Annotated in this window: 90 protein-coding genes and 4 pseudogenes (1 of these 94 only partly in view); 45 read left to right on the top strand and 49 right to left on the bottom strand. The window is 58.8% G+C overall.

Annotation, left to right across the window (positions count from 1 at the left end):
* From AB7M29_RS18100 to AB7M29_RS18090, 3 genes are all read right to left on the bottom strand, one after another.
* On the bottom strand, positions 1-1,024 hold the 5' portion of the coding sequence (locus AB7M29_RS18100) for an NAD(P)/FAD-dependent oxidoreductase (RefSeq protein ID WP_454247452.1). It extends 251 nt beyond the left edge of the window; 1,024 of the gene's 1,275 nt are visible here — the first part of the coding sequence; its start codon is at positions 1,022-1,024; its stop codon lies off the left edge, out of view.
* A 45-nt stretch (positions 1,025-1,069) separates the two neighbouring features.
* Complete coding sequence (locus AB7M29_RS18095) at positions 1,070-1,738, bottom strand: haloacid dehalogenase type II (RefSeq protein ID WP_123359468.1); 669 nt, start codon at positions 1,736-1,738, stop codon at positions 1,070-1,072.
* A gap of 435 nt (positions 1,739-2,173) precedes the next feature.
* Positions 2,174-3,646, bottom strand: coding sequence for an aldehyde dehydrogenase family protein (locus AB7M29_RS18090; RefSeq protein ID WP_454247451.1), 1,473 nt, complete (start codon positions 3,644-3,646; stop codon positions 2,174-2,176).
* A gap of 240 nt (positions 3,647-3,886) precedes the next feature.
* Here AB7M29_RS18090 and AB7M29_RS18085 point away from each other — a divergent pair, with 240 nt between their 5' ends.
* Together AB7M29_RS18085 and AB7M29_RS18080 are read left to right on the top strand one after the other, a co-directional pair.
* Positions 3,887-4,741, top strand: a complete 855-nt coding sequence (locus tag AB7M29_RS18085) for a GNAT family N-acetyltransferase (RefSeq protein WP_454247450.1) — start codon at positions 3,887-3,889, stop codon at positions 4,739-4,741.
* A 69-nt stretch (positions 4,742-4,810) separates the two neighbouring features.
* Complete coding sequence (locus tag AB7M29_RS18080) at positions 4,811-5,524, top strand: cupin domain-containing protein (protein ID WP_454247449.1); 714 nt, start codon at positions 4,811-4,813, stop codon at positions 5,522-5,524.
* Between the two features lie 174 nt (positions 5,525-5,698).
* Here AB7M29_RS18080 and AB7M29_RS18075 read toward each other — a convergent pair whose 3' ends face one another.
* The 6 genes from AB7M29_RS18075 to gabT all read right to left on the bottom strand — a co-directional run bounded on the left by AB7M29_RS18075 (position 5,699) and on the right by gabT (position 12,187).
* Entirely contained in the window at positions 5,699-7,042 is a 1,344-nt protein-coding gene (locus tag AB7M29_RS18075; RefSeq protein ID WP_454247448.1) for an OprD family porin, read from the bottom strand.
* 114 nt (positions 7,043-7,156) lie between these two features.
* Entirely contained in the window at positions 7,157-8,362 is a 1,206-nt protein-coding gene (locus AB7M29_RS18070) for a DUF1624 domain-containing protein (RefSeq protein ID WP_454247447.1), read from the bottom strand.
* A 39-nt stretch (positions 8,363-8,401) separates the two neighbouring features.
* Positions 8,402-9,175 carry a DUF4198 domain-containing protein gene (locus AB7M29_RS18065; protein ID WP_454247446.1) on the bottom strand — a complete coding sequence of 258 codons (774 nt, stop codon included), beginning with the start codon at positions 9,173-9,175 and terminating at the stop codon, positions 8,402-8,404.
* 433 nt (positions 9,176-9,608) lie between these two features.
* On the bottom strand, positions 9,609-10,097 hold the full coding sequence (locus AB7M29_RS18060) for an Lrp/AsnC family transcriptional regulator (protein ID WP_008055821.1): 489 nt from the start codon (positions 10,095-10,097) through the stop codon (positions 9,609-9,611).
* Positions 10,098-10,142: 45 nt separating this feature from the next.
* Entirely contained in the window at positions 10,143-10,799 is a 657-nt protein-coding gene (locus tag AB7M29_RS18055; RefSeq protein ID WP_123359475.1) for an HAD family hydrolase, read from the bottom strand.
* A gap of 95 nt (positions 10,800-10,894) precedes the next feature.
* A complete protein-coding gene (gabT, locus tag AB7M29_RS18050) occupies positions 10,895-12,187 on the bottom strand; it encodes a 4-aminobutyrate--2-oxoglutarate transaminase (protein ID WP_454247445.1) in 1,293 nt (430 codons plus the stop codon).
* Between the two features lie 272 nt (positions 12,188-12,459).
* On the opposite strand from gabT, the gene AB7M29_RS18045 reads away from it, so the two are divergent.
* Complete coding sequence (locus tag AB7M29_RS18045) at positions 12,460-13,386, top strand: 2-hydroxyacid dehydrogenase (protein WP_454248725.1); 927 nt, start codon at positions 12,460-12,462, stop codon at positions 13,384-13,386.
* 190 nt (positions 13,387-13,576) lie between these two features.
* On the opposite strand, the gene AB7M29_RS18040 is transcribed toward AB7M29_RS18045, so the two are convergent.
* The 11 genes from AB7M29_RS18040 to AB7M29_RS17990 all read right to left on the bottom strand — a co-directional run bounded on the left by AB7M29_RS18040 (position 13,577) and on the right by AB7M29_RS17990 (position 32,912).
* Positions 13,577-13,951 (bottom strand): hypothetical protein, encoded by a 375-nt coding sequence (locus tag AB7M29_RS18040; RefSeq protein WP_448724054.1) that lies wholly within the window; start codon positions 13,949-13,951, stop codon positions 13,577-13,579.
* Between the two features lie 285 nt (positions 13,952-14,236).
* On the bottom strand, positions 14,237-16,090 hold the full coding sequence (locus AB7M29_RS18035) for a polyurethane esterase (protein WP_454247444.1): 1,854 nt from the start codon (positions 16,088-16,090) through the stop codon (positions 14,237-14,239).
* A gap of 97 nt (positions 16,091-16,187) precedes the next feature.
* The gene (locus AB7M29_RS18030) at positions 16,188-17,888 is read right to left on the bottom strand and encodes a polyurethane esterase (protein ID WP_454247443.1); all 1,701 of its coding nucleotides are present in this window, start codon (positions 17,886-17,888) and stop codon (positions 16,188-16,190) included.
* Positions 17,889-17,911: 23 nt separating this feature from the next.
* On the bottom strand, positions 17,912-20,959 hold the full coding sequence (locus tag AB7M29_RS18025; protein ID WP_454248724.1) for an autotransporter domain-containing protein: 3,048 nt from the start codon (positions 20,957-20,959) through the stop codon (positions 17,912-17,914).
* Between the two features lie 219 nt (positions 20,960-21,178).
* Entirely contained in the window at positions 21,179-24,136 is a 2,958-nt protein-coding gene (eprS, locus tag AB7M29_RS18020) for an autotransporter serine peptidase EprS (RefSeq protein ID WP_454247442.1), read from the bottom strand.
* Between the two features lie 193 nt (positions 24,137-24,329).
* On the bottom strand, positions 24,330-25,700 hold the full coding sequence (locus AB7M29_RS18015; RefSeq protein ID WP_454247441.1) for a TolC family outer membrane protein: 1,371 nt from the start codon (positions 25,698-25,700) through the stop codon (positions 24,330-24,332).
* A gap of 2 nt (positions 25,701-25,702) precedes the next feature.
* Positions 25,703-27,052, bottom strand: a complete 1,350-nt coding sequence (locus AB7M29_RS18010) for an HlyD family type I secretion periplasmic adaptor subunit (RefSeq protein WP_217854862.1) — start codon at positions 27,050-27,052, stop codon at positions 25,703-25,705.
* Entirely contained in the window at positions 27,049-28,836 is a 1,788-nt protein-coding gene (locus AB7M29_RS18005; protein WP_454247440.1) for a type I secretion system permease/ATPase, read from the bottom strand. The genes AB7M29_RS18010 and AB7M29_RS18005 overlap by 4 nt, the downstream gene beginning before the upstream one ends.
* Positions 28,837-29,021: 185 nt before the next feature.
* Positions 29,022-29,444, bottom strand: a complete 423-nt coding sequence (locus AB7M29_RS18000; protein WP_217854860.1) for an AprI/Inh family metalloprotease inhibitor — start codon at positions 29,442-29,444, stop codon at positions 29,022-29,024.
* Positions 29,445-29,540: 96 nt separating this feature from the next.
* On the bottom strand, positions 29,541-30,998 hold the full coding sequence (locus tag AB7M29_RS17995) for a serralysin family metalloprotease (RefSeq protein WP_454247439.1): 1,458 nt from the start codon (positions 30,996-30,998) through the stop codon (positions 29,541-29,543).
* A 507-nt stretch (positions 30,999-31,505) separates the two neighbouring features.
* Positions 31,506-32,912, bottom strand: coding sequence for an NAD(P)/FAD-dependent oxidoreductase (locus AB7M29_RS17990; RefSeq protein ID WP_454247438.1), 1,407 nt, complete (start codon positions 32,910-32,912; stop codon positions 31,506-31,508).
* 313 nt (positions 32,913-33,225) lie between these two features.
* Here AB7M29_RS17990 and AB7M29_RS17985 point away from each other — a divergent pair, with 313 nt between their 5' ends.
* On the top strand, positions 33,226-33,501 hold the full coding sequence (locus AB7M29_RS17985) for a DUF1652 domain-containing protein (protein ID WP_007896200.1): 276 nt from the start codon (positions 33,226-33,228) through the stop codon (positions 33,499-33,501).
* A gap of 118 nt (positions 33,502-33,619) precedes the next feature.
* Here the strand turns inward: AB7M29_RS17985 and AB7M29_RS17980 are convergent, their stop codons facing one another.
* The 3 genes from AB7M29_RS17980 to AB7M29_RS17970 all read right to left on the bottom strand — a co-directional run bounded on the left by AB7M29_RS17980 (position 33,620) and on the right by AB7M29_RS17970 (position 38,862).
* Positions 33,620-34,801 (bottom strand): cystathionine gamma-synthase, encoded by a 1,182-nt coding sequence (locus AB7M29_RS17980; protein ID WP_454247437.1) that lies wholly within the window; start codon positions 34,799-34,801, stop codon positions 33,620-33,622.
* Positions 34,798-36,174: a pyridoxal-phosphate dependent enzyme gene (locus AB7M29_RS17975; RefSeq protein ID WP_454247436.1), complete on the bottom strand. Its 1,377-nt coding sequence runs from the start codon at positions 36,172-36,174 to the stop codon at positions 34,798-34,800. Before AB7M29_RS17975 ends, AB7M29_RS17980 begins: the two co-directional genes overlap by 4 nt.
* Before the next feature lie 213 nt (positions 36,175-36,387).
* Positions 36,388-38,862 carry a UvrD-helicase domain-containing protein gene (locus AB7M29_RS17970; RefSeq protein ID WP_454247435.1) on the bottom strand — a complete coding sequence of 825 codons (2,475 nt, stop codon included), beginning with the start codon at positions 38,860-38,862 and terminating at the stop codon, positions 36,388-36,390.
* A 279-nt stretch (positions 38,863-39,141) separates the two neighbouring features.
* Here AB7M29_RS17970 and AB7M29_RS17965 point away from each other — a divergent pair.
* Positions 39,142-39,836 (top strand): annotated as a pseudogene (locus AB7M29_RS17965) (pirin family protein).
* Positions 39,837-39,923: 87 nt separating this feature from the next.
* On the opposite strand, the gene pgm reads toward AB7M29_RS17965, so the two are convergent.
* From pgm to AB7M29_RS17945, 4 genes are all read right to left on the bottom strand, one after another.
* Positions 39,924-41,570 (bottom strand): phosphoglucomutase (alpha-D-glucose-1,6-bisphosphate-dependent), encoded by a 1,647-nt coding sequence (gene pgm / locus AB7M29_RS17960; protein ID WP_217854855.1) that lies wholly within the window; start codon positions 41,568-41,570, stop codon positions 39,924-39,926.
* A gap of 110 nt (positions 41,571-41,680) precedes the next feature.
* Positions 41,681-43,081 carry an aminotransferase-like domain-containing protein gene (locus tag AB7M29_RS17955; protein WP_217854854.1) on the bottom strand — a complete coding sequence of 467 codons (1,401 nt, stop codon included), beginning with the start codon at positions 43,079-43,081 and terminating at the stop codon, positions 41,681-41,683.
* A gap of 67 nt (positions 43,082-43,148) precedes the next feature.
* The gene (locus tag AB7M29_RS17950; protein ID WP_454247434.1) at positions 43,149-44,639 is read right to left on the bottom strand and encodes a hypothetical protein; all 1,491 of its coding nucleotides are present in this window, start codon (positions 44,637-44,639) and stop codon (positions 43,149-43,151) included.
* 563 nt (positions 44,640-45,202) lie between these two features.
* Positions 45,203-46,225, bottom strand: a complete 1,023-nt coding sequence (locus tag AB7M29_RS17945; protein WP_008006061.1) for a zinc-dependent alcohol dehydrogenase family protein — start codon at positions 46,223-46,225, stop codon at positions 45,203-45,205.
* Positions 46,226-46,493: 268 nt separating this feature from the next.
* On the opposite strand from AB7M29_RS17945, the gene AB7M29_RS17940 reads away from it, so the two are divergent.
* Positions 46,494-47,408, top strand: coding sequence for a LysR family transcriptional regulator (locus AB7M29_RS17940; RefSeq protein ID WP_225922910.1), 915 nt, complete (start codon positions 46,494-46,496; stop codon positions 47,406-47,408).
* Positions 47,409-47,415: 7 nt separating this feature from the next.
* Positions 47,416-47,982 (top strand): annotated as a pseudogene (locus tag AB7M29_RS17935) (tyrosine-type recombinase/integrase); the annotation flags it as partial.
* A gap of 179 nt (positions 47,983-48,161) precedes the next feature.
* Here AB7M29_RS17935 and AB7M29_RS17930 read toward each other — a convergent pair.
* Positions 48,162-48,932, bottom strand: coding sequence for a YkgJ family cysteine cluster protein (locus AB7M29_RS17930; protein ID WP_454247433.1), 771 nt, complete (start codon positions 48,930-48,932; stop codon positions 48,162-48,164).
* Between the two features lie 485 nt (positions 48,933-49,417).
* The gene (locus AB7M29_RS17925) at positions 49,418-50,536 is read right to left on the bottom strand and encodes an NADH:flavin oxidoreductase (RefSeq protein ID WP_448724039.1); all 1,119 of its coding nucleotides are present in this window, start codon (positions 50,534-50,536) and stop codon (positions 49,418-49,420) included.
* A gap of 102 nt (positions 50,537-50,638) precedes the next feature.
* On the opposite strand from AB7M29_RS17925, the gene AB7M29_RS17920 reads away from it, so the two are divergent.
* The 4 genes from AB7M29_RS17920 (at position 50,639) to AB7M29_RS17905 (ending at position 57,508) form a co-directional block, all read left to right on the top strand.
* Positions 50,639-51,013 (top strand): winged helix-turn-helix transcriptional regulator, encoded by a 375-nt coding sequence (locus AB7M29_RS17920; RefSeq protein ID WP_217854851.1) that lies wholly within the window; start codon positions 50,639-50,641, stop codon positions 51,011-51,013.
* 616 nt (positions 51,014-51,629) lie between these two features.
* The gene (gene mexE, locus AB7M29_RS17915) at positions 51,630-52,883 is read left to right on the top strand and encodes a multidrug efflux RND transporter periplasmic adaptor subunit MexE (RefSeq protein WP_454247432.1); all 1,254 of its coding nucleotides are present in this window, start codon (positions 51,630-51,632) and stop codon (positions 52,881-52,883) included.
* 15 nt (positions 52,884-52,898) lie between these two features.
* A complete protein-coding gene (locus AB7M29_RS17910) occupies positions 52,899-56,090 on the top strand; it encodes an efflux RND transporter permease subunit (protein WP_217854849.1) in 3,192 nt (1,063 codons plus the stop codon).
* A complete protein-coding gene (locus tag AB7M29_RS17905) occupies positions 56,087-57,508 on the top strand; it encodes an efflux transporter outer membrane subunit (RefSeq protein WP_217854848.1) in 1,422 nt (473 codons plus the stop codon). Before AB7M29_RS17910 ends, AB7M29_RS17905 begins: the two co-directional genes overlap by 4 nt.
* A gap of 208 nt (positions 57,509-57,716) precedes the next feature.
* Here AB7M29_RS17905 and AB7M29_RS17900 read toward each other — a convergent pair whose 3' ends face one another.
* The 3 genes from AB7M29_RS17900 to AB7M29_RS17890 are packed head-to-tail and all read right to left on the bottom strand — an operon-like array spanning position 57,717 to position 61,024.
* On the bottom strand, positions 57,717-58,682 hold the full coding sequence (locus AB7M29_RS17900) for an HlyD family efflux transporter periplasmic adaptor subunit (protein WP_217854847.1): 966 nt from the start codon (positions 58,680-58,682) through the stop codon (positions 57,717-57,719).
* A 4-nt stretch (positions 58,683-58,686) separates the two neighbouring features.
* The gene (locus AB7M29_RS17895; RefSeq protein WP_038983381.1) at positions 58,687-58,887 is read right to left on the bottom strand and encodes a DUF1656 domain-containing protein; all 201 of its coding nucleotides are present in this window, start codon (positions 58,885-58,887) and stop codon (positions 58,687-58,689) included.
* On the bottom strand, positions 58,877-61,024 hold the full coding sequence (locus AB7M29_RS17890; RefSeq protein ID WP_454247431.1) for an FUSC family protein: 2,148 nt from the start codon (positions 61,022-61,024) through the stop codon (positions 58,877-58,879). Before AB7M29_RS17890 ends, AB7M29_RS17895 begins: the two co-directional genes overlap by 11 nt.
* A 179-nt stretch (positions 61,025-61,203) precedes the next feature.
* Between AB7M29_RS17890 and AB7M29_RS17885 the strand changes: the two genes are divergently transcribed.
* The 5 genes from AB7M29_RS17885 to AB7M29_RS17865 all read left to right on the top strand — a co-directional run bounded on the left by AB7M29_RS17885 (position 61,204) and on the right by AB7M29_RS17865 (position 67,721).
* Entirely contained in the window at positions 61,204-62,259 is a 1,056-nt protein-coding gene (locus AB7M29_RS17885) for a tetratricopeptide repeat protein (RefSeq protein WP_217854845.1), read from the top strand.
* A 147-nt stretch (positions 62,260-62,406) separates the two neighbouring features.
* A complete protein-coding gene (locus tag AB7M29_RS17880) occupies positions 62,407-63,909 on the top strand; it encodes an ATPase domain-containing protein (protein ID WP_448724032.1) in 1,503 nt (500 codons plus the stop codon).
* On the top strand, positions 63,906-65,576 hold the full coding sequence (locus tag AB7M29_RS17875) for an ATP-binding protein (RefSeq protein WP_217854843.1): 1,671 nt from the start codon (positions 63,906-63,908) through the stop codon (positions 65,574-65,576). The genes AB7M29_RS17880 and AB7M29_RS17875 overlap by 4 nt, the downstream gene beginning before the upstream one ends.
* A gap of 208 nt (positions 65,577-65,784) precedes the next feature.
* The gene (locus AB7M29_RS17870) at positions 65,785-66,753 is read left to right on the top strand and encodes a halovibrin HvnA (protein ID WP_454247430.1); all 969 of its coding nucleotides are present in this window, start codon (positions 65,785-65,787) and stop codon (positions 66,751-66,753) included.
* A 53-nt stretch (positions 66,754-66,806) separates the two neighbouring features.
* Positions 66,807-67,721 carry a halovibrin HvnA gene (locus AB7M29_RS17865; protein WP_217854841.1) on the top strand — a complete coding sequence of 305 codons (915 nt, stop codon included), beginning with the start codon at positions 66,807-66,809 and terminating at the stop codon, positions 67,719-67,721.
* A 13-nt stretch (positions 67,722-67,734) separates the two neighbouring features.
* On the opposite strand, the gene AB7M29_RS17860 is transcribed toward AB7M29_RS17865, so the two are convergent.
* The 4 genes from AB7M29_RS17860 to AB7M29_RS17845 all read right to left on the bottom strand — a co-directional run bounded on the left by AB7M29_RS17860 (position 67,735) and on the right by AB7M29_RS17845 (position 73,754).
* Positions 67,735-68,112, bottom strand: coding sequence for a response regulator (locus AB7M29_RS17860; RefSeq protein WP_038983388.1), 378 nt, complete (start codon positions 68,110-68,112; stop codon positions 67,735-67,737).
* 44 nt (positions 68,113-68,156) lie between these two features.
* Positions 68,157-69,371: a hybrid sensor histidine kinase/response regulator gene (locus tag AB7M29_RS17855; RefSeq protein ID WP_217854840.1), complete on the bottom strand. Its 1,215-nt coding sequence runs from the start codon at positions 69,369-69,371 to the stop codon at positions 68,157-68,159.
* A gap of 76 nt (positions 69,372-69,447) precedes the next feature.
* Positions 69,448-70,263 carry a CheR family methyltransferase gene (locus tag AB7M29_RS17850; RefSeq protein WP_217854839.1) on the bottom strand — a complete coding sequence of 272 codons (816 nt, stop codon included), beginning with the start codon at positions 70,261-70,263 and terminating at the stop codon, positions 69,448-69,450.
* Positions 70,263-73,754: a response regulator gene (locus AB7M29_RS17845; RefSeq protein WP_454247429.1), complete on the bottom strand. Its 3,492-nt coding sequence runs from the start codon at positions 73,752-73,754 to the stop codon at positions 70,263-70,265. Before AB7M29_RS17845 ends, AB7M29_RS17850 begins: the two co-directional genes overlap by 1 nt.
* A 259-nt stretch (positions 73,755-74,013) precedes the next feature.
* Here AB7M29_RS17845 and AB7M29_RS17840 point away from each other — a divergent pair, with 259 nt between their 5' ends.
* From AB7M29_RS17840 to AB7M29_RS17780, 13 genes are all read left to right on the top strand, one after another.
* Positions 74,014-74,379 carry a response regulator gene (locus tag AB7M29_RS17840; RefSeq protein ID WP_217854837.1) on the top strand — a complete coding sequence of 122 codons (366 nt, stop codon included), beginning with the start codon at positions 74,014-74,016 and terminating at the stop codon, positions 74,377-74,379.
* A gap of 56 nt (positions 74,380-74,435) precedes the next feature.
* On the top strand, positions 74,436-75,728 hold the full coding sequence (locus AB7M29_RS17835) for a glycosyltransferase (RefSeq protein WP_454247428.1): 1,293 nt from the start codon (positions 74,436-74,438) through the stop codon (positions 75,726-75,728).
* A gap of 170 nt (positions 75,729-75,898) precedes the next feature.
* Positions 75,899-76,765, top strand: coding sequence for a PI-PLC domain-containing protein (locus AB7M29_RS17830; protein WP_217854835.1), 867 nt, complete (start codon positions 75,899-75,901; stop codon positions 76,763-76,765).
* Positions 76,766-76,965: 200 nt separating this feature from the next.
* Positions 76,966-77,847: a PI-PLC domain-containing protein gene (locus AB7M29_RS17825; RefSeq protein ID WP_217854834.1), complete on the top strand. Its 882-nt coding sequence runs from the start codon at positions 76,966-76,968 to the stop codon at positions 77,845-77,847.
* 79 nt (positions 77,848-77,926) lie between these two features.
* On the top strand, positions 77,927-78,832 hold the full coding sequence (locus AB7M29_RS17820; protein WP_052963349.1) for an AraC family transcriptional regulator: 906 nt from the start codon (positions 77,927-77,929) through the stop codon (positions 78,830-78,832).
* Between the two features lie 321 nt (positions 78,833-79,153).
* Entirely contained in the window at positions 79,154-80,464 is a 1,311-nt protein-coding gene (locus tag AB7M29_RS17815) for an ABC transporter substrate-binding protein (RefSeq protein WP_217854833.1), read from the top strand.
* Between the two features lie 253 nt (positions 80,465-80,717).
* Entirely contained in the window at positions 80,718-81,617 is a 900-nt protein-coding gene (locus AB7M29_RS17810) for a carbohydrate ABC transporter permease (protein WP_225922933.1), read from the top strand.
* Positions 81,618-81,627: 10 nt separating this feature from the next.
* On the top strand, positions 81,628-82,458 hold the full coding sequence (locus tag AB7M29_RS17805) for a carbohydrate ABC transporter permease (RefSeq protein WP_007905617.1): 831 nt from the start codon (positions 81,628-81,630) through the stop codon (positions 82,456-82,458).
* A 32-nt stretch (positions 82,459-82,490) separates the two neighbouring features.
* Complete coding sequence (locus AB7M29_RS17800) at positions 82,491-83,594, top strand: ABC transporter ATP-binding protein (RefSeq protein ID WP_454247427.1); 1,104 nt, start codon at positions 82,491-82,493, stop codon at positions 83,592-83,594.
* Between the two features lie 14 nt (positions 83,595-83,608).
* Complete coding sequence (locus AB7M29_RS17795; protein ID WP_454247426.1) at positions 83,609-85,081, top strand: mannitol dehydrogenase family protein; 1,473 nt, start codon at positions 83,609-83,611, stop codon at positions 85,079-85,081.
* A gap of 158 nt (positions 85,082-85,239) precedes the next feature.
* Entirely contained in the window at positions 85,240-86,736 is a 1,497-nt protein-coding gene (xylB, locus tag AB7M29_RS17790) for a xylulokinase (RefSeq protein WP_454247425.1), read from the top strand.
* Between the two features lie 13 nt (positions 86,737-86,749).
* Positions 86,750-87,694: a carbohydrate kinase family protein gene (locus AB7M29_RS17785; RefSeq protein WP_217854829.1), complete on the top strand. Its 945-nt coding sequence runs from the start codon at positions 86,750-86,752 to the stop codon at positions 87,692-87,694.
* A 257-nt stretch (positions 87,695-87,951) separates the two neighbouring features.
* Positions 87,952-89,916 carry a type VI secretion system Vgr family protein gene (locus AB7M29_RS17780; RefSeq protein WP_454247424.1) on the top strand — a complete coding sequence of 655 codons (1,965 nt, stop codon included), beginning with the start codon at positions 87,952-87,954 and terminating at the stop codon, positions 89,914-89,916.
* A gap of 106 nt (positions 89,917-90,022) precedes the next feature.
* Here AB7M29_RS17780 and AB7M29_RS17775 read toward each other — a convergent pair whose 3' ends face one another.
* Positions 90,023-90,319 (bottom strand): hypothetical protein, encoded by a 297-nt coding sequence (locus AB7M29_RS17775; RefSeq protein WP_217854827.1) that lies wholly within the window; start codon positions 90,317-90,319, stop codon positions 90,023-90,025.
* Positions 90,320-90,824: 505 nt separating this feature from the next.
* On the opposite strand from AB7M29_RS17775, the gene AB7M29_RS17770 reads away from it, so the two are divergent.
* Together AB7M29_RS17770 and AB7M29_RS17765 are read left to right on the top strand one after the other, a co-directional pair.
* Positions 90,825-91,091, top strand: coding sequence for a DUF2790 domain-containing protein (locus tag AB7M29_RS17770; protein WP_217854826.1), 267 nt, complete (start codon positions 90,825-90,827; stop codon positions 91,089-91,091).
* Between the two features lie 90 nt (positions 91,092-91,181).
* On the top strand, positions 91,182-91,580 hold the full coding sequence (locus AB7M29_RS17765) for a hypothetical protein (RefSeq protein ID WP_217854825.1): 399 nt from the start codon (positions 91,182-91,184) through the stop codon (positions 91,578-91,580).
* Here the strand turns inward: AB7M29_RS17765 and AB7M29_RS17760 are convergent.
* Positions 91,577-91,846: a DUF1652 domain-containing protein gene (locus tag AB7M29_RS17760; protein WP_052963360.1), complete on the bottom strand. Its 270-nt coding sequence runs from the start codon at positions 91,844-91,846 to the stop codon at positions 91,577-91,579. The two genes, AB7M29_RS17765 and AB7M29_RS17760, sit on opposite strands and share 4 nt — an antisense overlap.
* A 391-nt stretch (positions 91,847-92,237) precedes the next feature.
* Here AB7M29_RS17760 and eco point away from each other — a divergent pair, with 391 nt between their 5' ends.
* Together eco and AB7M29_RS17750 are read left to right on the top strand one after the other, a co-directional pair.
* Positions 92,238-92,720, top strand: a complete 483-nt coding sequence (gene eco / locus AB7M29_RS17755) for a serine protease inhibitor ecotin (protein ID WP_217854824.1) — start codon at positions 92,238-92,240, stop codon at positions 92,718-92,720.
* A gap of 30 nt (positions 92,721-92,750) precedes the next feature.
* Positions 92,751-93,056, top strand: coding sequence for an NIPSNAP family protein (locus tag AB7M29_RS17750; RefSeq protein ID WP_454247423.1), 306 nt, complete (start codon positions 92,751-92,753; stop codon positions 93,054-93,056).
* Positions 93,057-93,092: 36 nt separating this feature from the next.
* Here the strand turns inward: AB7M29_RS17750 and ilvA are convergent.
* Positions 93,093-94,088, bottom strand: a pseudogene (ilvA, locus tag AB7M29_RS17745) (threonine ammonia-lyase, biosynthetic); the annotation flags it as partial.
* Positions 94,089-94,336: 248 nt separating this feature from the next.
* Here ilvA and AB7M29_RS17740 point away from each other — a divergent pair.
* A complete protein-coding gene (locus AB7M29_RS17740) occupies positions 94,337-94,672 on the top strand; it encodes a DUF2834 domain-containing protein (protein ID WP_454247422.1) in 336 nt (111 codons plus the stop codon).
* Between the two features lie 145 nt (positions 94,673-94,817).
* On the opposite strand, the gene AB7M29_RS17735 is transcribed toward AB7M29_RS17740, so the two are convergent.
* Both AB7M29_RS17735 and AB7M29_RS17730 read right to left on the bottom strand, forming a co-directional pair.
* Entirely contained in the window at positions 94,818-95,741 is a 924-nt protein-coding gene (locus AB7M29_RS17735) for a magnesium transporter CorA family protein (protein WP_454247421.1), read from the bottom strand.
* Between the two features lie 7 nt (positions 95,742-95,748).
* On the bottom strand, positions 95,749-97,227 hold the full coding sequence (locus AB7M29_RS17730; RefSeq protein WP_454248723.1) for a RimK family protein: 1,479 nt from the start codon (positions 97,225-97,227) through the stop codon (positions 95,749-95,751).
* 201 nt (positions 97,228-97,428) lie between these two features.
* Between AB7M29_RS17730 and rimI the strand changes: the two genes are divergently transcribed.
* Positions 97,429-98,526, top strand: coding sequence for a ribosomal protein S18-alanine N-acetyltransferase (gene rimI / locus AB7M29_RS17725; RefSeq protein ID WP_454247420.1), 1,098 nt, complete (start codon positions 97,429-97,431; stop codon positions 98,524-98,526).
* Positions 98,527-98,632: 106 nt separating this feature from the next.
* On the opposite strand, the gene AB7M29_RS17720 is transcribed toward rimI, so the two are convergent.
* Both AB7M29_RS17720 and AB7M29_RS17715 read right to left on the bottom strand, forming a co-directional pair.
* On the bottom strand, positions 98,633-99,784 hold the full coding sequence (locus AB7M29_RS17720; RefSeq protein ID WP_454247419.1) for a PQQ-dependent sugar dehydrogenase: 1,152 nt from the start codon (positions 99,782-99,784) through the stop codon (positions 98,633-98,635).
* Positions 99,785-99,835: 51 nt separating this feature from the next.
* Positions 99,836-100,195, bottom strand: a complete 360-nt coding sequence (locus AB7M29_RS17715; protein ID WP_217854818.1) for a hypothetical protein — start codon at positions 100,193-100,195, stop codon at positions 99,836-99,838.
* Between the two features lie 210 nt (positions 100,196-100,405).
* On the opposite strand from AB7M29_RS17715, the gene ku reads away from it, so the two are divergent.
* Positions 100,406-101,278: a non-homologous end joining protein Ku gene (gene ku / locus AB7M29_RS17710; RefSeq protein WP_217854817.1), complete on the top strand. Its 873-nt coding sequence runs from the start codon at positions 100,406-100,408 to the stop codon at positions 101,276-101,278.
* Positions 101,279-101,423: 145 nt separating this feature from the next.
* On the opposite strand, the gene lpxO is transcribed toward ku, so the two are convergent.
* A complete protein-coding gene (gene lpxO / locus AB7M29_RS17705) occupies positions 101,424-102,323 on the bottom strand; it encodes a lipid A hydroxylase LpxO (protein ID WP_217854816.1) in 900 nt (299 codons plus the stop codon).
* 382 nt (positions 102,324-102,705) lie between these two features.
* On the opposite strand from lpxO, the gene AB7M29_RS17700 reads away from it, so the two are divergent.
* The gene (locus AB7M29_RS17700; protein ID WP_367616715.1) at positions 102,706-102,912 is read left to right on the top strand and encodes a hypothetical protein; all 207 of its coding nucleotides are present in this window, start codon (positions 102,706-102,708) and stop codon (positions 102,910-102,912) included.
* Positions 102,913-103,299: 387 nt separating this feature from the next.
* Here the strand turns inward: AB7M29_RS17700 and AB7M29_RS17695 are convergent, their stop codons facing one another.
* On the bottom strand, positions 103,300-103,608 hold the full coding sequence (locus AB7M29_RS17695; RefSeq protein ID WP_454247418.1) for an excalibur calcium-binding domain-containing protein: 309 nt from the start codon (positions 103,606-103,608) through the stop codon (positions 103,300-103,302).
* Between the two features lie 431 nt (positions 103,609-104,039).
* Here AB7M29_RS17695 and AB7M29_RS17690 point away from each other — a divergent pair.
* From AB7M29_RS17690 to AB7M29_RS17680, 3 genes and pseudogenes are all read left to right on the top strand, one after another.
* Positions 104,040-104,299: pseudogene (locus tag AB7M29_RS17690) on the top strand (site-specific integrase); the annotation flags it as partial.
* 71 nt (positions 104,300-104,370) lie between these two features.
* On the top strand, positions 104,371-105,960 hold the full coding sequence (locus tag AB7M29_RS17685) for an ABC-F family ATPase (RefSeq protein WP_123359576.1): 1,590 nt from the start codon (positions 104,371-104,373) through the stop codon (positions 105,958-105,960).
* A 312-nt stretch (positions 105,961-106,272) separates the two neighbouring features.
* Entirely contained in the window at positions 106,273-107,460 is a 1,188-nt protein-coding gene (locus AB7M29_RS17680; RefSeq protein WP_217854814.1) for an MFS transporter, read from the top strand.
* A 121-nt stretch (positions 107,461-107,581) separates the two neighbouring features.
* Here the strand turns inward: AB7M29_RS17680 and AB7M29_RS17675 are convergent, their stop codons facing one another.
* Both AB7M29_RS17675 and AB7M29_RS17670 read right to left on the bottom strand, forming a co-directional pair.
* Positions 107,582-108,619 (bottom strand): alpha/beta hydrolase family protein, encoded by a 1,038-nt coding sequence (locus AB7M29_RS17675; protein WP_217854813.1) that lies wholly within the window; start codon positions 108,617-108,619, stop codon positions 107,582-107,584.
* A 169-nt stretch (positions 108,620-108,788) separates the two neighbouring features.
* Positions 108,789-109,400, bottom strand: coding sequence for an FMN-dependent NADH-azoreductase (locus AB7M29_RS17670; RefSeq protein WP_123722872.1), 612 nt, complete (start codon positions 109,398-109,400; stop codon positions 108,789-108,791).
* Positions 109,401-109,531: 131 nt separating this feature from the next.
* On the opposite strand from AB7M29_RS17670, the gene AB7M29_RS17665 reads away from it, so the two are divergent.
* Positions 109,532-110,440, top strand: coding sequence for a LysR substrate-binding domain-containing protein (locus tag AB7M29_RS17665; RefSeq protein ID WP_217854811.1), 909 nt, complete (start codon positions 109,532-109,534; stop codon positions 110,438-110,440).
* Complete coding sequence (locus AB7M29_RS17660) at positions 110,437-110,796, top strand: MmcQ/YjbR family DNA-binding protein (RefSeq protein WP_095630514.1); 360 nt, start codon at positions 110,437-110,439, stop codon at positions 110,794-110,796. The genes AB7M29_RS17665 and AB7M29_RS17660 overlap by 4 nt, the downstream gene beginning before the upstream one ends.
* A gap of 6 nt (positions 110,797-110,802) precedes the next feature.
* On the opposite strand, the gene AB7M29_RS17655 is transcribed toward AB7M29_RS17660, so the two are convergent.
* Together AB7M29_RS17655 and AB7M29_RS17650 are read right to left on the bottom strand one after the other, a co-directional pair.
* Positions 110,803-111,231 carry a DUF1294 domain-containing protein gene (locus AB7M29_RS17655; RefSeq protein ID WP_217854810.1) on the bottom strand — a complete coding sequence of 143 codons (429 nt, stop codon included), beginning with the start codon at positions 111,229-111,231 and terminating at the stop codon, positions 110,803-110,805.
* Positions 111,228-112,058: an undecaprenyl-diphosphate phosphatase gene (locus AB7M29_RS17650; protein ID WP_030130296.1), complete on the bottom strand. Its 831-nt coding sequence runs from the start codon at positions 112,056-112,058 to the stop codon at positions 111,228-111,230. Before AB7M29_RS17650 ends, AB7M29_RS17655 begins: the two co-directional genes overlap by 4 nt.
* A gap of 293 nt (positions 112,059-112,351) precedes the next feature.
* Between AB7M29_RS17650 and AB7M29_RS17645 the strand changes: the two genes are divergently transcribed.
* From AB7M29_RS17645 to AB7M29_RS17635, 3 genes are all read left to right on the top strand, one after another.
* A complete protein-coding gene (locus AB7M29_RS17645) occupies positions 112,352-113,986 on the top strand; it encodes a methyl-accepting chemotaxis protein (RefSeq protein WP_201060364.1) in 1,635 nt (544 codons plus the stop codon).
* A 231-nt stretch (positions 113,987-114,217) separates the two neighbouring features.
* The gene (gene pnuC / locus AB7M29_RS17640; protein WP_454247417.1) at positions 114,218-114,781 is read left to right on the top strand and encodes a nicotinamide riboside transporter PnuC; all 564 of its coding nucleotides are present in this window, start codon (positions 114,218-114,220) and stop codon (positions 114,779-114,781) included.
* Positions 114,778-115,302 carry an AAA family ATPase gene (locus AB7M29_RS17635; RefSeq protein WP_454248722.1) on the top strand — a complete coding sequence of 175 codons (525 nt, stop codon included), beginning with the start codon at positions 114,778-114,780 and terminating at the stop codon, positions 115,300-115,302. The genes pnuC and AB7M29_RS17635 overlap by 4 nt, the downstream gene beginning before the upstream one ends.
* Positions 115,303-115,343 lie beyond the last annotated feature (41 nt).

Here is a 115,343-nt window from a genome sequence, read left to right as displayed (position 1 = left end):
CCAGTCCGCCCCAGCAGTAATCGATCTTGACGTTGGCCAACTGCGGGAACATCTGCACCATCGCCGCTTGCAGCACCTTGCCGCTCTTGGCGTCGGACACGCTGTCGGACATCGCAAACCGCGCACGCCCGCCGAACAGCAAGCGGTTGTCCGGGGTCAGGCGAAAGTAGTTACCAATCATGCGGCTGGTGACATAGGCACGCCGACCGGGCAGCAGCTGATCGATGAGAAACTGTGGCAGCACCTCAGTGGCGATCACGAAACTGCCGACCGGCACGATCCGCCGCCGATACCAACCTAAACCGCCGTGCTGGCAGGCGCCGGTCGCCAGCAATACTTGCCCGGCGTGCAGCGAACCCTTGCTGGTATTGACCCGATAGCCGCCGGCCTGGGCTTTCCAGTCCGTCACTGACGTCCCTTGATGGATCAACGCACCGTGACGTGCCGCGGCCTCGGCCAGACCGACGCCGAAACGCCCAACGTGCATCTGCACGCCGTTGCGTTGCAGCAAGCCGCCGTGGAACTGAGCGGAATTCACTTCGGCGCGGGTCTGTTCGGCGGTCAGCAACTCGACCTCGGCATCGACTTCCTGGCGAATCAATTCGCAGGTGCGCGCCAGGCCTTCGTAGTGCATCGGTTTGGCCGCCAGCTTGAGCTTGCCGTTGCGCTTGAGGTCGCAGGCGATCTGCTCCTGCTCCACCAGCGACACCACGCTCTGCACCGCGCTTTCATAGGCCTGGTAATAAGCGCGGGCCTTGTCGGCACCGAGGCTGGCGCTCAGCCCGGCGTAGTCCTGGGCAACGCCGGTATTGCACTGGCCGCCGTTGCGCCCGGAGGCTTCGCCGATCACCCTTCCGGCTTCCAGCACCACCACACTGGCGCCCTTCAGCGCCAATGCCCGCGCCGCCGCCAGGCCGGTGAAACCACCACCGACGATGGCCACGTCGACCTGCCCGGGCAATGCACCGAGCTGAGCACCGGTAAACGCCGGTGCGGTGTCGAGCCAGTAGGATTCACTGCCCATGTCTAACCCGCCTATGCCAAATGAAGAATGCCGTTACCGTTCGACTCAGAGACCGACCAGCGCCGCCAGCCCACCGATGTCGGTGATCTGCTGGTAGCCGTAGAACGCATTGCCCGGAACCTCGTGACCGCGGGCGACAAAGGCCTTGTTCTTGATCTTCATGTCGTGGGCCGGCATCAGGTCGTAACGGAAACTCGAAGACACATGCAAGATGTCTTCCGGGCCGCAGTTGAGGTTATCGAGCATGAACTCGAATGCGGCCAGACGCGGCTTGTAGGCCTGGGCCTGTTCGGCGGTGAAAACCTTGTGAAACGGCGCGCCGAGTTTGTCGACGTTGGACATGATCTGGCTGTCGCTGGCGTTGGAGAAAATCACCAGAGGAATCTTGTCAGCAATTTTCGACAGGCCGGCCGGCACGTCCGGGTGTGGGCCCCAGGTCGGCACGGCGTCGTAATACAGCTGACCTTCGTCACGGTATTCGATGCCCCAACGCTTACAGACTCGCGCCAGTGAGGTCTTGAGGATTTCGTCATATGGCATCCAGTCACCCATCACTTGATCCAGACGATAGGCGGAGAAGTCCTTGACGAACTGATCCATCTGCTCGGGTACCACGCGATCGGCGAACAGTTCGCGAGTCATCGTGCCCATGTGGAAATTGGTCAGCGTACCGTAGCAGTCGAACGTAATGAATTTGGGGCGAAGAAAGCTCATTGAGTGCGGTCCTGAAGTTCGTTGAGGTCATGGCGCGACAGGTATTCGCTGCGTTTCGGGAGCGGCGATGCAACGCTGCAGCACACCGTCATTACAACACCGTGAAACCAGCAGATGGCGTTAAAAGCGACCTCTGCTTGATACAAACCACCGTTTTAGCCACCCCCCTCAGCAGACTTTGCGGCTCGCTCCAGCCTTGGGCAAACCCCGTATTTGTGCGCTTTTATGGACCTTGATGGCCGCGCGAGGCTCAATAACGCCCGCATTCACGGCAGAACCTGCGCCGCGCGGAACGAAAACGGGCGCTTCGGTGAGGAAGCGCCCGTTTGGGTGCGATTTGAAACCTGTCGACGATCAACGGTCAGCGGATCCCTGTGGCGAGGGAGCTTGCTCTCTCGCCACAGGCCGCCTCACCACAGGGTTATGTGTCAGGCGTTATTGCACGATATCGATCAGCACGCTCTTGAAGCGCAAGTTGGCTTCGAACGCTTCGCGCCCCAGGTCCTTGCCGATGCCGGAGCGTTTGTAGCCGCCGGTTGGCAGGATGTAGTCGTTGCTGCGTCCGTAACGGTTGACCCACACCGTGCCCGCTTCCAGACGCCGGACCAGCCGCAACGCACGATTGATGTCAGCGGTGTGCACCCCCGCCGCCAGGCCGTAGGTGGCGTGTGCGGCCAGGCTCAATGCCTGCTCTTCATCATCGAACGCCTGCACCGTCAGCACCGGGCCGAAGATTTCTTCGCAGACCGCCGGGTTGTGGTTGTCCAGACCCGCCAACAAGGTCGGTTGGTAATAAGCACCACCCAGCCCTTCGAACAAGCCACCGCCGGTCAACACTTCGGCCCCGGCCTGAAGGGAGCGCTGGACGATGCCGTCAATGCGGCTGGCCTGCAGCCGGGAAATGATCGGCGACAGCGTGCTCTCGGACGACCAGGTCGGCCCCGGGCGCAGTTCTTCGAAATACGCCTGCAAGTGCGCAATGAACGGTTCCATGATCGAACGCTCAATCAACAGCCGCGAACCGGACACGCACACCTGCCCGGCGTTGCCGGTGATGGCCAGCGCCACGGTGCGCGCGGTTGTCGCGATGTCCGGCACGTCGGCGAACACCAGTTGCGGACTCTTGCCGCCCAGCTCCAGCGTCACCGGTTTCGGCCCCACCAGCGCGCAGGTAGACATGATGCTCGACCCGGTCGCCGTGGACCCGGTGAAGGTGACCTTGCCCACCCGTGGATGACGGCACAAGGCATCGCCGGTGACGCGGCCATCGCCCTGCACCACGTTGAAAATCCCTGCTGGAATACCCGCCTGCAGCGCCAGCTCGGCGAAGCGCAGGCTGGAGAACGGCGTCAGCTCCGACGGCTTGAGCACCACGGCATTACCGGCGGCCAGTGCCGGAGCGACTTTCCAGGAGGCCATGCTTAACGGGAAATTCCACGGCGCAATGGCCGCGATCACACCGTACGGTTCGGCGATCTGCATGCCCAATCGATCAGTCTGCGTGGCCGCGACATGGCCGCCGTGCTTGTCCGCCAGTTCGGCAAAGAAACGAATGCCCTCGGCAACATAAGGAATGTCCCAGGCGATCACATCTTTATGTGGGCGGGTCGAACCCACCGCTTCCAGCGGCGCCAGAATGGCGGCATCGGCTTCGATCAGATCGGCCCAGCGGCGCATGACACGCGCCCGTTCCCGGGGTGGACGACTGGCCCAGTCGCTGCGATTAAAAGCCTGCCAGGCATCATTGACCGCCTCATCCACCAGGTCGGCATCAGCGATTGGCAACTGGGCATAGGCCTGGCCGTCCGAAGGGCGAACCACCTCCAGTCCCGGTCGGGCATCGCGGTATTGACCGGCAATAAAGTGAGCGCTGCGCACAGCGATATGGCGAGGATCGAAGCTATCCATGGAGCACTCCAAAAAGGGACGGCGAGGCGTGAACTCAGGCTTCCATCGTAGAAAAAAAGCCCAAGCATTTGCTGCCGACCTTATGGGGCAATTTAGTAGTAAGTGTGGTCTGCAGGCCTGCGACGTGAGGAATCTGCCGAATCTTCCAGGCCCCCTTGTCAGGCCTTCACGCAGATGGGATACAGGCACCCTAGCGCCGGAAAACCGGTTGATCGCGCACACTGAAAACGGAGACTCGCCATGTCCGCCTCGCAACCTTCTTATGTCTATCGGCCGATGACTGCCGCCGATATTCCTTCGGCCCATGCCTTGTCCGTGCAGTTGAAGTGGCCCCATCGCCTGGAAGACTGGGCGATGTTGCAGCGGGTCAGCGAAGGCTTTGTGGTGCTCGATGGTGAGCGACTGATCGGCAGCGCATTCACCTGCCCGCAAGGCAAGTTCGCGACCATCGGCCTGGTGATCGTCAGTGACGACTATCAAGGCAAGGGGATTGGTCGTCGATTGATGGAATACGCGCTGGAGGCTTGCCACTCATGCACGCCGATGCTCAATGCCACCCTCGCCGGCGCACCGCTTTACGTCAGCCAGGGTTTTGTCGAATTCGGCCGGGTTCAGCAGCATCAAGGCCAGGCGCAAGCACCCGCGCTGGAAGCACTGGCGGACGGTGAAGAATGTCGCCCGCTGCGCGCGGCTGATCAGGCGCGTCAACTGGAGCTGGCCAACGCCGGCAGCGGGCTGGACCGCCAAGCGGTGCTCACGGATCTGTTCGGGGTGGTCGAGCAATCGGTGGGCATCGAGCGCGACGGTCAATTGCGTGCCTTTGCCCTGCTGCGCCCTTTCGGTCGTGGTCGTTGCCTCGGCCCGGTCATCGCTGAAACCCCCGAGCAGGCCAAACACCTGATCGCCATGTTGTTGGCCCAGGTGCCGGAGGCTTTCGTGCGGATCGACATTCCGGCGGACAGTGGCTTGGGCGAATGGCTGGAGCAGGCCGGTCTCAAGCAGGTCGACACTGTGGCACAAATGGCACTCGGCACACCGCCGCAAGCGGTCAACGGCGTCCGCCAATTTGCCCTCGTCACCCAAGCCATTGGTTGACCCCGGCGCGCGATGAAGCAAGCGCCATCCAACACCTTCTATCCCCCATTTGCAGGGAGCGTCACCCGTATGTCTCAACCTACCGTTCTGCTGTTGGCTCGCGCCGACGGCAGCCGTATTTCTACGCCTTTCAAAGCAGCCCCCTTGAGCTCCATCGATCCGTTCATGGACGGTCGTCAGGTCGCCTACACCGGGCCCGACGGCGTATCAGCGGGCATTGTTCACACCAGCAAAACCCTCGATATCGATGACTTTCCGCACACCGAAGTGATCGTGGTCCATGCCGGGCATGTCGTGCTGCAATCCCGGGAACAGACGCTGGAACTGGGGATCGGTGCCAGCGCCGTGATCGGTCGTGGTACGACCCTGCGAGTTCAGCCGCAACCGGGCACTTGCTGGGCCTTCTGCGCCGTCAGCATCCCCACTGCCGAACCGACGCCGGGGCTGACAGCCCTCGACCCGTTGGCGATGCTGTCCCCATCGGCGGCCCCGGAACCGCAAATACTGATCGGACCTACACCGCAGTGCCGATCCCGCAATGCCTTCGAAGATGACGCCACTGATCTGCGCGTCGGTGTCTGGGATTCGACGCCGTACACCCGCCATGGCCGAGCGCACAGACTCAACGAGCTGATGCACCTGCTCGAAGGCAGCGTGACCTTGCAGGCACCGGATGGAACCAGCGTAACCGTCAACCCCGGCGACACCGTGTTCGTACCGCAAGGCGCACCGTGCGCCTGGAGCAGTGCGCGGTATGTGCGCAAGGTTTACGCCGTTAAATAAATGCCATGAAGAACTATGTGGGAGCGGGCTTGCTCGCGAAGAGGCCATAACATTCAGTATCCGGGTTGAATGTAAGTCCGCCTTCGCGAGCAAGCCCGCTCCCACATTGGATCTGTGGCGTTCGCAAAAAAACGGGTTCACCACAAATCCCTTGTGGGAGCGAGCCTGCTTGTCTTAGAACTTCCCACCCAACGGGTATTCAATCGCCAGACGAATCTGATTGGCATCCAGCTCGGCCTGCGCCGAATTCCCCCGGTGGACCGCATGCCGCAGGGTAAACCCGAGGTTTTTCGCCGGTCCCGACTGCACTACGTACTTGGCTTGCAGATCACGTTCCCAATGTTTGCCACCCTGCCCGTAGCCCAACCATTTGTAACCGCCGTTCGGGTCCATGTGAGTGCCATCGATGCCGCTGCCGCGTACATACAGTGCGCCGAAGGTCAGGCCGGGAACGCCGTAGCCGGCCATGTTCAGATCGTAGCGGGCTTGCCAGGATGCTTCCTCGGGCGCGTTGAAGTCGGACAGCGCCACCGCGTTGCTCAGGTAGATCGCACCGCGGGTCACGTAGTCGAAGGGCGTGTCGCCGTCGACCTTTTGATAACCCAGGCCGAAGCTGTGGGAGCCGACCTTGTAGGTGGAGAGAAAACTCCAGGTGGTGTTGTCGATTCCGCCCGACAAGGCTTTGCCGGTGTCCTGGGTGCGATACAGATTGAGGTCGAAGATCAGGTCCTGGCCTTCGGCCAACGGCTGCGTGTAGACCGCGCCCAAATAGTGCTGACGCCAGGTATCGTCGTACACCGCGCTGAACAGGCTGGCGTTGAGCCCTTTGATCGAGGTGTTGCGCGCACCAATCAAGTCGAAGCTGTTGCCTTGTTTACCGTTGGAGTAATTGACCACGAAGCCTTGGTCATGGCTGCTGGCGTTACGGTCGGTACTCTCATTGAAGTGCCCGCCATACAACGTGGTGCCGGGCAGTTCGCGGCTGGTTAGCAGCCAGCCGGTGGCGGTCTCGGGTAACAAGCGACTGTCGGAAGAGCCGAACACAGGGGTTTTCACTCGCTGCTCGCCGTAACGTAATTCGGTGGAGGAAAAACGCAGCTTGGCCACCGCGCCGCCTCGGCTGAACTCGTCTTTGGGGTGACCTTCGTTGTCGACGCCCAGCAGTCGGGCCTTGCCGGCACGCCCGCCTCCGCTGTCCAGTTGCCAGCCGGAATACAGGTGCGCGTCCAGCCCAAAGCCTACGGTGCCGGTGGTGAAACCCGAGGCCACATCGGCCATCAGACTGTAAGCCCATTCCTCCGCCAGATCACTGCGCTGGGCCCTGGGTTTATAGGCGTTGCGTGCGCCATTACTAAGCGAGCCGTGTTCATAATCGCGACGGTCATAGACGCTGCGATTGAGCAGGTTCCACTGGCCGTCCTCTAAAAAACCTTTGGCATTGTCTTGTTCCGATGCCTGAGCGAGCAGGCTTTGCCCTCCCAAAGCCAAAAGCAGGGCGTGCGTGGTCAATGTCTTCACAGTTTGACTCCTGGAAAATCAGTCGTACGTAGCGGGTCTGCAAGGTGTCCCGCCGAATGGGGGACACCGAAGGGCAACTCTGGGAATCAGCGTCTGTAAATCAACGCCTGTAAATCAGAGGTATTTGAGAATCGCGATGTCGCGACGGCGCTGTTTGAGGTTGGCGAACCAGCGCGTCGGGAAGAACAGCAACACCCCGAGGATCACGCTCCACAGCCAGACCATGGGCAGGTTATCGAAACCATAATAAGTGCCCTGATTGGCGCCCCAGATCGCAACGGACACCAGGTACATGGCCTTGAGCACGTACAGGTGCAGCAAATAGAAGAACATCGGCGCACCGCCGTAGATCGCCAAAGTCGCGGTGGACCAGCGATCCTTGGCTTTCTCGAACAACGCCAGAAGAATCAACCCCAGACCAAGCGTCGGCATCAGGAACATCAGCGATGGCGGGTACTTCTTCGCGCTCAGGAAACTCATGAAAGTGCGCAGCGACTCACCGGTTTGCACCCAAGGCTTCTCGCCATAAACATTCAAGTAGCGGATAAACACGAAGGCCACCAGCAGGCCGACACCGACTTTCAGCAAACGGGAAATCCGCTCGGCCGGTTCCATGTCTTTGCCGAACCATGGCCCGATGGCCCAACCCAGCAGAATCACCCCGATCCACGGCAACACCGGATACGTGGTGCGAGCCCGGGTGAACTCGGTGATGTCGATGAACACCCGCTGATGCAGGATTGACCACGGCACAAAGAACGGCGACTCCGGCCCCACAGTCACACCATCGAGCAGGTTGTGCCCGGCGACAATCGCTACCCCGAGCACGATCAACCAACCGCGCTTGAAGTGCAGCAACCCGGCGAGCACGATCATGCAGATGCCGATGCACCAGATCACTTGCAGCCACAACGTCTTGGGCGGGAACTCGGCGTTCCAGGCGAAGCACACGAACGTAAGCTCCAGGAACACCAGGAACAGCCCGCGCTTGAGCAGGAACACCGAGGTCTCATTGGCCGTGTGTTTCTGGCTGTAGAGCCAGGCTGACAAACCGGTGAGGAAGATGAACACCGGGGCGCAGATGGTGCTCAGCAATCGGGTGAAGAACAGGTCCGGGGTCACGCTCAAGGCGTCGATCGGGTCGGTCACCTGGCGGTGCAGCAAAAAGGTTTCCCGCACATGGTCGACGAGCATGCAGAGCATGACGAAGCCGCGCAGGGCATCGATGGCGAGCATCCGGGTGTTGGTTTTTGCAGCGCTGGAGGCAAGCGCAGGGGAAACACTTCCCGCCTGCCCTGCCACGCTTGTGGATAGGGTCATATCAGTCACTCATGTCGTGGTCAGTGGACTACCGCTGGCTCAGCCCTGTTTCTTCAGCCTGGCAACTTCCGATGCCGGCAGCTGCGACGGTGCCCGCGGCAAGGGTACCTGACCTTCCTTTCGATAGAACGACAACGTCGAACTGAAGCTCTTCACGTCAAAGGGTTCGGCCTGGCCCTGGGGATTGATGCGCTCGCCGGCGGTGTGGTCCTTGTATTCGACGGCCACCACATAGATGCCCTGCCAGGGCAGCTCGAAACTGACCTTGCCGGTCGCATCGGTGCGCCGGGTAAACACTTCGCCGGAACCGGTTTCCAGCACCACGTCTTGATCGGCCAAGGGCTTGTGCGCATAGAACACCTGGAACTGTGCCTTGCCGGTATCGGCGACACCGGTAGGCACGATATCCAGCGTCAGTTCCGGTGTGCGGGCGCGCAAATCACCGACCCAACGGGTAGCGGGCGTCCAGTAAGCCTTTTTCGTTTTATCGCCGTCGTGAAGGTCGAAGATCGGGTAATGCGCGTCCTCGGCCAGCAGCGAGTCATCCGCCTTGGTTTGATGCGCCACGGCAAACGCCTGGCGCTGCAAGGTCAGGCTCAACGGCTGAGACTTGTTGCTGATCGACCAGCCCTTGAGTTGCCGGAACCGGTCCATCCCGCCCGGTGTGACTTCCAGCATGTTCTTGTCATATTCCCCGTAGTACAACGCCAGGGGTTGCCCCGGTGGCTGCTCGTACCAGATTTGATGCGCTTCGCTGCTGCTTGCCAGCATGAAGACGCCGTAACCCAACAGTGCTTTTTTTGCGTGGCTCATTCGCATTTTTTTGCGCTCCGATTGGTGTTGTTCAACGGATCGTCGCAGCCCTGCAACGATCTGCCCCTCTCTCTGAACGCATTACAACGCAGGCTATTTTGTGCTTCGCGCCGAATTCATCGCTCATAACGCAAACGAAGACTGTTTTCGTGGCGTAAACAGCTATTTATGCGGCCTGCGCCAGCATGAAGCGTGTTGAGAGGTTTGGCGGGGCCGATGTCCAATCGGGGTGCATGCACAATGTCAGTCAGGTGAGGAACCTGTGGGAGCGGGCTTGCTCGCGAAGGCGCCGGCACAGTCAACATTTATTTCGCCTGACACACCGCTTTCGCGAGCAAGCCCGCTCCCACATGGATTGCGGTATTAGCCCGTCGCGCGCCTTTTTTACAGGCGCGGCAGGTTGCAAGGGAATGGTGTATATGCGGAGGGAATTTCAGTGACGCAGTAATTTGCGCAGCGGCACGCCGTCCTTGAGTACGGGTGATTTGATGACGATGTAGCTGAAGTACTTGGAGATGCCGATGTTCTTGTCCAGCAGGCTTTCGATCACTTCCTGATAATGCTGGATGCTACGGGTCATGAAGCGCACCAGGTAATCGTAGCCGCCACTGATCAGGTGGCATTCGAGCACTTCATCGACCAGACGGATATTGGATTCGAACTTGGCGAAGTCTTCGCGCTTGTGGTCGCTCAAGGTGATTTCGGTGAACACCGTGACCGAGTCGGTGATCTTGGCCAGGTTCAGGTGAGCCTTGTAGCTGGAGATATACCCGGCCGACTCAAGCCGTTTGACCCGTTGCAGGCAGGGGCTGGCCGACAGGCCCACGGCATCGGCCAGGCTGACGTTGGTCATGCGCCCATCCTTTTGCAGCTCAACCAAGATGCTGATGTCGATCCGGTCCAGTTTTACTAAACCTTCCATTGCGTACCTCTTGACTGCCGTTTGTAAGACAATCTTCTAGCAAAATCAGCGCCGTAAAGACAGCTGATGCTGAGCCACCAGATCCGCCATGCTGTTGATGCAGTAATCCGCCGCGCACGGCGTCGGGTGTTTGCCCCGGCCGCGACAGATCAGGCAGACAGCGCCCGCGCCCTGCTGCCGGGCGGAAGGCCGGGTCACCTGGAGGATGGTTTTGGCGTCAAGTTCATTGGCCGCCAGCCAATCGTGATCCCGCAGGGGATCACTGGCCAATGAAATAAAATCGTCGGGCATGATCCCCAGACGCTCGCACAGCAGGCCGCGATCCTCGGCATCGCGATCGCCGTGCACCAGCAGCCGATAGAACTTGCGCAGGTACAGCATGGCGCCGGGCGCGTCTTCGAACAACGACCAACCCGCCACCGACCGGGCAAAGCTCATGCCCTCCTCCCAACTGGCTTTCAGCCCCCAGCGCTCGGCCAACTGACGGTGGGCGAAACACAGCAAGCCGCTGAAACCCAGTTCGCCGAAGCGCGGGTACAGCGCATGCACCACCTCGCTGAATTCGGCCAGCACCTGTGTTTTGTCCGGGTGGCCGCCACGGCTGTCGAGCAGCGGCTGCAACGCCGTCCAGACCCCGGAATCGCGATCCACCAGGACCTCATCGCAATCGATCAACAACGCTCGATAATCAGTCAGCCCCATGGTGTGTAAAGCCTCCGATGATGCATTCCATCAATCCATGCTCCATAAATGCTCACGGGCGATGCCATGTGGCACCGCCCCGAGCAGGCGTGAGCTCAGTTCAAGACTCGTGCCAGCGCCGCGTCGAGAATCTGCAGCGCTTCGTCGACCTGCGCTTCGGTGGTCACCAGCGGCGCGAGGAAGCGCAGCACGTTGCGGTACACGCCGCACTTGATCACCAGCAGGCCACCGGCCCGGGCTTCGTCGATCAGCCGTTGGTTGAGGTCGGCATCGGGGGTGCGCGCGTCGTCATCCTTGATCAGCTCGATCGCCAGCATGAAGCCGCTACCGCGCACGTCGCCGATGCGCGGGTAACGAGCCTGCAAGCTCAACAAACCCTGACGCAGACGTTCGCCCAAAGCATCACCACGGGCCAGCAACTGCTCTTGCTCGTAGGCCTCGATCACCGCCAGCGCCGCCGCGCACGCCAGCGCGTTACCGCCGTAAGTGCCGCCGAGGCCGCCGGGTAACGGCGCGTCCATGAGCTCGGCCTTGCCGACCACGCCGGACAGCGGCAAACCACCGGCCAGGCTTTTGGCGACAGTGACCAGGTCCGGCTGAATGCCGGCGTGCTGGAAGCCGAACCATTTGCCGGTGCGACCGAAACCGGTCTGGATTTCATCAAGGATCAGCACGATGCCGTGTTTTTCAGTCAAGGCACGCAGGGCCTGGAGAAACTCTGTCGGTGCCGAGAGGAAACCGCCATCGCCCTGCACCGGTTCGATAATGATCGCCGCGACCCGCTCGGGCGCCACTTGAGTGGCCAACAATTCGTCCAGCGCCTTGAGCGCCATGTCGCTGGTCACGCCGCGATAGGCATTCGGATACGGGGTGTGGAAGACCTCCGGCGCGAACGGCCCGAAGTTCTGTTTATAGGGCTGGCTCATGCCGGTCAGCGTGGTGCCGAGCAAGGTCCGGCCGTGGAACCCGCCGCGAAAGGCGATCACCGCCGAGCGGTTGGTGTGGGCGCGGGCGATCTTCACCGCGTTTTCCACGGCTTCGGCGCCGGAGGTGAAGAACGCCGCTTTATAGGATTCCTGGCCGCCGATCATTTCGCACAGGCGCTGAGCCAGGTCGAGATAAGGCTTGTAGGCCACCACCTGGAAACAGGCGTGGGAGACTTTTTGCAGCTGCGCCTGCACCGCCGCGACCACCTTCGGGTGGTTGTGACCGATGTTCAGCACACCGATACCGCCGACAAAGTCCAGGTAGCGCTTGCCGTCCACGTCCCACAATTCTGAACCTTGGGCCCGATCGATCACCAACGGATGCGCGGTAACCAGGCCACGTGGCACGAATTGATCGCGCTGACGGAGCAAATGAGGGGTTTCGTCGACTTTGCTGTTCATGGCATTTCCCATCGTGAGTCCGGCAACCGGGAAGTGGTTGCGATGGTGTTCAGGTTAAGGCTTGCGCGAAACGAACTACGCCGAACTTGCCCCCTGAGAAATTCGGATCGACTGTTTTCACCCCGCCAAACGGCAGATTCCTTTAGCCGGCCGAATCTGCCGGTGCGTGGCCGATACAACGTTACTCAACGCGTTAAACCCGCTGCTTTCGACAGATCCTGCGCTGGCGTTGCGCGATGATGGGCAGCACCTTCACCTATCAGGAAATGCCCATGGCCCTGCTGTATAAAGCTGACCCTGTGCGCGGCGAACAGTGGCAAGCGCTGTTCGCCGAACACGCCCCGGATATCGAATGGCGCGCGTGGCCGGACATCGGTGACCCGAAGGACATTCAGTACCTGGCCGCGTGGCAGGCACCCGACGATCTCGAGGTTGTGCTGCCCAATCTGCAAGTGCTGTTTGCCTTGTCCGCCGGCGTCGATCAACTCGATCTCAATCGCCTGCCGACGAGCTTGCCGGTGGTGCGCCTGCTGGACCCCGGCATCACCCGTGGCATGTGCGAATACGCCAGTTTTGCCGTGCTCAGCCTGCACCGGGACATGTTGCGCTATCGCCAGCAACAAATGGCCCGCTGCTGGCAAGCGCACTTGCTGCAACCGGCCGCCAGGCGTCGGGTCGGGGTCATGGGGCTTGGCGCTCAGGCGCAGCAGATTCTGGCGACCTTGCAACCGCTGGGCTTTGCCTTGTCAGGCTGGGCGCGCAGTGCCCATCAAATTCCGGGGGGCGATTGTTATGCCGGCAACCAGCAACTGCCAGCGTTCCTCAGTCAGTGCGACATTCTCTTGTGTGTATTGCCGCTGACCAAACAGACCCAGGGCATTCTTGATCGCAGGCTGTTTGAGCAACTGCCCCGCGGCGCGGCGCTGATCAACATGGGCCGTGGCGGGCATTTGGTTGAGGATGATTTGCTTGAGGCATTGGACAGCGGGCATTTGAGCGGCGCGGTCCTTGATGTGCTGCAGCAGGAACCGGCACCGGTGGATCACCCGTTCTGGCACCACCCGCAGATTCTGCTGACACCGCACATCGCGGCGATGACCCAGCCAGAAAGCGCCTTTGGGGTGTTGCTGGAGAACATTCGCCGGCATCAACGGGGGGAGCCGATGCTCGGTGAGATCGATCGTGCGCAGGGTTATTGATCGCCCATGCAGTATGTGGCGAGCGAGCTTGCTCGCGTTGGGTTGCGTAGCAGCCCCAAAAATCTGATAACCATTGCCGATTTTTGTGAGTGCTGCGCACTCAAGCGGGAGCAAGCCCCCTCGCCACAGGTTTCTCTGACTCAAGACGCTCTTAAGTGAACAGCATTGTTCTCAAAGGCCCCCGTTATGCTCAGTGAGTTCCCAGAATATTGTTATCGCAGGAGAAGGACTGTCCTCCTTTGAGCATCAGTCGTTCCTGCATCCGCTGGCAACGCTCCCGTTCCTGCTGCATCGAACGATCGATGCTGATATTGCCGGTCTTCTCCGGTTGTTTGCCGTCGCCCAGGCGCACTGTCACCCACGGCTGTTCCGGCTGGACCTGAAAGCGGCTTTTCTCTTCGACGGGCTTGGCGGGTTTGGTGGTTTCGATCTCGGCCGGTTTGGGCAGTTGATCGGAGGTGACCCCGTAACGGGTCAGAATCGAGCTTTGAGGCAGTTCTGCGGCGGCGGTTGCCGATAACAAGGCCAGCGCCAAACCGAAGGTGAACCTCTTGCTGTTACTCACGTTGCAAAATCTCCTGTACTCAATGGCGGCATGCAGCACCGGCGTCATAGGGATAACGCGTGGATGGGCTGATGGTTTAGTGCCAGTTCCTGTTGGTGCAGGTATTGGAGTCCGGGAGTGAACGGTGAGTCACGTAGGCAGGCAGGTTTACCGCGTTATCGTTCTTCGCGAGCAAGCCCGCTCCCACATTAGATCTTCAGTGAACACCCAATATGGGTACACCTGCGATCAAAATGTGGGAGCGGGCTTGCTCGCGAAGAGGCCCTTACCGGCACCGCATCACCCTCAGGCGATCACAATCCCGCTACCAGACAAACTGTCCAGCCCCACGCCCACCAAAGTCACCGAATCGCTGCCAAACGTCAGCAGCGTATCCTGCCCCACCGCCGTGGCATGGGCGCGGAAGTCGTCGTTCGGCGCAACGCCCTGAACCCCGAAAAACACCAGCTTGTCGTTGGCTTGATAACCCACCACCCGGTCCTGACCAAACGCACCGCTGAAAAGGAACGTATCGACCCCGCCGCCCGACTCCATCAGGTCATTACCCGCCCCGCCGACAAACACGTCATTGCCGGTGCTGCCAATCAAATGATCGTTGCCATCGAAGCCAAACATCCAGTCGCCGGTTGCGTGCGCGTTGAGGGTGTCGGCTCCGGTCGTGCCCTTCACGCTTGAAGCGTACTGAGTCAGATTGCTACCGACCGCAAGGCCATTGGCGGTGACGCTGTGGGTCACGTCATCCTTGAACACACCCCAGAGAAAACCCGGCTCCTTGGTCACGATGCTGCCGATGTCGCGGGTGATGCTGATGCCGCCATTGGCATCGCGCACATACAGGTTGCCGGCACCGTCATTGGCGAAGACAAACTCTTTCACCGACTGTTGCAGGTCCAGCACGTTGCTGCCCTTGCCGCCCAACAGGATGTTGTAGCCACCGCCATCGCGGAAGGTGTCGTTCCCGTCGCGGCCTTCCAGGTAGTCGTTGCCCTTACCGCCCTGGATCAGGTCATTGCCGTCGCTGCCGATGATAAAGGTGCTGCCTTTGTGGGTTTCGGCGTTGCGGTTCAAGTCCTGGACCCACGTGTTGCTGCGCGCCGGGTCCGAGAGGTTGGCGACGATGATGGTCGAATCTTTGCTGGTCAGGTCGTAGAACTGCGACTCAAGCACCCGGGTCATGCCGTCGCCGTAACCGGTGGGCAAGTGTGAAATCCAGGTGGGGATGTTGAGGATGGAATACGGCAGCACGTTCCACGCCGTCGAAGCGTAGTGGTCGTTGAAGCTGACGATGTTATCGGTCGTCGAATCCTTGGCGGCATCGTGCACGCCTACCGAGGACAGGTTGAACGAGGAGCCATCGAGGGCGCGGAACACCGGGTCGTTTTCATAACCGATGTTCAGCACTTTGTCGCTGCTGCTCTGGGTCGGCGAGGCGTAGGCGATGTAGTTGGAATCCTGGTAGAACCCGGACCATTTTTCGCTGCTCAAGTCCGCCAGGCTGTTGACCGCCAAGCCACCGAGGCTGTGGCCGCTGACCAGCACGTCCTTGCCCGACAACCCATTGGCCTGGGCAAATGCTGCAACGTCACTGAGCAAATTACCGAAGGCTTCACCCGCGTAGTTTTTCGCATAATCCTTGGGACCCAAGGCCGCCAGCAAATCGTTGATCACGTCACCGATGGAGTCGCCGATCTGGATTTCTCGCGGGCCGCTGGTGCCGCGAAAGGCGATGCCGATTTCAGTGAGATGACCTTGGGCGTCGTACTTGCCGAGAATCTCTACTTGAGCGCTGGTGTAACCGTCCTTCTCGCCGAAGAAGGTTCCGCGAGCGTCGGTCTTGCCGTCATAGCCCAGTTGCGCGGCGGTGATCGGCGTCCATCCTGCTTTTTGCACAGCTTCGAGAGCAGCTTTTTCCGAATCGGGGTTCCAGGGAATGCCGGGAATGACACCTTGGGAATCGGTGCCGCCAATCAGCGCGGTGACCAGGGTTGCCGGCAAGCCCAAGCCGAAGCCGTTTTGCTGGTAACCGGTGGCGAAACCGTTGTCGAGGTTGTGATAGGAATACAGCGTGATCGCCATGGCGTCGCTGAACAACGCCTTGGAGTCTGCTGTGCCGAAGTTTTTGTAGTCATACACACCCATTGGTATTGCCTCTCTCTTTGTTGGAATTGTCAGAGATAGCTCACAGCCAGGACGTCTCAATCACGAGGCGCCCCGGAGCCTCTAGTGCATGCAGCTTTTACGCAAACGTAATTCCCGAAGCCGAGAGATTATCCAGACCCACGCCCACCAGCGTTACGGCGTAATCGCCAATCTTGAGCACAGTGTCGTTGCCGGTCTGGGTCGCATGCTGCGCGTAGTCATAGCCCTGCCCCGCGCCCTGGACGCCCATGAACACCAGTTTGTCGCTGCCCTGGTAGCCATTGATCGCGTCGAAGCCGAAGGCGCCGCTGAACAGGAAAGTGTTGTTGCCGCTCCCCGAGGCATGCATCACGTCATTGCCCGCGCCACCGACGAAGGTCACCTGACTTTTGTCGCTGCGCAGCAGGTCGTCGCCGGCATTGCCGAACAGCCAGTCACCGTCGACACTGGCCACCAGCGTGTTGCCGTAAACATTGCCATTGAGCGAATGGTTGTAGTGGGTCAGTTCACTGCCATTGAGTAAGCCATTGGCGGTGACGTTGTAGGTGACGTCCTTGCTGCCCCACCACGCGCCCGATTCCTTGCTCACCAGCGCGCCGATGTCGCGGGTCAGGCTGATGCCGCCGTAGGCGTCGCGCACATACAGCGTGCCGTCGCCGTCATTGGCAACGCTGAAGTTCTGCAACGGTTTCTGCAGCTCGAAGGTGTTGCTGCCCTTGCCACCCAGCAGCAGGTTGTAGCCGCCGTCATCGCGGAACCGGTCGTTACCGTCACGGCCTTCGATGAAGTCATTGCCCGTGCCGCCCTTGAGCAAGTCATTGCTGTCGGTGCCAATGATGAACGTGCTGCCGGTGTGGGGCTCACCGCTGCGGCCCAGGTCCTCGACCCAAGTGGTGCCTCGGGACGCTTCCGACAGGTTGGACACGATCAGCGTCGAGTCTTTGTCGGTGAGGTCGTAGAAGCGTGAGTCGATCACCCGGTTCAAGCCGTCGGCATAACCCAACGAACCATGGGCCGACCAGTTCAGCGGATTGAGGATGCTGAACGGCACCAGGTTTTGCGCAGTGGAAGCGTACTGGTCATTGAAGTTGACGATGTTGTTGGTCGCCGAATCCTGATGACCGTCGTGCTTGCCCAGCGAGCCACTGCTGAAGGTGGTGCCGTCGAGCACTCGAAACACCGGGTCGTTCTCGTAGCCGATGTTCAGCACGTTGTTGCCGGTGGCGCTTTGGGTCGGCGAGGCGAAGGCAATGTAGTTGGCGTCCTTGAAGAAACCGCCCCAGTTATTGCCGCTCAACTCCGCCAGGCTGTTGACCCCTAACCCGCCGAGGCTATGCCCGCTGACCAGTACGTCTTTGGCACTCAGGCCGTGGGTGATGGCGAACGCGGCGACGTCCTTGAGCAAAGTGTCGAAGGCGTTTTTCGCGTAGTTCGTCGCGTAATCCACCGGGCCGACCGCGGCCAGCAGATTGTTTTTCATGTCGCCGAAAGTGTCGCTGTAGCCCAGGCCACCAGTGCCACGGAAGGCGATACCGATGCCGATCAGCTTCCCTGCCCCGTCGTATTTACCGAGGATTTCGGCTTCGGCGCTGGTGAAGCCGTCCTTCTCACCATAGAAGGTGCCTTGAGCGCCGACGTTGCCCTGGTAGCCCAACGCTGCCGCGCCAATCGGCGCCCAAGCGGTCGCCGGCAGTGGCTGGCCGGTCGGCGTGTACGCGTAGAGCGTCAGCGCGATCGCGTCGGAGTACAGCGCCTTGCCGGCCTCACTGCCGGCTTTTTTGTAATCAAACAGTCCCATGTTCTTGCTTCCTTAGCGTCAAATCAGAACTGCCAGTCCAGGGTCAGGCCCACACCGTGGTCTTTTTCCCGGGAGCCGAGCAGCCCGTTGTAATCCAGGTTCAAACGAGTATCGCGGCCCAGCGCCAATCCCGCACGGGCACCGACCACCGCGGCATCGCGGTCCATGGACACGCTTTGCACGCTGAACGCGGTGTTGCCGTTGACGAAGGCCAGGTGGTCTTCGGAACGGGTGTTGCTCAGGTTGTGCTGCCAGCCGAGCGTGCCGGACAGTTCCAGCTGTTGCTGGTCGGACAGGGCAATGGCTTTGCTCGCTCGCAAGCCAAGGGTCGAAAGCACCACGTCGCGGTTGTTTTCACCGCCCTTGAGTGCGGCGGCATCACCTTTTTCGCTGAAGCTTTCAGTGTTCAAGTGCACGTAGGCCAAGTTAATGAATGGCTCCAGAGCGATCGGTTGCAGGTCCAGGCGATACGCCGCTTCGGTGAACAGTTGCGCGGAGGTCGCATCGCGTTTGGATTTCTGCTTGCCGCTGACGCCGTTAAATTGCAGGTCACGTTTGACGTCGATGCGATGCCAGCTGTAAGCGCCACCGACGCTCAGGCGCAGCGCGTCGATTTCATGGCCCAGGTAGGCACCCAAGTGGTAGCTGTCGACCGATGCCGACGAGTGCGTGCCATCGCCCATGCTCAACGAGCTGTCGCTATAACCGGTGACGAAACCCAGTCGCGTATCTTCAGTGATCAAGCCATCGACACCGGCCAGCAGCCCGCCGATGGAGCTGTTGGAACTGGCGTTGTCATCCCCGCCATCGCTCTTGCCCCAGGCGCCGAGCACTTTGAGCCAGGCGTTGCTGCGGTCATCGGTGGGTGCCCCGGCGTCGAACAGATCGTGCTCACGCAGACGCTCGCCGACTGCATCGCGCAGGTAACGGCTGTCGTTGATCAGCAGCGTGCCGATTGCCGGATGAATCTCACCGGAGAGTTGCTGGAACGCTTGTTGCGCGACAGCAGCGGTCGGCGACAGCAGCAGGGTTTCGTAGAGCGGATTGCCTGCGCCCAATTGCTCGGCGGCAGCGGCCACGGCGCGTTGGTTCGGGGTTTGGCCCACGCTGGTGAAGGACGTCGCGTTGCGCACCACTGCCAGTTGAATGCCATTAGCCGAGTAGTCGAGGGTGCCGCCGAGGAACAGGTAATCCGGCACCACCGCACCAAAGCGCCCTTCGATTCCGCCGGCCGCTTGCAGGATGTTGTACTGATTGCCGAGCAGGGATTTCGCTTCACTGGTGGTCAGCAATGTCGGGCTGTTTTCCAGAGACAGGCTGACGGTTGCGCCCTCGATGATCGCCTTGCCGTCGGCGATGATCTGGTCGCTGCTGGTGGGCGACAGCTCTACGGCATAGGTCGAGCCAGGTTCGAAAACCACGTCGCCCGCCACCTGCAGGGTGCCGATGGAATTGCCGGGCGCCACGGTACCGCCGCTTTTCGCGGTCAGCGCCGCGATGCTGCCGTTACCGCCGAGGATCCCGCTGTTATTGACGGTGACAGCCGACAGCAGCGAACCATTGATCGCCAATCGGCCCTGATTGACCAGGGTCGGGCCAGCGTAGGTGTTGGCGCCGGTCAGCACCAGCGTGCCGATGCCCTGCTTGGTCAAGCCGCCATGGCCGGAAATGTCGTTGCGCCAGACGTCGAGCCCGCAGTGCACGTCATTGCACACACGCTCGGTGGGTTTGCCGGCATCGATGATCGCGCCGATACCCGGCAAGTCCGCGACAAACTGGCTGGAGCCGTAGGCGCCTTCGATGCGAAATTCCTCGGGAATGTCCTGCTCGGTCACGAACATGGCCGGGCCATCGATGCCTTTGCGCAGGTTGATCATGCCCCAGCCGTACAGCGAGTCGACGCCGGGTGCGCCGAGGTCGGTGGCGGTGGTTCGCAGCACACTGGCGACTTGCGCGCCGGTCATGTACGGGAAGCGTTCCATCAACACCGCCATCGAGCCTGCAACGTGCGGCGCCGCCATGGAGGTGCCGTTGTAATTGGCGTAGCCGGTGGTCAGGTCATCGGCATTGGTGCCGCTGATGATCGAGCTGTAGATCCGGCTGCCCGGTGCCGACACGCAGAAGCTCGCGGTGTAGCCGCAACGCGACGAGAAGGTGCTGATGTTGTAAGGATCGGGGCTGCTGGTGTCCGGGTTATTCTGCAACGCGGCGACGGTCATCCAGTTCGGCGCGATCTCCGGGATGAAGTAACCGAGGCCGGCGATGGCGTCCGGATTGTTGAGGTTGTAGTCGTTGCCGGCGGCGAAGATCGTCACGATGCCGCTGCGGGCCGCCGCGATGGCGCCGTCGTAGGCACCGCCGGGTTTGGTCCCCAGCAAGGTCTGGATCTCATTGAACTGCAGTTGCGCGTCCTGCACGGTGAAGTGCGGATACGCCGGGTCCCGACCACCCAAGTCGAAGCGGTCGGTGATGCCGATGCCCCAGCTGTTGTTGATGATCCGCGCGCCGCTGGCGATCAGCGCGTCCCGCCCGGCCTTGTATACCGCGCCGTCGTTACCGCGAATGATCCCGTCTTCCGGGCCCGGGTCGCCGTTGTCGGCGCTGATGATTTGCGCACCAAAGGCGACGCCGTGCATCGGCCCGCCATCGCGACTGCCCGCGGCGATCCCGCCAACGTGGGTGCCGTGGGCACCGAGTTTGCCGTTGGAGCCCACCGAGGGCGAACCGTCATAGAGAAAGGCGTCCCCGGCTTTGACCGGAATGTACGGGTCGGTGTATTCGCGGATGCCACTGGTGACCAGCGTGATCACCTTATTGGCCCCGGAAAATTCCGGGTGCAAGGCGTAAACCGGTTGGTCGAAGATCCCCAGTTTCACCCCTTTGCCGGTGTAACCGGCGGCATAGGCCTCCTGAGCATTGATCGCCCCCAGGCCCCAATCGGCGTTGAACTCCGTGCTGCGCCAGCTATCGGGATCGCCTGTTCTGCCGTTTTCCACGTAGGGCGCCGCGTGTGCGGTGCCCAGGGTGGCCAATGCGCAGAGCAAGGCAAGGTTGTTGTACTTGTTATTCATCATCGAGCTACCGTCCTTAGTTGTGTTGCCAAAATCCTTGTGGCCAGGGGGGGGGGCCAATTCCTCTGAGTGAAGGCGCGGAACCTGTGGGAGCGGGCTTGCTCGCGAAAGCGATGTGTCAGGCGATATCAATGTTGACTGTTCCGCCGCCTTCGCGAGCAAGCCCGCTCCCACATGGATCGCGCCAAGCCCCCTCACCCACAATCGGTGTTTACCGCATTAAAACTGCCAATTGAGACTCAGCCCGACGCCGTGGCTTTTCTCGCTGCGGGCCAGTTGGCCGGTGTAATCGAGGTTCAACCGAATATCCCGGCTCAAGGCCAGGCTGGCATGGGCGCCCACCAGCGCCGCATCGCGAACCAGCGGCGAGCTTTCCACCACGAACGGAGTGCCACCGCTGGCAAACGCCAGGTGTTCCTCGGAATCGGTGTTGCTCAGGTTGTGCTGCCAGCCGAGGCTGCCGCTCAGGTCCAGTTGTTGCTGGCCGGACAGCTTCAGGGTTTTCAGAGCTCGCATGCCTAAGGTGCTGAGTACCGCGTCGCGCCGGTCGCCGCGGCTTTTGAGTGCGGCGGCGTCACCTTTTTCGGTGAAGCCCTCGGTGTCGAGGTGCACGTAAGCCAGGTTGGCGAATGGCTCCAAGGCCATTGCTTGCAGGTTCAAGCGATAGGCCGCTTCGCCGAACACCTGGGTGGTCCCGGCATCGACTTTGGCTTTCTGTTTGGCGCTGACGTCACCGTATTGCAGGTCACGTTTGATGTCGGCCCGATGCCAGCTGTAGGCACCACCGGCACTCAGACGCCAGGCGCCCATTTCGTGGCCGGCATAGGCGCCCAGGTGATAACTGTCGACCTGCGCTGATGAGTGAGTTCCGGAGCCCATGCTGACCGAGCTGTCGCTATAACCGGCGACCAGACCTACACGGGTTTGGTCATCCACCGCACCATCGACACCGGCCAGCAAACCGCCAATTGAGGTGGTGTAGCCGGCGGTATCGTGGCTGTCATCGGTCTTGCCCCAAGCGCCCAATGCCTTGATCCAGCCGTTGCTTCGTGAGCTATTGGCTTCGTTGAGACGTTCACCGACCGCATCGCGCAGATAACGGCTGTCGTTGATCAGCACCGAGCCCAGCGCCGGGTAAATTTCCCCCGACAACTGCTGGAAGGCCTGTTGCGCTGAACTGGCGGTCGGCGACAGCAGCAGGCTTTCGTAGACTGCGTTACCCGCTCCAAGCCCTTCCGCTGCGGCCGCGACGGCACGCTGATTCGGCGTTTGCCCGACGCTGGCGAAGGTTGTGGCGTTACGCTCCACGCTGAGCTGAATGCCGGTCGCGGCGTAATCGAGGCTGCCGCCGATGAACACGTAGTTGGGCAGCACCGCGCCGAACTGGCCTTGAATCCCGCCCGCCGCTTGCAAGATGTTGTACTGATTGCCCAGCAGGCTTTGCACTTGTTGGGTGCTGAGCAAGGTCGGGCTGTTTTCCAGGGACAGGCTCACGGTGGCGCCGCTGATCGTGGCCGTACCGCCCGCAATAATCTGGTCACTGCTGGTGGGTGACAGTTCGACGGCATAAGTCGAACCCGGCGCGAACGTCACATCGCCGCTGACTTGCAACGTACCGATGGAGTTACCGGGCGCCACGGTGCCGCCGGGGTTGGCGGTCACCGCAGCGATTCGTCCGTTACCGCCGAGGGTGCCACTGTCATTGACGGTGACCGCCGACGTCAGCGAGCCGTTCACCGCCAGCAACCCGCCATTGACCGTAGTCGGGCCGCGATAAGTGTTGTCGCCAGTGAGCATCAACCGCCCGGCACCGGACTTGATCAGGCTGCCTTCGTAGACTCGATTGGCGGCGACGGAATCGCGAGCTGTGCCCACCGCATAATCGGTCTGGTCCTGCTGACTGGCGCCAACCGGAACGCCGCTCTCCCAGCCCTTGTCCTTCAACGTCTGTTGCCAGGCACTGCGTTCGGCGGCGTCTTCGGCCTGACGCTGAATCAGCGCCTTGTCCGAAATGTCATTGCTCCAGACATCGCTTTGCCCTGCCCCCAGATTGGCGTCAAACGACCCGAGCAATTGCCCTGGCCCGCGCATCGCCCGCTCAAGGTTGGCCACGCCCCAACCGATGCGCGTACTCGGTGCGTCGGTGACCGAACCGTCGAGCTGCGTTGCGGTGGTCAGCAGCACCTCAAGCGCCTGCTGATTGTTCATATACGGATAGCGTTCCATCACCAGCGCCAGCGCCCCGGTGGCATGCGGCGCGGCCATGGAAGTGCCGGACTTGATCGCGTAACCGCCGCCGGGAATGGTGCTGTCGATCTTCGCGCCCGGTGTGGTGATGCACCAATACTTGGCGATCCCGCACTGGTTGTATTTCTGCTGATTGCTTTGATCCAGCCCCGACACTGCCAGCCAGTGGCCTTCGAGGTCCGGCTGAAAGTACGGCAAGGCCGAACGCACGCTGGCATTCGGGTAACCGCTGTTGCCGGCGCTGAACACATTGATCACGCCGCGGCGCGAAACGTCGGCGGCGGCATCGAGCCAGGTGCCTTTGTTCCAGTGCTGGGCGTAGGCGGCGTGCAGGTCGTCGAGGGTTCGGTAGCTGACGTCCGGCGGCTGGCTGCCCCAGCTGTTGTTGATCGCACGGACACCGGCATCCGCCAAGGCGTTATAGACCGCTGTGAAGTAGCGCGGGTCGGGGCTGGGGCCGAACAGGAAACTGTCGTTCTTGTTGGTGTTGCCGACATAGATTTGCGCGTTGTACGCCACGCCGTGCATGCCAGTGCCATCCCGGGAAGCGCCCATGGTGCCAGTGACGTGGGTGCCGTGAGAGTCGTTGTTGGTGTTGAGCGTGCCGTCGACGTTGAATGCTGAGCCGTCGACATAGCTGCCACTGGCGGTCACTGCGTGATAACGCTCGGCGGCAAATTCGGGATGGCTGGAATCGAAACCGGAATCCAGTGCGCCGATTTTCACGCCCTTGCCAGTGATGCCGGCGGCATAGGCTTGATCGGCCTGCATGCGCGCCAGGCCCCAATCGCGCTGGAACTCCGTCGAGCGCCAACTGGCGGGATCGCCTAGAGTGCCGGTTTCCAGGTAAAGCGCCTGGGCTGGGCCTGGCACTGCTGCAATCAGGAGCAATAGCGTGCCGACCGACATCGGCTTGATTTGTACATCCATGTTCATGACTCTCGCTTTTTGGCGTTTTTAGAGTTGTAGTCCCCCGGTTCGGGGACGGTGTGGCGAGGGGGCTTGCCCCCGTTGGGCCGCGAAGCGGCGCCAAACAATGCAATGCACAACTTCAGATACATCGCGCCGCGTGCTTCACGACGGCTTCGCCGTCCAACGGGGGCAAGCCCCCTCGCCACAGGGGTTACTGGGTCTTCGTTGGCCGGCCTTGACCGAAGGCCTCATCCACCTTGGCCAGGTCCTGCTCGCTCAAGGTCCCGGCGTAGTAGTGCAACTTGGTCCAGGCCATCAAATAGTCGTACCGCGCCTGAGCCAGATCCCGGCGGGTGGTAAACAGTTGTTGTTCGGCATTCAGCGCATCGAGGTTGACCCGTTCGCCGCCCAAAATGCTTTGCTTGGTTGAAACCACCAGCGCTTCGGCCGACACCAATGCCTTCTGATAAGCCCGCAATTTATTGACCCCCGACAAGCAGGCGCTGAACTGACGGCGCAACTGAATCAAGGTTTCCCGGGTCTTGCCGTCCAGGTCGTACTCGGCCTGTTCCATGGTTCGGCTGGCTTGCCGGGTCGAGGCCGAGACCCCGCCGCCGGCATACAGCGGCACATTGACTTCAATGCCGATGGTGTTGGTGTCGTAGCGCTGGTTGTAGGTGTTGCCGCTTTCCGATTCGTTCTGGCGCACCGAGGCGTAGGCACTGACTTTTGGCAAGTGGCCGGCGCGGTTGCGTTCGACTTCGTAACGCGCCACTTCCACCGCCTGGCGTTGGGAGGCGAGTTTCGGGTTATTGGCCACCGCCATCTCGTGCCAGGTGTCGTAATTGGCCGGTTGCAGGGTGAAGGTCTGGAAGTTCTGATCCAGCGGCGTCAGGTCGCCTATGTCAATGGCCGGCACGCCAATCAGTGCGCCCAGCTCCCGCAAGGACGCATCCTGTTCATCGCGCGCCTCGATCTCCTCGGCGGTCGCCAGTTCGTAACGTGACTCGGCTTCGAGGATATCGGTGCGCGTGCCCTCCCCTTGGCGGAACATCTGCTCGTTCTGCTGAAACTGCTGTTCGAAGGCTTTTTTCTTGGCCCGCGCGATGTCGATCTGGTCCTGAGCGAACAGCGCCTTGGTGTAATTCTCCAGCACACGAACCAGCAGTTCCTGGCTCTTGCCACGATAGTTTTCGTCAGCGAACAGCGATTGCGCCACGCCTTTGCGGTACGCCGCATAAGCCTCGTAATCGAGCAGCGGCTGTTGCAGGGTCAAGGTCGAACCGTAACTGCTGTAGTTGCGGTCCTCGGTGAAGTCTGGTCTTCCCTCATTAATTTGAGTGACCTTGGAGGTGTTACGCCCCTTGTTGTAGTTGTAACCGATCCTGGGCAGCAGCCCGGCGCGGCCGATGGCGCGGTTTTCAAGGCCTGCATCGCGCTCCTTGATGGCGCCGAGGAACACCGGATCATTGCGTAAGGCTTGCTCATAGATGTCGAACGGCCCCATGGCCATCGCGCTGTTGCACGTCAGCAACGCCACGGTCGCTGCGAGCAGGGAAAGCTTATTCATACAGCCGAACATCCTTATTCCTCGGTCAACGCGGAGCCTGCCCGGTCGAGCAGCGGTTTGAACAAATAGTTGAGGAGTGAACGTTCACCGGTACGCACGAACATTTCTGCCGGCATGCCCGGTTTGATCACCAGACCGTTGAGTTTTTCCATGGCCTGGTCACTGACGCTGCTGCGCAGCACGTAGTACGGCACACCGGTTTTTTCATCGACCATCTGGTCGGCGGAGATCAGGCTGACTTCGCCGGGGACTCGCGGGGTACGGCTCTGGTTGAATGCGGTAAACAGAATGTCCACCGGCAAGTGTGTGCCGACCTTGTCGATCAGGTTGATCGGCAAGTGCCCTTCCACTTCAAGGCGGGTACCTTGCGGGACGATCTCCAGCAGCGTGTCGCCCTGACGAACTACGGCGCCTTCGGTGTGAACCCCAAGGTTGACGGCGATGCCGTCGGCGGTGGCGATGATTTCGCTGTGTTGCAGGTCGAAACCGGCGGAGGTCAATTGCTCTTCCAGGGTCACGCTTTTGAGCTGCGCATCGGCCAGTTGGCTGCGGACTTCCTTCTGGTATTCCTCGCTGTGCTGTTGCAGTTTCAGGCGGGATTCAAGGATGCCCTGCTCCACGCGGCCGCTTTCGCCGGTGTTCTCGGCCAGCTGTTGTTGCACTTGCGACAACTGACGCTGGTAATCCATCAAGCGGTTGCGCGGAATGTAGCCGTTGTCCGCCAAGGGCTGAAGATTGCTCAACTGTTGTTGCAGGGAACTGGCCTGGGCCGTCAGGTCAGTGCGCGCGCGGCGCATGCCGGCCAGTTGCGCGCTGGCGCCTTCGATGTTGGCGCGCAGGGCGGCTTGCTCGCGAAAAAACGCTTCGCGACGGCTGCTGAACAATTGCCGTTGGCCTTCGAGTACCAAGGCCAGACGCGGGTCAGGATCGTTGCTCAGCTCGGCGGGGAAATTCACCTGCTTGAGGTTGTCCCGTTCACTCTGCCAGCGCGCCAGGCTGGCCCACGCCATGCGGTATTGCGCTTGCAGCGATTGCACGTCGGCCGCGACCTGGGTCTGGTCCAGGCGAAACAACGGCTGGCCCTGCTTCACCACTTGGCCTTCGAGCACCAGAATCTGGCTGACCACACCGCTGCTCATCGATTGCACGGCTTTGCGCTTGCCCGAGACCACCACGGTGCCCTGCACCGGAATGCCTTGATCGAGCGGCGCGAGGCTCGCCCAGGTGAAGAAACTGCCGGCACCGACAATCGCCAGAATCCAGCCCATGCGGGCGAAGAAACGCGCGTCGCGCTCAGGACGTTCGGCGATGTAGTCGTGTTCCATCGTCGCTTCGCTGTCGTCGTTCATGCGTGTGCTGCTCATACACCCGAATTCCTTGTCGTGGGCTGATACTGCCGGCTCATGCTGAGCCCGCCCGGTGCTTGCGCGGCTTTTTCACGTGGCTGTTCATGAGCGCCTGACTGATTACCGGCAAGCGCCTTCAGCACCTCCTGGCTTGGGCCGAAGGCCTGCAAGCGACCTTCGTTGAGCACCAGCAACTTGTCGGCCTGTGCCAGCGCCGAAGAACGATGGGTAACCAGAATCACGCTGGTGCCCCGGGCCTTCATGTGCGCGATGGCGCCGGCCAGTGCCGCTTCGCCGACGGTGTCGAGGTTGGAGTTCGGTTCATCCAGCACCACCAGACTCGGGTTGCCATACAGCGCGCGAGCCAGCGCCACACGTTGCTTCTGGCCACCGGACAAGCCGCTGCCGTCCTCGCCAAGCACGGTGTCGTAGCCCTGCGGCATGCGCAGGATCAGTTCATGAACGCCGGCCTGTTGCGCGGCTTCGACCACTTTTTGCGGATCCGCTTCACGGAATCGGGCGATGTTTTCGGCGATGCTGCCGCTGAACAGCTCGATGTCCTGGGGCAGATAACCGATATAGGGGCCAAGGTCGTCGCGGTTCCAGCGATGAATGTCCGCGCCATCGAGGCGCACCGTGCCGCCCAACGTCGGCCAGGCGCCGACCAGCACCCGGGCCAGGGTCGATTTACCGGAGCCGGAAGCCCCGAGCACGCCCAGCACTTCCCCGGCGCCCAGGTTGAAATTGACCATGTGCAAAGTCGCTGCCCTTTGCCCTGGCGGTCCGGCGCTGACTTGTTCGAACGTGATCTGACCTTTCGGCGCCGGCAGCGCCATCGCCTCCTCAGTCGGTGGATAGGCTTGCAGCAAGGCGTCAAGACGGCGATAAGCAAGCTTGGCGCCGCTCCACTGTTTCCACACGGCGATCAACTGATCGATGGGGCTCAGCACCCGACCCATCAGGATCGAACCGGCGATCATCATCCCGGCGGACATATCACCCTTGATCACCAGCAAGGCGCCCAGCCCCAGCACCAGGGATTGCAGGCACAGGCGCAGGGTTTTGCTCAGGGAACTGATGACCGCGCCAGTGTCGCTGGCCTGATTCTGCAAGCCGAGAAAACGCGAGTGCACCTGAAACCAGCGCTTGCGCAAGACACCGAGCATGCCCATGGCCTGGATGGTTTCGGCGTTATGCAGGTGACTGGTGGCCAGTTGGCTGGATTTCTGGGAAAACCCTGCGGCTTCGCCCAAGGGCTTTTTGGTCATCGCCTCGTTGAGGCAGGCCAGCCCGATCAGCAGTACCGCACCTGCGGTGGCCAATACACCGAGCCAGACGTTGAACAGAAAGATCACAAACAGATAGACCGGAAACCACGGCGCATCAAAGAAGGCAAACAGCGCCGGGCCGGTGACGAATTGGCGAATATGGGTCAGGTCGCCCAAGGATTGCCCGGCGTTGCCCTCGCCCTTGAACAGGTTGCGCTCGAAAGCGGCCTGATACACCCGCAGGTTGAAACGGCGCTCCAGTTGGCTGCCGATACGAATGACAATGAAGCTGCGCACGATCTCCAGCAGACCGATAAAAGCGAAAAACCCGACCACCATCAACGACAACATCGCCAGTGTGGTTTCGTTTTGCGAAGACAGTACCCGGTCATAGACCTGAAGCATATAAATCGACGGGACCAACATCAGCACATTAATCAGTGCGGTGAAACATCCAACGCTGATCAGGATATTTTTATAGTCGCCCAGTGCCTTGAATAACGGTGCGGTGGCCGGGCTCTTCGCCTTCTTCATTGGTTTTTCCTGAGGTGTTATTCCTCGCCTTACTTGGCGAGGTTCCAATTAACTGTCCGCACATGGGCCGAGACATTCTTTTGCCGGCTATCGCTTGCACATCAATAACAACCCTTTGAGTTCTTCAGAGAGTTCCGGCTATTGATGTGCTGCTTATAATTTTTATTCAGGCAGGCATTACTTACTTAATGCGCAGTGCGCTTGAGCGTAATGATCAGACCTGACTTCAAGGTGCTTTTATAAAGCCCCTCATGCTGTCGGCTGAAAAACACAATTTTCGAGCCTTCTTTACCGGTCACAGCAATGCCATCCGGTTCCGGGAACCAGCCAATCGCCGACTCGTTCAGCCAGGCACCGAGGCACTCGGCCCCCTCACCCAGGGTCTGGTTCAATTTGAGCTCGATCGAGCAAACATTCGACGGTTTGTCCTGCAGCGCCTGGGACTCGGGCGAGTCTTGCGCGGCGTTCAAGGTGGCCTGCCATTTCCCCGCGAGTTCCGACGGGTCGGCTAATTTAAGACTGCGAGCCATGGCTACATCTCCAAGAAACATCATCAGCGTCGCCAACAGCCACGCGGTTGCTTTGTAGGTAAAAGCGTTCTGAATCATAGGGCGTTTTACTCATGGTTATAGCCTTACTCATAGCACCTACCGTTCAAGGGACAGAGAGCGGCGCCTCAAGCGCCGCCCTCCTTTTGCCTTGAATCAGGCCACGATGTCCGAGAACGCCGCCTGGCCAACGGTGCTGATCAGGAAGTCAGCCACGCCGTGCCCGGAGAAGTCCACTGACAACAGGCTATTGCCGCCCGAAGTGGTCAATACCGCATCACCTGCCGCACCGGTGAACGAATTCACGAAGTGCAGTCCTGCGCCGTTGGTGATGCCGGTCAGGTCGATCTTGTCCAGGCCACTGACAAAATCGAGGATCTGGTCGACGGCACCTGGCTTGGAGTCGCTGCTGGCCGCGAACACAAAGGTGTCCGAACCCGAACCGCCCCACAGTTTGTCCGCACCGCCCGCGCCGAAGAGGATGTCGTTGCCGGCACCGCCCTTCAACTCGTTGGACACGCTGTTACCGATCAGCAGGTCGCTACCCGAACCGCCAATCGCGTTCTCGACGGTGACACCCTTGGCGATGGACACGTTGCCCACCATGCCGCCAACATCGGAGAACGAGGCTTCATTGAGGTTGATCTTCTGGTTTTGGGTAAAACCGGAGAAGTCCAGGGTGTCCTTGCCGCCCGCATCCCAGACCGAGAACACGACTTTGTCCGACGACGAAGACGCACTCAGGAAGTCGCGACCGGCGTTGGAGTTGAAGCCGTAGGTGGTATCACCGGTACGGGTGGTGGTGTTGGCACCGTAGAGTTTCTGAATGGCAGCGATATCGTCCATCAACGGGCCGGACGCATAGGCTTCCACACCGCCCTTGCTGAAGTTCTGGTCGGTATTGCTTTCACTCCAGTAGCTCATGAGGCTATAGCCGCGGGTGTCTTCCCCGTAAGTCGCGTCGTTGTAGGTCGGCGCACCTTCACCGGCGTTGTAGTCGCCAGGGTGTGCCAGGCCCAGGGAATGACCGATTTCATGGGTCAGGGTTTGACGACCGTAGTTGTTCAGGTCCGGTGTCTTGTTGACGTTATAGCCACTGCCCGTCAGATACCACGAAGTACCGTCATAACCTGGACCGGTGCCTGGCAGGTAGGCGAATGCCGCCGCGCCATCCTGACCGCCACTGTAGTTACCGAAGGTCATGTGACCGTCGCCGCCAAAAGACTTCTCGGTGAAGGTGACATTGGCCACGTCGGCCCAGGATTGCATAGCGAGTGCGGCCTGGGCTTTCTGTTGCGCGCTGAACTGACTGAACCCGGTGATGCCGTGCTTGTTCATGGTGCTCGACGAGGCCGAGGTCAGGAACGTGTAGGTGAGTTCAATTTTGCCGCTGCCGTCCTTGTCCTGGTAGGCAGCGCCGTCACGTAGCAGCTGGGTAGCAGCCTCGTCGACGGAGAAGGAGGGTTTGCCATTGACCGTGAGATTGCCACCCCGATCATACTGATGGCTGAAACTATCGATCTGGTTGTAGGCGGAACTGGGTGCAGCCAGCGCTTGCAATGGCGCAAAGGCCTGTTCGGCAAGATCAATAGCGTTGTCTTTTACTTTCGACATAAACACACTTCCTTGTTTAGCAATGGAACAGTTTTTGTCCGATACGACAATCTCTGGCGAGATCGTCCTATCACTCGCCCAATGAAGGCGTTTAAAAACTGACACAATTCGAAATCAAACGTCTACATTTTTTTTGACGTCAAATTGAGCTATTCCAGCGAACTCCAGTAAACAGTGCGCGCGCTGTCGAAATATAGTTTGTAGTTGAAGGGTTTTAGCCGGATTGTCCGACAATCTGATATTTAAATATTAAATATGGGTAAGTTGTTTTCTGTAGACTAGTTCTCGTTTTCCGGATTTATCAATATAAGTGCCAGTGTATTGCTATCAAATAAATTAAATAATCAGTTAGTTGCGATACTGGTGGGCAAGTCTATCTCTGCGCTTCAGGCTCGGGACGGTTGAGCGAAGCGCCCCCCGTCGATGGGGGGCGCAACGCGCAATCAGAGGATCAAAAAATCAAAACGCAGGTCTTGCGCACGGGCTGGCAACTCAGAGCGTCGCCGTTTAGTGCATGAAACCCTCCATGAACCCCGCGACCCGACTGGCCAGTTTGCGACGCCAGGGCGCGGTAGCCGGGTTGGCCAGGGTCTGGTCTTCGTGGACGAAGCTGCGGATGATCGCGTTGTAGCCCAACCAGCGGCAGGGCTCGGGTTCCCAGGCCTTGAGCGCGTCGAGACCGCCCTGAGGAATGACCCACGGTTGGCGGACCAAGTCGGTGTCACGCTGAAGAATCAGGTCGGCCAAGGTTCGCCCGCCGAGGTTGCTGGCACCGACCCCCTCCCCGCCATAACCGCCAGACAAGGCGATGCCGCTGGCCTGATCGCAGAGCATGTGCGGCTTGAAGCGCCGGGACATGCCCAGGTTGCCGCCCCAGGCATGGGTGATTCGTACGTTCTTGAGCTGCGGGAAGAGTTCGCCGAACAGGTAGCGCCGCAACTCTATTTCGTTGGTGGTCAAGTCGAAGTCATGGCGCAACTTGCCAGCAAATTGATAGCCGCCACGGGCACCGAACACCAAGCGGTTATCCGCCGTGCGCTGGCCATAAGTGACCTGTCGGCTGCTTTCACTAAAGGCCTGACCGTGGCTGAGGCCGATTTCGTCCCAGGTCGCGGCGGTCAGCGGTTCGGTCGCCACCAGCAAACTCTGGACCGGCAACTGATAACGGTCCAGCGGTGGCAATGTGGCCGCATACCCTTCTACCGCCGGCACGATCCAGCGGCTACGAACCTGAGCCTTGGCTGTACGCAAACTGCCCGACTGCCATTGAGTAACCGGGCTGTTCTCATAGATGTTGACCCCCATGCGCTCCACCGCCCGTGCCAGACCTCGGACCAACTTTGCCGGGTGAATGGTCGCAACGTGCGGTGCATAGATACCGCCATAAGGTTTGGCAATTCTGATCTGTTGCGCCAATTGCTCGGGACTGAGCCAGCGGTAGTCGCTGTCGGTCAGCCCTTGGCGGTAGAGCGTGTCCAGGTACTGGCGCAGGCTGGCTTCCTGCTCTGGATAACGCGCAGCACAATAAAGCACTCCGCCTTTGCGATAATCGCAGTCGATGCCTTCTCGTTCGATGACGATCTCTACTTCGTCAGGGATACCGTGCAGCAGGTCGAAAGAAGCGCGGCGCTGTTCTGCCGGTAAATCGGCAAGCAAGCGATCTTCGCCCAGTAGATTACCCATCAACCAGCCGCCATTACGGCCCGACGCACCAAAACCCGCGATGTTTGCTTCGACGATGGCAATATTCAGCCCTGGCGCCAGGCGCTTGAGGTAGTACGCGGTCCAGAGCCCGGTGTACCCGGCGCCAATGATGGCCACGTCGACGTCCAGATCCTGCTCCAGCGCCGGGCGCGCCAGCAATGGCTCGTCGAGTTGGTCCATCCACAAACTGATCGTGCGCCACGCTGACATGCAAGACTCCGCCATTCAAACTTCGATAGCGTCGATCCTAATGCGTGGGTTCAGAGATTGTCTTGCGCGCGTGCACGCAAGAAGCTTTGGCCCCCGAGGAATACCCCCGGCCATATAGGCCTCGGGTCGAAAAAACCGTGTCTCGTGATCTGCATCAAAAAAAAATCAACCAATCGCCAAACGGACTGAAAAAATCCACATGATTTTCACATCTGGATGCTACTTTTAAAGACAGTCACCGGTTGAGCCATTGAAGGTTCTTCCCTCCTAACATGAGCTAAAGGAAGCGCTCGATGAATAAGGTGGGCAACACATGAATAAAGGGTCCTTCAGCAAAGTCACTTTTCCAAATGCCTGCCAGCTGATGCGCTGGCATTTTCATCCCATGGGTTTCGAAGCCACCATGGATGCACCGGGCAGTATGGTTGCGCGGCTGTTCGATCGCGCCAGTGGCGAAACCATGATCGCCATTGCCGGCATTCCTTGCGCAACGGTCATGAATGCGGCGGATGTAGAACGAATCATTGAAGCTGTGGAAGATGAGCTGGAGGCGTTCATTCCGCCGGAGGCTCTCAGGAGTTATGCCTGATGGGCGCTTCACAAAACCTGTGGGAGCGGGCTTGCTCGCGAATGCGGTGTGTCAGGCAACATTAATGTTTACTGACACTCCCTCTTCGCGAGCAAGCCCGCTCCCACATTGATTGGGTTTAACTGATCTGCATCAGGGCCTGTGCCAGATCGGCGCGCAGGTCTTCGACATCCTCGACCCCCACTGACAAACGTACCAGCGCATCGCCAATGCCCAGCTGCGCGCGAGTTTCGGCGGGAATGCTGGCATGGGTCATGATCGCCGGGTGCTCAATCAGGCTTTCCACCCCGCCCAGGCTCTCGGCCAGGGCGAAGATCCGCACACTCTCGAGGAAACGCTTGGCGCCAGCCAGGTCGCTGTTCAGGTCGAGGGAAATCATCCCGCCGAATCCGCGCATCTGCCGCCGCGCCAGTTCGTGCTGTGGATGTGACGGCAGGCCCGGATAGTAAACGCGCGCCACCTGTGGCTGACGCTCCAGCCATTGCGCCAGCTCCAGCGCGTTGCTGCAGTGACGTTCCATGCGAAGCGCCAGGGTCTTCACCCCGCGCAATGTGAGAAAAGCGTCGAACGGTCCGGCAATAGCCCCCACTGCGTTCTGCAGGAAACCCAGGCGTTCGGCCAATTCAGTGTTCTGCCCGACCACCGCGATGCCGCCGATCACGTCGGAGTGACCGTTCAGGTACTTGGTCGTCGAGTGCAGCACGATATCGAAACCAAGCTCCAGCGGACGCTGTATCCACGGGCTGGCGAAAGTGTTGTCGGCCACACAAATGATGCCTCGCTCGCGACAGGTGCGCGCGACGGCGGCGAGGTCAGTGAGACTCAGCAAAGGATTGCTCGGCGTCTCGACCCAGACCATCCGCGTGTCATCCTGAAGCGCCGCTTCGAATGCCGTCAGGTCTGTCAGATCGACGAAGCTGAAACGATGCCCGGCACTGCGCTGGCGCACCTTGTCGAACAGCCGGAATGTACCGCCGTACAAGTCATTACCAGAGACGATGTGGGCGCCAGCATCGAGCAGCTCGAGCACATTGGCGATCGCCGCCAGCCCGGAAGCGAAGGCGAAGGCCCGAGTACCGCCCTCGAGGTCCGCCACGCAACGCTCCAGCGCAAAGCGCGTCGGATTGTGCGAGCGCCCGTAGTCGAAACCCTTGTGCACACCAGGGCTCTGTTGCAGATAGGTGGAGTTGGCGTAAATCGGCGGCATCAGCGCCCCGGTGGACGGGTCCGGCGTCTGTCCGGCATGAATCACACGGGTGGCGAAGGCACGTGGCTTGGCGGTTTCATCGTGCTGACTCATGCAAGGGATCTCCGCAGGTAATTGAGCATGTCGACGCGGGTAATCAGTCCATGGAAACCCGAGTCGTCGGCGATCATCGCCACCAATCCACGGTCGAGCTTCGCCTCCAGTTCGGTCAGACTGGCGCCGGGCGGCAGGATTTCCAGCTTGTCAGTCATCGCACTGCTCACCGGCATTCGGAAGTGCGAAGCGTCTTCGTGCACGCCAAGCAGAATGTCCGACTCATCGATTACGCCGACCAGCCGCTGCCCGCCCACCAGCACCGGCAGTTGTGACACATCCGCCAGGCGCATGCGCTGGAAAGCGGTGAGCAAAGTGTCGTCCGGCCCCACGCTGACCACCCGGCCATCCTCGAAGCGCCGCGCGATCAGGTCTCGCAAATCACCGTAGCGCTTGCGCGCAAGCAGCCCCTGATCATTCATCCACTGGTCGTTATAGACCTTCGACAGGTAGCGGGTGCCGGTGTCGCAGACGAAACTGACCACCCGCTTCGGCTCGGTTTGTTCGCGGCAGTAACGCAGTGCCGCCGCCAGTAATGTGCCGGTCGAGGAGCCGCCGAGAATGCCTTCGGCGCGCAGCAATTGGCGGGCATGATCGAAGCTTTCCTCGTCGCTGATCGAATAGGCCTTACGCACGCTGGACAGGTCGGCAATCGACGGAATGAAGTCTTCGCCAATGCCCTCCACCGCCCAGGAACCGGGCGTACCCAAGGTGCCGCTGCGGCTGTATTCGGCCATCACCGAGCCGACCGGGTCGGCCAGCACCATTTCCAGATTCGGTTGTACGCGCTGAAAGAAACGGGTCAGCCCCGTCAACGTGCCGGCCGAGCCGACGCCGACAACGATGGCATCCACATCATGCTGAGTCTGCGCCCAGATTTCCGGGGCGGTACTGCACTCGTGCGCCAGCGGGTTGGCCGGGTTGTTGAATTGATCGGCGAAGAAGGCGTCGGGAATTTCCTGCGCCAACCGCGCAGCGACGTCCTGGTAATAATCGGGATGGCCTTTGCCGACATCGGAGCGAGTGATGTGCACTTCAGCGCCCATCGCCTTGAGGTGCAGGACTTTCTCGGTGGACATCTTGTCCGGCACCACCAACACCACCCGATAACCCTTGGCCCGGCCGACCAGGGCCAGGCCCAGACCGGTATTGCCAGCGGTGGCCTCAACGATGGTGCCGCCGGGGCGCAGGCGCCCATCGCGCTCGGCGGCGTCGATCATTGCCAGGCCGATGCGATCCTTGATCGAGCCTCCGGGGTTCTGCGATTCGAGTTTGAGAAACAGTGTGCACGGGCCGGTATCGAAGCGGCTGACGCGTACCAGCGGCGTATTGCCGATCAGTTCGAGCACGGCGGGACGGGAGTCGTTCGGCATGTCGTCACCTCGCTGCATGTATCCGCATTGGATGGACAGCGACCTGCGGCGAATCATTGCGCGCCAGTCGCAAGCAAAGCCTCGCCTTGGACCTTAGGCCGGGATTGCGCCCCCCGCAACTTTTCGCAGCCAGTCGGTAATGTCTCTGTGGCGAGCGAACTTGCTCGCCACAGGTTTTTCTGACTCAAGATTTTCAGTGAACAGCTTCAGGGGTCAGGCAGAGACTTTTCCTTGGCGGTGATCCGCGAAGAACGCCTTGCCTTTGCCGATCCGGTCGGAGGCCTTGGGCATGTTCGCAGCCGAGGTATCCTGGCCATCGACATACCAGTAGCAATGGCTGACTGCCCGGGTGATGCCCACGTAAGCCAGTCGCAGAATCTCGTCTTTCTGTGCGCTGTCGTAAGCTTCGCTGTCGCCAGCCTTGCCGAGCCCGGCCATGCGATAGACCTGATTTTTGTAGGGTGAACTGGTCAGGTGCTGGCAATCGCCCAGCAAAAACACCGCATCAGCCTGCAGGCCTTTGGCGCTGTGATAGGTCAGTTGTTTGAGTCGTCGAGCGTCGTACGGCAAGTTAGAATCTACATTAACTACAGACTGAATATGCTCCTCTATCAATGACTTATCGCTGCTTTTTCGATAAAGCATCAAGATTGAATCGCCTTTTCTGTAGTGCTCGATCAGCCGCTGGGACAAGCCTTGGTCATCCCGGTCGAGAACATTCACTGGCAACAGCGCCTTGGGTTCACCACTGGCCTTGGCCTTCTTGCCGGCGATCGCCGGTGCCGCGCGGACAATATGCTCCGCCGCGTCGATGATGTGCTGATGGCTGCGGTAATTGTCGCTGAGCATCACTTTGGTCGTGCTCGGCGACGGGAATTCCTTGTTGAACTCCATGAAGTAAGTCGGCGAACTGCCGCGCCAGCCATAGATGGACTGCCAGTCATCACCGACACAAAGCAATGACGAACGCTGCGCGCCGCGCCCCACATGCATGGCCGGTCCGCGACTACGGATCTCCGCCAGGCTGGCGCGAATCCACGAAACGATCTGCGGTGACACGTCCTGAAACTCGTCGATCATCAGGTGCGACATTGGCCTGAGCAACTCATCGCTCAGCAGCTTGAGGTTCTCCGGCGAATGTTCGCTGAACAAGGCGAACATCCGGTTATAGGTCATCACCGGTGGCGATTGATCCAGCAGATGATCTTCCAGCGCTCGCCAGAACAGGCTCAAGGCCTCGAAGAAGAACCGGTCCGGGTCGTCCTTGGCGAAACTCATCTGGCCCACGGCATTCGGCACATCCAGGCCGAGGTTTTCAATAAACCCGGCCGCCGCGACAAAACAGTCCAACAACGGCGCGGAGCCGAGCTCGCCCTTGACCTTGTAATCGAAGCCCGGCCCGGCGCTGGCGTCTCCGGCAAGAGAGGCCAAAACACGTTTTGAAGACTCATAACTATCTAGCCATATCAAAGGCTTACGACAGAAAGCTTGAAACAGTGTGCGCTTTACCGCCCATTCTGCGCGCACTGAAAGCTTGGCATTTGGACGGCTGACCTGGGGATTTTCCCGGGGATCGAAACCCAGCACCACCCAGGCGTCGAGCGTCGGAATGTAGCCGTGGCAATGAAAGGTCGAGCCGTTGATGTCGAAGGTCTGACGATTCGTCTCGATGCCCTTGATCGGCCAGGCACCGGCGCGAAACCATAAGTCCTCGATGGTGTCGCACAGTTCTTCATCGCGCTTGGCGGCGAGTTCAGTCACCGCCATGCGTTTCTGCACGTCCGGGTGATCACGCTCCAGCTCTTTGAGCTGCAAGGCATGACGCGACAAAGGTTTGATCAGTTCGCGGAAACGTTCATCGCGGGTGTGCAGGCTGTGATAACAGGCGTTGAGTTGCTGACGCTGGGCGTCATTGATGCGAAGGTCGAAGGGGTTGCTGTCGACCTCTTCGTCGCCGCCTTGCACGCGGTGACTGAGGTTTTCGAAGGCTTGTAGCCGCTCGAAACCCGGCAGACTGCGAACCATCGGCAGGATGCGCGAATGGAAAGTGCGCACCAGATCGCGCGCTTCTTTAAGGCTGATTCCCCGACCCCAGACTGCAAACAGCTCGATCAGTTTATTGATGAAGTCCTTGCGCGATTCGCGGGTGAAGGTCACCACGGTCATAGAGCTCAGCTCAAACCCCAGGTAGTGGTTGAGCAGCAGAATTCGCAGCACCAGGGTAGTCGACTTGCCCGCGCCCGCCCCGGCGATCACCGAGGTCGACGGTGTGTCGCTGAAAATCATCTTCCATTGGGCTGCGCTCGGTTGGGCATACGCGGGCAGCAGTCGCGCCACGTCGGCCTTCATGCGCTTCTTCAGCTCAGCACTCAATGGCAGGCGCCAATCGTCGAACAGATTGTCATCGACGTTGGGTGGTCGATGCTCGGTCGAGCGCGAGTCGCGAATCAACAAGACCTGCCGACCTTCCTCCAGTCCCTCGAGTTTGCCTTCCTTATAGCCGTACTCCACGCCGGCGCTGTGGCCGCTGCGAAAACCGTCGGCTTGGCCGTGCAGCCAAGAGGCACGGTGTTGCGCACGCAACCGAGTAAGGCCATGGCCAAAGAACCGGGCGGCCAGGCGCTTGAACAAAGGCATCTCAGCCAAGGGGCGAAGTTCGGGGGGAAGATCGGGGGTGTGTTGCGGCACGCTGACGGACTCCAGGGTGTGAGGCTGTTGAGGGCTATGGTGTCTGCATTTGCCGTTGAGTTCTAGTGAAATGCTTACAGGTCATTGGCTTATGCGATGAAGTGAAGGCTGGATGAGAATATTTCGAGGTTATTTGAGATCAACTAATTCGATTGTATTGAGGCATTTTTTACGCTTTTTATCGATTAGTGCCTGATAGATGATGCTCGCCATCAACCACCGGTTCTCGTTTGTGGCTCAGGCGTTCTGCCCCATGACGAACCTTTTCAGGAGACGATCATGCTTGAACTCAGACCTTTCAACTCGCTGGGTGGCGCACACCATGGCTGGTTGGATGCCCATCACCACTTTTCGTTCGCCGAGTACCACGATCCCAAACGCATGAACTGGGGCAACCTGCGGGTGTGGAACGACGATGTGATTGCCCCCGGAACCGGGTTCCCGCAACACCCGCACCGCGACATGGAAATCATCACTTACGTTCGTGAAGGCGCGATTACCCACCAAGACAACCTTGGCAACAAGGGCCGTACCGAAGCGGGCGACGTGCAGGTCATGAGCGCCGGCACCGGGATTGCTCACAGTGAGTACAACCTGGAAGCGACCGAGACCCGGATCTTTCAGATCTGGATCATCCCCAACGAAGCCGGTTCGGCACCGTCGTGGGGCGCCAAGCCGTTCCCCAAAGGCGAGCGCGAAGGTTTCGTGACCCTGGCCAGCGGTAAGCTGGCGACGATCAAAGCCTGCACATTCGTGCCGATGCGCGTCTGGTGGCGGCGAATCTGAAGGCTGGCGAGTCCGCGGAGTATCACCTGGACAGCGGCCGTCGTGCTTATTTGGTTCCCGCAACCGGCGTTATTGAAATCAATGGCTTGCGCGCACAAGCTCGAGACGGTGTTGCGATTGCCGATGAGCAGGTGTTGCGCGTGACCGCGATTGAGGACAGTGAGATTGTGTTGGTGGATGTGGCTTGATGAGGTAATTGCAAGGCAAAAAAAGGGGCGACCGTTAATGGTCGCCCCTTTTTTTACGTATAGCCGTTGTGGCGAGGGGGCCCTCAATCACTTCGCAGAAATAGCGCTATCCACAAGTGTCTGAGCTTCCGCCACCAACTGTTTGAGGTGGTCGTCGCTGACAAAGCTCTCCGCATAGATCTTGTAGATATCCTCAGTGCCCGACGGACGCGCCGCGAACCAACCGTTCTCGGTCATGACTTTCAGACCACCGATGGCTTGGTCATTGCCCGGCGCATGGCTGAGGATGCTCTGGATCGCTTCGCCCGCCAACTGAGTCGAGGTGACCTGGTCTGGCGACAATTTGCTCAACAGCGCTTTCTGCTCAGGGTTTGCCTTGGCATCGACCCGTACCGAGAAAGGTTCGCCCAGCTCATCGGTCAGCGCGCGATAGGCCTGGCTAGGGTCACGGCCCGTGCGAGCGGTCATTTCGGCGGCCAGCAATGCCGGAATCAAGCCATCCTTGTCGGTGCACCAGACACTGCCGTCCTTGCGCAGGAACGACGCGCCAGCACTTTCTTCACCGCCAAAACCGAGGGAACCGTCGAACAGGCCGTCGGCAAACCATTTGAAGCCGACCGGCACTTCGTACAGGCGACGGCCCAGACGTTTGGCAACGCGATCAATCAAGCCACTGCTGACCACGGTTTTGCCCACGGCCGCATCGACGCGCCATTGTGGACGGTTCTGGAACAGGTAATCGATCGACACTGCGAGGTAGTTGTTGGGTGCCAGCAAACCACCGGAGGGAGTCACGATGCCATGGCGGTCGTGATCCGGGTCACAGGCAAAGGCCACGTCGAAACGCTGTTTCAGACCGATCAGCCCTTGCATGGCGTGGCTGGACGATGGATCCATGCGGATCTGCCCGTCCCAGTCGACGGTCATGAAACGGAATGTCGCATCAACCTGTTTATTCACCACCTCCAGGTCCAGGCGATAGTGCTCGGCAATCGCCGACCAGTAGCGCACCCCTGCTCCGCCCAGCGGATCGACGCCCAGACGCAGCTTCGCATCGCGGATGGCGTCGAAGTCGATCACGTTGATCAGGTCGGCGACATAGGTGTTGAGATAATCGTGACGATGGGTGGTGCTGGCCTTCAGGGCCTGCTCGTAGCTGATGCGTTTGACGCCGGCAAGTTTGGCCGCCAGCAGCTCGTTGGCCTTGGCTTCGATCCACTTGGTGATGTGGGTATCGGCCGGGCCGCCGTTGGTAGGGTTGTACTTGTAGCCACCGCTTTGTGGCGGGTTGTGAGACGGCGTGATGACAATACCGTCTGCCAGGCCCGAAGTGCGCCCACGGTTGTAGCAAAGAATCGCATGGGAAATGGCCGGCGTCGGCGTGTACTCATCGCCTTCGGCGATCATCACCGTCACGCCGTTCGCCGCCAGGACTTCCAGGGCACTGGCACCGGCCGGTGTGGACAGCGCGTGGGTGTCGATGCCGACGAACAGCGGACCGTCGATGCCCTGGGCTTCGCGGTACAGGCAGATCGCCTGACTGATGGCCAGAACGTGCCATTCGTTGAAACTCAGATCGAACGAGCTACCTCGGTGTCCGGACGTGCCGAAGGCGACGCGCTGGGTAGAAATGGCTGCATCGGGCTGGCCGGTGTAATAGGCCGTCACCAGTCGCGGGATGTCGACCAACAGTTCTGCCGGTGCCGGTTTGCCCGCAAAAGGACTGAGTGTCATGCAAAACCTCTGAGAGAGAGTGGTTCGGGAATAGAACGCAGTTTACTGACAGTTTGCTCCTGGCGCGACGTTATCAATTGTCAGGTACCGAGGAGGGTTGGCGCCTCGGCTCAGTCGATCGATTCCAGGCGCAAGGCATCCCCCAAAAGCCCCAGCGCGTCGGTGAGGTCGTGATGCCCCCCGAAGGTGTGACTCAGGCGCAAATGCTGCCCATGCAGGCCCTGCAGGCTGAACAGCTCCCCCGGCGCAATCACCACATGTTGCTTGAGCAAACGCTCGAATACTCGATGTACATCGACCTGGCGCAACGAGCGGATCCAGATCGTCGCCCCGCCTTGGGGTTCAACGAAGTACAGCGCATCGGGCAGGCGCTCTTCAAGCAACTGAGTCATCTGCACCATGCGTTCCTTGAGCAGTCGACGCAACACCAGCAGGTGTTGATCGATGCGTCCATTGCTGTACAGCCGCGCAATGGCTTTCTGACGGATCAGCGACAAACGGAAAGCGCGCAGCAAAAAGTGCCGCTGCAATCTGGCACGCATTTGTCGCGACAGCAGATAGCCGAAGGGCGCCTCCGACCCGATGAATTTCTCGAATGTGGAAAACACGATCAGCCGATCCGGGTCCAGCAGATCGCGAAATCGCAGGCCGTTCGGCTCGAACTCAAGCTCGCCATAGCAATCGTTTTCCAGTACCCAGCTGCCATGTCGCTTCAGCAGCTGTGCGGCGGATTGCCTGTTGCTGTCAGGCGCCACACTGCCTCGTGGCATGTTCAGCCCCGATGAAAGCATCACCAGTCGCACCTGCTCGGTCTCAAGCAGTTCCTTCAACTGCTCCAGATCCAGACCACCATCGGCTTGCAACGGCAGCTCGATCACCCGCACGTCCGCATCCTTGAGCAGACGCAGAATGCCCCAGTCGCACGGTGATTCGACTACCATCACAGCGTCTTTGAGGCCAAGAGCGGCGATCAATATTTCCAGGACTCCCCGCAGGTCGGCGCCGATATAGACATCATCGGCATGCCAGCAGCGTGTCGGCGAAGTGGTGTAGCGCGCCGCCAGGGCTGTGCGCAGCTCCAGCTCGCCGCAGGGTTGTGAAGACGGTTGTGGCTGGCGTGGGTACTGGCGCAGCAGTTCTCTCTCCAGCAACAGCAACGGGCTATCCAGGGGTTGTAATGACGCCGGCTCATCGGCGCTCAGCACCAGCATGCCGGGACGCCTGGCGTTGACATAAACCGTTTCGAGCAGGTCCTTGCCACTGCCGGGTATGCCGATTGAGGACACGGGTAGAGCGTAGTAGCCGGACTTGGCCACTGAGTAGACGCGCCCTTCCTTCTCCAACAGCGAATAGGCGTACTGAATGGTCGAGATCGACACACTCAGGCGGTGCGCCAACTGTCGCAATGAAGGCAGGCGCACTTGCACGTCACTGCCCGGCTCATTGATCAGGTTAGTCAGGTAACGGTACACCGCCTGGTAGGCAAAATCGGTATCTCGTGGTCCTTTCATGGGTAATGGCCGAACAGGCTACGAACGTCGTGACGCATCCTTGCTGAATCCGTCAAACCTGGCACTTTCACCGCCCCGTCGACCATTCGCCAGCCACGCTCGTTTCACGGTCAGGTTCCACGACTTCAGCTTGCACACCCACCTCGCCGCTTTCCGTGCCGAGCCCCCTGCCCTCATCCCGAACCACCGGGGCCATGCGGTAAAGCGTACCGATCAGACTCACGGGCAACCCGCTGACATCCACCATCCACTGCAGAACCTGCTCGGGTGCCGGGCCGCCCTGCATTGCCCGGTGCAAGTCCGGCAACGCCACGAGCATGCCGGGATGGCACTGACGAAGAAAATGCTCAAGCGCCGCGCCGTTATCGACAAAAGGCGCGAACAGCAGACATACCAGTTGAGCCTCGCTCAGACCGAGGTTCTTTTGTGCTTCAGCCGCTGCCAATGCGCGCTGGTCAGTCATTGTCATCGGGTTGCCGAACGTCTTCATGGCCTGTTCGCAAAAGCGCTCTGGAACGTGTTTACGCCGCATCATCACCAGCGCCCGCTGCACATACTCGCTGACGCCCGTCTCGTAGGCGCGACCGTGTACAAAGCACGCTTGCAAGCCACGGATATGCGCGGATATCGACAGGCTGACGTAGTCGTTATCACTGAGCTGAGCCGACAACTCGTCAGGTTGAAACCCGAGGAAATCGGTGAGCAATGGCCAGCGCTCTTCCAGGTTGCTGACCAGCATGTCGTGAATATCGATGAAGATCGTGCGGCGACACGCTTCAAAACGCTCGGCGGGACGCCACGGCGCCAGGGCAGACTCTGGATAAAACTCGCTATAGCAATCGCAGCCCAATTCATCGAGCCGCGCGAACAGCCCCTCGTAGCCGGTTTCATGACGGTCCGGTGCCTTGAGCCCGGCCTTGGCCGCTGCACGGTTCAACCCCTCGAGGAACTGCTTCTGCCGACGAGGCGTATCGCTACTGACCAATGCATCGACACCTTTGTCCCAGCGGGCGATTTGTCCGTAAAACTCGCCGGTCGCCAGGTACCCGTCATCCCACAGATCAAGCGGCTCGTTCCAGGTACGGCGGTGCCCGACCATCAGCAGATTGAGCCGATTCGACTCGCGACCGGCTTCGGAGATCGACGCCAGATGGTTGAACGGCAGGACTTCACGATTATCGACCATCAACACTTCGACCCGGGGATCGTCGTAGAGAAACAACGCACTGCAGCTGCGATGGATGTTTTCCAGAGCCGTCGAGTCCACACCGTTCAAGCGTAAGGTCGCCACTCGCAGCTGAAACGTCGCCGGTGCGCGGCCGGCGATACTCAGTTGCGCGGCACGCAATAGCGCCAGGGTGTAGCAGCTGTCGCGTGACCCGGACTGCATCGCCAGCACCTTGTAGTCGCCGATACGCTCCATACCTCCTGCGGACATCACCAGGCGCTGAATCATCAATTGCAATGCCGTGCGCTCGGCGCGAGAGAAAAAACCCAACAAACGCTGCAGCATTTGCTGATAAACATAGTTCATTGCCTGATCATGGGTAGCGGTCATCATTATTTACCTGTGACTCATAAGTTCAATGCCGCGCAAACAATGAGGTGTATTGCGCAACAGGTATCTGTCATGAAGGGAGTGCCGGGATTGTTGTTCAAATGCTAGCACTTAAGCATTGTGTAATTATTTGAAATAATTGCATGTCGAGGGTACCCCTAGGACATCAGGATCTCCGCAACACCCGGCAGAATGGGCGTCTTGTGCTCCCGCGAACGTTCCTAGGAAATTTCCGACAGCGTCCCACAGACACTTAGCACAAGAAATAAAGAAAGAAGTTGCCAATGAATGTAAGACAACTGAGCGACGCTGCATTATTTGTTGAGCATATATTGCCGACGCGCATTGAGGAGTTTCAGCCTGATATTCGGCCATGACTCTTTCCTTGAGATGAAATTAATCATTCAATTATCAGGGCTTATATAATGATTAGAAGATACAGATTGAGAGCAAAAACCAGTTCAGTTGCTGAACCGGCCCATCGACAGATCGATGGACGTCTCATTTGGGAGTGACGGCCAGCAAAAGAGTCCGTGCTCTCACGGACTCTTGCAGAGAACAGCTTACGCAGGCTCGACCTGAAGGGCGACCCGTTCGCGGCATGGGCATTCGTCCATATAGCGGTGTGCTTCGACAAACTCGGAAAACGGAAACACCCGGGTCTTGAGCGGCAGCAGCACACGGTCCGCGGTCAATTGGTTGATGTCGCGCAGGGCACGTTGCAGTGCGGCCTGATCCTGGATGATGCCCAACTCCGGCTTGCCGGTGAAGTTACCGATGCAGTGCACGAAGAACTGAATGTTCTTCTGGAACGCCGCGCAGGCCGGGAATGGCGTCTGGTTACCCCCTTGCAGACCATAGAGCACCAGGCTGCCACGAGGTGCGAGCACATCGCCGAGCAGCGACATCTGCGGCCCGCCAAGGCCGTCGAACACCACATCGACGCCGCGGTTATCGGTGATCTTGTTGATCTGCATCAGCAGATCCTGTTCTTCGGTGACGATGACTTTCTCGGCGCCCAGGGACAGCAGGTACTCACGCTCATCCGCGGTTTTGGTCGCAGCAATCACTCGCACACCAAGGGCTTTGCCCAGTTGTACGAACGACGGCCCGGCGCAGTGGCTGGCATCGGTCACCAGGGCAAATTGCCCGGGTTTGACTCGCGCCAGGTCAGCGTAGGCAAAATAAGCGATCAATAGCGGCGTGTAGTGCACGCTGGCTTCGATCGGGCTGAGTACATCCGGGTAGCGGGTCAGCGCCGAGCGTGGCAGAACGATCTGTTCGCCGTAAACCGGGTAGTCATTGGGACTCTCGGCCGGGAAGCTGGCGACCTTGTCACCAACGGCCAGGTCATCGACGCCTTCGCCGACCATCGTGACCACGCCAGCCATTTCATGACCAAGGCCTGAAGGCAGACGAGCATGGGATGAGGCCAGGTTCTGGCGCCAGAGAATGTCGTACCAGCTGATGCCTATCGCTTCGACGCGCACCTGCACTTCGCCCGGCGCAGGCAGAGCGGCCGCATGCTCTTCGCATTTGAGCACCTCGGCTGGACCAAACTTGTGAAAACGGATCGTGCGGGACATCGCAAACCTCGTCAAAGTAACCTCTAATGCCCTGAACTCTATCTGGGCTTTCTACCCAAGACCATCAGTGGCTATTAATAGTCGACATGCCTGTCATTGATTCCGCAGCGACGGCGACATCATCCAATGCCGTAAAAACCGAAGCAGCCTTTCAGAAAAAACTGAATTACTCTGTGCAGAGTACCAGCCTTTGCCCGTAAGATTCATGCCGGCCATTCTTCTCATATGGCCGCTCACGTCAAGTTTGCTGAATCTGCCAGGACTCCAGATGAATCGTAATGACCTGCGTCGTGTCGACCTGAACCTGTTGATCGTTTTCGAAACACTCATGCACGAACGCAGTGTGACCCGCGCTGCGGAAAAACTGTTCCTCGGCCAGCCGGCCATCAGTGCGGCGCTCTCGCGCCTGCGCGGGTTGTTCGATGACCCGCTGTTTGTGCGCACCGGCCGCAGCATGGAGCCTTCCGCCCGAGCGGTGGAAATCTTCGCCCTGCTCTCGCCGGCCCTGGATTCGATTTCCACCGCGGTCAGCCGTGCGGCGGAGTTCGACCCGGCGACCAGCACCGCGGTATTCCGCATCGGCTTGTCGGATGATGTCGAGTTCGCGCTGCTGCCGATGCTGCTCAAGCGGCTGCGCGCGGAATCGCCGGGGATCGTACTGGTGGTGCGTCGGGCCAACTACATCCTGATGCCGAACCTGCTGGCCTCGGGCGAGATTTCCATCGGCGTCAGTTACACCGCCGATCTGCCAGCCAACGCCAAGCGCAAAGTGCTGCGCCGCAGCATGCCGAAACTGCTGCGGGCCGACACGGTGCCGGGGCCATTGAGCCTGGATGATTTCTGCGCCCGCCCCCATGCTTTGGTTTCGTTCGCGGGCGACCTGAGCGGCTTTATAGATGAAGAGCTGGAGAAACTGGGACGCAAACGGCATGTGGTGTTGGCGGTGCCGCAATTTAACGGGTTGAGCACACTGATCAGCGGGACTGATATCGTGGCCACCGTCCCGGACTACACTGCTGAAGCGTTGACCGCGGCCGGTGGCGTTCGCGCGGAAGACCCGCCGTTGCCGGTGCGCAGTTTTGAATTGCACATGGCTTGGCGTGGGTCGCAGGATAATGACCCGGGTGAGCGTTGGTTAAGGTCGCGGATTCAGATGTTTTTTGGGGACCCCGATAGCCTGTAATGGAATTCAGTTACTCAACGAAGAGCGCACCTTCGCGTACGTGGCCGAGCAATGGCTGGCATTCAAGTCTGCTGAACTGGTGACCAAATCCATCACGGGGTTTCGCGGAGCTCTGAACAACCACATCTTGCCTGCCATTGGCAAAAAGCCGGTCAGCGAGATCAAGCTGGAGCACATCACCACGATCATCACCGCGCTGCGTCGCCAGCGCACCATGGCCATGGCTCGGCGCGTGTGCACCATCATCCGTGCAATCTTGGGCTTTGCCGAGGGGCGCGGCTGGGTGGAGCGCAACGTGGCACTCAGCAACATCGAGGAGTTGAAGATCCGCCACGTCGTCACCAGCAACCCGGCGATCGAAAGGCCAGCCGACCTAGGCAGGTTTCTGCTGCGACTGGATGACTGCAGCAACGGCAGCAACGGCAGCGTTGCCACCGTAATGCGCTTGCTGGTCATGTTGCCTGTCCGCCCTGGCGAACTGGTGCAGATGCGCTGGGAAGACGTCGACTTGGTGGGCGCCGATTGGCGTTATGTGGTGAGCAAGACCAAGCATCTGGACAAGAGCAAGCACGTTTTCGCAGGAAAAGCCGGAACTAATGTAGAGATTGCGACTTCTCCTCAACGCACCCCAACAAATTACACACAAACAAAAATGCCCCTCATAAGCGGCGTTTTTGTATATCTGGAGGGGGACGGGACGCTTACCAATCATCGACTCTGACTAAAAGCCAGGCAAATCACTAAGCTCTCCGATTAAATCGAGTGAAAGATATATTCAGTCTGTGCGCGAAGATCCAGTTCAACACCTGCCCCATGCAGACGAGTGTGAAGGTCAGCATCATCGACACGTACTTTCCAAGACACATTTGCCGGTACATCGACCCCCGCCCTAACGAGACTGATGGCCTGCCGCAATTGCGCACGGTCGGCTAAGTAAACAGCCAGCGCGTTGCCTTTCCAAGCGGCAACACTCATCCCCATCGCTGCGCACACTAAAACTTTAGCCTTGGCGTCGTCACGGTCAGCCTGCCGGGAGCGTTGAATCTGATCCTCCAAGACAGGGTCAACTATACGGTCAGAACATAACACCTCTCCCGCCTCCCAGACTTCCGGCGGGCAAACCTTTTCTTCGGGGCGCACGGTTAGAAATGGATTGATTTCCATCGGATAGATTCGACAGACCAGCGGTCGATCTTCATAGATCCTGCAGTGGTTATCCTCCCCTAAACTTGGACACTGTGTCAGTGCGTTGCCCGCAAAAATGGCTATTACCTGAATGCGTGCATCTCCACTGACGACGGCTACCGCGCGTTGCACGCTGTGGGCGTAATGCTCTGGCAGGGGGAAGACTGACGTGTCGAAAGCTTCGAGTATGACTGCGATGTTACCGCCGCGATTTAACCATTCCTCGGCCTCTTGAAGAGTCAGAGGGATAAGACGTTCTTTACAGCAAGTTCCGCACCCGTTGCAGGTAAACCTCGTGACGTTGTTTTTTATGAGCGTCACTGATTGGCTAGGCGTCATGATCAGTCCTGTTCCGCCCCTCCCCCCAAACTTCAAGTAGAGGCGATGGCTAAAGAAATCAATGATATACGTTGTATACCTGGTTTCAATTAGGCACCAAATCCCTACTAGGTATACTTGAACACACCTTCCCCTGGCCAGTCGGCCCCCCTTGCCAGATCGGCACGCCATCTACGGCGTGGCCCTGAACGTAGTAGTAAACCTTAGCAATTGGCTCGACTGACCATTGATCAATACGGGCGTACCAGTGGATGCTTTCGTGTGGAAACGTCGGCTTCACCCGGCCAACGGACATCTACGACTCGCACGTAGATGCCCGGGACCCACTGTAATTCAATCCAACTCTGACGGATGTTGAGTGGCAGGTGAGTCATTGAAACAGTCAAGCCGCATTACGACTCGACTTCGCAAGATCCGAGGCGAGACCTCTGATTCCTTCAGACTAAAACCTTTGTGGCATCACACTCTCCACTCCGCTGTAAGGCTCAAACCAATTCGGCTAAAGATGCCGGATTGAAGCCCTTCAGATCCGCGTAATCGCCTTGTTCCACTTTGGCGACCCAATCCTTGTCACTCAGCAGAACACGCCCTACAGCGATCAGATCAAACTCTTCGCGCTCCATACGCTCGACGAGTCGATCCAGACTCGCAGGGGTTGATCCCTTGCCGGCGAATGCGTGAGTAACATCGTTATCCAGCCCGACCGAACCGACGCTAATGGTTGTGGCCCCAGTGACTTTCTTCGCCCAGCCCGCGCAGTTCAGCCCGTTCTCACCATCAATTTCGGGAAACTCAGGGTCCCAGAAGCGTCGCTGCGAGCAATGCAGAACATCAACACCCGCTTCGACCAACGGCAGCAGCCAGTCTTCCATTAATGCAGGGGTCTCGGCGAGGCGCACCCCAAAGTCCTGCGGCTTCCACTGGCTAACGCGCATGATGATAGGGAATTCGGGGCCGACCGCATGACGAACGGCAGACACGATCTCAGCGGCAAAGCGCGAGCGCTCTTTGATCGTCGGTCCGCCATAACGATCGGTGCGCTGATTGGTGCCGGCCCAGAAGAACTGATCGATCAAATAACCATGAGCCCCATGGATCTCAACGGTGTCGAAACCCAGGCGTTTGGCATCCGCTGCTGCCTTGGCAAAAGCAGCAATTGTATCTGCAATATCCTCTTCGCTCATCGCCACACCGCGCGGGTCGTTTGGCGAATCGAGGCCAGATGGGCTTTCAACTGGCGCATCAGGCTCCCAGCCGCTGACGTCACGCACTGCACCGGTGTGCCAGAGTTGCGGCCCCATACGGCCACCCGCATTGTGGACAGAATCGATCACGTTCTTCCATCCGGCCAGCGCTGCTTCACCATGGAAAAAAGGAATGCCGGAACCGTTACGTGAAGCGGGACGATTGATGACGGTCCCTTCTGACAAAATTAATCCGGCCCGACCTTCAGCGCGCCGCCGGTAGTATGCAGCGCTCCCTTCGCCGGGGATGCCCTCTGGCGAAAATTGCCTCGTCATCGGCGCCATGACAATCCGGTTTTTCAGCTCAAGCGACCCGATGGAAAAAGGACGGAATAAAATGCTGGTATCAGGGTTTGACATTGGATGGACTCCATTTGCTTTCGGAAGCCATATAAGTATATTTTGTAAACCAAATGTCAATTAGGCACCTAGAGTCGCCTAGGTATACATGAGGAAACTTCGATGCTGGAATTAAAGCCGCAATGTTTTTCGTCGGAGTGCCCAAGCCGGGCGCTGTTCGACCAAATCGCAGATAAGTGGTCAATGATGGTTCTGGCGGTGCTTGATGACGGGCCGCATCGCTTTAATGCCATCAGGCGCCGTCTGGAAGGCGTCACTCAGAAGGCACTGACACAGTGCCTGCGACGGCTAGAACGAAATGGTCTTGTTTCGCGCAAGGTCATTTCGTTCTCGCCTGTGGCAGTGCAGTATGAGATCACCCAACTTGGTCGAACACTGCAGCAGCCATTTCGCGAATTGCATAAATGGACGCTCGATAAATTGCCCGAGGTTGAGGCGGCACGGTTGAAGTTTGACGAGGCCACGGAGGTAAGCTGACGGGGTGGTTCTTTTTATTGACTCGCCGATGCTGTCATGCCCCGTCTGCGGGTTCAAGTGGTAGCCGTATCGGACTCAGAGCACGTGAAGGGCGAGGCCATTGCCGAGCGATTCAAATGTCCTTTGTATAGTTCATCCTATGAGCTGCTTGAGCGCGAGGAGGTCGATTTTGCAAGGCATGCCTCACCCGGTCGATCAGGTCCGAAGGCCAATTGCATCGTTGACTACATTGAGTGGTTTTACAAGGCTTCGACTTTGCATAAACACCAGGCAAAACAAACGGCACCCGCAGCGCTTTTGTGTTTTTTGAACAGGGAACGATACTCACATCGGGCAAGCCTCGCTCCTACGGGGATTTGTGCACGCCGCCGGTCCAATGTGGGAGCGAGCCTGCTCGCGACGGCCACGACGCGTGTTGATGCCAATCCCTTACACTCCCTGCAACACTGATTTGTCATCATTTCATTTGATAGCCCACTAACGGAAGGTGCATGCTAGAGGGCTCGCTTTGAGCTTATATCATTCCGAATGATAGTTACCTTCGGTTCATTCGATTCGTGCCATACAACCCCGCCAAGCATCATCCGTCCATCTCAATACATTGGCGGATGCATCCATGGAACAGTCACTCAAACATTTGCGCTTCCCCTTGGCCCTGTTGGCCGTGCTGGTGATGAGCGCTTGCGGCAAGACCCCGGACGCTGCCGCCACCATGCCCGCGGCCAAAGTCAGCGTGGCCAAGGTGCTGGAACAACCGGTCAACGAGTGGGATGAATTCACCGGGCGCCTTGAAGCGCCGGAAACGGTAGAGATTCGTCCACGGGTTTCCGGCCAGATCGATGACGTGGCCTTCACCGAAGGCGCGCTGGTCAAGAAAGGCGATCTGTTGTTCCAGATCGACCCGCGTCCATTCCAGGCTGAGGTCCGCCGCCTCGAAGCCCTGGTTGCCCAGGCTCGCGCTACCGCCACTCGCAGCGAAAACGAATCCCAGCGCGGCGAACGTCTGCGCACCAGCAACGCGATTTCCGCCGAACTCGCCGACTCGCGCACCAGCGCGGCTCAAGAAGCTCGCGCGGCCGTTGGCGCCCTCCAGGCCCAACTGGACCTGGCCAAACTGAACCTGAGCTTCACCCGCGTCACTGCGCCAATCAGCGGCCGTGTCAGCCGTGCGGAAATCACTGCCGGCAACCTGGTGACCGCCGATACCACCGCGCTGACCAGCGTGGTGTCCACCGACAAGGTCTACGCCTATTTCGATGCCGACGAGCGTGTCTTCCTTAAATACACCCAGCTCGCCCGCCAGGGTCAGCGCGGCGCAACTACGCCGGTTTACCTCGGCCTGTCCAATGAAGACGGCAATCCGCACCAGGGCCAGATGAACTTCGTCGACAACCAGGTCAACCCGAAGACCGGCACTATCCGTGGTCGTGCGGTGTTCGATAACAGCGATGGCACTTACACCCCGGGTCTTTATGCACGCCTGAAACTGGTGGGCAGCGGCACTTACTCCGCAGTGTTGATCAACGACGAGGCGGTCGGTACCGACCTGGGTAAAAAGTTCGTGCTGGTGATGGATGCCGACAACAAAACGGCTTACCGCCCTGTCGAGCTGGGTCCGAAGATCGAAGGTCTGCGCATCGTGCGCAGCGGCCTGAACAAAGACGACACCATCATCGTCAAGGGCCTGCAACGGGTTCGCCCTGGCTCACCGGTCACCCCTGAAGTGATCCCGATGGCCAGCGAACAAACCCTCGCGGCTCTCGCACAACAACGACAAGCGCTGGAAGCCAGCAACCTGCCTCAAGTCGCACCTGCCAAGGTCGCGTCGGGTACGGTTGTGAAAGTGGCAGCTGCCACTCCACGCGGTTAAGGGACAATTACTCCGATGAATTTTTCCCAATTCTTCATTTCACGGCCGATCTTTGCGGCGGTACTGTCGCTGCTGATCCTGATCGCTGGCGCCATCTCACTGTTCCAGTTGCCGATCAGCGAATACCCGGAAGTCGTGCCACCGACCGTTGTGGTCCGTGCCAACTTCCCGGGCGCCAACCCTAAAGTCATCGGTGAAACCGTGGCCGCTCCGTTGGAGCAAGCCATCACCGGCGTCGAGAACATGCTGTACATGTCCTCGCAGTCCACCGCTGACGGCAAGATCACCCTGACCATCACCTTCGCCCTGGGCACCGACCTGGACAACGCGCAGGTACAGGTCCAGAACCGCGTGACCCGGACCGAACCGAAACTTCCCGAGGAAGTGACGCGCATTGGTATCACCGTGGACAAGGCTTCGCCCGACCTGACCATGGTTGTGCACTTGACCTCGCCGGACAAACGCTACGACATGCTCTACCTGTCCAACTACGCCTTGCTCAACATCAAGGATGAGTTGGCGCGTCTGGGCGGTGTCGGTGACGTGCAGCTGTTCGGTATGGGCGATTACTCGCTGCGGGTGTGGCTCGATCCGAACAAGACGGCTTCGCGCAACCTGACCGCCACCGATGTGGTCACCGCAATTCGTGAACAGAACCGTCAAGTGGCGGCCGGTGCCTTGGGCGCTCCGCCTGCGCCAAATGCCACCGCGTTCCAGCTGTCGGTCAACACGCAAGGTCGTCTGGTTTCCGAGGAAGAGTTCGAGAACATCATCATTCGCTCCGGTGAAAATGGTGAAATCACCCGCCTGAAAGACATCGCTCGCGTCGAACTCGGCTCCAGCCAATATGCCCTGCGTTCCTTGCTGAACAACCAGCCGGCGGTGGCGATCCCGATCTTCCAGCGCCCTGGCTCCAACGCGATCCAGATCTCCAACGACGTTCGGGAGAAAATGGCCGAGCTTAAGAAGAACTTCCCGGAAGGCATGGACTTCAGCATCGTTTATGACCCGACGATCTTCGTGCGCGGCTCCATCGAGGCGGTGGTTCATACCCTCTTCGAAGCGCTGATCCTCGTTGTGCTGGTGGTAATCCTGTTCCTGCAAACCTGGCGCGCCTCGATCATCCCGTTGGTGGCGGTGCCGGTTTCGCTGATCGGTACGTTTGCCGTGATGCACCTGTTCGGCTTCTCATTGAACGCCCTGTCGCTGTTCGGGCTGGTACTGGCCATCGGTATCGTGGTCGACGATGCGATTGTGGTGGTGGAAAACGTCGAGCGAAACATCGGGCTCGGATTAACCCCTGTAGAAGCCACCAAGCGTGCGATGCGCGAAGTGACCGGTCCGATCATTGCGACGGCGCTGGTGCTGTGTGCGGTGTTCATCCCGGCCGCGTTCATCTCCGGCTTGACCGGGCAGTTTTATAAACAGTTCGCCCTGACGATTGCGATTTCGACCGTGATCTCGGCCTTCAACTCGCTGACCTTGTCGCCGGCGCTGGCCGCCGTATTGCTCAAGAGCCATGACGCACCGAAAGACCGTTTCTCCAAGGTTCTGGACAAGATCTTTGGTGGCTGGCTGTTCCGTCCGTTCAACCGCTTCTTTGACAAGGCCAGCCATGGTTATGTCGGCACCGTGGGCCGGGTTATCCGCAGCAGCGGTATCGCCCTGCTGGTGTACGCCGGCCTGATGGTGTTGACCTTCTTCGGTTTCTCCAACACCCCGACCGGTTTCGTACCCGGCCAGGACAAGCAGTACCTGGTGGCCTTCGCGCAACTGCCGGACGCCGCAAGCCTGGACCGTACCGAAGACGTGATCAAGCGTATGTCCGACCTGGCCCTGAAACAGCCTGGCGTGGAAAGCGCGGTGGCCTTCCCGGGTCTGTCGATCAACGGGTTCACCAACAGCCCGAACGCCGGCATCGTGTTCGTTACCCTGAAACCGTTCGACGAGCGTAAGGATCCGAGCATGTCCGCCGGTGCGATTGCCGGTGCATTGAACGGCCAGTACGCCGGGATTCAGGAAGCCTACATGGCGATCTTCCCGCCGCCGCCGGTACAAGGCCTGGGGACCATTGGTGGTTTCCGCCTGCAGATCGAAGACCGGGGCAACCTGGGCTATGACGAGCTGTACAAAGAAACCATGAATATCATCACCAAAAGCCACAGCGTGCCGGAACTGGCCGGTCTGTTCACCAGTTACACCGTGAACGTGCCGCAGGTCGATGCCGCCATCGACCGGGAAAAAGCCAAGACCCACGGCGTTGCCGTCAGCGACATCTTCGACACCCTGCAGATCTACCTGGGTTCGCTGTATGCCAACGACTTCAACCGCTTCGGTCGCACCTATCAGGTCAACGTTCAGGCTGAGCAACAGTTCCGTCTCGAATCGGACCAGATTGGTCAGCTGAAAGTGCGTAACAACCGGGGCGAGATGATTCCGCTGGCGACCTTCATCAAGGTCAGCGATACCTCGGGGCCGGACCGCGTGATGCACTACAACGGCTTCATCACCGCTGAAATCAACGGTGCGGCAGCGCCCGGCTACAGCTCCGGCCAGGCCGAGAAAGCCATCGAGAAACTGCTCAAGGACGAATTGCCCAACGGCATGACCTACGAGTGGACTGACCTGACCTACCAGCAGATTCTGTCCGGCAATACGGCGCTGTTCGTGTTCCCGCTCTGCGTACTGCTGGCGTTCCTGGTGCTCGCGGCTCAATACGAAAGCTGGAGCCTGCCACTGGCGGTGATCCTGATCGTTCCGATGACCCTGCTGTCGGCCATTACTGGTGTGATTGCCTCGGGCGGCGACAACAACATCTTTACCCAGATCGGCCTGATCGTACTGGTGGGACTTGCGTGTAAGAACGCGATTCTGATCGTCGAGTTTGCCAAGGATAAACAGGAAGAAGGCCTCGGCCCGCTGGCAGCGGTGCTGGAAGCTTGCCGTCTGCGTCTGCGGCCGATCCTGATGACCTCCTTCGCGTTCATCATGGGTGTTGTGCCTCTGGTTTTTTCCAGCGGTGCCGGTGCCGAAATGCGTCATGCCATGGGTGTGGCGGTGTTCTCCGGGATGCTCGGGGTGACCTTCTTCGGTCTGTTGCTGACGCCGGTGTTCTACGTACTGATTCGCAACTTTGTGGAGCGCGGTGAGCAACGCAAAGCGGCCAAGGCGCTGAAATTGGAAAAGCAAGTGGAGGCGCAACAATGAGCCTGAAAGCCTTCCTGCCGAGCCTTCTGGTATTGGCCCTGAGTGCCTGCGCCGTTGGCCCGGACTACAAAACCCCAGCTACGGAGGCGGCCAATATCACGGCCGCCACCGATGGCAGCGCCGGTCAGAAGAATTTTGACCGCGCCCGTTTCGAAGGCATCTGGTGGCAGCAGTTCGAGGACCCGACCCTGAACCAGTTGGTGACGCAGTCCTTGCAAGGCAACCGCGATTTGCGCGTGGCCTTCGCCCGCTGGAAAGCGGCCCGGGCAATTCGCGATGACGCCAGCAATGACGCCATGCCGACCATCACCAGCCGCGCGAGCAGTGATTTGGCCAAAGGACAGATTCCCGGCCAGACCACTAAACGCGTCAGCAGTGAACGCTATGACCTGGGGCTGGACATGGCCTGGGAACTGGACTTGTTCGGTCGCATCCAGCGCAACCTGGAATCCAGCGACGCCGAACAGCAGGCCGCCGAAGCCGATCTTTACCAACTGCAAGTCACCATGATTGCCGAACTGGTGGACGCCTACGGCCAACTGCGCGGTGCGCAGTTGCGGGAAAAGATCGCCCTGGCCAACCTGAACAACCAGCAGGAATCGCGCAAGATCACCGAAAGCCTGCGTGATGCCGGTGTCGGCGATCAGCTGGACGTGGTTCGCGCTGATGCGCGCCTGGCCTCTGTCGAAGCCAGCGTGCCGCAACTGCAAGCCGAACAGGTTCGTCAGCGCAACCGCATCGCCACCCTGCTAGGTGAGCGTCCGGACAAGCTGACCGTCGACCTGAGCCCAAAAGATTTGCCGGCAATCGCCAAGGCCCTGCCGATCGGTGATCCGGGCGAACTGCTGCAACGGCGTCCGGACATCCGCAGCGCCGAACGCCAACTGGCGGCCGCCACCGCCCGTATTGGCGTGGCCAAGGCTGATTTGTTCCCACGGGTCAGCCTCAGCGGCTTCCTCGGTTTCACCGCCGGGCGCGGATCGCAGATCGGTTCCTCGGCAGCCAACGCCTGGGCACTGGGCCCAAGCATTACCTGGGCGGCGTTCGACCTGGGCAGCGTGCGCGCCCGTTTGCGCGGTGCCGATGCGGAAGCCGAAGGCGCCTTGGCGACCTACGAGCAGCAAGTGCTGCTGGCGCTGGAAGAGTCGGAAAACGCCTTCAGCGATTACGGTAAACGTCAGCAGCGCCTGATCTCGCTGATTCGTCAAAGCGAATCAAGCCGCGCCGCTGCCGATCTCGCCGACATTCGCTACCGCGAAGGCACCGTGGACTTCCTCGTGCTGCTCGATGCTCAGCGTGAGCGCCTGGCAGCCGAAGACACCCAGGCCCAGGCCGAAGTCGATTTGTATCGCGGCATTGTCGCCATCTACAAAGCCCTCGGCGGCGGCTGGCAACCAGAGACGGTCGCCAGCAAGTAACGTTTTAAAGAGCTCCTTTGGTTGGCCGCAACCAACCAACTTCTTTGCCCCGCGCCTCATTCGGTTGCGGGGCTTTTTTTGTCTGCACGCCATAGCGCAAACACCACAACCCCCTGTGGGAGCGAGCCTGCTCGCGATGACTGACTGACAGGCGACGTGATGTTGGCAGACAGACCGCTATCGCGAGCAGGCTCGCTCCCACAGGGGATTAGTGGGCAGTCTCGTTATCTCGGTGTTCCTCAACGGTTACCGTAGCCGTAGTCCCGGCCCGCAGGCGGTTTTTAGCGACATAATCAGCATCGATCTGAATCCGCACCGGCACTCGTTGCGCCAGCTTGACCCAAGTGTAACTGGGGTTGATGCTGGCTAGCAGGCGACTGCCGGGGGAGTTCTCGCGGTCGGCGATAGCAAAAGCGATGCTTTGCACAGTGCCGCCGAAGGTCTCGCCGCTCATCAACTCGACCCTGACCCGGTCGCCCTCCTCGATTCGCGGCAGCTTTGTTTCTTCAAAGTAGCCGCTGATATAAAACGAGTCGCTGTCTACCAGTGCCAACAACGCCCCCCCGGCAGTGGCGTAATCGCCCTGGCGAGTCAGCAGGTTGGTCACGTAACCGCTGACAGGCGCTGCGACCCGCGTGCGCTGCAAGTCCAGTTCGGCCTGGGTCAATGCAGCGATCGCCAGTTGCACGTTGGCCTGGGCCAGGCCCAGATTGGCCTGATTGCGTAACAGCTCCGCCTGCGCCACCGCCACTTCGGTACTGGATTTCTCCCATTCTTCGCCGGAGATCGCGAAACCCTGTTTGAGGGTTCGACGGCGACGCTCTTCGCTCTGGCGCTGCCTGAGCAGCGCTTCACTGGAGACAATCGTCGCTTCAGATTGGCCCAGTGTGGCTTTTGCGACTTCCACCGCGCGCTTGGCATGCTCCACTGCCAGCGTATAACGAGCCGGGTCGATCTCCAGCAGCAACTGGCCTTTCGTAACATGCTGGTTGTCTTGAACACTCAGGCTGACGATGCGCCCCGAGACATCGGCGGACAACGTCACCACATCGGCGCGAACCCGCGCGTCCCGAGTCCAGGGCGCGCGGGTGTAATGTTCCCAGGCGAACCAGCCAAGCACGAAGGCCAGCAATACCACTGCCACAGTCACGAGTCGGGCGAGGATCTTCTTCAAGGCATTAAGCTCCCATCACCAGAATCAGCGTCGCGCAAACGCAGGCGTATAACGCGCCTTCGAACAAGGCCTCGTGCCAGACAAAACGCAGCACGCCAAAACGGCGCAAGATCCAGTCCAGCAGCAGGAAGATCGGCAGGGCCAGCAGTAACGCCTGGGCAATCGGCGGCAAGTAGACACCACCCAATTCAAAATCAATGGGCAAGGGCTGGCTCTCCTTCCCTTTGGACGGGTTGAAAGTATTGGCGATGTCGCTCCAGAAACGACACCACGATCAACAACGCCACGCGCATCCTGAATACCGACCACAGGTGTTCATGAACGTCTAAATGCAAGTCGTCCATTTCATCGCCCAAGACACGCAAGTTGCCGAGCAATTGCTCAAGGTCTATCCCGGGCCGCCCGGCGATCAATCGGCCTGTCTCACGCACGGCAGCCAGCAAACGGTTTTGCTGGTCTGTACTCAGTAACGTGTTGCTTTGCCCCTGTTGCCTGAGCTGGTTCAAGGCCACACCCAGTGCCATGCAGCCAAGGCTGACTTCGAACAGCTCTGTGGAGTGCTTGTCGTTGGTCGCCGGCAATAATCCCAACATCATGGTCAGGCGATCGACCATACGGCTTTCAAACGCAAATTGTTGTTCATCGGTGGCCGGCGTCTTCAGCAAAGCGTAGACCTGCTCGCAGTTTTCATTGAACAGCCGACGTATCCGTAAAACGGGCCTGAACGGGAAGATCAAGGCATAGACACTGAGCGCCAGCGCGGAGGCGCTGATATACGCACCGGCAAACTCGAACCACTGAATAGCGCTGTTTTGGCCGCTTCCTGTGTTTTGCGGGCCCAACAACAGTATTGTCGTTAGCCCAAGACCGATGCCTGTGCCAGTGGTTGGCGGACTGGCCAACCCCACCGCGACGGCATACAGCAATGGGGCAAGCAACAAGGCGAGTAACTCGAAGTTACTAATCATCGGTATCAGCATGAACAGATAGAGCGCCGACACCACCAAGGCCAGACCCAGCCCTTTGGCAAAGCTTTGCGCGGCCAGCAACGGCCGTGGAAAAGTCGCCATCAGCGAACAGAGAATCCCCACCACAATCATCCCGCCACGGGCCCCATCCCAAGCGGTCTCGATCCAGATCAACCCGGCCACCAGCAACGCGAAAAATGCCCGGATTGCATTCATTGCCGCCAAGGTGAAATCCAGATGCAGCGGATTTTCCTGGCCACGGAACACGCAACTGGCTTCACGCCCCTCCTGGATCGCGTCGCTTAGCTCCAGAATCTGCGCCAGTTGCTCTAGCATCCGTGCCTGCTCCCAACGCAGTGCCCAAGCCAATGAACGCAGGGTGGCAGGCATCGTCTCGGTGAGTTGTTCGGCCTTGTAGGCCTGGTCATCGAAACGCTGTTGCAGCGCGGCGAAATGGTGCCGTGCCTCACTCGACAATGAACGCCCTTGCTGGGCCAATTCATCGAGAAACGCCAGTTCTTCGGCGCGCAAACGTTGTATCTCTTCCGGCAACGCGCCTTCCCAGCGTTCGGTGAGCAGTTGCCGCTGGTGACGCAAGGCCGTCAACCGCGAAGTCAGCAGCACCAGTTGATTGCCCAGCAGTTGCACCAGACCATTGGCGCTGCGCAACCGTGGTGCATCGTAATATAAATGCCGACGTACTCCCTCCAGAGCACTGATTGCGCCGAGCAGTTGCATCTGCCGCCGATGGAAATCGGCCTCGCTTTCTTCGGTTCGGATGACGGCAGCAGCGTGGGTCGCGAGCAGCTTGATGACCTGATCGATCTTGGCGAAGTAATCCCGCGCCACAGCTTCCGGTCGCGCCGTGAGAAGGCTGACCACGCACACGCAAGCCACCGCCAAAAGCGTTTCGGTCACACGAGTGACGGCCAGCAGGAACGTGCCTTCCTGATCGGGTACCGCCAGCAGCGCCACGACCACCGCCGTGTACCCGCTCAGCACAAATGCCTGGGAGCTGGTGTAGCGCAACAAGGTGCCGCCGGCGGTACAGAATGCCAACCACAAGGCCAGGGTGAGGATGAAAGGCAGGGGCGCCTGGGGGAAGATCGCCATGATCAACACCGCCACCACCGCTCCTAAAGTGGTGCCGATGACCTGACCGAAACTTCGGGCCAGGGCCATGCCGCCCAATGGCTGGCTGACGATGACCACCGCCATGATCGACCACTTGGGCTGCTCAAGGTCGAACAGGAAGGCCAGGTACAACGTCAGCAGCCCGGCCACAATGGTTCTCAGGGCGAACAGCAGCACCTCTCGTCCGGGGTTGAGTATCGCCTTGAAATATTGAAGCAGCGGTTGCATGGGAGCGCTCATTAAGTCATCTCCAGCAAGCGTAGTCATTGCTTCAGTGCCTCGACAGGTTTCAGTGTCGACAAAACCTGTAGGCAAATTCGCCGACGACTACCTGCTGAATCGAGCTTGGGTTTGACTCACAGCCCGGCCTGACCGAAGCTGGTGGCTTTGCAAAAGCCTGCCAGCTCCCGGATTCCTGCATGCCTCAGTCCCGCCGCTACTTGCTCATCAGCCTCTGCGTATTGTTTGCCCTCGCCCTCGCCTGGTTTTTCCTGCGTAGCACGACGCCCGTGGTGCCGGCGGCGATCAAGCATGGCTACAGCGAAGCGCTGGCCCAGGCACGCGCGGGTCAACCGGGGGCGGCGCGGGTGCTTTATCAGCAATTGGGCCGCCCTGACCTGTCGGCCAAGCGCCGTGTCTGGCTGCATGCCGAACTGCCCAACTACCCAAGCCCGCAAGCCCTGAAACTGGCGGATGCGGACCTGCAACATCCCTCGGCGGACGTGCGCATCGCAGCAATCAAAAGCATCAATGGGCTGGTGCCCAGTGGGCAGCGCAGCCTGTTGCTGGGGCCCTTGCTCGATGACAGCGATCCGAGCGTCCGGTTTGCGGCGGTCAATGCCTTATTGGGTCTGACGCCGGATGAACTGGGGTTGTACTTCGGCCCCTTGGAGCAAGCCATCGATGCCTGGGAGCAGCTCCTCAAGGGTCAGCCGGAAAGCGCCGAAACCCAATACCAACTGGCACGCCTGCACTTGCACAATGCCGAGCTGAAGGACGCACAGCAGGCCTTGGAGCGCACGTTGCAACTGGCGCCCGGCAACCTGCCAGCGCTGGTGATGCAGATCGAAGTGCTGGATAAACAGGGCCAAAGCGATGCGGCCAGGCAATTGTTGGCGAAACAGTTAAAGGCCCAGCCTGACTCGGCCTACCTGCAACATGCGCTGGGACTCTGGTTGCTGCATCACGGGCAAAGTGAGTTCGCCCTGCTCGGGCTGTCCAAAGCCGTGGAGCTTGAGCCCGACAACAAGGATTACCGCTACGACCTGGCCACCACGCTGCATGGTGAGCAAGAACTGGAGGCGGCGCAGAACCAGTTGCAGGAAATCGTCCAGCGCCACCCGGCCGATCGCAAGGCGCGTGTACTGCTGATCAACTATTGGAAGGAAAGCGGACAGCTGCAGAACGTGCAGATCCTGCTGGCACAGCTGGAACAGCTCAATCCCGACGATCCGGCGTTGCAGCAAGGGCTTTAATCAAGATTTTTGCTTTTTTCGTACAAGAACCACACACAAACACAAAAGGTTGAACCGCCGTCTCGGCGAAAGGTCAAGTGATCAGGCAGTCCACTCAGGCGCCCCCAGCCTGCTGCCTCGCTTCCCCTAGTCATGAGAGGGCATTTCTTGTCTACATCTAACGAGTTGATCAGTGCAAAAGCCGCCACCGGCATTGAAGGTCTGGATGACATCCTGGCCGGTGGATTGTCCCGCGGCCATGTGTTCTTGCTGGAGGGTGAACCCGGTACCGGCAAAACCACCGTCGCATTGCATTTTCTGTTGGCTGGCGCCCGTGCCGGCGAACGCTCGTTATACATCACCCTGTCGGAAACCGAGCGAGAGCTGCGCCAAGGGGCGTTATCCCACGGCTGGGAGCTGAATGAGAACATCCACATCTTCGAGCTGACGCCGCCGGAAAGCCTGCTCAATGCCGAGCATCAGCAGAGTCTGCTGTATTCCTCGGACCTGGAACTGGGCGAAGCCACCAAACAGATTTTCGAAGCAGTCGAACGGGTCAAACCGACCCGCGTCGTGGTCGACAGCCTGTCCGAAATCCGCCTGTTGGCCCAAAGCTCTTTGCGCTACCGCCGGCAGATTCTGGCGATCAAGCATTACTTCGTGCGTTACGAAGCCACGGTGCTGCTGCTGGATGACCTGACCACCGAAGCTCTCGACAAAACCGTGCACAGCGTGGCTCACGGGGTAATTCGTCTCGAAGAATTGACGCCTAACTACGGTGCCGAACGTCGGCGGATCCGCGTGGTGAAGTATCGCGGTCAGAAGTACCGAGGCGGTTTCCATGACTTCACCATTATGGGTGACGGCGTGCATGTATTCCCACGCCTGGTGGCGGCCGAACATCGCGGGCGTTATATCCGCCAGCAGTTGACCAGTGGCATCGCGCAAATGGATGCCCTGCTCGGTGGGGGTATCGAGACGGGCTCCAGCACCCTGATCCTCGGCCCGGCGGGTACCGGCAAATCGCTAATCTCAATGGTCTTCGCCGCTGCGGCGGTGGCCCGTGGCGAAAAGGCTGCATTGTTCATCTTCGATGAAGAGCTGGGGCTGCTGTTCGAGCGGATGAAAAACATCGGCATCGACCTGAAGGCCCTGGAAGAAACCGGCAACCTGCTGATCGAGCAAGTGGATGCCGCCGAATTGTCCCCCGGTGAGTTCTCCTACCGGGTTCGTCGTTGTGTCGATGAAGGCAATATCAAAACCGTGGTGATTGACAGTATCAACGGCTATCAGGCGGCGATGCCCGAGGAAAATGCGCTGGTGCTGCACATGCACGAGTTGCTGCTGTACCTCAACCGCCAAGGCGCCGCGACGTTCATGACCGTCGCCCAACATGGGCTGGTCGGTGACATGCAGGCCCCCGTCGACATTACCTATCTGGCCGACACGGTCATTCTGTTGCGCTACTTCGAAGCCCTGGGCAAGGTTCGCCGGGCGATCTCGATTATCAAGAAACGTACCGGCAGCCACGAATCGACCATTCGCGAATATCGCATTAGCAGCCAGGGCATGACCATCGGTGAACCACTGGATGCATTCCAGGGTGTATTACGTGGCGTGCCCACTTACCTGGGCGCGAGCAAGCCGCTGCTTGAGGAAGATGTCCAGTGACGGCCATAGGGGCAATGTCCGAGCGTGCGATCATTCTTGCACCGTTGGGACGCGACAGTCAGATCGCGCTGATGATGCTTAACGAGGCAGGGTTCGACGGGGTCATCACCCGGGATCTGGGCGCGTTGTGCAACGAACTGTCGCTGGGTGCCGGCCTGCTGGTGATTGCTTCCGAGGCCTTATTGGGCGCAAACCTTGAACCGCTGCTGGGTCTGATCGAGCAGCAACCGACATGGTCGGATCTGCCGATCGTACTGCTGACCCACCACGGTGGCCCGGAGCAGAACCCTGCGTCGCAACTCGGGCTGCAACTGGGCAACGTGACCTTTCTCGAACGGCCTTTTCATCCGGTCACGCTGATCAGCCTCGTCACCACAGCGTTGCGCGGGCGACGACGGCAGTATGAAGCCAGGGACCGGTTGATTGATCTGAGCCAAAGCGAACTGCGTCTGCAAAACACCCTGGAAACCCTCGAGCAACAGGTCGAGGAGCGCACCGCGCAATTGCGCCACAACGAAGAGGTGCTCAGGCAGTCGCAGAAAATGGAAGCGGTCGGCCAACTCACCGGCGGTATTGCCCACGACTTCAACAACATGCTGACCGGCATCATCGGCAGCCTGGAGCTGCTGCGTCGACGCCTGGCGCGGGGGCGCACCGAGGACCTGGACAGCCTGATCGATCTTGGGGTGACCTCAGCCAACCGCGCGGCGGGCCTGACGCATCGTCTGCTGGCGTTTTCCCGACGCCAGTCGCTGGATTCAAAACCGGTGCAGATGAATACCCTGGTGGTGTCCATGGCTGAACTGTTGCAGCGCAGCATCAACGAAAGCATTCACCTGGAAATGCAACTGGACGAGCAACTGTGGGTGGCCGAGGTGGACCCCAACCAACTCGAAAGCGCCCTGCTCAACCTGGTGCTCAATGCCCGGGACGCTATGCCCGACGGCGGAAAGCTGCTGGTCAAAACCTCCAATCAGCATCTGGATACCGGGTTCACCGAGGCACACAGCAATCTGCAGCCGGGCGATTACATTGTTCTGAGCGTCACCGATACCGGTTGCGGCATGCCGCAAAGCACCATCAACCGGGCCTTTGATCCTTTCTTCACGACCAAACCCATCGGCCAGGGCACGGGCCTGGGGTTGTCGATGATTTACGGTTTCAGCAAACAGTCTGGCGGCCACGTCAGCATTCACAGTGAAGTAGGAAAAGGCACCACGGTCAGTCTGTTTTTGCCACGCTTCAGCGGGGAACTGCTCCAGGACACCCAAGTCGACGCCCAACACGCTCCTTACGCCCGGGATGGCGAAACCGTGCTGATCGTCGAAGACGATCCCGCCGTGCGAGTCCTGGTCAGCGCCGTATTGAGTGAATTGGGCTACGCCTTCGTTGAAGCGGGCGATGCCGATAGCGCCGTGCCGATTCTCGACTCCGGTCAGCGAATCGACCTGCTGATCAGCGACGTGGGGCTGCCGGGCATGAACGGTCGACAACTGGCGGAAATCGGCCGGCAACATCGGCCTGATCTCAAGGTATTGTTCATCACCGGGTATGCCGAACACGCCGCCGTGCGCGGTGGCTTTCTTGACCCTGGCATGCAGATGATCACCAAGCCGTTCACCTTCGATTTGTTGACGGCGAAGGTGCGGGAGATGATTCGGGTCTAATGTGTAATCCGGAAAATCACACCTTGATCGCACCGCACAGCCGCTCAGCATAGACCTCGATTTGAAGCCTGTCAGCTGTCAACTCTGACAGCTATTCAGTGCAGTTCTTCCTTGATTAACTCTCCTCTGAAGTCCGCAGCCCGTCCTTTGGTAGGTCGCTCTGCGCCCGCCTGCCACGCGCAGGTCACATTCAAGGGATGGACAGGCAATGAAGGAAATCATCGCGCTAATATTGGTGGTTGTTTTGGCGGGCTGTCAGGTTCGCGAACAACAACAACAACAACAACAACAACAACAACAACAACAACCGGCTCCGACTGAACAGACACCCATGCGGGCCGTGCAAGCTGAAACCGGCATCGCCAACACCACCAACAGCACAACGCAGAGTGGCGCAGCGGTCGCGGCCGCACTGACCGCACAATATAACGATACTCGTCCCACTTGCGGTACAGACTCAATGCCAGCCTTCCTGTGCCGCGGGGTAATGCTGCGGTCAACCGTGGCATCGAACGACTATTCCAGTTGGAACCCCAGCCCGCCCTCCGTGAAAAGCGGAGGTGTTTCTTTTTCCTACTTGAGTAAAGACTCTAACTTTACCGGACTTGTCTTCGGACAGAAGAACGGCTTTATCTTTTACCCGGTATTAAATCGTCCCAGCGGCACACGGCAAATCGAAGTACTCTGCGCTTTTCCCATGGATGCAGGATCCGATAGACGCGCCAAACCTGGTTGCGGTGGACACGAGCTGGATCCAGTGGGCAGTGGCCCTTGCCATACCGTGGGAATACACAATGTTGAACAATGGGTAACACGCTGGCAGCAAAATAAAGCCGGTTACAGAATGTGCGGCTTCGACGTGAGTGACACCATGAATAGTGAAGGTGCCCCCTCGTTTCACCGCACCCTGCTGGTCCACAACCGAGCAGGCTTTTTCGCTGGTCCTCACGACTACATCGAACTAATCCTTAAAACCTGGCCACAAAACATTCCCAAAGAACTGCCCATCGAAGCGTTCTTCTACCTCGATGGCGGCTTGCCCGGTGCGCAACATGATCAACGGGACTTCTTCAACAAGACCGGTGGACGGGTGATGCCCATCATCAGAATCATCTTGCCACGTACCGCTTCGGCAAACGCGCAGTTCATCTACAGCGCGGCGGATCAGGTCAAGTAACGATCAGAACCCCACGCATTGTGTGCAGGTCAACTTCGAAGGATGGGTAGTCAATGAAAAATATCATCGCACTAATGTTGATGGTTGTTTTGGCGGGCTGTCAGGTTCGTGAGGAACAACAAGGAACGGGGAGCACTTCGCCAACCCGCGGCGCGACAGCCAATGGCGCGGCGGTTGTGGCCGAGCTGACCAGACGTTATCAAGACACCCGCACCGATTGCGGCCAGGCCTCGATGCCGGCGTTTCTGTGCTCAGGCATTGTGCTGCGCTCGACGGTGCCATCCACGGAATACTCAAGCTGGAATCCCAGCCCGCATTCACAGCAAAGTGGTGGTGTGTCGTTCTCATTTCTGCGCAAGGATTCGAAATTCAGGGATCTGGTGTTCGGCCAGACCAACGGGCTCATTTTCCTTCCGGTTCTTGCCAACCAGCCCGGCATGCGGAAGATCGAGGTACTGTGCAGCTACCCCATCGACGGCTGGAGTCAGCTTCGAGACAAGCCGGGGTGCGGGGGGCACACCGCCTACCCTTTGGAAAGCCGGCGCTGCCAAACGTTGGGCATCACGACGGCCGAACAATGGATGGCGCATTGGCAACGCGCCCCTGCTCCGTCGAATGCCCCGGCTTATCAATGCAGTTTTGATGTGCGCGACAGCATGAACCACCTGGCGGCCGACTCCTTTTACCAATCCATACGCACGAGGAACATGCTCGGCGCAAGTTGGTTCCCTCAACAAAACGAACTGATCTTGGCGACTTGGCCGCAGAATATCCCTCGAGAATTGCCCATCCAGGCGTTCTTCTATCTCTACACCCCGGGCGGGTTGGCCGGTGCACAACATGACCAGAAGGACTTCTACAATAAAAGTGGGGGGATGGTGGTTCCAATCGTGCAAATGGTACTACCCGCCTCTCCCCGCGAAGAGGCGCTGTTCGCCTACTATCCGGCTGATCAAATCGTTCCCTGACACGGAGGTACGATCAAGACAACATGTCCTGCATGATCTGTTGCAACACATCCAGATCGAACGGCTTGGCCAGGATCGGCGCTTTGCGGGTGATCGGGCTGTCGGTCTCGCGAATTTCCTGCGGATAGCCGCTGATAAAAATGACCTTGAGCTCCGGTCGCAGCTTCACGGCGGGTTCGGCGATCTGCACGCCAGAGATTCCCCCCGGCAAGCGGAAGTCGGTGATCATCATGTCCAGATGCGGTTTGCTCGCCAGAATTTCAAAGGCCTGCTCGCCGTTTTCGGCTTGCAGCACCCGATACCCCTCACCCGACAAATAAGCAGACAGCACCATCAAGATCGAAGGGTCATCCTCGACGATCAGTACCACATCTTGTGCATCTTCACTCATGGAAAGCCTTTGTTCGGTCAATAGCTGCTGATACGACCGTGTGGTCACTCAGAGGTTGCGTTTATCGGGCTGTTTTCCTGCAGCGGCAGACAAACGCGAAACAAGGCGCCTTCGCCAATCCGGCTCTCGACGGTGATGGAGCCACCGTGGGCGGCGACAATCTGTTCCGAAATAAACAGCCCCAGGCCCAGCCCTGCTACAACGGCCTTGGCGGACACTCGCTCGAACTGCTGAAAAATGCGCTGCTGATTCTCTTCACTGATCCCGATGCCGCGATCCTGAACCTCAACCCACGCTTGCCCGTCCTGATTGTACACGCGTACGTCGATCAGGCTCTTGGCGCCGTAACGCAGCGCATTGGTCAATAAGTTTGAAATCACTTGTTCTATACGGAACTCGTCCCAGTGCCCCATCACGGGCTGCTCGGCCGTCAGGGTGACCGACGATTCCGAGGCTTCAACCTGCGGGGCAAAGTTTTGCAGAAGGTTGTTCACCAGTTGCACCAGGTCAAACCGACTGGGGCGAATCGACAGCTTGCCCGTGCGGATCCGCGACACATCGAGCATGTCTTCGATCAGGCGGATCAGGCTTTTGATCTGCCGCTCATCGCGGTCGACCATGGCGTGCATCTTGTCCAGGGTGAAGGCTGCGGCGTTATCCCGGGCCAGGTGCATTTTGCGCAACTGGGTTTCGAGAATCAGGCCATTGAGCGGCGTACGGACTTCGTGGGCCACGATGGACATGAAGTCATCCCGCATGCGCACCGCTTGCTCCAGCTCATTCTGGGTGTTCTGCAACTGTTTGAGCAGCGCCTCCTGCTCCCGGCGACTTTGCTCCAGCGCTTCAACCTGATGCTTCATCGCTTTGCTCTGACGATACAGGTCGACGAAGACATTGACCTTGCTCTTGACCGCATGAACATCCAGCGGCTTGTGCAAGAAGTCGACCGCACCGCTTTCATAGCCCTTGAACGCGTAATTAAGCTCGCGGCCGGCGGCACTGACGAACACAATCGGGATGTTTTTGGTTTTTTCCGTGCCGCGCATCAACTCGGCCAGCTCGAAGCCGTTCATGCCGGGCATCTGCACATCGAGAATGGCCATGGCAAATTCGTGTTGCAGCAACAGCGACAAGGCTTCGTCGGCGGATAGGGCTTTATAGACCATACGGTCTTCACGCCGGATCAATGCTTCGAGCGCCAGAAGATTCTCCGGCAGGTCGTCGACGATCAGTAATTTGGCCTGGATGCTACTTAACATGCGACTCCTTCCAGCTCGACAAGCAGACGGCTGATGCCGCGAAGATCCAGCTGATGAGTATCCTGCACTGCCCTGTTCATGATTTGCGGTATATCCGTTCGGGTTTGACCAAGGCTTCAAACTGATTGCCATAAGCCGAGAAATCCAGGGTTTCCTTACTGCCCAGTGCAAGAAACCCCCGATGACACAGGGATTCGTGAAACAAGCCGAACGCGCGACCCTGTAGTTTCTTGTTGAAATAAATCAACACATTACGACACGAAATTAATTGAGTTTCCGAGAACACACTGTCAGTGGCCAAGCTGTGATCGGCGAAGGTCACGTTGTCGCACAGGCTCTTGTCGAAAATGGCATAGCCATAGGCCGCCGTGTAGTAATCGGCGAACGAACGCTGACCACCCGCCTGCTGATAGTTGTGAGTGTAGGCCCGAACATTCTCCAGGGAGAAAATCCCCTGCCTGGCTTTATCCAGTGAGCGCGGGTTGATGTCGGTGGCATAGATGATGGTGCGATCCAGCAAGCCTTCTTCGCGCAGCAGAATCGCCATTGAATAGACCTCTTCGCCGGTGCTGCAACCGGCGATCCAGACCTTGATCGACGGATAAGTCTTGAGCAGTGGCACCACTTCCTGACGCAGCGCCAGGAAGTGCGAAGGGTCGCGAAACATTTCGCTGACCGGAATCGTCAGCAATTGCAGCAGTTGCATGAATGCGGTCGGGTCGTGCAGAACCTTCTCCTGCAGCGACGAGATGGTCTTGCACTCAAACTGACTCAAGGCATGATTGACCCGGCGTTTGATCGACGCGGCGGAATAATCGCGAAAATCGTAGCTGTACTTGAGGTAGATCGCCTCAATCAACAAGCGCAATTCGATTTCGGTGTTGCGCTCCACTAGATGCGTTCCATCTTCGGTAACCACACACGAATCAACGAGAAAAGACGATCCAGATCGATGGGCTTGGCCAGGTAGTCGTTGGCGCCGGCGTGTAAGCAGCGCTCCTGATCGTCCTTCATGGCCTTGGCCGTCACCGCAATGATCGGCAGCTTGCGCCAGCGCGGGTCCTTGCGGATTTCGAGGGTGGCTTCGAAACCATCCATTTCCGGCATCATGACGTCCATCAGCACCAAGTCGATGTCCTCGACTTCATTCAATTTCTCTATCGCTTCACGGCCGTTACGGCCAATGACCACGATTGCGCCCTTCTGCTCCAGCGCACTGGTGAGGGCAAAGATGTTGCGTACATCGTCGTCCACCAGCAGCACTTTACGTCCCTCGAAAACCTTGTCGCGACTGCGGGCGGTCTTGAGCATCGTCTGGCGTTCCTGGGACAACCGGGATTCGACTTTGTGTAAAAAGAGTGTCACTTCGTCCAGTAACCGCTCGGGCGAGCGCGCGCCCTTGATGATGATCGAGCGCGAATACTTGCGCAGCTCGGCCTCTTCGTCCCGGGTCAGGTTACGTCCGGTATAGACGATCACCGGCGGGAACGAGCAGATATCTTCGGTGGACATACGTTTGAGCAAGTCGTTGCCGAGCATGTCCGGCAGCTTCAGGTCGATAATCATGCAGTCGAAAATCGTGCTGCGCAGCAAGTCGAGCGCATCCTGCGCCAGGCCGACAGCGGTGATTTCGATGTCCTCGTCACCAATCAGTCGGGCGATGCTGTCACGCTGCACATCGTCATCTTCGACCAGCAACACCCGTTTGACCTTCTGCGTCAGTTTGGCTTCGAGGCGGGCAAACACATCCTTGAGTTCCTCACGCGTGGTCGGCTTGAGCGCATAACCGATGGCGCCCATGTGCATGGCGGCCTCGACGCGGTCTTCGACCGAAATCACGTGCACCGGGATGTGCCGGGTTTCGGCATGTTCTTTCAGGCGCTGCAATACCGTCAGCCCGGAATGATCCGGCAAGCGCATGTCCAACAGAATCGCATCAGGGATGAACTGCCTGGCCAGATCGTAGCCTTCGTCGGCGCCGTGGGCTACCAGGCACTGATAACCCAGTTCATGGGCCAGGTCGTAGAGGATGTGCGCAAAGTTCGGCTCATCCTCCACCACCAGAATGCAGCGAGTGGCGAATGGCGCCTTGTTGCGATCATCGTCGAAACGCGGAATGTCGACGTCGGCAATCAGCGGCACAGGCGCAGTAACCACGGCGCTTTTCGGCATGACCACCGGCGTGGCTTTCATCGTCTCGACAGGCGCGTCGCCCGGCTCGACGTAGTGCTGCGGCAACACCAGGGTGAACACACTGCCCTGCCCAGGCATGCTGGTCACACTGATGGAGCCGCCCAATAACGTGGCCAGATCACGAGAGATCGACAAGCCCAGGCCGGTGCCGCCGTAACGACGATTGGTGGTGCCATCGGCCTGACGGAAGGCTTCGAAAATGCTTTCCTGCTGATCCGGCGCAATACCGATACCGGAATCGCGGACGATAAAGGCGATGCCGTTGTCTGGCTGAGCAGCGACGCTCAGGTTGACCGTGCCCTTTTCGGTGAACTTCACCGCGTTGGACAGCAGGTTCTTGATCACTTGCTCCAGCCGCTGGCGGTCGGTGAACAGCGTCAGCGGTGCATCGGCCTGCAATTGCACCTGAAAATCCAGTTTCTTGTCCGCAGCCATCGGCTGGAACATGCCGCGCAGGCCTTCCACCAGACGCGCAACATTGGTGTTCTCCGGACGCACCTCAAGCTTGCCGGCCTCGACCTTGGAAATATCGAGAATATCGTTGATCAGGTTAAGCAAGTCGTTGCCGGCGGAGTAAATCGAATCGGCGAATTTGACCTGCTCGGCGCTGAGGTTTTCCTGCGGGTTTTCCGCCAGCAATTTGGCCAGAATCAACGAACTGTTCAGCGGCGTGCGCAGCTCGTGGGACATGTTGGCGAGGAATTCGGATTTGTACTTGCTGGAGCGCTGCAACTCTTCGGCGCGCGCTTCGAGCTCAACTTGAGCCAGATTCAATTCAGTGTTCTTCAGGTCCATGGCATCGCGTTGCGCGGCCAGGATCTGCCCCTGCTCGGCGAGTTGTTCGTTGGTTTGCTCCAGCGCTACCTGCTGGGCTTCCAGGTGGCCCTGGGATTCCTTGAGAATCCGCGACTGCTCTTCCAGCTCTTCGTTGGCGGTCTTGAGTTCTTCTTGCTGAACTTGCAGCTCTTCGTTGAGTTGCTGGGCTTCGGCCAGCACTTCCTGCAAGCGCTGGCGATAGCGGGCGGCCTCGATCGAGGTACCGATGTTGCCGGCAATCAATTCGAGCAGTTCAACATCGCGATCGGTCAGCGTGCGCAGGAACCCCAGTTCGATCACACCGTTGACCCGATCGTCGTCGCTGGTCGGCACCACCAGCACGCTGTGTGGTAAACCTTCGCCCAGGCCGGAGCTGACTTTGAAGTAGTCGCCCGGTACGTCATCAAGACGAATCAAGCGCGCCTGTTGCGCCACCTGGCCGACAATCCCTTCGCCACTGTAGATCTGCTGCTCAAGCGCTTCCTGCTCCCGGGAGAAACCGTAAGACGCGATGCGCTTCAGGCCACCATGATCCTCACGGACATAGATCGCCGCGACAGCCGTGCCTAAATATTGGGCGCAGAACTGCAGGATGTTGCGCCCCAACAGATTGAGGGATAACTGCCCCAGGACTTGCTCGGCCAGTTCGGTCTGACCGTTGCGTAACCAGGCTTGCTGTTCCAGGCGCCGGGCACTGGCCTGTTGCCCGGCGAGGTTGGCGCTATAGCTTTGGGACAGTTTGAGCAAGTCCCGACGGCCAATGTAGGCCAGCAACCCGCTGATACCGGCCACGAACAGCAGATAAAAGGCGATGCTCCAAATCGTGGTTTGACGCACTTCCTCGTTGCGAGTGGCGCGCAACTGTTGTTCCAGATCGATCACATCTTCAAATTGCTTGCGGATCTCATCGGTCAGACGCTTGCCGCGTCCGGCCTTGACCGCGCCACGGTAGTCACCGCTGGCGCGCTGCAAATCGATCATCGATTGCGCGTAATTAGCCCATTCCGTCTGCAAGGCCTGGAGCCGGCGCAGACGATCAGTCTGGACCGGGTTGTCGGTGGTCAATTCGAGCAAGGTATTGAGAGCGACGGCGATTCTCGGCTTGGCCGTCTCGTAAGGGTCAAGGAAATGTTCGTCGCCGCTGAGCAGGAACCCGCGCATGCCGGTTTCCAGATCGACGGTCAGCTTTATCGCCTCATTGGCATTATTGATCACCCGGTCGGTGTGCTGGACCCACTGGATCACCGACAGCAGGTAGCTGATCAGCGAAACGAAGAAAACCGCGCTGATAATGCCGACACCCAACGGCAGGCTGACGTTGCGGCTCAGGAGTTTGCGGAATCGTTGCTCATCAACCGAGGACGCAGAGGTCATGGGGAGGCCTTGTCGTACTGTTGAAAAGCATCGAGTCTGCCCCAAAACGGCCGAGCTCATCCATTTTTCTGACATGTTTTGCGGCAAAAACCTGCATTTAGCTGCTCTGGGACAAAGGAGCGGTTATTCTCTGCGGCTCTTGTGCGGCTATTGTTTTTGTAGCGCGTCGGGAACTTGTCATGATTCGTCACTTACTCATGCAAGAGCCCGGCGATTTCGATCGACCGGCAACCGCGAATTCAACCTTTGAGAGCCCACTATGCCCACCAACGCCTCCACCATCCTTGTCGTCGAAGACGATGCCATCGTGCGCACGCTGATCGTTGATGTACTGGAGGAATTGGAATTCCGGGTACTTGCGGCGGATGGCTGCGAAATGGCGCTGGAGTTCATCAATGATGAAGACCAGGACATCGATTTGCTGATGACGGATGTGGGTCTGCCCGTCATGGACGGTCGGGAATTGGCGAAACAGGCACACATGCTGCGTCCCGAATTGCCCATTCTGTTCGCCAGCGGTTATGCCGAAAGCATCGAGGTACCTGACGGCATGCATATCATTGGCAAGCCGTTTTCCATTGATCAGTTGCGGGACAAGGTCAAAGGCATACTCGTCCAGGCCTGACTTTTCTCGCACCCCGACTTTCTCCGCTCCCTACCCGTTTCAAGGAATACCCGTCAATGAGTCAGCCCCGCGCAACCAAAGTCCTGGTGATTGGTTACGTCTGGCCCGAGCCCCGCTCTTCTGCGGCCAGTGGGCATGTGATGCAAATTCTCGATACGTTCTTGCAGCAAGGCTGGGACATTACCTTCAGCAGCCCGGCCGGCACCGGTGAGCACCGTGCGGACCTGACTGCGTTGGGCATTCGCGAAGTGCCGATCGAGTTGAATAACAGCAGTTTCGACACCTTTGTCAGTAAACTGGCACCGGATATCGTGCTATTCGACCAGTTCATGATGGAGGAACAGTTCGGCTGGCGAGTAGAGAAACACTGCCCCGACGCCTTGCGCGTGCTGGAGACCTCCGATCTGCAAAGCCTGCGACATGCTCGGCATCAGCGCCTCAAGGAGCGCTTGAAGGCCAGTGACGACGCCAACGATTTCAGCGAGTTATTCGTCCCGGCATTGCGTGAAGAGTTCGAACTCATGGCCGACACCGATCTGGCAAAACGGGAGATCGCCGCGCTGTATCGCTGCGACTTGAACCTGATGATCTCCGAAGTGGAGATTGAATTGTTGGTCGAGCAGTTCGGGTTGCCGCAACAACTGCTGCACTGCTGCCCGTTGATGGTCGAACCGCTGACCACCACGTCGCCGGCGTTTGAGGAGCGTGCGCATTTCCTCAGTATCGGTAACTTCCGCCACGCGCCGAATTGGGACGCCGTACTCTGGATGAAAACCACGATCTGGCCGCTGATCCGTGCGCAGTTGCCAGAGGCGCAATTGCATATCTATGGCGCCTATACGCCACCCAAAGCCACCGCCCTGCACAATGCAGCCCAAGGGTTTCATGTGATGAATTGGGCAGAAGATGCATTGCAAGTCATGTCTGCGGCCCGGGTGTGTCTGGCGCCGTTACGCTTCGGTGCGGGCATTAAAGGCAAGATCGTCGATGCCATGCTGTGCGGTACACCCAATGTCACCACGCCGATTGGCGCAGAAGCGATGCACCGCGAACAGCCGTGGCCGGGCGCCGTGACCCGAACTGCGCGTGAGTTCGCCGATTGTGCGGTTCGTCTTTATAAAGACAAAGACCTCTGGATGAGTGCCCAATCCAATGGGCAGACGCTGTTGGCCGAGCGCTATCAGTCAGCGATACATGGCCCGGCACTGATCGAGAAACTGTTGTATTGCCAGCAACACCTGGCACAACTTAGAAGGGATAACTTCACCGGCAGCATGTTGCGCCATCACCATCACAAAAGCACTCAGTACATGGCGCAGTGGATTGAGGCAAAGAATCGAACTCAATAACTAAGTTTTCAATTCATTCCAACTATCTGATATAGAAACCACATACCTTGCATCAATCCAGCGATTGGCCATTGATACTTTCATCGCTATAAACATGGGGAAGTCGCACCCCAAACACATCACTCACCAAAGGTGTGACCTTTCCTATTAAATGATGCAAGGATGCATTAATGAACAACGATACTTTAGACAATTACGCACTCAACAACTGGATGACCGCGACACCGGCCATCGACACTTTATCGCTCTGCGAGTTGACTCTACCAGGCACTCACAACGCGGGCTGCGACTGGGAAGCATCCTATTCCTTGCCCAAGCACTGGGTGGCGTGTCAGCACAAACCATTTCATGCACAACTGAACAGCGGTGCACGCGTACTTGATGTCCGGTTGGAGTACGACGCTAGTGCACAGGGGCTCGGAAAATTTCGCTTCCAGCACGGTGGCATCCTCTCTTCCCGCACCTTGGGGGAACTCATTACTGACGTGAATCAATTCCTTAAGGACAACCCCGATGAGTTCATTACCCTTGACTTCCACGAACTGAATGAAAATAAAGAGGCGTTTGATTTTACCTACTTCAACTCCATGATGATCCACTTCCTTGGCCATCGCATCATTCCCACCAGAAACTTGCACCTGAGCCTCAGCCAACTCAAACAAATCAGCACTGAGCAAAGAATTTTGGTCGCAGCCCCATGGCACGGCGCACTTGATCGAAATGCATTTTGCGAGAAGATCGACCACAAATGGAGTGGCAACAATATTACCAGTGCCGCGGAGCTGGAAAAACACATCATCGAAGTGCTGAACAACCCTCCCGGCAAATGGGCACCGTGGTCTCTTTCCGCAACCAGCTACAGCATTCTCGGCGGCCCCGTAGACATTCACACTCAACTTGATTTGTGGTTTGATCCGGAAAAATCCGATTGGGCGGAAAAGTGCAACATTATCAACGTCGATTTTTTTGAAGAAACGAAGATAGTTTCTTATTGCCGAACCGTAAATCTTAAGAAGGCGAACAGCCGGATCAAATAACCCCCCACTCTAGCGCGCCATCATTTAGCTATATTTGTTGAGATATTTCTATCGCTGGCAATACTGCCAAGCACTCCTATGCTGGTTTCTGAACTTGTCTTTATGACAGCCTGACAATCCGGACGCGGCCCTTCGCCGCCTTCGGCTCACGAACCAATTCGCCCCACGGATGGGGCGAAGTTAACGCACAAGGAATAATCATGACTCACAGTGCAACGGGAACGCTTGATAAACAGAAGTGGATGAGCAACGTACTGGATATCGATCAGTTGAAGCTGACCGACATTGTCTGGCCCGGCGCTCATAACGCCGGCATGGACAAAAAAGCGCCAAACTATGAAGTGGTGGTCGGCAACTGGACAACCTGCCAGAACGATTCATTTGCCTGGCAACTGGCCAATGGCGCGCGGGCTTTCGATCTGCGGCTTGGTTACACATTCGGCCCCGTAGAGCCGGTGTTTTACTTTCATCACAATGGGTTTCAGTCCCATCGGATCCTCGATGAACTGATCGATGCGGTATCGACCTTCCTGGATCGAAATCCGGATGAATTCATCGTGCTGGACTTTCATCAACTTGGAATCGCGGGCAAACCCTTCGACTATCGGAAATTCAACGACGTACTGGTGCGTCGCCTTGGGCTGCGAATCATCCCGCATAGCGACGCATTGAAAACCGTGGGCGAACTCAAGCGCACCAGTTCATTGCGCCGCATCGTCATGGCGGCCCAAGGTGCGTCGGGGCTGGACAGCAAGTACTTCTGGCCGCGCATAACGCACAAGTGGCGCGACCAGGCCTTCACTGATACCACAGAGCTGCATAGCCATATCGCTACGACCCTTGAAGATGCGCCCTACGAAACGTTTCTCTGGTCGCTGTCGGCGACCACCTATTCACTATTGGGCGGCCCTCAGCACATAAAAAGCCAAATCAATGACTGGTTCAGCACAACGCGCGACTGGGTAACCCGTTGCAGCATCATTAACATTGACTTTTTCGACGAGTGCGAGATTGTTCGCTACTGCTGGATCGCCTCCAGCATGAAAGCCGTTTATGGCCGCTCGTTGCATGAACGGTCCTGAACGGTCAACGTCGCGGGCTGGCACAGTGAGCCTGGAAAGAGGCATGATCAACGGGCGATAACAATAAAAGTGCCCTGACATGAGCCGACCAGCCAGAGTTACCGATCCTTCCTACGAATTGATGGACGACCATAACGGGTTGTCCATCATCTATCGTCAGCACGGCTTCCCGTGCCCTTTGGTGCGCTGGCATTTCCACAAGGAATACGAACTGCACCTGATCGTCGCCAGCTCCGGCAAGGTGTTCATCGGTGACTACATCGGTAACTTCTACCCGGAAACGCTGTTCCTGACCGGCCCCAACCTGCCGCACAACTGGATCAGCCAGGTGGCTGAAGACGAAGTGGTGCCCAAGCGCGACATGCTGGTCAATTTCACTGACGAGCTGTTTGAAAGCGGCCATCAGGTGTTCGCCGAACTCAAGACGCTTGCACCCTTGCTGGAGCGCGCGCAGTACGGCATCGAGTTTCGCTGCAAGCGCACGATCCGTCAGGCCATGACCTTGATGCAGCGCATCGCTGATACCAAGGGCATGACCCGGCTCGGGCATTTTTTCATTCTGCTGGAGTTGCTGGCGGCGTCCGATGACTATCAGTTGCTGTCCGGTGCCACGACGCCGCAATTGGCCGATGAACACAATATCGACCGCACTAACCGCGCGGTGGACTACATCTTTGCCCATTACGCCCGGGAACTGCCGCTGGAAGAAGTCGCCGAGCATCTGGGTCTGAAGCCGACCTACTTCAGCCGAGTGTTCAAACAGGCCACCGGGCGCTGCTTCATCGAATTCGTCAATCGTTTGCGCATCAGCAAATCCTGCGAGCTGCTGGCCGATGGCGACAAAACGGTGACCGATGTGTGTTTCGAGTCAGGCTTCAATAATATTTCCAACTTCAACCGACGTTTCCAACAGCTCAAGGGCATGACGCCGTCGCACTACCGGCGGTTGGCAGTGCAGCGTTTGACTGAGCAAAACCACGGTTAAAAGCAGGATCAAAAGGTCTCAGCCTTCGGCAGCTCCTACAGAATCACGCGATCCCTGTAGGAGCTGCCGAAGGCTGCGATCTTTTGATTTTCAGCCCTATAAACCTGTACGGATTCAATCGGTTCTAATCGCTAAAACACCGTTCTCCAAGCTTCTTGAACTGAACCCCAGTGCAAAAAAGTATCGGTGACAGTGCGATGGATGATTTGTCAGCCCATCGTTTGAAGGCTGTAATCAGTGCACATTCTTCCTGCCCTTCGGAAGACACAAAAACAATAACTGTCCTTCTGTAACCCGCCGGGTGCAGAAAAGGAGTGCACGATGCAACCTTCTGTAAAAGCTCTGCTTGCTCTCACCTGCATGACCCTCAGTAGCGTCAGCCTCGGCGCCCAGACCCTGACCATTGCCACCGTCAACAACAGCGACATGATCCGCATGCAAAAACTCTCGAAAACCTTCGAGGCCGAACATCCGGACATCAAGCTCAATTGGGTGGTGCTCGAAGAAAACGTCCTGCGTCAACGCCTGACCACCGACATCGCCACCCAGGGCGGACAGTTCGATGTGTTGACCATCGGCATGTACGAAGCCGCACTCTGGGGTGCCAAGGGTTGGCTGGAACCGATGAAGGACTTGCCGGCCACCTACGCCCTCGACGACGTGTTCCCTTCGGTCCGTGAAGGCCTTTCGGTCAAGGGCTCGCTCTATGCCCTGCCGTTCTACGCGGAAAGCTCCATCACCTATTACCGCACCGACCTGTTCAAGGACGCCGGGCTGACCATGCCCGAACGCCCTACCTGGACTCAGATCAGCGAATTTGCCAGCAAACTCACCAATAAAGACAAAGAACAGTACGGCATCTGCCTGCGCGGCAAGGCTGGCTGGGGCGAGAACATGGCGCTGATCACCACCGTCGCCAATGCTTACGGCGCACGCTGGTTCGATGAAAAATGGCAGCCAGAATTCACCGGGCCGGAGTGGAAGAACGCGCTGAACTTCTACGTCGACACTATGAAAAAGTCCGGCCCGCCGGGCGCGTCGAGCAACGGTTTCAACGAAAACCTGGCGCTGTTCAACAGCGGCAAGTGTGCGATCTGGGTCGATGCCAGCGTCGCCGGTTCGTTCGTCACCGACAAGACCCAAAGCAAGGTCAGCGATCACGTCGGCTTCACCTACGCACCGCATGAAACCACCGACAAAGGTTCGGCCTGGTTGTATTCCTGGGCGCTGGCCATTCCGACCAGTTCCAAGGCCAAGGACGCGGCGAAAACATTCAGCACCTGGGCCACTTCCAAGGAATACGGTGCGCTGGTCGCGGAAAAAGACGGCATCGCCAACGTGCCGCCAGGCACTCGTGCCTCGACCTACACCGAGGCCTACATGAATGCCGCGCCGTTCGCCAAGGTGACGCTGGAATCGCTGAAGGCCGCGGACCCGAGTAAACCGTCCCTCAAGCCTGTGCCCTATGTCGGCATCCAATTGGTGACCATTCCTGAGTTCCAGGCCGTGGGCACCCAGGTCGGCAAGCTGTTCTCGGCAGCGCTGATCGGCCAGACCACGGTCGACCAGGCCCTGACCGCCGCCCAGTCAACCACCGAACGTGAGATGAAGCGCGCCGGTTATCCCAAATAGTAACGGTGCGGTGGGTGCAACTGTTCTGATTGTCTGGACACCGAGTTGCCTCCATCGCGGGCAAGCCACGCTCCCACAGGTGTAACGCAATCCATGTGGGAGCGGGCTTGCTCGCGAAGAGGCCGGTACATCCGATGCATCTTCAGAGACTGGAACACCGCTTTCGCGAGCAAGCCCGCTCCCACATTAGATCTTCATTTGTCTGTTCCCAATCGGTTCTATCGCCATGAATATTTCAACTGTCAAAGCTCACATGGACATCCCCCAACCGGTGCGTAAAAGCCGGTTGAGCAACCCCGGCTGGTTTCTGGTCAGCCCCTCGGTAGCGTTGTTGCTGCTATGGATGATCGTGCCGCTGGGCATGACCGTTTACTTTTCATTGATTCGCTACAACCTGCTCTACCCCGGTGAAAACCAGTTCGTGGGGCTGGAGAACTTCAGCTACTTTCTGAGCGACTCGGGCTTTCTGCCTGGCGCCACCAACACCCTGTTGCTGGTGGGCAGCGTGTTGCTGATCAGCGTGGTGTTCGGCGTGTTGATCAGTGCGTTGCTGGAGGCCAGTGAGTTTCTCGGTCGCGGCATCGTGCGGGTGATGTTGATCTCGCCGTTCTTCATCATGCCCACCGTCGGTGCGCTGATCTGGAAAAACCTGATCTTTCACCCGGTCTCGGGGATTCTCGCCTACATCTGGAAGCTGTTCGGCGCGCAGCCGGTGGACTGGCTGGCGCACTACCCGCTGCTGTCGATCATCATCATTGTCTCGTGGCAGTGGCTGCCCTTCGCGATCCTGATCCTGATGACCGCCATGCAGTCCCTCGATCAGGAACAGAAAGAAGCCGCGCGCCTGGACGGTGCCGGTCCGGTCGCGATCTTCTGGCACTTGACCCTGCCGCACCTGGCCCGGCCAATCGCGGTGGTGGTGATGATTGAAACCATCTTCCTGCTGTCGGTGTTCGCCGAAATCTTCACCACCACCAACGGTGGTCCCGGCTACGCCTCGACCAACCTCGCCTACCTGATCTACAACCAGGCGCTGGTGCAGTTCGACGTCGGCATGGCGTCCGCCGGTGGTTTGATCGCGGTGTTGATTGCCAACGTCGCGGCCATCGTGCTGGTGCGAATGATCGGCAAAAACCTGACAGACAAAGCCTGAGGCCTGCGCCATGACTCTTCAACAATCCCGCCGCCTGCAAAGCCTGCTGCTCGGCACTCTGGCCTGGGCCATCGCGATCCTGATCTTCTTCCCGATCTTCTGGATGGTGTTGACCAGTTTTAAAACCGAAATCGATGCGTTCGCCACGCCGCCGCAGTTCATCTTCACACCGACGCTGGAGAACTACCTGCACATCAACGAGCGCAGCGACTACTTCAGCTTCGCCTGGAACTCGGTGGTGATTTCCTTCAGTGCCACTGCGTTGTGCCTGCTGATCGCCGTGCCGGCGGCCTACTCGATGGCGTTCTATGAAACCCAGCGCACCAAAGGCACGCTGCTGTGGATGCTCTCGACCAAGATGCTGCCGCCGGTGGGCGTGCTGATGCCGATCTACCTGCTGGCCAAGAGTTTCGGCCTGCTGGACACGCGAATCGCGCTGATCGTGATTTACACGCTGATCAACCTGCCGATCGTGGTCTGGATGATTTACACCTACTTCAAAGACATCCCCAAAGACATCCTCGAAGCCGCACGCCTGGACGGCGCAACGCTGTGGCAGGAAATGGTCCGGGTGCTACTGCCGATCGCCAAGGGCGGCCTGGCTTCCACGGTTTTGCTGTCGCTGATCCTGTGCTGGAACGAGGCGTTCTGGTCGCTGAACCTGACCTCGTCGCAGGCCGCGCCACTGACCGCGTTGATCGCCTCGTACTCGAGTCCTGAAGGTCTGTTCTGGGCCAAGTTGTCGGCAGTGTCAACCCTGGCCTGTGCGCCGATCCTGATCTTCGGCTGGATCAGCCAGAAACAATTGGTCCGCGGCCTGTCGTTCGGTGCCGTGAAATAGCCCTCAAAGAATAAGCACAAAGGAGCGCCATCATGGCCAACCTGAAAATCAAAAATCTGCAAAAAGGCTTCGAAGGTTTTTCCATCATCAAAAGCATCGACCTCGAAGTGAATGACAAGGAATTCGTGGTGTTCGTCGGCCCGTCGGGCTGCGGTAAATCCACCCTGCTGCGGTTGATCGCGGGTCTTGAAGAGGTCAGCGGCGGCACCATCGAACTGGATGGCCGCGACATCACCGAAGTCAGCCCGGCCAAGCGCGACCTGGCGATGGTGTTCCAGACCTACGCCCTGTACCCGCACATGAGCGTGCGCAAAAACATGTCGTTCGCTCTGGACCTGGCCGGTGTGGCGAAAGCCGAAGTCGAGAAAAAAGTCGGCGAAGCGGCGCGCATCCTTGAACTCGGACCGATGCTGGAGCGCAAGCCGAAGCAACTGTCCGGTGGTCAGCGTCAACGCGTGGCGATCGGCCGGGCGATCGTGCGCAACCCGAAAATATTCCTGTTCGACGAACCACTGTCCAACCTCGACGCCGCCCTGCGGGTGCAGATGCGCCTGGAACTGTTGCGCCTGCACAAGGAACTGCAAGCCACGATGATCTACGTGACCCACGACCAGGTCGAAGCCATGACCATGGCCGACAAAGTCGTCGTCCTCAATGGCGGCAAGATCGAGCAAGTCGGTTCGCCACTGGACCTGTATCACCAGCCGGCCAACCTGTTTGTCGCAGGCTTCCTCGGCACGCCGAAAATGGGCTTCCTCAAGGGCAAAGTCACCCGCGTTAACGGCCAAAGCTGCGAAGTGCTGCTGGACGCCGGCACCCGCATCACCCTGCCGCTGAGCGGGGCGAACCTGAGTGTCGGCGGTGCGGTGACCTTGGGCATTCGTCCGGAACATCTTGAACTGGCGCAACCCGGCGACTGCACCCTGCAAGTCACTGCCGATGTCAGCGAACGTCTGGGCAGCGACACTTTCTGCCATGTCCTGACGTCTTCCGGCGAGGCGCTGACCATGCGCGTTCGCGGCGATCTGGCCAGCCGTTATGGCGAATCCCTGAGCCTGCACCTGGATGCTGAACACTGCCATTTATTCGATGCCGACGGCGTGGCGCTGACCCGCCCACTGCGCGCCGCAGCCTGATTCGAGAGCATGCGATGAAACTGAATAAACAGAACCTCAACCGCCTCGCCCCCGAGGTGGCCCTGCCCGCCTACAGCCTGAGCGATACACGCCAAGGCATCGCGCACATTGGCGTCGGCGGTTTCCACCGCGCGCATCAGGCGTACTACACCGATGCCTTGATGAATACCGGCGAAGCGCTGGACTGGGCGATTTGCGGGGTCGGCCTGCGCGCCGAGGACCGCCGCGCCCGGGACGACCTCAAAGAGCAGGATTATCTGTTTACCCTGTTCGAACTCGGCGATGCCGATGACGCCGAAGTGCGGGTCATCGGGGCCATCCGCGACATGCTGCTGGCCGAAGACAGTGCCGAGGCGCTGATCGACAAACTCGCCGATCCAGACATCCGCATCGTCTCGCTGACCATCACCGAAGGCGGCTATTGCATCGACGACAGCAACGGCGAGTTCATGGCGCACCTGCCGCAGATCCAGCATGATCTGGCTCACCCGAACGCGCCGAAAACCGTGTTCGGTTTCCTCTGCGCCGCACTGGCCAAACGGCGCGCAGCCGGTACGCCCGCGTTCACGCTGATGTCTTGCGATAACTTGCCGCACAACGGCGCCGTGACCCGTAAAGCCCTGCTGGCATTCGCCGCCCTGCGCGACGCCGATCTGCGCGACTGGATCGAGCGCCATGTCAGCTTCCCCAACGCCATGGTCGACCGCATCACGCCGATGACCAGCACCGAGCATCGCCTGCAACTGGCCGACAAACATGCGGTCGATGACGCTTGGCCGGTGGTCTGCGAACCGTTTGTGCAGTGGGTGCTGGAAGACAAATTCGTCAACGGCCGCCCGGACTGGGAAAAGGTCGGCGTGCAGTTCACCGACGACGTCACGCCTTACGAAGAGATGAAGATCAAACTGCTCAACGGCAGCCATCTGGCTCTGACCTATCTGGGCTTTTTGAAAGGTTATCGCTTCGTTCACGAAACCATGAACGACCCGCTGTTCGTGCGCTACATGCGCGCCTACATGGACCTGGACGTGACGCCGCAACTGGCGCCGGTGCCGGGGATCGACCTGACCGAGTACAAAAACACCCTGGTGGCGCGCTTCTCCAACCAAGCGATTGCCGATCAGTTGGAGCGAGTGTGTTCGGATGGCTCGTCGAAGTTTCCGAAGTTCACCGTGCCGACCATCAACCGCTTGATTGCCGATGGGCAGGAGACCAAGCGTGCGGCGCTGGTGGTGGCGGCGTGGGCGCTGTACCTCAAAGGCGTGGATGAGAATGGCCAGACCTACGCAATTCCGGATCCACGGGCGGCGTTCTGTCAGGCGCTGGTGGCCGATGATGTGTTGATCACTCAACGAATGTTGGAGGTTGAGGAGATTTTCGGGACGGCAATCCCGCGTTCAGCCGAGTTTGTGGCGGCGTTTGAGTGGTGCTGTAACAGCTTGCGGGATGTTGGCGTGACGCGGACGCTGGAGCGGGTGCTGGCGTAAGAATGGTGGTGAACCTGCTGCCGTCTTCGCGAGCAAGCCCGCTCCCACAGTAGATCTTCAGCGAACACAGGTTTTGTGTTCGACAACAATCCAATGTGGGAGCGGGCTTGCTCGCGAATGGGTTCACCGAGATCGACCTGACACACCAAGGATCTTCCATGGCAAACCAACAACTTTTCCTCGGCATCGACTGCGGCACCCAAGGCACCAAAGCCGTTGTCCTCGACGCGCACAGCGGTCAGGTCCTCGGTCAGGGCGCCGCCGCCCACAGCCTCATCAGCGGCGCCAACGGTCGTCGCGAGCAAGACACCGCCCAATGGCTGGAAGCCTTTACCCTGGCCACCCGCCGCGCACTGCTCGCTGCGGAGGTAGACGGTCAGGCGATCCTCGGCATCGGTGTTTCCGGCCAGCAGCATGGCCTGGTAATGCTCGACGATCACGGCCAGGTGCTGCGACCGGCCAAGCTTTGGTGCGACACCGAGTCCACGCCGGAGAACGACCGCTTGCTCGCCCATCTGGGCGGCGAAAAAGGCTCACTGGAACGCCTCGGCATCGTCATCGCGCCGGGTTACACCGTGTCCAAACTGCTCTGGACCAAAGAACAACACCCGGAGGTATTCGCCCGAATCGCCCGCATTCTGCTGCCCCATGACTATCTCAACTACTGGCTCACCGGCCGTAGCTGCAGCGAGTATGGTGATGCCTCGGGCACCGGTTATTTCAACGTGCGCACCCGCCAGTGGGACTTGCAACTGCTGCGCGACATCGACCCCACCGGACGCCTGCAAGCCGCACTTCCGGAGCTGATCGATGCCCACCAACCGGTTGGCACAATCCTGCCGAGTATCGCCGAGCACCTCGGCATCAACCCCAAGGCCCTGGTCTCCAGCGGTGGCGGCGACAACATGATGGGCGCCATCGGCACCAGCAATATAAAGCCCGGCGCGATCACCATGAGCCTCGGCTCCTCGGGAACGGTTTACGCCTATGCCGAACAAGCGAACGTCAGCCCGGATGCCTCGGTCGCGACGTTCTGCTCCTCCAGCGGCGGCTGGCTGCCATTGATCTGCACGATGAACCTGACCAACGCAACCGGCGCGATTCGCGAGTTGTTCGAATTGGATATCGAAGCGTTCAACGCCTTGGTCGCGCAAGCGCCGATCGGTGCCGACGGTGTGTGCATGCTGCCGTTCCTCAATGGCGAACGCGTCCCCGCCCTGCCCCATGCCAGCGGCAGCCTGCTGGGGCTGACCATGACCAACCTGACCCGGGCCAACCTGTGCCGCGCCGTGGTGGAAGGCACCACCTTCGGTTTACGTTACGGGCTAGACTTGTTGCGCCAGAATGGCTTACAAAGCCGCAGCATCTGCCTGATCGGCGGCGGCTCAAAGAGCCCGGTGTGGCGACAGATCGTCGCTGACATCATGAATACGCCAGTGATTTGTACCGAACAAAGCGAGGCAGCGGCCCTCGGCGCAGCGATTCAGGCGGCGTGGTGCAAATCCTGGGCAAACGGTCACGAAGACAGCCTGGCGGATTTGTGCGAGCGCTGCGTGAAGCTCGATCTGGCCAGTGAAACATTGCCGATTGCAGAAAATGTGGTGGCCTGTCAGCAGGCCTACGAACGCTATCAACAGCATGTCGCAACCCTTTAAAGAGCGAGCAATTATGTATTTGGTGTGTGGCGAAGCGCTGTTCGATTTCTTCAGCGAAGATGATGCCAGTGGCCTGGCATCCAAAGTGAATTTCAAGGCAATTGCCGGCGGCTCGCCGTTCAACGTGGCCGTAGGTTTGCGCCGTTTGGGCGTGGACGCCGCGCTGTTCGGCGGGCTGTCGACCGATTACCTCGGCCGCCGTTTGCAGCGAGTGCTGCAGGATGAAGGTGTGTGCCCGGACTACCTCGTGGACTTTGCCGCGCCAACCACCTTGGCGATGGTCGCGGTCGGTGCCAATGGCTCGCCCCATTACAGCTTTCGTGGCGAAGGCTGCGCTGATCGGCAGTTGAGCCTGGCGCATCTGCCAGAGCTAGGGCCTGAAGTGCGCGGGTTGCACGTCGGCTCGTTCTCGCTGGTGGTGCAACCGATTGCCGATACGTTATTGGCATTGGTGCAACGGGAAAGCGGCAAACGCCTGATCAGCCTCGACCCGAACGTGCGCCTGAATCCCGAGCCGAACATCGAGTTGTGGCGCTCGCGGATTGCTACGCTGGTGGAGCTGGCGGATCTGATCAAGGTCAGCGACGAAGACTTGAGCCTGCTGTATCCCGAGCAAGATCCTCAGCGCGTCATCGAAGGCTGGCTGGAGCATCGCTGTCAGTTGGTGTTCCTGACCCGAGGCGGCGAAGGCGCAACGGTGTTCAGCCGTGCCCACGGTTCATGGTCGGTACCGGCCTGCTCGGTGAAAATTGCCGACACCGTGGGGGCTGGCGATACGTTTCAGGCAGCGTTGATTACCTGGTTGACCGAGCAGCAGCTGGATTCGGTTGAAGGTCTGCAACAGCTGAGTCGCGAGCAAATTGACGCCATGCTCAGGTTTGCAGTGAGTGCTGCGGCGTTGACCTGCAGCAAGACCGGGCCTGATTTGCCGTATCGGCGGCAGCTAGAGTTGCGTTGAATGTGATGGCCTCTTCGCGGGCAAGCCTCGCGCCTACGGGATCTGCGCAGATCCCGTAGGAACGAGCGGTGCGGCGATCCGATTTGCCCGCGGAGACGATCTAACGGTTAAAGGCCAGGATTCATTGACTAGAAACCTGTAACTAGGGGTTTTCCCTATACTTTTTACCCTCCCCGCCTACCGCATTTCAACCTTGATTATGGCACTTTAATGCCACACCATCCGCCCCTGCTTTTTCAAAGGACGGAACTCAAGGCATGCTGGACGCAAACGCAACCCATATCTCCCTCACGCTCGAAGGCGTTTCCGTCGACCTGCAGGTCCTCAGCTTCGTCGGCCGCGAAGCCCTCAACCAGCCGTTCTGTTTCGACATCGAACTGGTCAGCGCCCGCCCCGACCTGAAACTCGAAGAGCTGCTGCACAAGCCCGGTTGCCTGACCTTCGGCGCCACTGGCCAGGGCAAGATCCATGGTTTGGTCTACCGCATCGAGCAAGGCGACTCCGGCAAAAGTCTGACCCGCTACAGCATCAGCCTGGTGCCGCAACTGGCCTATTTGCGGCACAACCACGACCAGCAGATTTTCCAGCATTTAACTGTACCGAAGATCATCGCCCAGGTGCTTGAGGCGCGAGGTATTCTGGCCGACGCCTACAGCTTCCAGCTCGGCGCGATCTACCCCGAGCGCGTGTACTGCGTGCAATACGACGAATCCGACCTGCACTTCATCCAGCGCCTGTGCGAAGAGGAAGGCATTCACTTCCACTTCCAGCACTCGACCAGCGGCCACAAACTGGTGTTCGGTGATGACCAGACGGTGTTCCGCAAACTCGCGCCGGTGAGCTACCAGCAAGACTCCGGCATGGCCGCCAAAAAACCGGTGATCAAGCGCTTCAACCTGCGCCTGGAAACCCGTACCACCCGCGTCAGCCGTCGCGACTACGACTTCGAAAAACCACGACGGCTGCCTGAAGGCACCGCCAAAAGCGGATTCGCCCCGGACCTCGAAGACTACGACTACCCCGGCCGCTTCACCGACCGCGCGCGCGGCAAGCAACTGGCGACCCGCGCCCTGGAACGCCATCGCAGCGACTACCAGTTGGCCGAAGGCAAAGGCGACGAACCGACCCTGGTCAGCGGCCACTTCATGGCCCTCAGCGAACACCCGCGCGCAGAGTGGAACGACCTTTGGCTGCTGCTGGAAATCGTCCACGAAGGCAAGCAGCCACAAGTGCTCGGCGAGAACATCACCAGCGACGTCACCGACAATAAGGATGACTTCCAGCAGGGCTATCGCAACCGCTTCCTCGCCACCCCGTGGGACGCGCATTACCGCCCTGCCCTCGACCACCCGAAACCTAAAGTGCTGGGCAACCAGACCGCCATCGTCACCGGCCCGCCGGGCGAAGAAATCCACTGCGACCAATACGGCCGCGTCAAAGTGCAGTTCCACTGGGACCGCGACGGCCAGGGCGACGACACCAGCAGCTGCTGGCTGCGCGTCGCCACCGGATGGGCCGGCAACGCCTACGGCGGCATCGCCATCCCGAGAGTCGGCATGGAAGTGCTCGTCACCTTCCTCGAAGGCGACCCGGATCAACCGCTGATCACCGGCTGCCTGTACCAAAAGGGAAACGTCGTCCCCTACGACCTGCCGGCGAACAAAACCCGCAGCACCTTCAAAACCCTGAGTTCACCGGGCGGCAAGGGCTACAACGAGTTCCGCATCGAAGACAAGAAAGGCGCGGAACAGATCTACCTGCACGCCCAGCGCGACTGGGATGAAAACATCGAGCACGACCAGAAAATTCGCGTCGGCAATGAACGGCATGACACCGTTGAAGCGAATGTTTTTAGTGAGTTCAAGGCGGAGGAGCATCGCCTCACCCACCTGGATCGCAAGACCGAAGCGCGGGCGGACGATCACCTCACCGTCGGCGTGACCCAGCATGTGAAGGTCGGCACGGCGCAGTTTGTTGAGGCGGGTCAGGAGATTCACTACCACGCAGGGGAGAAGGTGGTGGTCGAGGGTGGCATGGAACTCACGGCCAAGGCTGGGGGGAGCTTTGTGAAGATTGATGCGGGTGGGGTGACGATTAGCGGGGCTGAGGTGAAGGTGAATTCTGGTGGTGGGCCGGGAGCAGGTTCAGGTACCCAGGCATTAGGTCCATTGATCCCGTTAGCAGCTGCAATCGCGAGCGCGGGTCAACTTTTAAAAAGATAAGTTTTACGCCTGAAATGAGCGCTTCATCCTATTGAATACCTCACCGTCGGACATCTAGCTTCAAAGCCTGCCCACAGGAGGCAGGCTTGTTTTTGAAGGTGCAGCTTCAGATCGGCGCTTTCCAGCCCATCATCCTTTGCTGTGCAACCGTCAACAGATCACAACCATCCTGAGTCAGCAGATAAAGCGCATGGGTAATGTGCGGAATGTCCTGAACATCGCCATGCTTAAAGCATTGGCAATGGAGCGTTTCAAGTAACTGGCTGGAGGCTCGGATACGCTGGAGGGCGGATTCGAGGATGTCCTGGGGATTGGCTTCTGTGTCGATCACCAAGGGATTTGAGTCGGTGACGCTGCTTTTGATTGAACGGTAGCGTTTGGGGAACGGATTTATCGTTGGCATAGTAATTACTCGGCATTTATTAGTAATCGCCAGCACCGTGACCAAACGATGGGTGGCGGCTGTGCACAGGCTTGGTCAACCGATAACGCCAAATCGGCTCGCCCGAAGGCGTCCCGCACACAGCCGCCATTACAACGCAATACGAGACGTAGAAGTCCACAGTGCGAATGAGGGCACAAATATGTGCGACGTTATCAGGTGACCAAACCTGTTCGCTGATTTTGCAGCGATGCCAAACAGTAATCGCTGGTTGCCGGCCGGCGAAAGACGACAAAGCGCCCAAGGTTGTAGGAACGAGCCGAAGCTCCCTCAGTTTTTTTACCTACATGAAACCTCTGTCAGAAACTTCCTCACGACAGGCGGCATGCAACCCGGTTAACCATCGCTTAACCCCACGGTCCAAAACTTTACTGGACCGCACTCCCTCAGCACCCTCTGACGCCCAGTGCGGCAGGTTCGACGTTCTTCAGTCGAACTGACTTCCCCTCTGCACTGGAGACCCATCATGAACATGCGAATACTACTGATGACCACCGCCCTCGCCGGCACCGCGTTCGCAGGTTTCGCTCAAGCCAACGAGACATCGTCCTCACAGGCCGTGCCCTATCACTACGGCATGCCGCTTCATGTGGGCAAGGTCATTTCCCTGACTGAGCCGCAGACCCTGGAATGCCAAGTGGTGACGGCTGAGATGAAGTACATCGACAAGTCGGGTAAGCCTGCGGAAATTACGTACCGAAAACTTTCTGACGCGTGCAGTTATCAGAACTGACAGAAGATTCTGATTCGGAGCTTGGCGGTAGGCCAGTGAGGATTCTGACGCTATGCTTTGGCGTCTTCCTCACTGCCGAAAGGATTCGCCATGCAGTTCTCGTTTCGCACGCTGTCGACATTCACCGCTGCCCTTTGTTTTCTGCTGGCGCTGGTCTGGGGTTTGATGCCGCAATGGTTGCTGGCGATCTGGAGTATCGAGTATTCGTCCGCGTCGGGTGTTATCGCCAGGCGAAGTGCGGTGCTGTTCGGCGCATTAGGGGTGATGTTCTATCTCGCACGGCAGGCACCGCCCTCGGCGGCGCGAAGCGCGATGTGCAGCGGCTTTATGGTGGGGTGTTTCGGTTTGGCAGCGCTGGGCTTCGGCGAATGGCTCAATGGTCATGCCGGGCCGGGTATTTTGCTGGCGATTGTGGTGGAGCTGGCTCTGGGTCTGGGGTTTATCCAGACCCGGCGCGTGTCGCTCGAACTCGGTGAAACAGCCGGCTAATGGGCTTTTGACGCCGGGTGAAACAGATGGCTATGCCTGTTGTGCTCAAGGTCGGTGCGTAACTCGGCGATCAGATTGTTGATCTCCCTACATCCATTGAGGCGTTGAGCATCTATGCCGGTGACGAACAGGTCGAGATGGTCCGTCTCGACGTCCGAATACACCTTGACGGTCATCGACAGGTCCGGTGACAGCGTGCATTGGCAGCGTTTCGGGAGAAAACTGCTTTCAACGATATTGCGTAGTTCCAAGGCAGAAAGAAACATGGCCACCCTCTCGGTTTGTGAGATTGCCAATCAAAAATCAATGTCGGTCGGAGCTCAAATCGCCCGTTGTTTTTCTTCCTTGGGGAACCTCATTGTTCCAACGTCCCAACCGTCTTCTTGTTTCAGCACTGACTCAGTAAGGATCGTGATCAGCTCAAGACAGCTTCAGCATAAAACATGCCTGAGATTTCGCTCTGCGCCTCGTCGGCAAATCAAAGGTTTGGAGGAAATGGCAACACATCGCGTCATGCAAAATGCAAGAAAGGTCTGTTTCAAGACCCGCATTTTGCAAACACCCCCGATGGCGGGTTTGCATTGGGTGAGGACGGCAGTGAGAATGCGGCCCATCCATTTAGTATCCGCTGACCCCACACACACGCAAGGAGGCATCATGGGTGCTTTGCCGCTTAACACGACCGTCGGGCTGATAATTGCCGTTTTGTCGTCCGTAGCCCACGCCGCAACCCTCGAAAACGTCGCGCCGTATCCCAAGCCTGAGCGCGGTTTTACCCGCCAGGTCATTCACCTCGCCCCGCAACAACAGGAAGACGGCTATCAGGTCGAAATCCTGGCCGGCAAGACCCTCACCGTCGACTGCAACCGTCAGCGCCTGGGCGGCATGCTTGAGGAAAAGAACCTTGAGGGCTGGGGTTACCCGTATTACCGGCTGGAAAAAGTCACCGGCCCGATGAGCACGCTCATGGCCTGCCCGGATGGCAAGAGCAAAAAGGACTTCGTGCCGGTGGTCGGTGACGGTTTCAGGCTGCGCTACAACAGCAAGTTGCCGATAGTGCTTTACGTGCCCAAGGACGTCGAAGTGCGCTACCGGATCTGGTCGGCGTCGAGTCACGTCGAGAAAGCCGTTCAAGAATAACCGGTCCATTACGCCACAGGAGTGCCCATCTTGATTACCTGTCACGTCAAATATGTGATCGACCCCTATCAACTCACCGAATTCGAAGCCTACGCCAAAGCCTGGCTCAGCATCGTCGAACGTTTGGGCGGTACTCACCACGGGTACTTCTTGCCTTCCGAGGGCGCGAGTAATATCGCCTACTGCCTGTTCAGTTTTCCGTCACTGGCGGACTACGAAAGCTACCGACATATTGCGATGACCGACCCAGAAAGCACGGAACTGGTGGCCTCGTTGGTCGAGAAGAAGTTCATTGTGAGCTACGAGCGGACCTTTTTGCGTCCGCTGCTGGCCTGAGCGCCTAACGTCTGAGCCTCACGCCGACACGCCGCTCAACGCGGCGCGCTCGGCCACATGCCGCAAACTGTCGAAATTGATGTTCGCTCCGGAATCGATAGCCACCAAGGTCTGACCCCGGGCACCGGTTCGTGCCACGTACTGCTTGATCCCGGCCACGGCCAGGGCGCCGGAAGGTTCGGTGATCGAGCGGGTATCGTCGTAGATGTTCTTGATGGCGGCGCAGAGTTCGTCGTTGCTGACGGTCATTACCTCATCCACGCAAAACCGGCAGACCTCAAAACCATGGGCGCCGATCTGTGCGACGGCCACGCCATCGGCGAAGGTGCCGACGGTTGGCAGCACAACCCGTTCGCCGGCCTGCAATGCAGCCTGCAAGCAGGCGGAATGTTCCGACTCGACGCCGATGATGCGAACTTCAGGACGCAGGTATTTGACGTACGCGGCAATGCCGGCGATCAAGCCACCTCCGCCCACCGGAACGAAGATCGCGTCCAGCGGCCCCTGGTGTTGGCGCAGGATTTCCATGGCGACGGTGCCCTGCCCCGCGATCACGTCCGGATCGTCGAAGGGCGAGACAAAGGTGCGGCCGGTTTGCCGTGCCAGGCTAAGCGCGTACTCCAGGGCAAACGGAAAACTCTCGCCATGCAGCACCGCATCGGCACCCCGGCTGCGAACCCCGTGCACCTTCAATTCCGGTGTCGTGCAGGGCATGACAATAGTTGCGGCAATCCCCAACTCGCGGGCCGCCAGCGCCACGCCTTGGGCATGATTGCCTGCCGAGGCCGTGATCACGCCGCGGGCTTTCTGTTCGTCGCTCAGGTTCACCAGTTTGTTGTAGGCACCGCGGATCTTGAAGGAAAACGTCGGTTGCAAGTCTTCGCGCTTGAGCAGGATCTGATTGCCCAATGCCTCGGACAAGGCTGGTGCCGCTTGCAACGGCGTGCGCACGGCGAGTTCGTAAACCGGCGCGGCGAGGATTTTTTTCACGTAGTGCTCAAGCAAACGCTGCTGGGCGGGGATGCTGCTCATGGTCGTCTCCTGACTTTGATCGAAGCCCAAGAGACAGAAAGTAAAAACCCGCCTCTAGGGCGGGTTGGGTGCTGCAGTCGTGAGCTAGCCCGCCAAATAAGGAATGGCGGTAATAATGCTTGGCTGGCAGCGCAATACGGCGGAAGTCATGGCTGGAAATTAGCCGGACGCTAATGGCAAGTCAATGGCCAACTTCCAAGGGCCGCTGTAGGCTGGCGATTCTGCTCATTGTCCCAAGGAAGGAATCCATGAAGTCTGTCGCCCTGCCCCTCATTGCCCTGATTGCTTTCGCCGGCTACACCATCTTGGTGATGCTGCAGGCCGAGCAATCGTTGCTCGACTTCGGCATCAGCCTGATGTCGCAGCCCGATACCGCGCAGGTGGTGATCGATTTGTACCTGTTGGCGACGCTTGCCGGTATCTGGATGTACCAGGATGCGCGCAAGCGTGGGCAGTCGGGGTTGTCGGTGGTTCCTTATTTGTTGGTGACGGCGATTTTTGTGTCTATCGGGCCGTTGTTATATCTGGTGGTGCGGGGTCTTCAGGAGCGGAAAAACTCCGTTAGCGCGGCTCAAGAGGTCTGATCCGGGATTTGTGGAGTTGATGTGATTGCTTTCGCGAGCAAGCCCGCTCCCACATTAGCTCTTCTGCGAACACAAAATTTGTGAACACCCGAGATTAAATGTGGGAGCGGGCTTGCTCGCGAAGGCGATCTGATCGCCACCGGAATCACTTCGCCAAGCGCTTGAGGCCAATCACCATCCCCCCCGCCCCGAGCATCATCACCGTCAGAAACAACGGGTAGGAAACCCACCACGGCGTGCCGGCGGTCATCATGCTGAACTCGGACATGCCGCCAATGCTCGCAATCAGGTTCAACGGCAGAAACACCACGTTGATCAACGTCAGTTTGCGCAGCAGGTTATTCATGCTGTTGTTCATCAGATTGCCCCGCGCATCGATCAGCCCGGAGAACACCGTGGAGTAGATTTCCGCCTGCTTGTAGCACTGTTTGTTTTCGATGATCAGATCGTCGATCAAACCAATGGCTTCAACGCTGAAGTGTTCCTTCGCCGCATGATTACGCAGCCGGGTCAGGACCGCGCCATTGCTGTGAATGGCGTTGATGTAATAGATCAGGCTTTCGCTGAGGTTGAACATCTGGATCAGATGCTGGTTCTGCATCGAGGCATTGAATTTTTGTTGCAGCTCCCGGGCAACCATCTTGATCACCTTGAGGTGCCCCAGATAGTGGTGAATGTTGTTGAACAACAGGTCGAGCAACACATCCAGTGGCGTCTTCAGTGACTGCCGCGTGCCGAGGCCGCTGAGCGGCGAGTCGTCGGTGGCAATCACCAGCAGACGCCCCGGGGAAAACAGCAAGCCGCAGGACGACACTTCGAAGGCCAGGCTGCCGCCGCCGGAGTAGTTCTCCGGGCGCTTCCAGATCAGGAACAGGTTGTCGGGGTGAAACTCGATGCGCGACACCGCGTCGGGGTCCAGGGCCGAGGCCAGAGCGTGTTCATCGAGTTTGAAATGGCTGTGCAACAGATCCCGTTCGGCCGCATCGGGGTTACTGAATAGCATCACCTCGGCGTCTAGCCGTTCGACCGCTTGCAAGCCGCCGTGGCTCAGATCAAAGCTCTTGATCATCGGCCGCTCACCAGGCCTGGCCGCGGCGCTTGAGCTCCAGCCGACGGACAAACTCTTCCAGCACCAAGGAATACAAATCGTCCTGCAAGTAGGCGTCTTCGATGCCGGCGTCCATGTTCGGGTTGTCGTTGACTTCGATCACCACCACTTTGTCGCCGGACTGTTTGAGGTCGACGCCGTAGAGGCCGTCGCCAATGAGATTCGCGGTTTTCACCGCCAGTTCAACCACCGCTCGCGGTGCTTCGTGAACGGCCAGGGTGCGGCATTCGCCGTTGATGTCCTGGCCTTTTGCCTTATGGTTGTAGATCTGCCAATGGCCCTTGGACATGAAGTACTGGCAGGCAAAGATCGGTTTGCGGTTGAGCACGCCAATACGCCAGTCGTATTCGGTGTAGAAGAATTCCTGGGCCAGCAGCAACACCGAGTGCTCGAACAGTTCGGCAGTCGCCTCAAGCAAGGCTTGCTGACTTTCGACCTTGATAACGCCCTTTGAGAAACAACCGTCGGGAATCTTCAGCACCAGTGGAAACCCAAGACGCTCGCCTACCCGCTCGAAATCTTCCGGTCGTTCCTTGTAGAGGATTTCAGTGGCGGGCATACCCAACTGATGGCTCTTGAGCAAATCAGTCAGATAAACCTTGTTGGTGCAGCGCAGGATCGACGCCGGGTCATCCATCACCACCAAACCTTCGCTCTCGGCTTTTTTGGCGAAGCGGTAGGTGTGGTTGTCGACGCTCGTTGTCTCGCGGATCAGGAGCCCGTCGTATTCGGCGATTCGGGCGTAGTCCTTGCGTTCAATCAGCTCGACGTCGATGCCTAGTGTCTTGCCGACCCTGACGAAGTTGTCCAAAGCCTTGGGATTGGACGGCGGTAATGCTTCTTGCGGATCGTGCAGAATGGCCAGGTCATAACGGGCCAATCGCCTGGAGCGCGGCATGCGCCAGATCTTGCGACTGAAACTGTCGAGTGCATTAGCGAACTGATCTTCCTGATCGTCACGCAACTTATGCAAGGTGCCAAACTTTACACCTTCGATGTGCCAACCGTTAGTTCGACGAAACTCAACTAGCAATATCGGACAAGGAAAGACTTCGAACAACTGTCGAGCCAGATCCTGTAATGGTTCGATAGTGGTTTTTCCGAAGTACAGTGTCAGGGTAAACCCTTCGGTATCGCTGTAAAGGTGATTGCTGAGGGCCTTTTCCAGGGTTTTATCCAGATCATCCAGGGCCAGGCCATACAGGGATTTTCGGGTCAGTTCGCTGATGGTCCGCACCGACGGAATAACCTTGTGCCCCCGCGCTTCGGCCAGCAGCGAGCAGTAATAACCGTGCCCAAGATACTTGTAGCTGCGGCACAGGTTGATCACCTGAACCCGCTTGCCCTGCTCGTTGTCGCGGGTCTGTTCGAGGTATTCCTGGGCGGTGACGATGTCTTCACTGGGAAAGTAAGAGGCCCAGTCTTCTTTGCGTTCGACGATGATCATCAACTGGCTGGAAGTTCTGATCGCGCCATTTAAATAGTTTGCAGAAGTTATTGCTGTGGGTAACGTTTGCTCAGATACTTCGCGCCAATGACCTTGTACCGCTGACATAGTGATTGATCCATTTGAAGAACAAGACCTTTCCTATTAAGCACGAACTTTTTCGAAAGTCCCGTTTCATTACGCAACTTTTACGGCGGTCAAATGAATCCTGTTTTTCGCTTGGCGATAGTTGAAGACATACCGGCACTGCTGGCACTTGAACAGCAATGTTTCACCACGGACCGGCTCAACAGTCGCAGTTTTCAATGGATGATCACTCGGGCTCACGGGCAACTGCTGGTGGCCCAACGTGGCGAGCAATTAGTGGGCTATGCGGTGGTGCTGTTTCACCGGGGCACTTCATTGGCGCGCCTGTACTCGATTGCGATAGCCCTTGATGCTCGCGGCAGTGGACTGGGCAAGCAATTGCTCGAACGTGTCGAGGCCTGCGCCATTGAGCATGACTGCGCCTACCTGCGGCTGGAAGTGCGTATCGACAATCCAACGGCGATTGCGCTGTATGAGCGCAACGGCTACCGGCGTTTCGCGCTGATTCACGACTATTACCAGGACCATGCCGACGCGCTGCGATTAGAAAAACGTATCCTCCAGCACCGCGACTCACGCAACATCAAGGTGCCTTACTACCCGCAGACCACCGAGTTCACCTGTGGCCCGGCCTGCCTGCTGATGGCCATGGGCTCGCTGCAAGACGATCGAGCGCTGGAGCGCGGCGAGGAACTACAAATCTGGCGCGAGGCGACCACGGTGTTCATGACGTCTGGCCACGGTGGCTGCAGCCCTCAAGGCCTGGCGCTGGCAGCGTGGCGGCGTGGCTTTCGGGTGCAACTGCAACTGAGCATGGCCGGGCCGCTGTTTCTCGACGGCGTGCGCGATGCGCATAAAAAAGACGTAATGCGCCTGGTACACGAGGAGTTCACGGCGCAGTTGCAAGCCACCGGCGTGGAGCGAATGGTCGGCGGGCCACTGGATCTGCCACGGTTACTGCACGATGGCGGACAGCCGCTGGTATTGATCAGCAGCTATCGCCTGACCCGTTCCAAGGCACCGCACTGGGTGATCGTCACCGATTGCGATGAAGAGTTCGTCTACTTGCACGATCCGGATGTGGATCACAGCCAGCATCGTCAGCCGATGGATTGCCAACACTTGCCGGTCAGCCATGGCGAATTCGACAAAATGTGCAGTTTTGGGCGAGGCAAGCTGCGGGCGGCGGTGATTCTCTACCGGCGTGAGTAAACCTGTGGCGAGGGCGCCTGCTCCCGTTCGAGTGCGAAGCAGTCGATTGCATGGGGGCGCTTCGCACCCCGGCGGGAGCAAGCTCCCTCGCCACAGGTTATGCGTTTTACTTCAGGCCAAGCTTGTACAGCCCCCCGTCATCTTCATCGGTCAGTACATACAAATACCCATCCGGCCCCTGCCGCACATCGCGAATTCGTTTATTGAGTTCACCAAGCAGCCGCTCTTCGTGAACAACTTTGTCGCCTTCGAACTGCAGGCGGATCAACTCCTGACTCACCAGCGCTCCGATAAACACGTTGTGCTGCCAGGCCTTGAAGCGATCGCCGTCATAGAAGGCCATGCCGCTCAGGCCGGGGGAATTTTCCCAGACATGGTGCGGGCCCACGGTGCCTTCGGCGGTTTCGCCTTTGGCTTCCGGGATCGGCAGGCCGGAATAGTTGATGCCGTGGGTTGCCATCGGCCAGCCGTAATTTTTGCCTCGTTCAATGATGTTGATCTCGTCGCCGCCCCGAGGGCCGTGCTCGTTTTCCCAGAGTGTGCCGCTCCAGGGGTTGAGGGCCGCGCCTTGCGGGTTGCGTTGGCCGTAGGACCAGATTTCCGGGCGAACGCCTTTTTGCCCGACAAAAGGATTGTCCTTCGGCACTTTGCCGTCCGGGTAGAGCCGCACGATCTTGCCTTGCAGTTTGTCGAGATCCTGCGCCGTGGGCCGGTCGTTGTTCTCGCCCAGGGTGATGAACAGATAACCGTCGCGGTCGAACACCAGTCGCGAGCCGAAGTGATTGCCGACCGAGAGCTTGGGCTCCTGACGGAAGATCACCCGGAAATCCTTGATCGCCGTCAGGTCTTCCGACAACCGTCCGCGGCCAACCGCCGTGCCGGCCTTGCCGCCTTCACCGCCCCCTTCGGCGTAAGACAGATAGACCATGCGGTCTTGCTTGAAATCGGGCGACAACACCACGTCGAGCAATCCGCCCTGCCCCTTGGCCCAGACCTGAGGCACGCCATTGAGCGGACCCGAGAGTTTGCCGTCTGCTCTGACCAGCCGCAGGTTGCCAGGCCGCTCGGTCACCAGCATCCCTTGGCGGTCGGGCAGAAACGCCAGCGCCCAGGGATGTTCCAGGCCTTTAACGATCGGCGTGAGCTCAAGGGTACCCTGCTCGCTTTTTATATCCTGTGTCGGCGCCGCGAAAACGGGCGCAGTGGCTGTCAATAACGCGCTGGCGCAGAAGGTGGCCAAGAGGGTTTTACGCAACATGCACGATTCCTTTTGTCGTCAAAATGGCTGGCAAGACCTCTGTCCTGCCGTTCAACGGTAGTTGCGGTTCGAGTCCCGGGGTGGTGGATTGGGAATGAACTTCGGTTGGCTGGTGGGAGCCGGTCGATCTAGCGGATAGCGGTTGCCGATCCCACCGTTATCCAGCGTTGGCGGTCGTGGCACAGGCACCGTGTTTGGGCCGCGAATCACCGGGATGCTCGGCTGGGTGCCTTGCATGCTGTTGGGATTGGCCCGGCGAATCGGGCTGTTGTAGGGATTGTTGTTGGTGCTACCCGGCAGGTTCTGCGCCAGCAGCAAGGGCGAGGACGGCGATGCGGCGTCTGCCAGCGCCACAGGGCTTAGCACGCCACTCAATGCCATCGCGATAGCGCCGAGCACACATCGGTTCATGAGGACCTCTCTAAATGAGCGTGCCACGCTTCATGGATGAATAACGCCACGCTACGCCCAGGGTTCGGATTTGTTAACTAAAACCTCCTCCACAAGATGTAACACGAGTTAACCGCACCGCCGATCCGCCCGCAGGACCGGGCCGCCGCCAACTGAAACTTTTGCCCTTGGCCACAGGTCACCAGAACATCAATCGACGAGATCACGACGATGGCACGGGCAATCTGGAAAGGCGCAATCAGTTTCGGTCTGGTGCACATCCCCGTGGCGCTGGTTTCGGCGACGTCTTCGCGCGGGATCGATTTCAACTGGCTCGACCGCCGCAGCATGGACCCGGTCGGCTATAAGCGCATCAACAAGGTCACCGGCAAGGAAGTCACCCAAGAGCACATCGTCAAAGGGATCGAGTACGAAAAGGGACGTTACGTGGTGCTCAGTGAAGAGGAGATTCGCTCGGCTCACCCACTGTCGACCCAAACCATCGACATTTTTGCCTTTGTCGGCAGCGAGCAGATCCCCCTGCAAAACATCGACACGCCCTACTACCTGGCGCCGGACAAACGCGGCGGCAAGGTCTATGCGCTGTTGCGCGAAACCCTGAGCAAAACCGACAAGGTCGCCCTGGCCCGCGTGGTGTTGCATTCGCGCCAGCACTTGGCGGCCCTCATGCCGCTGGAATCAGCCATGGTGCTGGTGATGCTGCGCTGGCCCGCCGAAGTGCGCAGCCTTGATCAACTGGAACTGGGCAGTGAAGTGACCAAGCCGGATTTGGCCAAAGGTGAGCTGGAGATGGCCAAACGGCTGGTGGAGGACATGAGTGCCGACTGGACACCCGAGGAGTACCGCGACAGCTTCGAAGACAAGATCATGGCGCTGGTCGAGAAGAAAGCGAATGAAGGCAAGATCGAAGATGTCGAAACCGTTACTGGTGAAGAGGAGCGCAAGACGGCGGATGTTATCGATCTGACCGAACTGCTCAAACGTAGTCTTGGTGGCAAGGGTGGCGGTAAAGCGGCCAGTAAACCGGCTAGCAAAACCAAATCTACTGTGGAGAAAAAACCCACGAAACGGTCGAGCGGCTGACCTCCTGGGACACCCACAAGTTTTGCAGTGAAAATACTGGCCTCTTCGCGAGCAAGCCCGCTCCCACATTGGTCCTGTGAACGACACAGATCCAATGTGGGAGCGGGCTTGCTCGCGAAGGCGTCTTACGCCTCAATACCAAAACTCAGATCAAAACAAAAATCGCCAACAACCCACCAAAAATCGCCCACTTCTCCAGGTAGTAGCGAGTGCGGTTCCGCTTCTTGAGCGCTTTGCCGCGCAGGCGAATCTTGTAGATTTTGGCGAACAAGCGGTTGATACCACCGACCTTGTCGCCGGCATCGTTCGGCGCGCCCGCCGCCGCCATCACCGTTCGGCTGAACCAGCGGTTGAACGCCGTCGCCCAGCGATACTTCATCGGCCGCTCAATGTCACAGAACAGGATGATGCGGTTTTGCGCAGTGGTGTTTTCGGCGTAATGAATGAAGGTCTCATCGAACATCACCGCTTCGCCGTCGCGCCAATGGTAGTTCTCACCGTCGACGTTAATGTAGCAACCGGCATCGTTCGGCGTTTCAAGCCCCAAGTGATAACGGTACGAACCGGCATACGGATCGCGGTGACGGACCAGTTTCGAACCCGGTGGCAGTTCGGCGAACATCGCGGCCTTGATCGAGCCGATGCTTTGCACCAGTTCAGTCGTGCGCGGACAGAGCTTTGCGGCCGACGGGTGACTGTCGCCGTACCATTTGAGATAGAAACGTTTCCAGCCACTTTTGAAGAACGAGTTGAAACCAACGTCGTCGTACTGATTCGAACGCTTGATCTCCCCGGCCTTGAGCAGATTCTGGCCTTCGGCTCGAATCTCTTCCCAATGAGCCTGCAAAGGGCTCAAGTCGGGAAAGTCTGCGGGATTGAGATAAGGCTTATTGGGCGTTTTCGAAAACAGATAAAGGAAGCAATTGATCGGCGCCAGAAACGTCGAGTGGTCGCTCAGTTGACGGCCTAATTTGTGGCGCACCTTACCGCGCAAGTGAACATACGCGATGGAGATGACATAAATAGCGGCAATGATAAGTTTCACGAAAATCGTCACACGTCAGAGATGAACAAACTGCGTCCCGATGGCGCGTTCTTGAGCCATACCGGCGGTCCGCATGGGGTCGAAAGATGGCATTTTAGCCACACTTTGTAATTAATAGTTAACCTTCAACTGTGAAAATGTGTCCACGTTATTGTTAGCGCGGTACGGCCTTAATGCGAACCGCTCTCCCGATAGTAGCCTCCTGCCATACCACCATCCGTCGCCTATGTAAACACGACACTCAATACGGGGCCCTGTCTGGCTTAGGCTTTGCAAAGCCCGGACCTAGCAGCCCCAGAGCGACGTAATTCTGACGCGGCGGCAATTAAATTAACGCTTAGGACTCCAGCGATACGCTTGGTCAGTCACCGGGAGATGTAACGTGTCAACTCTCAATGAAATCGCAGCGAACCACGCGAGAATGGCTAAGGCAAAGGAAGAAGCGTCGACCGGACTGAATGAGCGACACCTTCAAATAGTGGGAAGTTTCGAAATCCCATCTATCGATGAACAACAACACATGCCACTGCACCTCATTACTGGAGGGCAGGACAACCATCTCGGTCAAGCCGCTGGGTACTTGCTCTGAGTCTCGACCTGGTCAGTCGCCGGCTTGTCGCACGCCTTTCAACGTGCGGCAAAGCCAGACTTTCAACCGCTGCCAGTAAGTTGTTTACAGTGGGCAGATAGCGACAACTTTATAGTCACTGCCTGGAGAGGTGATCTGCACGGTCCCGCCTTGCGCAAAAACCATGTCGTGATTCTTGATCAAACTCGTTTATTCCCCTTTGCCCAGCCGACCACCATTAAACCCAGGCCGGGAATCCATAGACCAGGCGCAGTGATAGCGAGACCGCAGATAGCCATTGGGAGCCCAGTCAGAAAAATCGGGTTTCGAAACGCCTTATCCATAGCACTCTCTCCTTTAAGAATTTCTCTCATTAAACCACTAAGCCTGTTGCTGAGCGGCAAATAGTCATTGGCACCACTGCGACTCACAGGGGATTGCGTCGTTGTCCCCGTCCATTTTCATTCCTGGGCAATGTTGCAGAAAGTTTTTGGCCTCTGCGCACGAGGTCATCTGCGAACAATATTTTCGCCCATCACATTTGAATGGCGCTGAAACAGGCTTCGGCGCAGTCACGACTATAGAGATTTTTTTTGAGACTTCTTTTTTAGAGACTTCTTTGGGATTCGATAGTTGAGCTGCAGCCCAGGACTGTAGTTCAGGGGAAAGCTTCCAAGCCAACAGACCAACAACAAGCATCACCAAAATCAGTTTCATTTTGATCCCATCCATGATGAGAGACTGTTTGCGTTCTCACGTTGCCTGCTTTCCAGCGTAACCCATTAATCCACTCATAGCCTGCCGGGGGAATGGTGGGCGAGGAGCGTCTTGGGTGAGAAACCAGGGAGAGTATCTGCGAGCCGCTATCGATCAGGTAATGGTCAGCGGTGATGACAACTAAACGCCAGCGCGCCCGGAAATCCGGCCCCTGACGAAGAAGAACAGACCCCTCCCCACCTTCTGCTGTTACGCATGGCATGGAGAGACGAGTCTGAATGGGTGCCCACCCTGACCAAGTGCTGGCCATTCAGTAATCCATCTGAAACACACGAGGCCGGGCAAGCGGTGCTGACTTTACCCAGAGCCACGCCAAGTGTCCCGAACACAACACTGAACAAAAATAACATTGAGATGCCACCAAGGAGCTCCCCTACGTTTGCCCGCCCTCAGGATGAGCCAACCCGTCAGACAGACGCCGGTTCTACACAAACCAGGGCCCAGCCGTGAAGAAGCGGGCGACACGTTATCGCCCACCGTACAACTGCCGTCACACTTATGCGACAATATGCACAATGTCTGGCATGAATCCCGCCTTTTTGCCCAACAGCTTGGACACAGCGTCCAGATGCTGCTCTCGACTTATGCGCGCTGGTTGAACTCTAGCGGTGACTGGGGAGAGATGGAGTGAATCTCCAGAATGTCCCAGGAATGGCCCAAGCGCCAAATGCGCAGCTCGCAACCCATTGATAGGTAAAGTAATTGATCTCCACAGCTAACATCACGATGCAGTTCGGCGCCAAGCCGCTATTCGAAAACGTTTCGGTCAAATTCGGCGCCGGCAACCGCTACGGCCTGATCGGTGCCAACGGTTGCGGCAAGTCGACCTTCATGAAAATCCTCGGTGGTGACCTCGAGCCGTCCGGCGGCCAGGTCATGCTCGAGCCGAACGTGCGTCTGGGTAAACTGCGCCAGGACCAGTTCGCCTACGAAGAATTTACCGTGATCGACACCGTGATCATGGGTCACGAAGAGCTGTGGAAGGTAAAGGCCGAGCGCGACCGCATCTACTCGCTGCCGGAAATGACCGAAGAAGACGGCATGGCCGTGGCCGAGCTGGAAACCGAATTCGCCGAAATGGACGGCTACACCGCCGAATCCCGTGCCGGCGAGCTGTTGCTGGGCCTGGGTATCGGCATCGAGCAGCACTTCGGCCCGATGAGCGAAGTGTCCCCAGGCTGGAAGCTGCGCGTATTGCTGGCGCAGGCACTGTTCTCCGATCCTGAAGTGCTGTTGCTTGACGAACCGACCAACCACCTGGACATCAACACCATCCGCTGGCTGGAAAACATTCTGACCCAGCGCTCCAGCCTGATGATCATCATCTCCCACGACCGTCACTTCCTGAACAGCGTGTGCACCCACATGGCTGACCTGGACTACGGCGAGCTGCGCCTGTTCCCGGGCAACTACGACGAGTACATGACCGTGGCGACCCAGTCCCGCGAGCAACTGCTGTCGGACAACGCCAAGAAGAAAGCGCAGATTTCCGAGCTGCAATCGTTCGTCAGCCGCTTCTCGGCCAACGCCTCGAAAGCCAAGCAAGCGACCTCCCGTGCCAAGGCGATCGACAAGATCCAGCTGGCCGAAGTCAAGCCTTCGAGCCGTGTGAGCCCGTTCATCCGTTTCGAACAAACCAAGAAGCTGCACCGTCAGGCGGTCATCGTCGAGCGCATGGCCAAAGGCTTCGACGGCAAGCCGCTGTTCAAGGACTTCAGCTTCCAGGTTGAAGCCGGCGAGCGCGTGGCGATCATCGGCCCGAACGGTATCGGTAAAACCACCCTGCTGCGTACCCTGGTCAACGAATTGACTCCGGATGCCGGTACTGTGAAGTGGACCGATGCCGCGGAATTGGGCTACTACGCCCAGGACCACGCTCACGACTTCGAAGACGACTGCAACCTGTTCGACTGGATGGGCCAATGGACCCAAGGTGGCGAGCAAATCGTTCGCGGCACCCTCGGTCGCATGCTGTTCTCCAACGACGAGATCCTCAAGTCGGTCAAGGTCATCTCCGGTGGTGAGCAAGGTCGCATGCTGTTCGGCAAGCTGATCCTGCAAAAGCCGAACGTGCTGATCATGGACGAACCGACCAACCACTTGGACATGGAATCCATCGAGGCGCTGAACCTGGCGCTGGAGAACTACCCGGGCACGCTGATCTTCGTCAGCCACGACCGTGAGTTCGTATCGTCCCTGGCCACCCGCATCATCGAGTTGAGCGCCGATGGCGTGATCGACTTCAGCGGCACCTATGACGACTACCTGCGTAGTCAGGGTGTTTTGATGTAAGACGGCTGCAAGCTTCAAGTGAAAAGCCCTGTCCTGGTGACGGGGCTTTTTGCATTTCAGGGTCGAGGAAGTTTGTGGTGCTGAAACCTTCGCGAGCAAGCCCGCTCCCACAGTGGATCTCCAGTGGCTATCACTCTTCTGCACGCAACCGATCCAGTGTGGGAGCGGGCTTGCTCGCGAAGAGGCCATCGCTGACACCGCAAAAGTGAGGTTCCAGCCTGATTTTCAATCCACATAGTTAGCCTGCTTCCTTTTATTCCCCACCCACGCCATGATGCAGTTCTCCTACCGCCGCCCGCGAACGAGCTCTTCATGTCTGTGCAGCAACTGCCCCCGCAAAGCTCAATGGCGATCACCCTGCAGATCGTCTCCATCGTTTTCTATACCTTTATTGCCTTCCTCTGTATTGGCCTGCCGATTGCGGTGTTGCCGGGGTATGTCCATGAACAGTTGGGGTTCAGCGCCATCGTGGCGGGGCTGACCATTGGTTCTCAGTACTTGGCCACCCTGCTCAGTCGGCCCATGGCCGGGCGCATGTCGGACAGCATCGGCACCAAACGGGCGATTGTTTACGGGTTGTCGGGGATTGCATTGAGCGGCGTGCTGACATTGCTGTCGACCCTGCTGCAAAGTGTGCCGTTGTTGAGCCTGATCATCCTGATCGCTGGCCGCTTGTTGCTGGGCATCGCTCAAGGGTTGATCGGAGTCGGCACGATCAGTTGGTGCATGGGCCAGGTCGGTGCCGAGCACACGGCGCGTTCGATTTCCTGGAACGGCATCGCCTCATACGGCGCCATCGCCATCGGCGCGCCGCTGGGCGTGGTGATGGTCGCTGAACTGGGGTTCGCCAGCCTCGGGATCGCGCTGTCGTTACTGGCCCTGCTGGCGCTGCTGTTGATCCGAAACAAACCTTCGGTGCCGGTGATTCGCGGTGAGCGTCTGCCGTTCTGGGCGGTGTTCGGGCGCATTGCCCCCTTCGGCGCGAGCCTGAGCCTGGCGTCCATCGGTTACGGCACGCTCACTACCTTTATTACTCTGTATTACGTCAGCCTTGGCTGGACCGGCGCGGCTTATTGCCTGACGGTATTCGGGGTCTGTTTCATTCTGGCGCGACTGTTGTTCATCTCCAGCATCAGCCGTTTCGGCGGCTTCACCTCCGCCATTGCCTGCATGACCATTGAAACCGTCGGGCTGGTCCTGCTGTGGCTGGCGCCCTCGACGGGTTATGCCTTGATCGGCGCGGGGCTGACCGGGTTCGGCCTGTCGCTGGTGTATCCGGCGCTGGGAGTGGAAGCGATCAAGCAAGTGCCCAATTCCAGTCGCGGAGCAGGTTTGAGTGCCTATGCTGTGTTTTTCGATCTGGCGCTGGCGATTGCCGGGCCGCTGATGGGCGCGGTGGCGTTGAACCTGGGGTATTCGTGGATTTTCTTTAGTGCGGCGTTGTTGTCGATAACCGGGCTCGGTTTGACCCTGCTGCTGAAACGCCGCGCAATGGTCTAAGCCTGCCGCATATCCCCTGTGGGAGCGGGCTTGCTCGCGAATGCGGTGGGTCAGACACATTAATGTCGACTGACACGCCCTCTTCGCGAGCAAGCCCGCTCCCACAAGGGTTCCGGGGACACTATTGATCCGCGGTCTGCATACCGGCGCGGGTGGGTTTGCCCAAGGCATGGGCGAAGAACCGTCCTGCTTCGGAAATCATGTTGCGATGAATGTCCTTGCGGTCGACGCCGTCGGCATCGGTGCACAGCGCCGGCATGGCGGCGATCTGTTCTTCGTTGCACGGCGCCAGGAACACGAAGTGCCCTGCCCCGGCCAGCAATTTGAAGTCCGGTGCGGTCGGCAGTTTGCGCGCAAGCGCTGCGGCGTTTTTGTCGAACGCCACCAGTTTGTCGCCATCACCGCTGTATAGCAGCACCGGCACATGCACGTCGGCCAGGGTATGGCGGCCGAACTTCAGGCTCAGCGGTGCCATCAGCAACAAGGCATGCACGCGCGGGTCCGCCACTGGCTGCAAGTCATCACGATCAACGATCAGTTCGCCTTGCGTGTTGCACGCATCGTGATCATCCGGGCGCTCATGGCAATAACGACGCAGACGATCCAGATCCGGAGTGGCACCGGACAGGATCAACGCCGTCTCACCGCCCGCCGAATAGCCAATCACCCCGACCTGCTCGGCATTGACGAAGGGCGCGAGCATCCGGTCGCTGAGTGTTGCGGTAATGGCTTCGGAAATCTGGATCGGCCGACCATAAAGGTTGCTCAAGGTGCCGAGACGGCTGTGGTCTTTGGAGTTGTCGCCGGGATGGATCACCGCCACCACCACAAAGCCCTTGCGTGCCAATGAGGTGGCGAGGTCGTGCAGGGCCAGCGGGGTTCCGGTGTTGCCGTGGGACAGCATCAGCATCGGAAAACGTCCGATGGCGACTTTGGTGTTTTCACCCGCTTCGACCGTGTAGCCCTCGAGCGTGCTGGAATGTTCCTTTTCACTGGACGGGTAAAAGGCGATGGCGCGCATCGGCTGCAAGTCCAGCGGATCAAGGAAGGTCATCTCATGAAAACCGACGCTCCAGTGAGGATGTGGCGCAGACGCGGCGTGCACCAAACCCAGACTGCCGAGCAGGCAAATCAGTAGCGTTGCACAAAGACGCACCATGGGATGCCCCACCTTATTACCTGACCGCAGATGTTAACCCTCGACTGCATAACCTGGGCCAGAAACTGATAACCGCCAGAAACAAAAAACTCCGTACCTGGCCATCACGATGACCAGAATACAGAGTTTCAGGGGTATTGCCCGAGCTGTTTACGACTTTACGCAAGCCTTACGCGGCAGCGAACAATTGCTCGCTGATGTGCGCCTGAGCGTCGCTCATGGCTTTGGTGCGCACTTCGTCACCGTAGGCCAGGCCATGGGCGCGGACGAACTCGATGTCGGTGATGCCGAGGAAGCCGAACAGCACTTTCAAATAATCTTCGTGCGCAACACCGGTCGCTTGACCGGCATGCAGACCACCGGCTGTCGAGACGATCACGACTTTCTTGCCGCCGCACAGGCCTTCAGGGCCGGCTTCGGTGTAGCGGAAAGTCTGGCCGGCCACGGCGATGCGGTCGATCCAGGCTTTGAGTTGAGTCGGGATGGTGAAGTTGTACATCGGCGCGGCAATCACGACGGCATCGGCGGCGAGGAATTCGGCCAGAGTCGAGGCACTCAGGTCCGCTTCGTGCTGTTGCGCGGCGTTGCGCAGCTCTGCGGCGGTGCCGGCAGCGACCAGGGTGGTGGCGGAGAAATGGCTGATGGCATCGGCGGCCAGGTCGCGGTAAGTCACCACAACGCCAGGCTCGGCGGCTTGCCAGGTTTTGACGACTTCGCCGCTCAGCTGACGGGAAGCCGAGTTGTCACCCAGAATGCTCGAATCGATATGCAGTAATTTCATGTGGAGATCTCCAAGGTGAGGATCGCTACCGGGCGATCTGATGGAGACAATCCTACCGACGAAACCAATAGATGATTAGTCGGCAACAATGCGATAGTTTGTCCCACTGATAGAACAGTCGAGCTTAAACCATGCAAGATCTCAACGACCTCTACTACTTCGCCAAGGTGGTCGAAGCCGGTGGTTTCGCAGCGGCCGGGCGGTTGTTGGGGATTCCCAAGTCGCGGTTGTCGCGACGCATCGCCGAGCTGGAAGAACGCCTGGGCGCGCGTCTGCTGCAACGCACCACCCGCCAACTCAACCTGACCGCCGTGGGCGAGCGTTACTTGCGCCATTGTCAGGCGATGCTGCTGGAGGCCGAGATGGCCGACGAAGCGGTGGCCAGCATGTCCAGCGAGCCCCGAGGGCGCTTGCGAGTGTCCTGCCCCGTGGGGTTGGCTCACCAAATGCTGCCTGGGGTAATCAGTAGCTTCCTGGAGAAATTCCCTCAGGTTCAGCTGGAGGTGATGCTGCTCAACCGTCGGGTTGACCTGATCAACGAAGGCGTCGATGTCGCCTTGAGGGTGCGGGATCTGGGTGATGAAGATCCATTGCTGGTTACCCGCCGCCTGCGTCAGGCCCAAATGCTGATGGTTGCCAGCCCGGCTTTTTTGCTCGGCCGTGACATCAATCATCCCGAAGATCTGAAAAATTTGCCCGTGCTCGGCGCTCTGGAAGCCGATCGCATGGTGCACATTCGCATGCTTGATCAACAGGACAAAAGCTACGACCTGAGCCTCGAAGCGCGATTGGGCTGCGAAGATTTCATCGTGCGCAAAGCCTGCACCCTCAACGGCCAGGGCTTTACCATGCTGCCCATGATGTATTGCGAGCAAGAGCTGGAAAACGGTTCGCTGGTGCAACTGTTGCCCGACTGGTCATTGCCGGGCGGCTGGCTGCAAGCCGTCTACCCTCATCGACGCGGGGTGATGCCGGCGGTGCGGGCCTGGATCGACCATTTGATCGAATCATTCAATGTTTGCGGGGACAGACTGTTATGAAAGCGGGACGAATGAGCGAAGAGGACGTCGCGCAATACTGCCTGGCGTTGCCCGGCGCGCGGGAGGATTACAAGTGGGGTGGCGTGCGGGTGTTTTCGATTGCCGGGAACAAGATGTTCGCCTTGCAGAACCTGCGGGGACAGTCCCTGGCGTTCAAGGTCGACAAAGACCTGTTCCTGGGCCATTGCGACCGGCCAGGCATTCACCCGGCGCCGTATCTGGCCCGGGCCCAGTGGATCATCATGGAAACGCCCTACCCGCTGGGCACAGAAGAACTGCAAGGCTTGCTGCAACGTTCCCATCAATTGGTGGTGAGCAAATTGCCCAAGCGCACGCAGGTCGGCCTGCTGCTTTAAAGGGCTTTAAAGCAATGCAAACAGGTTAGCGCCCAGAAACAGCTGATCGATCCAGAACACCTGGTGCATTAGCACGATGAGCCAGAACACCAACTGAAACGAGACTTTGCGGGTCTTGTGCCGAAACGCTTGCTGGGCCAGCAAGGCACCCGGCCAACCGCCCGCCAGTTCCACCGCGTGCAAGACATTCTCCGGCGTGCGCCAGCTGTCGGCGCGGGCCTTGTGCTTGTCGCTCCAGTACAGGAAAAACGCCAGCACGCTGACGATGCTGTAGGCCGCCAGGGGAATCACCGACACCCCGCGCAGCCATAGCGACACCGAGCCAAACAACGGCACTGCGCACAGCACAACGAATACCAGCAGTTTCAGCCGCAGGTTCTGAATTGCTCCCCCGGACTTGCGTCCGGCGTTGTTGCGCGCCCTGGAATCGTTCATGGCTTGACCGCTGTCCAGTCGACCCAACCGAATTGCCAGGTGGCCAGAATGACCAGACCGAACGCAATGCGATACCAGGCGAATGTCGCGTAGCTGTGACTGGCAATGAATATGAGCAAGGCCCGAACAGCAATCATCGCAAAGATAAACGCAGTGACGAAGCCAATGGCGAACACCGGAAAATCAGCCGGCACAAACAGATTGCGGTATTTGTAGCCCGAGTACACCGCCGCGCCGACCATGGTTGGCATGGCGAGGAAGAACGAGAACTCGGTGGCCGTCTTGCGCGACAACCCGAACAGCAGACCGCCAATGATCGTCGAGCCGGAACGCGAGGTCCCCGGAATCATCGCCAGGCACTGGGCAAAGCCGACTTTCAAGGCGTCTTTCCAGGTGATGTCGTCGACGCTTTCAGCATGCACTTCATGCTGACGGCGTTCGGCCCACAACATGACGATACCGCCCACGACCAATGCGGTGGCTACGGTAATCGGGTTGAACAGGTACTCGTGAATCAAGTCAGCGAAAATCACCCCCAATACCACGGCCGGCAGGAAGGCAATCAACAGGTTCGCGGTAAAGCGTCGAGCGCTGGGTTGTGTCGGCAAACCGATGACCACGTCGAAGATCTTGCGGCGAAACTCCCAGACCACCGCCAGGATTGCCCCGAGCTGAATGATGATATTGAAGGCCATGGCCCGCTCGCCCCCAAAGTTGAGCAAGTCCGCCACAATAATCTGGTGCCCGGTACTGGAAATGGGCAAGAACTCCGTCAGCCCTTCTACAACGCCTAAAATCAATGCCTGAAAGGCCGTCCAAAGATCCATCAATCCCCCAAGAAGCAATACCCCCAGGCATGCTCCGTTAATAATTTGTAGAGCGTTAACCGCAATCAACCTTAGCTGAATCCCTGCGCGCACAAGATCCACGCAGAACCGTAAAAATTGCGGGAAAAAAGACTTGGGCTCAGGTTTTTCCGTGCGGGGCCGAAATCCTATCAGAGACGCCTCATTTACGCTGCCGCGTCATAGGTCCTGAGTCGCATAGGCCCGATCGGCAAAGTGTGGTTGGATGCTGGCGATCGTTTATTACAAGAACAAGAAACCGGAGTAACAGCGTTATGAACAGCTTGCGCAGTGTGTCGATCAGCCGACGCTTGTGGCTCATCTTGATCGTGGCCGTGGTGATGCTATTGACGTTGGGCGTGTTGATGCTCAAGCAGATTCACGACGACCTCTATCAGGCCAAGGCCCAAAAGACCCAGCACGTGGTACAGACCGCCAGTGGCATCCTCACCTACTATCACGGCCTGGAAACTGCCGGCACCCTCACCCGCGACGCCGCGCAAAAGCAGGCACTGAATGCCGTGCGCGGTTTGCGCTACGACCAGAATGACTATTTCTGGATCAACGATCTGACGCCGGTCATGATCATGCACCCGACCAATCCGAAACTTGATGGCCAGAATCTCTCGGCGATCCGCGACCCCGACGGTTTCGCGCTGTTCAACGAGATGGTCGCCATCGCCAAGGCCAAGGGTGCCGGCATGGTCGATTACCGCTGGCCGAAACCGGGCGCCAGCGCGCCGGTGGAAAAAACCTCCTACGTGAAACTGTTCGAGCCTTGGGGTTGGGTGATCGGTTCGGGCGTATACATCGATGACATGCAGGCCGAGTTTTATGCTCAAGTCTGGAAGGCCTCTTTCGTGGGCCTGGTGATTGCCCTGATCATGGCGTTGCTGGTGATCATGATTGCCCGCAGCATCGTGCGCCCGCTCCAGGAAACCGTGAACGCCATGGCCAACATCGCCAGCGGTGAAAGCGACCTGACCCGCAGCCTCGATACCCACGGTCAGGACGAAGTCACGCAACTGGCCCGGCACTTCAACGCCTTTACCGCCAAACTGCGCCTGGTGATCAGTCAGCTGCAGGTGTCCGCCGGCGCGCTGGGCCAGTCCTCCAGCGAACTGGGCAACGATGCCGCGCAAGCCCAGCAACGCAGCCAGCAGCAATCCCAACAAATGGAACTGGTGGCGACCGCGATCAACGAAGTGACCTACGGCGTGCAGGATGTGGCCAAAAACGCCGAGCACGCGGCCAGCGAAATGCGCAATGCCGAGTCTCAGGCGCAACAGGGCCAAGTCAATATCGATGGCAGCCTGCAGCAGATCGACAAGCTGTCTTCGACCATCGATCAAGCCGTCGAAGTGATTCGTACCCTGGCCGCCGAAAGCACGCAAATCGGCAGCGTTCTGGAAGTGATTCGCTCCATCGCCGAGCAAACCAACCTGCTGGCCCTTAACGCCGCCATTGAAGCTGCCCGGGCCGGCGAGCAAGGTCGTGGATTTGCGGTGGTCGCCGATGAAGTGCGCCTGTTGGCCCAGCGCACCCAGAAGTCCACGGCAGAAATCCAGTCGATGATCGAACGCCTGCAAAGCCATTCCGAAGCGGCGGTCAAGGTGATTGGCGACAGCAGCCGTGCGTCGCAACTGACTATCGAACAGGCCGGGCTGGCGGGCGCCAGCCTGAATGCCATCGGCCAGGCCTTGCGCAATCTCAACGGGTTGAACGCTTCGATTGCCAGCGCGACCTTGCAACAGGCCCACGTGGTGGAAGACATCAACCAGAACGTCACCCAAGCAGCCGGGTTGTCCCACAGCACGGCACTGGCGGCCGAACAGTCGAGCGTGGCCAGCGTTCACCTCAAGGAACTGAGCGAGCAGTTGAACGGGTTGCTGAAGCAGTTTCGGGTGTAACTCCGTCCCAGCAGCCCCGCTGCCCCCTGTGGGAGCGGGCTTGCTCGCGAAAGCGGTGTATCAGCCAACATCAATATTGATTGTGCCGTCGCCTTCGCGAGCAAGCCCGCCCCCACAGGGATTGCGTGTGACCTGACTCGCATTGGCAAGCCCCCTTCCCCACTACAAGCCCATTCCCCACAATCCGGGTACAATTCGCCCCCCTCATTTTTACGACACCAAGGAACCTCCATGTCCGGGCTTGAACTGTTTGCCGCCGCCCTCGGCGTGATTGCCGTCTGGTTGACGGTCAGACAGAACCCTTGGTGCTGGCCGATCGGCCTGGTCATGGTGCTGCTGTATAGCTGGATTTTTTTTGAGGTGAAGCTGTATTCGGACATGCTGCTGCAAGTGATCTACGCCGGTTTGCAGATCTACGGCTGGTGGCAGTGGACGCAGGGGAGCGCGACTCATGGCAAGCGGCATGTCAGCTTGCTCGATAGAAAATCCATTGCGCTCGGGCTGACCGTCGGCGCAGTCGGCAGTTTGCTGCTCGGCGCCGCGATGGCCCACTGGACCGATGCTGCCCAGCCTTGGCTCGATGCGGCGCTGACCGGGTTCAGCCTGGTGGCGCAATTATGGATGGCGCAAAAACGTCTGCAATGCTGGGCGCTGTGGATCGCGCTCGACATCATCTTTGTTGGCCTCTTCATCTACAAAGAGCTGTACCTGACTGCGGGCCTCTATGGGGCGTTCGCCCTGCTGGCGGTGCATGGCTGGCGGACATGGCGCACCGATCCGGCGTTGCGCACATGAAAGTGCTGGTGCTCACAGGACCTGAATCCAGTGGCAAGAGCTGGCTGGCCGCCGAACTGCAACAGCAATTCGGCGGTGCTCTGGTGGGTGAATACGTGCGCTGGTTCATTGAGCGGGAGGCGCGGGATACTTGCCCGGCCGATATTCCCGAAATCGCTCGCGGTCAGCTGCAATGGGAAGATGAAGCCCGCGCCCTTGGGCCGCCATTGCTGATTCTCGACACTCACTTGCTGAGCAACATGCTCTGGAGCCAGACCCTGTTTGGCGATTGCCCGACCTGGCTCGAGGAGGCGCTGCTGGCGCGGCACTATGACTTGCACTTGCTGCTGTCGCCCGAACAGGTTGACTGGACCGATGACGGTCAGCGTTGTCAGCCCGAGCTGGATGAACGCCGGGCTTTTTTCAACGCCACTCAGGCATGGCTGGAGCAACATCGACAGCCTGTTCAAGTGCTTCAGGGCGATTGGGCCGAACGCCGGATTCAGGCATTGCGAGCCGTCACGTTACTGCTCGGGCGCTGACCTTCACTATTTGGGCCAATACCCCATGCCAAGGCTCGCTC

This window comes from Pseudomonas sp. F-14 TE3623 (genome assembly GCF_053629015.1).
This window is presented reverse-complemented; position numbering and strand designations above follow the sequence as displayed.

Bases quoted from the DNA above. Each gene is read 5' to 3' on its own strand.
- AB7M29_RS17665 (WP_217854811.1), top strand. From the start codon at position 109,532: ATGCAAGATCTCAACGACCTCTACTACTTCGCCAAGGTGGTCGAAGCC.
- AB7M29_RS17830 (WP_217854835.1), top strand. From the start codon at position 75,899: ATGAACAACGATACTTTAGACAATTACGCACTCAACAACTGGATGACC.
- AB7M29_RS17890 (WP_454247431.1), bottom strand. From the start codon at position 61,024: ATGAGCGCTCCCATGCAACCGCTGCTTCAATATTTCAAGGCGATACTC.
- AB7M29_RS17840 (WP_217854837.1), top strand. From the start codon at position 74,014: ATGCCCACCAACGCCTCCACCATCCTTGTCGTCGAAGACGATGCCATC.
- AB7M29_RS17740 (WP_454247422.1), top strand. From the start codon at position 94,337: ATGAAGTCTGTCGCCCTGCCCCTCATTGCCCTGATTGCTTTCGCCGGC.
- AB7M29_RS17980 (WP_454247437.1), bottom strand. From the start codon at position 34,801: ATGAGTCAGCACGATGAAACCGCCAAGCCACGTGCCTTCGCCACCCGT.
- AB7M29_RS18025 (WP_454248724.1), bottom strand. From the start codon at position 20,959: ATGAATAACAAGTACAACAACCTTGCCTTGCTCTGCGCATTGGCCACC.
- ku (WP_217854817.1), top strand. From the start codon at position 100,406: ATGGCACGGGCAATCTGGAAAGGCGCAATCAGTTTCGGTCTGGTGCAC.
- AB7M29_RS17780 (WP_454247424.1), top strand. From the start codon at position 87,952: ATGCTGGACGCAAACGCAACCCATATCTCCCTCACGCTCGAAGGCGTT.
- eco (WP_217854824.1), top strand. From the start codon at position 92,238: ATGGGTGCTTTGCCGCTTAACACGACCGTCGGGCTGATAATTGCCGTT.
- AB7M29_RS17975 (WP_454247436.1), bottom strand. From the start codon at position 36,174: ATGCCGAACGACTCCCGTCCCGCCGTGCTCGAACTGATCGGCAATACG.
- AB7M29_RS17670 (WP_123722872.1), bottom strand. From the start codon at position 109,400: ATGAAATTACTGCATATCGATTCGAGCATTCTGGGTGACAACTCGGCT.
- AB7M29_RS18005 (WP_454247440.1), bottom strand. From the start codon at position 28,836: ATGAAGAAGGCGAAGAGCCCGGCCACCGCACCGTTATTCAAGGCACTG.
- AB7M29_RS17910 (WP_217854849.1), top strand. From the start codon at position 52,899: ATGAATTTTTCCCAATTCTTCATTTCACGGCCGATCTTTGCGGCGGTA.
- AB7M29_RS17865 (WP_217854841.1), top strand. From the start codon at position 66,807: ATGAAAAATATCATCGCACTAATGTTGATGGTTGTTTTGGCGGGCTGT.
- rimI (WP_454247420.1), top strand. From the start codon at position 97,429: ATGAATCCTGTTTTTCGCTTGGCGATAGTTGAAGACATACCGGCACTG.
- AB7M29_RS17950 (WP_454247434.1), bottom strand. From the start codon at position 44,639: ATGACCGCTACCCATGATCAGGCAATGAACTATGTTTATCAGCAAATG.
- AB7M29_RS17680 (WP_217854814.1), top strand. From the start codon at position 106,273: ATGTCTGTGCAGCAACTGCCCCCGCAAAGCTCAATGGCGATCACCCTG.
- AB7M29_RS17770 (WP_217854826.1), top strand. From the start codon at position 90,825: ATGAACATGCGAATACTACTGATGACCACCGCCCTCGCCGGCACCGCG.
- AB7M29_RS17815 (WP_217854833.1), top strand. From the start codon at position 79,154: ATGCAACCTTCTGTAAAAGCTCTGCTTGCTCTCACCTGCATGACCCTC.
- pnuC (WP_454247417.1), top strand. From the start codon at position 114,218: ATGTCCGGGCTTGAACTGTTTGCCGCCGCCCTCGGCGTGATTGCCGTC.
- AB7M29_RS17870 (WP_454247430.1), top strand. From the start codon at position 65,785: ATGAAGGAAATCATCGCGCTAATATTGGTGGTTGTTTTGGCGGGCTGT.
- AB7M29_RS17845 (WP_454247429.1), bottom strand. From the start codon at position 73,754: ATGACCTCTGCGTCCTCGGTTGATGAGCAACGATTCCGCAAACTCCTG.
- AB7M29_RS17650 (WP_030130296.1), bottom strand. From the start codon at position 112,058: ATGGATCTTTGGACGGCCTTTCAGGCATTGATTTTAGGCGTTGTAGAA.
- AB7M29_RS17675 (WP_217854813.1), bottom strand. From the start codon at position 108,619: ATGGTGCGTCTTTGTGCAACGCTACTGATTTGCCTGCTCGGCAGTCTG.
- AB7M29_RS18055 (WP_123359475.1), bottom strand. From the start codon at position 10,799: ATGGGGCTGACTGATTATCGAGCGTTGTTGATCGATTGCGATGAGGTC.
- AB7M29_RS18070 (WP_454247447.1), bottom strand. From the start codon at position 8,362: ATGACCCTATCCACAAGCGTGGCAGGGCAGGCGGGAAGTGTTTCCCCT.
- AB7M29_RS17885 (WP_217854845.1), top strand. From the start codon at position 61,204: ATGCCTCAGTCCCGCCGCTACTTGCTCATCAGCCTCTGCGTATTGTTT.
- AB7M29_RS18085 (WP_454247450.1), top strand. From the start codon at position 3,887: ATGTCCGCCTCGCAACCTTCTTATGTCTATCGGCCGATGACTGCCGCC.
- AB7M29_RS17820 (WP_052963349.1), top strand. From the start codon at position 77,927: ATGAGCCGACCAGCCAGAGTTACCGATCCTTCCTACGAATTGATGGAC.
- AB7M29_RS17855 (WP_217854840.1), bottom strand. From the start codon at position 69,371: ATGTTAAGTAGCATCCAGGCCAAATTACTGATCGTCGACGACCTGCCG.
- AB7M29_RS17990 (WP_454247438.1), bottom strand. From the start codon at position 32,912: ATGTCAGCGTGGCGCACGATCAGTTTGTGGATGGACCAACTCGACGAG.
- xylB (WP_454247425.1), top strand. From the start codon at position 85,240: ATGGCAAACCAACAACTTTTCCTCGGCATCGACTGCGGCACCCAAGGC.
- AB7M29_RS17760 (WP_052963360.1), bottom strand. From the start codon at position 91,846: ATGTTTCTTTCTGCCTTGGAACTACGCAATATCGTTGAAAGCAGTTTT.
- mexE (WP_454247432.1), top strand. From the start codon at position 51,630: ATGGAACAGTCACTCAAACATTTGCGCTTCCCCTTGGCCCTGTTGGCC.
- AB7M29_RS17995 (WP_454247439.1), bottom strand. From the start codon at position 30,998: ATGTCGAAAGTAAAAGACAACGCTATTGATCTTGCCGAACAGGCCTTT.
- AB7M29_RS18000 (WP_217854860.1), bottom strand. From the start codon at position 29,444: ATGATTCAGAACGCTTTTACCTACAAAGCAACCGCGTGGCTGTTGGCG.
- AB7M29_RS17800 (WP_454247427.1), top strand. From the start codon at position 82,491: ATGGCCAACCTGAAAATCAAAAATCTGCAAAAAGGCTTCGAAGGTTTT.
- AB7M29_RS17720 (WP_454247419.1), bottom strand. From the start codon at position 99,784: ATGTTGCGTAAAACCCTCTTGGCCACCTTCTGCGCCAGCGCGTTATTG.
- AB7M29_RS17655 (WP_217854810.1), bottom strand. From the start codon at position 111,231: ATGAACGATTCCAGGGCGCGCAACAACGCCGGACGCAAGTCCGGGGGA.
- AB7M29_RS18035 (WP_454247444.1), bottom strand. From the start codon at position 16,090: ATGGGTGTGTATGACTACAAAAACTTCGGCACAGCAGACTCCAAGGCG.
- AB7M29_RS17810 (WP_225922933.1), top strand. From the start codon at position 80,718: ATGGACATCCCCCAACCGGTGCGTAAAAGCCGGTTGAGCAACCCCGGC.
- AB7M29_RS17695 (WP_454247418.1), bottom strand. From the start codon at position 103,608: ATGAAACTGATTTTGGTGATGCTTGTTGTTGGTCTGTTGGCTTGGAAG.
- AB7M29_RS18080 (WP_454247449.1), top strand. From the start codon at position 4,811: ATGTCTCAACCTACCGTTCTGCTGTTGGCTCGCGCCGACGGCAGCCGT.
- gabT (WP_454247445.1), bottom strand. From the start codon at position 12,187: ATGAACAGCAAAGTCGACGAAACCCCTCATTTGCTCCGTCAGCGCGAT.
- AB7M29_RS18015 (WP_454247441.1), bottom strand. From the start codon at position 25,700: ATGTTCGGCTGTATGAATAAGCTTTCCCTGCTCGCAGCGACCGTGGCG.
- AB7M29_RS17920 (WP_217854851.1), top strand. From the start codon at position 50,639: ATGCTGGAATTAAAGCCGCAATGTTTTTCGTCGGAGTGCCCAAGCCGG.
- AB7M29_RS18010 (WP_217854862.1), bottom strand. From the start codon at position 27,052: ATGAGCAGCACACGCATGAACGACGACAGCGAAGCGACGATGGAACAC.
- AB7M29_RS18065 (WP_454247446.1), bottom strand. From the start codon at position 9,175: ATGAGCCACGCAAAAAAAGCACTGTTGGGTTACGGCGTCTTCATGCTG.
- AB7M29_RS17735 (WP_454247421.1), bottom strand. From the start codon at position 95,741: ATGATCAAGAGCTTTGATCTGAGCCACGGCGGCTTGCAAGCGGTCGAA.
- AB7M29_RS17930 (WP_454247433.1), bottom strand. From the start codon at position 48,932: ATGACGCCTAGCCAATCAGTGACGCTCATAAAAAACAACGTCACGAGG.
- AB7M29_RS17730 (WP_454248723.1), bottom strand. From the start codon at position 97,227: ATGATCATCGTCGAACGCAAAGAAGACTGGGCCTCTTACTTTCCCAGT.
- AB7M29_RS17825 (WP_217854834.1), top strand. From the start codon at position 76,966: ATGACTCACAGTGCAACGGGAACGCTTGATAAACAGAAGTGGATGAGC.
- AB7M29_RS17645 (WP_201060364.1), top strand. From the start codon at position 112,352: ATGAACAGCTTGCGCAGTGTGTCGATCAGCCGACGCTTGTGGCTCATC.
- eprS (WP_454247442.1), bottom strand. From the start codon at position 24,136: ATGGATGTACAAATCAAGCCGATGTCGGTCGGCACGCTATTGCTCCTG.
- AB7M29_RS17775 (WP_217854827.1), bottom strand. From the start codon at position 90,319: ATGCCAACGATAAATCCGTTCCCCAAACGCTACCGTTCAATCAAAAGC.
- AB7M29_RS17635 (WP_454248722.1), top strand. From the start codon at position 114,778: ATGAAAGTGCTGGTGCTCACAGGACCTGAATCCAGTGGCAAGAGCTGG.
- AB7M29_RS17905 (WP_217854848.1), top strand. From the start codon at position 56,087: ATGAGCCTGAAAGCCTTCCTGCCGAGCCTTCTGGTATTGGCCCTGAGT.
- AB7M29_RS17940 (WP_225922910.1), top strand. From the start codon at position 46,494: ATGAATCGTAATGACCTGCGTCGTGTCGACCTGAACCTGTTGATCGTT.
- AB7M29_RS17660 (WP_095630514.1), top strand. From the start codon at position 110,437: ATGAAAGCGGGACGAATGAGCGAAGAGGACGTCGCGCAATACTGCCTG.
- AB7M29_RS18090 (WP_454247451.1), bottom strand. From the start codon at position 3,646: ATGGATAGCTTCGATCCTCGCCATATCGCTGTGCGCAGCGCTCACTTT.
- AB7M29_RS18045 (WP_454248725.1), top strand. From the start codon at position 12,460: ATGGCCCTGCTGTATAAAGCTGACCCTGTGCGCGGCGAACAGTGGCAA.
- AB7M29_RS17835 (WP_454247428.1), top strand. From the start codon at position 74,436: ATGAGTCAGCCCCGCGCAACCAAAGTCCTGGTGATTGGTTACGTCTGG.
- AB7M29_RS17945 (WP_008006061.1), bottom strand. From the start codon at position 46,225: ATGTCCCGCACGATCCGTTTTCACAAGTTTGGTCCAGCCGAGGTGCTC.
- AB7M29_RS17715 (WP_217854818.1), bottom strand. From the start codon at position 100,195: ATGAACCGATGTGTGCTCGGCGCTATCGCGATGGCATTGAGTGGCGTG.
- pgm (WP_217854855.1), bottom strand. From the start codon at position 41,570: ATGACACTCAGTCCTTTTGCGGGCAAACCGGCACCGGCAGAACTGTTG.
- AB7M29_RS18095 (WP_123359468.1), bottom strand. From the start codon at position 1,738: ATGAGCTTTCTTCGCCCCAAATTCATTACGTTCGACTGCTACGGTACG.
- AB7M29_RS17985 (WP_007896200.1), top strand. From the start codon at position 33,226: ATGAATAAAGGGTCCTTCAGCAAAGTCACTTTTCCAAATGCCTGCCAG.
- AB7M29_RS17925 (WP_448724039.1), bottom strand. From the start codon at position 50,536: ATGTCAAACCCTGATACCAGCATTTTATTCCGTCCTTTTTCCATCGGG.
- AB7M29_RS18060 (WP_008055821.1), bottom strand. From the start codon at position 10,097: ATGGAAGGTTTAGTAAAACTGGACCGGATCGACATCAGCATCTTGGTT.
- AB7M29_RS17785 (WP_217854829.1), top strand. From the start codon at position 86,750: ATGTATTTGGTGTGTGGCGAAGCGCTGTTCGATTTCTTCAGCGAAGAT.
- AB7M29_RS17765 (WP_217854825.1), top strand. From the start codon at position 91,182: ATGCAGTTCTCGTTTCGCACGCTGTCGACATTCACCGCTGCCCTTTGT.
- AB7M29_RS17955 (WP_217854854.1), bottom strand. From the start codon at position 43,081: ATGAAAGGACCACGAGATACCGATTTTGCCTACCAGGCGGTGTACCGT.
- AB7M29_RS17860 (WP_038983388.1), bottom strand. From the start codon at position 68,112: ATGAGTGAAGATGCACAAGATGTGGTACTGATCGTCGAGGATGACCCT.
- AB7M29_RS17795 (WP_454247426.1), top strand. From the start codon at position 83,609: ATGAAACTGAATAAACAGAACCTCAACCGCCTCGCCCCCGAGGTGGCC.
- AB7M29_RS18030 (WP_454247443.1), bottom strand. From the start codon at position 17,888: ATGGGACTGTTTGATTACAAAAAAGCCGGCAGTGAGGCCGGCAAGGCG.
- AB7M29_RS17805 (WP_007905617.1), top strand. From the start codon at position 81,628: ATGACTCTTCAACAATCCCGCCGCCTGCAAAGCCTGCTGCTCGGCACT.